A 113,314-nucleotide genomic window follows, 5' to 3' on the forward strand; every position below is an offset into this window, starting at 1 on the left:
CTCCCGCCGTCCGCGCGGGGCCGGTCTATCTCGCCAGGCCGGTCTTCTGACTTCGGATCACTCGGCTGCGCCACCTTCCCAGATCGCATCAGGAACCAGTGGCAAAGCTCTGAAAATACTCAGAACTCTTTTGGCGCAGACGTCACCGTCACAGCGTTGGGCACGTGCCGGAATTCTACCGGCTTCCCGATTCTCCCGCAGCAAGCGGGCACCTGACGGCCGCATATGGGCACAGCCGCCGGCGAAACGCAAGGCGGGGGCGCCGCGTCCTGCTCAAGCCGGCCGATAACGCACGAAGGCGAAGGCATCGCCGTTGGGCGACCAGTTCGGAACGTTCATCGTCCCCTGCCCGCCGAAGAGTTCGAAGAGGACACGCGCATTGCTGCCTTCCGGATCCATCAGCCGAAGCCGCACATCGAGATCGCGCGGATGGTCGAAGACCTCGCCGTCATAGGACAGCACCAGCAGATGCCTGCCGTCCGGCGACGGGTGCGGGAACCAGTCACCATAAGGGCTGTCGGTGATGCGCTGGACATCGCTGCCGTCCGGCCTCACCCGCCAGATCTGCATGCGGCCGGTGCGGCTCGAATTGAAATAGATCCACGCACCGTCCGGCGACCAGTCCGGGCCGTCGTTGCGGCCCTCGCCATGCGTCAGGCGCCGCTCCTCTCCGCCATCGACCGAAATCGTGTAGATGTCGAAGATCTGGTCGCGGATCCCGCAATAGGTCAAGGTTTTCCCATCCGGGGACCAGCCGTGCCAATAGGACGGCAGGTTGCGCGTCACCAGTCGCGGCGTGCCGCCCTCGGCCGGCAGCAGATAGATCGCCGACTTGCCGAATTCGGTCTTGTCGCTGATCGCCAGCGTTTTCCCGTCCGGCGAAATGCCGTGATCGTTGTTGCATTGCCCGGCAAAGCCCGTGTCGATTTCCACGGGCTCGGAACCGTCAAAGGCAAGCCGATAGAGCCTGCCGTCGCCGTTGATGATCAGTGATTTGCCGTCCGGCGACCAGTTCGGCGCCTCGACCAGCCGCTCCGTCTGCCAGACGACTTGCGTCTCGCCGGTGGCAATATCGAAAATCTCCACCGAACTGCGCATGATCTACCCTCGGTCGCGGAAACGGTTGGTGATCGGATAGCGCCGGTCCCGGCCGAAATTCTTCTTGGTGATCTTGACCCCGGGAGCCGACTGCCGCCGCTTGTATTCGGCGATGTAGAGCAGGTGTTCGATCCGATGCACCGTGGCCTCGTCATGCCCGCGGGCGACGATTTCCTCGGTACTCAGTTCCTTCTCCACCAGGCACTCGAGAATGTCGTCGAGGACCGGATAGGGCGGCAGCGAGTCCTGGTCGGTCTGGTTGGGCCGCAGTTCGGCCGAGGGCGCCTTGTCGATGATGTTCAGCGGGATGACCTCGCCGGAGGGGCCGAGTGCTCCGGGCGGCACAGCGCCATTGCGCCAGCGCGACAGTGCATAGACCTGCATCTTGTAAAGGTCCTTGATCGGGTTAAAGCCGCCGTTCATGTCGCCGTAGAGCGTCGCGTAGCCGACCGACATTTCCGATTTGTTGCCGGTGGTCACCACCATCGAGCCGAACTTGTTGGAGATCGCCATCAGGATCGTGCCGCGCGTGCGGCTCTGCAGGTTCTCCTCGGTGATCCCGGATTCGGTCCCCTCGAACGTGTCGGCGAGAGCATTGAGAAAGCCTTCGACGGGCTCCTCGATCGCAACGACGTCATAATGGCAGCCGAGCGCCTTGGCACAGGCCTCGGCGTCCTTCAGCGATTCCCGCGACGTATAGCGATAGGGCAGCATGATCGTGCGAACCCGCTCCTCGCCGAGCGCGTCCACGGCGAGCGCCGCGCAGATCGCCGAGTCGATGCCGCCCGACAGGCCGAGGACGACGTTCTTGAAGCCGTTCTTGTTGACGTAGTCGCGCAGCCCCAACATGCAGGCGCGATAGTCCGCCTCCTCGCATTCCGGCAGGCGAGACCGGAGTCCGTTGTGTGAGACCCAGCCGTCGTCACCCCTCGTCCATTCGGAGATCGCGAGCGCCTCCTCGAACTGGCTCATCTGGAAGGCGAGCGAGCGATCGGCATTGAAGCCGAAGCTCGCGCCGTCGAAGACCAGTTCGTCCTGCCCGCCGAGCTGATTGGCATAGATCATCGGCAAGCCGGTCTCTATCACCTGCTTCAGCACGATCTGGTGACGGACATCAACTTTACCGCGGTAGTAGGGCGAACCGTTCGGAGAAAGCAGGAACTCGGCGCCGCTTTCCTCGAGCGTCTCGCAGACGCCGAGCTCTCCCCAAATGTCTTCGCAGATCGGAACCCCGATGCGAATGCCGCGGAAATTCACCGGACCGGGCATCTCGCCTTGATCGAACACCCGCTTTTCGTCGAACTCGCCGTAATTCGGCAGATCCACCTTGTCACGGACGGCGATGATCTTGCCCCCGTCCAGGACGGCCACCGAATTGTGCCGCTGCGCGGAGGCTTGACGGGGGAAGCCGATGATCACTCCCGGCCCTCCATCCGCCGTCTCTGCGGCGAGGTTCTCGACGGCGCGCAGGCACGCCTTCAGGAAGGCCGGTTTCAGCACCAGGTCTTCAGGCGGATAGCCGGAAATGAAAAGCTCGGTGAACAGCACCAGGTCGGCGCCCTGGCGCGCGGCGTCGGCCCGCGCTTCGCGCGCCTTGGCCAGGTTGCCGGCGATATCGCCGACGGCCGGATTGAGCTGGGCTACGGCGATCCGTAGCGTCGAAGGTGCGGCTTTCTGTGGGGTCATGGCAGGCCTGTCGGTGTTTCCTCGGCGAATGCATCCAGCTTAAGGCTTGTACTTAACGCATCAGGGGGCAAAAAACCCCCTCCCAATCGCAATGCTTAGAAAAAATCTGAAAAATCCTGTTGTTCCCGGCCGTTAGTGACGCGACAGGGACCCGTCGCCACAGCGGGAACCTGAGGATCATCAAAGCCGTTTCGCCATTCATCCCCCGTTCAAGATGACGGTCGTATGACAGTTGAACGAAAGTTTTGTGAAATTGGAGAAGTTGTGGCCAGTATCGATTCCGCCGCGAGAGGTCCTCAGGTCTATGTCGAAAGGCCGGGCTTTTCCGTCAGACACGCAAAGACCCTGGCGGGCACCCGCAGCGCGCTGTTTTCGCTTTCGCTTGCCGCGACGATCGTCTTTGCGGTCGAGTTCATCGTGCGCCAGTCAGGCTCCGAAACGATCGCCTATTTCATCGATCCAATGCGGCCGGCCTGGACGACGGTCGCAGTCTTCTTCCTCGTCATGCTGGCGCTCGACGCGCTGTTTGGCCGTGAGCACAAGGGCGCGCTCGTGGTGGCGCCGCTCGCCATCATCCCGGCATTTATCTGCCAGCAGAAGCAAGTCTTCCTGTCCGACCCGCTCTATCCCACCGATTTTCTGTTCGGCCGTCAGATCATGGAGCTGATGCCGGTGCTGGTGAAGGATCGGCCATGGACCGCAGTCGGCGTCGTTCTCGGAATACTGGCAACCGTCATCGCCATCGCCCTGCTGCTGCGCTACGCCTGGCGGAACTTTCCGAAGCTGACCAGCCGGGAGCGTCTCGCACGGGTCGTCTTCGCCCTGCCGCTGCTCGTCGCCTTCTGGAACATCATGGACTACAACCAGTTCTCCTGGGTCCGTGACCGGTTGCGCGTCATTCCGATCATGTGGGACCAGACCGAGAACTACCGCCACAACGGCTTCGTGCTCGCCTTCGCGATCAACCTGCCGATGGCCAATGTGAGCGCTCCGCCCGGCTACATGGCCGATGCGATCGGCCGAATTCCCGTAAAGCCGCTGCCCGCCGGAACGACGCATCGCGGCAAGCCGGACGTCATCGTGCTGATGAGCGAATCCTTCTGGGATCCGACGCGTCTGCCCAAGGTCAAGCTGACGCCCGATCCGATGCCGACGATCCGCGAACTCCAGGGCGGCAACGTCTTCTCGCCCGAATTCGGCGGCATGACGGCCAATGTCGAGTTCGAAGCGCTGACCGGCTTTTCGAATGCCTTCTTGCCCTATGGCAGCATTCCATACCAGCAATATATCCGCAATCCGATCCCGTCGCTCGCAACCTTCTTCCGCGGCGAAGGCTATGTGTCGCGCGCCATCCACCCGTTCCAGGGCTGGTTCTGGAACCGCACCGCCGTCTACAAGGCCTTCGGCTTCGATACCTTCCGCTCCGAAGAGAACCTGCCGGCGATGCAGAAGCGCGGAATTTTCGCTTCGGATGAATCGCTGACAAAGGAGATCATCCGCCAGGCCGACGCGATGGACGATCCCTTCTTCTTCTTTGCCGTGACGCTGCAGGGCCATGGGCCCTACGAGCCGAACCGCTACGCGAAGAACACCATCAAGGTCGAGGGCGACCTCCCGGAAAGCGACCGGCAGGTGCTTGCCACCTACGCTCAAGGGATCAAGGAGGCCGACGACAGCCTGAAAATGCTCATGGAGTGGGCAAAGCAGCGGGATCGCGAGACGATCATCGTTCTCTTCGGCGACCACCTGCCGCCGCTCAACACCGTCTACACCAGCACCGGCTACATGAAAGACGTGACGGCGGAACGCAAGGGCTCGAAGGACCAGATGAAGGCGCAGCACGAAACGCCGCTTGTCGTCTGGTCGAACAAGACCGGTGCGCAAAAGGATATCGGCAGCATCAGCCCGGCATTTCTTTCCTACCAGATCCTGAAGCAGGCGGGCTATGAGCACCCCTACTACACGGGCTTCCTCGGTAAGGTTCACGACCACTTCCGCGTTATCGACCGCTATTTGCTGATCCGCAAGAACGGCAAGGGCTTGGAGAACTGGCTGCGCCAGCCGAAGATTCCGGTGACGCTGCGCGACTACCGCTTCCTCCAGCACGACATGATGTTCGGCAAGCGCTATAGCACCGAGCGCTTCTTTAAGTCGCACGCCGAACTTTTCAGCGCCGGCTTATAAGCGGATCGTCTGCGAACGCACTCATTGGCCCGGTGTCCCCGCCGGGCCAATTGCGTATTTGACTATCCGCGCCCCAATTCTCGCCGGGTTCCGATTGGATGCAGGCCGATCCGAAACAAGACAGAATCAACGTTTGCGCAAGTCAGACTCTGCTAAAATGACAACAGATACGATGCTTTAACCATTTTCGCGCATCGTACAGCTGTACGGATGCCAGAAATCAACTTCAAGATTCTGCGGAGACGCTGCTATGTCCGCACGAATCCTGAGCTTACCGGCCAAGCCGTTAGTCATACCAAACTATAGCAGCCACGGCTCTTCACCCGCCGGTGGCATCGGCGCCGCAAATTCCCCTAAAATTTACGTGAACCCAAACGGCGTACTTGCGCGTTTAGGCCAAGGTGAGATTTTATGTTGATTGCGCCGGGGCACGGGGTAAGCGAGCATTCGGTGCGTGGAGAGATCTGGAGCACACGCAACAGATGCAGCGGCTTGCTGGGACGGAAGAAGCCGGACGGAAGACTCCGCCCACCTTTACGGTGGACGCTCTCGTGCAAAACCCTCAATTTCTTGAGGTCTTGCAAGCGGGCGCGCGTACCCTGATTTCCATGAACGACCTGTTTCCGCGCATCGCGCGCCTCGTGGCAGCCCACCAGAGATGGATGCTGACGCAAGCCGCCTATGCCTTACACCTGGAACGCGACCCGAACGACGCCGATTCCGGCATCACCGCAGCGCGATTGCTGAAAGTCATGCGCGAAACGGGCGCTGCCAGCCGGAACACGGCGACGGCCTTCCTCGCCGAACTCGTAGCCTACAAACTGCTCCGCCCGGCAAATGGCGGTCGCACGAAAAGAACGCGTCCCCTCGAGCCGACGGAAATCAGCGAAAACGCCATGCGGCTCTGGTTCAAGACGCAGATGAGCACACTCGATTTATTGGACGGCGGATCGCGCGTCAGACGCCTCGAGACGGATCCCGGCATCTTCGAGCGCGCGCAGCCCCGTGTCGCCAGGCGGCTGCTCTCGGACCCGAGATGGACGCAGCCCCCGGAAAGCGTGGCGATCTTCGTATGGTCGGAATCCGGCGGGGTGATCCTCGACGACCTGATGGCGCGCCCGCCCACTCTCGCCGTCCACGGCAAGGTCTGGGTAGACGTCAGCCTTGCGAGACTTGCCGAACGTTATCTGATCTCGAACACCCATATTCGCCGGCTGTTCGCGCGCGCAGAAGCGGCCGATTTCATCGGCAAGGGAGACGATGGCGCACGCGGCCGGTTCTGGTTGAGCAGCCGGCTCATCGAGGAATACGCCTCCTGGGAAGCAGTCAAGTTCGAAGCGCTGGCGGATGCCTTCGATCAGTCCGTGGTCGCATATCCCTGAGGGCGAGCGCGTTACTGTGACGCTTCCGCAAAGCGCGGCAGGTCGTCGTGGATGTCGTAGAAATCACCCTTGTCGGCGCAAAAAATATGATAGCCGGGCTCGAGACCGGTCGGCCCGTCGAACGTCCCTGCGAGAATAGAGGTATAGTCGAGCCCGTCCGCCTTCCAGAACAGCGCCGAGCCGCAGTGACGGCAAAAGCCGCGCTTCGCGCTCGTGCTGGAGCGGTACCAGGTGATCTGGTCCGCGCCTTGGACCTCCATGTGGCTGTCGAGGACATTCGTAGCGGCGTAGTAGAGCCCCGTCTGCTTCCGGCATTGCGAACAATGGCAGAAAATCAGCTCCCTCAGTTTCCCCTTCGTCTTGAACCGCACGGCGCCGCAGAGGCATCCGCCTTCATGGATTTCCGTCATTCCCCACTCCACTGCAACAAAAAAGCCGGGCCAGCTTCACAAGCTGGCCCGGCGCTGTCAAATTCAGAAGTTGCGGCGATTGTTCAGTAGAATTGAACCTTCGGCGCGTCTGCGATCACTCAGCCGTTGACCACCATCTTCTTTTCGTCACGGCCGCCCTTCATGCGTTCGGCAAGAAGAAAGGCAAGCTCCAGCGCCTGATCGGCGTTGAGACGCGGATCGCAATGGGTATGGTAGCGGTCCGCGAGATCGTCACCGGAAAGGGCGCGTGCGCCGCCGGTGCATTCGGTCACGTCGTTCCCGGTCATCTCGATATGGATGCCGCCCGGATGGCTGCCCTCGGCGCGGTGGATCTGGAAGAAGCTCTCGACTTCCGAGAGGATCCGCTCGAAGGGCCGGGTCTTGTAATTGTTGAGCGTGATTGTGTTCCCATGCATCGGATCGCAGGACCAGACGACCTTCTTGCCTTCACGCTCGACGGCGCGGATCAGACGCGGCAGGTGCTCGGCGACCTTGTCATGGCCGAAGCGGCAGATCAGCGTCAGGCGGCCGGCCTCGTTGGCCGGGTTCAACAGGTCGATCAGCTCCAGGAGACCATCCGCGGTCAGCGACGGACCGCATTTGAGCCCGAGCGGGTTCTTGATGCCGCGGCAATATTCGACATGCGCATGGTCCGGCTGGCGGGTGCGGTCGCCGATCCAGATCATGTGGCCGGAGGTGGCGTACCAGTCGCCGGAGGTCGAATCGACGCGCGTCAGCGCCTGCTCGTAGCCGAGCAGCAGCGCCTCGTGGCTAGTGAAGAAGTCGGTCTCGCGCAGGCTCGGATGGTTTTCCGAGGTGATGCCAATCGCCTTCATGAAATCCATGGTCTCGGAAATCCGGTCGGCGAGCTTGCGGTAGCGCTCGGCCTGCGGGCTGTCCTTGACGAAGCCGAGCATCCACTGATGCACGTTCTCGAGATTGGCGTAGCCGCCCATGGCGAAGGCGCGCAACAGGTTGAGCGTTGCGGCCGACTGGCGATAGGCCATGATCTGCCGCTCCGGATTGGGGATGCGCGCCTGGTCCGTGAATTCGATGCCGTTGATGATATCGCCGCGGTAGCTCGGCAGCGTGACATCACCCTGCTTTTCGACGCCCGAGGAGCGCGGCTTGGCGAACTGACCGGCGATGCGGCCGACCTTGACGACCGGCTGCTGGGCGCCGAAGGTCAGCACAACTGCCATCTGCAGGAAAGCGCGGAAGAAGTCGCGGATCGTGTCGGCGCCATGCTCGGCAAAGCTCTCGGCGCAGTCGCCGCCCTGCAGCAGGAAGCCGCGGCCCTCGGCCACGTTTGCGAGTGCACTCTTCAGACGCCGAGCCTCGCCGGCAAAGACGAGTGGCGGAAACTTCGCGAGACGCCCTTCGACCGCGTCAAGCGCTGCAAGGTCCGGATAATCCGGCACCTGCTGAATGGGTTTCTGCCGCCAGCTGTTCGGAGTCCAAGTCTGTGCCATTTCCATCACCTGTTGTCTGACGCGGCCGGACCGCGTCGCGCCCCCTGCGGCCACCAGGCCGCCCGGCATTCGGAGAGTTCGTTCGAACCGGCAAGCTGGCCGGCCCGAGCCGCCACATCCGCACGGGCCGGTCACGCCGCGGATGCGGGCTTATAAACGTTAACAGGAGGCTTGGAAAGCCACTCTACCAGAAAACATCGGCTACCGCGCTTGGCTTTCGCGCCCGGCGGAACCGCGGCTCAAGCGACCCTTTCGCCTTCCCGCACCCGATAGCTTGGCGAATACATCGTCACCAGTTCCTCGGCCGCCGTCGGGTGCACCGCCATGGTACGGTCGAAATCGTCCTTGGTGCATCCAGCCTTCAGCGAAATACCGAGCAGTTGCGCCATTTCACCGGCGTCGTGCCCGAGGATATGGGCGCCCAGGACCCTGCGATCCGCGGCATTGACGATGAGCTTCATGATCATCTTGTTCTTGCGTCCCGACAGCGTCGCCTTCATCGGCCGGAATTCCGCACGGTAGATTTCGAGCTCGTCATATTTCCGCGCCGCCTCCTCCTCGCTCAAGCCTACCGTGCCGATTTCCGGCTGCGAGAAGACGGCCGTCGCGATCAGGTCGTGATCCGGCGAGGTGGGATTGTTCTTGTACTCCGTCTCGATGAAGCACATCGCCTCGTGGATCGCCACCGGCGTCAGCTGCACGCGGTCCGTGACGTCGCCGAGGGCGTAGACCCCGGGCGCGCTCGTGCGCGAGAAGGCGTCGACAATGATGGCGCCGCGCTCATTGACCTTGACGCCGGCATTCTCGAGGCCGAGCCCCTTGGTGTTCGGCACGCGGCCGAGGGCGAGCATCACCTGATCGACGGCGATTTCGCCATGCTTCATGGTCTTGGCGACCCGCTGGCAAACGGCGCCGGCCGAGACCGACTGGATGATATCCTCGCAGAGGATACGAATGCCTTTTTCCTCCATCGCCGCATGCAGGCCGCGCCTCAGGTCCTGGTCGAAGCGCGAGAGAATCTCCTTGCCGCGATAGATCAGCGTCGTTTCGACGCCGAGGCCATGGAAGATATTGGCGAACTCGACGGCGATATACCCGCCACCGGCGATCAGGATCGATTTCGGAAGCTCAGTAAGGTCGAAGGCCTCGTTTGACGTGATGCAGAGCTCATGTCCCGGCAGCGCGTCATGCGGGCTCGGATGGCCGCCGACCGCGATCAGGATGCGTTCCGCGGTCACCGTCTTGCCGCTCGCGAGCAGCCGCACCTCATTGGGTCCGGCAAGTTCGGCCCGCGTGTTCAAGATCTCCGCACCGGCATTTGCGAGCCCCTTTTGATAAAGCCCCTCGAGCCGGGTGATCTCCTGTTCCTTGGCCGCCACGAGCCTCTTCCAGTCGAAGCGGCTTTCGCCGACATTCCAGCCGAAGCCCGCTGCATCCTCGAAATGCTCCGAATATTGCGAGGCATAGACATAAAGCTTCTTCGGCACGCAGCCGCGGATCACGCAGGTGCCGCCGTAGCGAAACTCCTCGGCGATCGCCACCTTCTTGCCGAGCGCCGCCGCCAGCCTTCCGCTTCTCACGCCTCCCGAGCCGCCGCCGATCACGAAAAGGTCATAGTCGAAAGCGCTCATGGAGAACTCCTGAAAAGAAACATGATGGAATTGACGCGGTCGGTCGCAGCTTCAGCTCCGCGTTTAAACGACGGACCCTAATCGCTTGCGCCTGATATAGAGTTACGACCCCAAAAAAGAAAAGCCCGGATCGCTCCGGGCTCCGCAGATGAGCCCAAAGGCTCCATAGGATTACTGCTGCGCCGGTGCCTGCGTGCCGGCATCCGCTGCCGGAGCGCTGCCGATCTTTTCATCGAGCGACTTGGTTGCGTCCTGGGCAAGGTCGCGCGAAACGCCGGCTGCCCAGATATCGGCCGCCTTCAAGAGTTCGCGGGAGGCGATCGGGCCGTCGTTCAGGAGCTTCTTGCCGGCCGCCGAGCTATAGAAGGCGGTGATCGCATTGAGTTCCTCGACCGAGAAGGTCTTGGCATAGATCGTTGCCGCCTCGCGTTCCAGGTCCGAGCGGCGCGCGGCGAGACCAAGCGCCTTCTCGTCGACGGTTGCCGAAATCAGTTCCTGATGGTTCGGCGACGCCTGGATCAGCGAGTTCTTCAGCCGTTCGGCAAGGTTCGGCAGAATGTTGTCGAAGCTGTTGGTGACGCCGAGCGCTGCGATGGTCGCGCGGGCCGCCTTGATCTGGTCCTCCGTCACTTCCTGCGCCTTGACGGCGGGAACCGACACCGAAAGGAGAACGGCCGCGGTTGCGAATGCCCGGGCGAAACTCGTGATTTTGTTCATTTTTATCAATGCTCCTGTGTTGGCACATATCGCCCGGCCAATTGCCGCCGCCAGGCATTCATGTGCGGAATTCTGTTTGCGCCACGGCCGCGGCGCGAAATCGGACCCGGCTGGGCCCTCAGCCTGCCGGGAGCGTGCGCGCCCCCTCCGGACCGGCGATAATCGCCAGCGACGCCATCCCGATAAAGAGCCCGTGTTCGACGACTCCCGGAATCGCGTTCAATTCGGCCGCAAGCGCCTCTGCATCAGGAATACGGCCAAAAGATGCATCCAGTATGAGGTGGCCGCCATCGGTCATGAAGGGTCCGTCGCCGGAGGCCCGCCGGGCGATCTCGCCGGTCAAACCGAGCCGTGCGGCAACCTTGTCGATCGCCAGCCGGGTCGTCACCTGGCCGAACGGGTTCACTTCGATCGGCAGTTTGAAGGCACCGAGAACCTCGACGACTTTCGATTCGTCGGCAATGACGATCATCCGTTCCGAGGCGCTCGCAACGATCTTTTCACGCAGCAGCGCTCCGCCTCCACCTTTGATCAGCCGAAGGTTCCCGTCGACCTCGTCGGCACCGTCGATGGTCAGGTCAAGCTCAGGCAACTCATCGAGCGACTTCAGCGGAACGCCGAGTTCGAGGCAAAGCCGCGCCGTCCGCTCGGAGGTCGGCACCCCTAGGATTTGAAAGCCGGACGCCACCTTCTCGGCCAGCAGCCGGACGAATTCCTCGGCCGTCGACCCGGTGCCGATGCCAAGCCGCATTCCACTTTCGACATAGTCAAGCGCCGCCTGGGCGGCCTTGATCTTCATCTGGCGGGCGTCCATGCGCCACTCGCTCCCTTGTCACTATCCGGCCGGCGAGCGGCCAATCACCGGCTCCCGCCCAATTTCCGCTGAGACACTTACACGGCGATCGCAGCAAACAAAAGCCAAAATGCGAGCGACGCGGCGGATTCCGGCAACGCCCACGGCCCCGGCTGCCGTTGCATTCTGCGCGCACTTCGCCTAGGCGAACAGGACGTTTTCCTTGCGAGGTTCCCCTTGTCTCAGCCCCTTGTCGTCTTCGATCTCGACGGTACTCTCGTCGACACCGCCCCCGACCTCGTCGCCAGCCTCAACCACGCGGTGACCAAAGCAGGTATCGAACCGGTTACTTACGCAGATCTAACGCATCTTGTCGGCCACGGCGCCCGTGCGATGATCGAGCGGACCTTCGCGCTGCGCGGCAAAGCGCTGAGCGAGGAGGAACTGACCTGGCAGATGAAGGAGTTCGTGGACTTCTATCATGGCTCGATGCCGGGCGGATCGCTGCCCTATCCCGGGCTGGTCTCGGCGCTCGATCGCCTGCAGGACGCCGGCCTGCGACTGGCCGTCTGCACCAACAAGCCGGAAATGCTGGCGAGGCGCCTGCTCGAAGGTCTCGGCCTCCTTGACCGCTTTGCCGCCATTTCCGGCGGCGACACGTTCTCCGTCCGCAAGCCGCATGCCGAGCACCTCCTCTCGACGGTCGCCCATGCCGGCTCTGCCGCGGAACACACGGTCATGGTCGGCGACAGCCTCAACGACATTCTCGTCGCCCGCAATGCCTCCGTTCCATCGATCGCCGTACCGTTCGGTTACTCCGATGTGCCGATCGCGAGCCTCGCGCCCGACCGGATCATCGAGCATTTCGACGAACTGACGCCGGAGCTCGTCAGGACGGTTCTCAGGCGGGAAAAGAAGAAGTAAAGCACCACCTCTGCGCTCGAGGTGCCGACCGGCTTTAAGGCGGACGGCGTCATAGTGGCTGGCTCTCCGGGGAGGTTCTCGGCCCGCGCGTGCTCTCCGTGCGACGCAAAACGCAAAAGCCCCGCCAGTAGCGGGGCCTTCCATGTCAATAAGACTACCCCTCGACCGCTTAGTCAGCCCTCGCCTTGCTGCCGCGCCTTCCGGGTCGCGTCGAAGGCACGGTTCATGTACATGTCGCGCTCATAGACGTCGTTGAAATACTCCACCTTGCCGTCCCTGTTCGGCCAGGCAGTGAAGTAGGAAACATAGACCGGCACCTTCTGCGGCACCGGCAGCGCCCGGTTGTGCCCCGCGGCGATTTCCTTGCCGACGTCTTCCATGCTGATTCCGAGGACGGCCGCTGCCATGCGGCGCGGCTCGGCGAGGCGGACGCAACCGTGGCTCAACGCCCGCTGGTCGCGCTTGAAGAAGCTCTTCGACGGCGTGTCGTGCATGTAGATCGCATGAGAGTTCGGGAAGAGGATCTTCAATTCGCCAAGCGCGTTGTCGCTGCTCGGCGGTTGGCGCACGGCAATCGAGTTCGTCGATCCGTACCAGTCGACCGCATAGGACGGAACGACCCGGCCGCCGACCTCGACCTGATAGCCCATGCGGTCGAGATAGCTCGGATCGCTGCGCAGCTTCGGCAGCATCTCGTTGACGATGATCGACTGGGGCACGCCCCAATAGGGATTGACCTCGACGGTCTGGATCTCGTCATGGAAGAAATAGGTCTGGTTCGCCTTCGAGCCGACCACGACGCGCATCGAAAATTGTTCCGCGCGGTGGTCGGTATAGTAAGCCATGAAAGCCGGCTGGTTGATGAAGACGTAACGATTACCGAGATCGTTCGGCAGCCAGCGTGCCTGCTCCATCGCGATCTCGAGCTTGTTGATCTTGCTGGCGGTCGTGTCGCCACCAGTCAATACCCGGATCGAGGCCTGGCCGACGACGCCGTCCGCCTTCAGCCCCTGCTCCTTCTGAAAGGCTTGGACCAGCGAAACCAGTTCGGGGGTGTATTCGGGCGTACCCTGATAGCCGGCGAGCACAACGGCATGCTCGGCCTTCAGCCCCTCGGAAGCTTTCAGCTTGATCCCGGCCACGATATTGGCCAGCTCCGGATTGTTGTCGCCCGGCTTCAGCAGCGTCCCCGGCGCGATCTCGACGCGCGGAGCAGCATCCGTTTCGGCTCGCAACCTTTCGAGCTCCTGTTTCAACGCCAGGAACTGCGGGTTCTTCGGGTTGCGTTCTTCGATCAGGGCTGCAACGTCGGCGCTCGTGGCGGCCTTGTCGAGGAAGGCGACGAGATCGACGCTCTTGCGCTTGAAATCGTGGTAGCCGGAAATCTTGTTCGGGTCGATGCGGCCCCGAACCGTATCCTGGACATAGGTGAGCACCGCCGCCGACATGGCAATCTCGAATTGCACCAGGTCCTTTTCCCGCACGACCATATCGGCGCGGTCGAAGTCATCGGCCGGAACCGTGACGGCGTAGTCCTTGGGGTCGAGTCCAACCTTGGAGGCATCGCCAAGAACAGCGAGGGCAGCACGGGCCCGCCCGTTGATGCCGTCGCCTCCGATCCAGACGAAATCGGTACGGCCCGCATAAAAGGCTTCGACCGCCTTTGCCACCTCGGCCGGGGCGCGCACCTCGACCTGCGGCAGAAACTTGCGGGCATCGGCAAGCGGAATCCGCAGCATGGGGGGAAAGCCATAGCTCTGCACCGAACCGGTCACAACCGGATCGACCAGGCGATCAGTCGCAATCCTGCGCATCTGCTCAGGCTTGTAGGTGTAATAGCGCGGGCTGGAAACACGGGGTGGCTTTACCGCGGTTCTATCTTCAAGGCGCTGCGGCGCCATCATGTCGTACCCGGGCTGAACCGGGTAGGCCTGCTCCGGCGTGCGTTTCCTGCCGCCGCGGATAAAATCCATCAGCGTGAGAGCTGAGACTGGCCGCACATCCATGGTTGCAATCGCACAGCCGCCCATAAGCGCCACAATCGCTACCGACTTGATCATTTTCATAAGAATAAACGTCCCCGTATCGCGTTGCCGCCGAATTCGGCCGCTGCCAGATTCTCGCCACGCCCTCGTGCCTGAAGACTTATAGAAAAGGATGGTGAATGAAAAGGAAACGACCGCCTTCGATTTCGATCAGCTGCCCTGAAGCTGTTGGCTTGTCTCGCGCGCGAAGGCCGGCAAGCCTCTGATTTGCATCTATTTTGCACCAAGCGATTGCGCTTGGATGTTCCCGGCGGCACCGGCAGCGTCGAAAATGAAGACGCCCCTCTGTGACGGAAAGGCCACAAGGAATGCAGGCGACGCGCACGTATTGTGCAACGCCTCCCACGCGCCTGAGAAAACGACCGCATTGCAACAATTTTCAACCGATTGTAGCTCGCCGCCGGTCCCTGCGGCCCTTTACAAGCCGGCATCGCCGGGGCAGAGAGATGCCCGGCTCCGGGGAGGATACCGGCCGACACCGGCATATTCGCCTCGGCTTGATGAAGCGCATCACGAAGGCAGGTATCACGATGACATCGACGCGCACGGAAACAGATACGTTCGGCCCCATCGAAGTGGCGAACGACCGCTACTGGGGTGCCCAGGCCCAACGCTCGCTCGGCAACTTCAAGATCGGCTGGGAAAAGCAGCCGCTGGCGATCGTCCGGGCGCTCGGCATCGTCAAGCAGGCGGCAGCACGCGCCAACATGGCGCTTGACCGCCTCGATCCGAATATCGGCGACGCCATCGTAAAGGCCGCCCAGGAGGTGATCGACGGCAAGCTCAACGATCATTTCCCGCTCGTCGTCTGGCAGACCGGCTCCGGCACGCAGTCGAACATGAATGCCAACGAGGTCATTTCCAACCGTGCGATCGAGCTGCTCGGCGGCATCATGGGATCGAAGAAGCCCGTTCATCCGAACGACCACGTCAATATGAGCCAGTCGTCGAACGACACCTACCCGACGGCGATGCACATCGCCTGCGCCGAGCGGGTGATCCATGATCTGCTGCCCGCGCTCAAGCACCTGCACAAGGCGCTAGAAGAAAAGGTCAAGGCTTTCGACCACATCATCAAGATCGGCCGCACCCATACGCAGGATGCGACGCCGCTGACCCTCGGCCAGGAATTCTCCGGCTATGCGGCACAGGTCGCCTCTTCGATCAGGCGAATCGAGATGACGCTCCCCGGACTCTGCGAGCTCGCCCAGGGCGGCACCGCCGTCGGCACCGGCCTCAACGCCCCGATCGGCTTCGCCGAGAAGGTGGCGGAGGAAATCGCCGCAATCACCGGCATCGCCTTCACCTCGGCGCCGAACAAGTTCGAGGCGCTCGCCGCGCATGATTCGATGGTGTTCAGCCACGGCGCGATCAACGCGACGGCCGCCGCCCTCTTCAAGATCGCCAACGACATCCGTTTCCTCGGCTCGGGCCCCCGTTCCGGCCTCGGCGAACTGTCATTGCCGGAAAACGAACCGGGCTCCTCGATCATGCCCGGCAAGGTCAACCCGACCCAGTGCGAAGCGCTGACGCAGGTCTGCGCCCAGGTGTTCGGCAACCACGCCTCCCTCACCTTCGCCGGCAGCCAGGGCCACTTCGAGCTCAACGTCTTCAACCCGCTGATGGCCTACAACTTCCTGCAGTCGGTCCAGCTTCTCGCCGACGCGGCGGTTTCCTTCACCGACAATTGCGTCGTCGGCATCGAGGCCCGCGAAGACAACATCAAGGCTGCGCTCGACCGGTCGCTGATGCTCGTCACGGCGCTGGCGCCGAAGATCGGCTACGACAATGCCGCCAAGATCGCCAAGACGGCCCACAAGAACGGCACGACCCTGCGCGAAGAGGCTGTCGGAGGCGGCTATGTGACGAACGAGGAATTCGACGCGATCGTTCGCCCCGAGACGATGATCAGCCCCGCTTGACAGATCAAAGGCCGCGGTCGCCCGCCGGCGCCGCGGCCTCCTCATGCAAATCATTCGAACTGCATCGACGCACCCAAGCAAACATTAAGATTTCACAAAGCTTTTACTCCTAGAAAATAGCTGACTATTTGAATTTTATTTTAAAGGTTGGCAGATGCAGACGGTAACTTCGAACAGGACGCCGACGCCGGATATCGCTGCGCAAATTACCCACGCAATGCGCATGATGGGCGTTGCGCCGATTCCGCGCAATTATGAGCTCTACTACGAGGCCTATCTCGGCTCGAACCCGCAATTGTCGAAGGATCTTGCAGCGCTCGGCAGCCGCGCCACGCAGGAAGAGCTCGATGCGATCGGTGCGCGCTATTTCAGCAACATCCACCATTCGCGCGGGATCGAGCGCGCCCATAGCACGCTGGCGGCAAAGCTTGGCGAACTGGTCACGCTCCTGCGCGACGAACAATACGCGCTCGAGAGCTACAACAAGGTCCTCGACGAGGCCTATCTGAACATCACCAGCAAGAGTGCGGCGAGCGCCGACCTCCTCCGCCACGCGATCGACATTCTGAGCGAAGCGACCGCGGATACGATGAATCAGGGCAAGGAGCGCGTTCAGACCGTCGTTCAGAAATCCTTCGAGATGGAAGCGATCCGCCAGGAACTCGATGAGTACAAGCGCATCGCCAACACCGATTCGCTGACGCGGCTCGGCAACCGGCGTGCCTTCGACGAGACTCTCGCGGCGGTCTACAACAACGAGCAAATGCGCAACTATACGGGCTTGCTCGTCGTCGACATCGACCATTTCAAAAAGGTCAATGACAGTTTCGGCCACCCGGTCGGCGACAAGATCCTCTCCACCGTCGGCACCGTCATTCGCGCCAATCTCCGCCGGGACGCCTTCGTTGCCAGGACCGGGGGCGAGGAATTCGCCGTCATCCTGAACGACAGCACGCAGGAGGAATGCCTGCAGGCCGCCGACCGCATCCGCGCCATTCTGGCAAGCACGCCGCTCAAGAACTCCAAGACCGGCGTCAACTACGGCCCGATCACGCTCTCCGTCGGCGTGTGCATGGCAACGGCGGCGGACGATCCGCTCGACCTCTACCACAAGGCCGATATCGCGCTCTACGCAGCCAAGAGTTCAGGGCGCAACAGGACGGCTCTCTTCGAGGAAGGCATGCGCAAGGATTCCGGTCGCAACTGGCTGATCTATCGTCGCTGACAGCCCGAAGCTCCGGGGCTAACCCGGGGCTACCACATCGTCATTGCGGCGCGGCCGGGCCATTCCCGGTCATAGCTATCCTTGTCGAAATCGGCTTTTGCCGCCCTCAACAAAGCGCCGGGCGTGGGCAGCGAGGCCGGATCGACGAAGCGTTCCGGGTTCCAGAGCTGCGAACGCAGCAATGCCCTCGCGCACTGGAAGTAAACTTCAGCGATCGTGATGACGACGACGGTGCGCGGATGTTTGCCGTTGACTTCGAAGGAACTGATCAAGGCCGGATCGATACTGACGACCGCCGTCCCGTTGATCCGCATAGTGGTGTTCGAGCCGGGAACGAGGAAGAGGAGCGCGACGCGCGGGTCGCGGACGATATTCACAAGCGAGTCGATGCGATTATTGCCCCGCCAATCCGGCATCAACAGGGTTTGGTCGTCGGCAATCCGGACGACCGACAGATCGTCGCCTCGGGGCGAGCAATCGAGACCCTCAGGTCCAACGGTCGCCATTGCCGCAAACGGCGAGACCTCGATCATCTGACGGTATTCTGCAGTGAGCGTCTGCGTAACCTTGACGATCGATGCCTCGCCCGCTTCGCCGTAAAGCGCCTTCAGTTCCTCAACCGTCCTGATGATCGTCATTCTTCGTCCTCCGATCCGGCGATGCACTCCTGCGCAGAAGCGCCGTCCCTTGCCGGAATAGCATGACGTCCCGATGACGGCATCATGCGATCTTCCTGAGATGCCCCGTTTGCTGACCTTCGCCAAGGAAAGCGATGATCTTCTCGATGACGGGCGATGCGGAAACGATGCGGCGGTGGCCAAGGCCGTTCGCCCAATGCAGTTCGACATGCGGGCCGCTCGCGCCGTATCGGCGGGCATGGTCGGCGGAGACCTCCTTGTCGTCTTCGGCGTGGACGACAAGAACCGGCTTGTTGAGCGCAGCCGTGACGCCTGCGGCGTCAAAATCCTCGACGCGGCGGCCGGACAGGCGCTCGACCATGCCTTCGAACGCCGCCTGCGCCGCCGGTACAAGCGCCATCATCTTGCCGAAGCCCTGGAAGAGCCAAGCCATCTCGCTGGGCGCGCCGATGAGCACCAGCTTCCCCGGCACACGCGCAGGAAGATCGCAAACCACGCCCCCCGCCGCACAGGCCAGGCTGGCGCCGCCGAAGGAATGGCCGATGCAGACATCGAAACCCTCGAAGTGCCGCCATGCGGCATCGATCGCCCGCACCGCCTGCGGCATTGTCAGGGAGCGGCCCGGCGAACCGCCGTGCCCCGGCCAGTCGAGCGCGACAACTTCGGCGCCCGCCGCCAGCAGGCCATCGATCAGCGCGGCCAGGTAGTCGCTGCGCGATCCCCAGCCATGTGTGAGCAGCACGCGTGGTCCCCTGCCGCTTCCGTGGCGCGGGAAGTGTCGGACGAACACCCAGCCGCCGGCAAAAGACAGCGTGATTTTTCGCGATTGCTCCATCAACGGCGCCGCAGCGCTCAGCAACGCCCGTTCCTTGCCATTCTTCGGCTTGCGGTTTGGGGTAAGGCAGAATATCCGAAATGCCATTTCGCCGGCGGCCGCGGGAGAGACCGCCGACACGGCCTTGAGCGAGAGGCGGATGACCTTGGTCGCAAAGGATGCCATAGTGAATCGAGCCCTTAATGTTCAATCATGAACATATTTGTCCAAGGATGAACAAAAATCAAGTGACGACCGAAGATCACCATTTTCCCTGGGAGCATCCCCGCTTTCGCAGCTGGATCGCAGTCGGACGTGCCTGCCAGCTGATGCAGCAGACATTGACCCGCCGACTGGTCCATCTGGAAATCAAGCCGCCGCATCTCGACATCCTGATCAATCTTTACCGCTTCGATGGCATTTCGCAGCAGGAACTCGCGCGCAAGCTGCTCGTCGGCCGTTCCAACATGAGCATGCTGCTGCCGCAGCTCGAGAGGCGCGGCCTGATCGAGCGCCGTGGCGATGCCAAGGACAAACGGGTGCTGCGGCTGTCACTGACCGCAGCTGGCCAGGCACTCACCGAAGAGGCGATGGAAATCCAGACGGCGCTGATCGAAAGCTCTCACGCCGGCTCTCCGATCGAGGATTGCATGAAGGTCGCGGAATCAATGGAGCGGATCATCTCGACCCTGCTCAAGGAAGATAGCGAACTTCCAGATCGCGAAAGCTAAAGCGCCATGCGTTCAAACGTATTCACGCGGCGCGCTTTAAGCTTTTGATTTGTGCATGTCGTCATCCCAAAACCGCTGCACACTTTTGAGCGACATGCACAAGGCTGATCAGCGCGGCTTCTCGGATTTGTCGCGCGACATGCCTTTGTCGGCAAGCTCCTGCTCATAGGCCCTGAAGAGCTCCTCGCCCGTCTCGCCGAGTTCGCGCAGATAGGTCCAGGTGTAGATACCCGTGTCGTGGAAATCGTCGAAACCGATCCTTACCGCATAGTTGCCGGTCGGCTGGACCGAGATGATCTGGACGTTGCGCTTGCCCGGAACTGTCACGCGCTGGCCCGGTCCGTGGCCCTGCACTTCCGCCGATGGGGAAAGCACGCGCAACAGTTCCGCCGAAAGATCGAAGGTGGCGCCGTCGTCGAAGCTCACCGTCAGCCGGTGGCGATCCTTCGATACACGCAGTTCGGTCGGCCAGAATTCACTCATCGTCATGCTCCGTTTCTCGGCCCTCGTTGAGTAAAGCAGAATTGAACCGGCGAAAATCTCCCGAAGGCGACTTTCCCGATATTTGAAAAACACTTTGCGACGTTATGCGCCTTGACGCGACCTCTTTCGGTCACGACATTGGGGGCGCAGGGAGAACAGACTTGAACACGGCCGCCATAGACCAGACCAACGCACGACCGCTCGACAGAATGACCGCGCCGATGATCGACTCCTTCGGCCGCATGGTCACCTATTTGCGCGTCTCGGTCACCGACCGCTGCGATTTCCGCTGCACCTATTGCATGGCGGAGCACATGACCTTCCTGCCGAAGAAGGATCTTCTGACGCTGGAAGAGCTGCACCGGCTCTGTTCCGCCTTCATCGCCAAGGGCGTACGCAAGCTGAGGCTCACCGGCGGCGAGCCGCTGGTGCGCAAGAACATCATGTTCCTCGTGCGCGAACTCGGCAAGGAAATCGAAGCAGGTCGGCTCGACGAACTGACGCTGACCACCAATGGCTCACAGCTCTCGAAATTCGCCGCCGAACTGGCTGATTGCGGCGTGCGGCGGATCAACGTCTCGCTCGACACGCGCGATCCGGACAAGTTCCGCGAGATCACCCGCTGGGGCGAGCTTGCGAAGGTCCTCGAAGGCGTCGATGCAGCACAGGGGGCCGGGCTGAAGGTCAAGATCAACGCGGTGGCGCTCAAGGGCTTCAACGATGCCGAGATCCCCGAGCTGATCCGCTGGACGCATGGCCGCGGCATGGACCTGACGCTGATCGAGACCATGCCGATGGGCGAGATCGACGAGGATCGCACCGATCACTACCTGCCGCTCTCGGAGATGCGCGAGCGGCTCGAGAGGGAGTTCACGCTCAAGGACATCCCCTACCGTACCGGCGGCCCCGCCCGTTACGTGGAGGTGGCGGAAACCGGCGGCCGCCTCGGCCTCATCACGCCGATGACCCATAATTTCTGCGAAAGCTGCAACCGCGTCCGTCTCACCTGTACCGGTACGCTCTATATGTGCCTCGGCCAGAACGACGCCGCAGATCTGCGCGCCGCCCTGCGCGCCACCGATGACGACGCCTATCTCTACCAGGTGATCGACGAAGCGATCGGGCGCAAGCCGAAGGGCCATGATTTCATCATCGACCGCGAGCACAACCGCCCGGCGGTCGCCCGCCACATGAGCGTAACCGGCGGCTGACATTAAAGCGACGTCGGCGCGAGAATATTGCCCCTCATCCGCCTGCCGGCACCTTCTCCAAGCGAGCGGGGCGAAGGGGTATGCCGCCGCCTTGTCCCCTCTCCCCGCCTGCGGGGAGAGGGCTAGGGTGAGGGGCAAATTCCCAACTACGCGGCGTAGGTCGACCGATATTGGCCCTGCACATCCTGGCCGCCCGTTCCGGTCTTGAACCGCTCGATCTTTTCGTTCAGCACCTCCACCTGCCGCCGCAGGCCGTGAATCTCCGCGGTATTCTCTTCGACCATGGCGGCGTTCTGCTGGGTGATCAGTTCGACCTCGTGAACGGCCGCGTTGACCTCGTTGAGGCCGGTATACTGTTCGGCGGCGGCGGCTTCGATATTGGCGACCAGTTGGTGGATGGTTCCGATATGGTCGTTGATCACCGACAGGGCATCGCCAGTCTCCTGGACCAGTGCCACGCCGCTGCGCACCTGGGCGGAGCTTGCCGAGATCAGTCCCTTGATCTCCCGTGCTGCGCCGGCGCAGCGCTGGGCCAGTTCGCGGACTTCCTGCGCCACCACGGCAAAGCCGCGGCCCGCCTCGCCGGCGCGCGCAGCCTCGACGCCGGCATTGAGCGCCAGGAGGTTGGTCTGGAAGGCGATCTCGTCGATGACGCCGATGATCGTGCCGATCTTTTCCGACGAGCGGTTGATTTCCGCCATGGCGTCGATCGCCTTGGCGACGACCTGACCGGAATGCTGGGCGTAGGAGTTCGTCTCGTCGACCGAAACGGTGGTCTTGCGAGCGCTCTCGGCGGTGGTGCGGACGATTTCGGTGAGCTGCCGCAGGGCGCGTGAGCTTTCCTCGAGTGCTGCCGCCTGCTGCTCGGTGCGGCGCGCCAGATCGTCGGCCGAGGCCGAGAGATTGCCGGTGCCGCCGGTGATCTCCTCGGTGACGAGGCGGACATCGGTCAGCGTCGCGCGGAGCGCGTCGACGGCATTGTTGTAGGTCCGCGCCATCATCACGTAGTCGGCCGGCAGATCCTCCGCCATACCCTCTTCCAGGTTGCCGGCGGCGAGCTGCGCAAGGACGTCCGACAGCGCATTGAGCGCTTGCATCTGCTCGGCCTCGATGCGGGCGCGTTCGGCGGTTCGCCGCGCCTCCTCCTCGGCCGACAGGGTACGGGCCGCCTGGGCTTCGCGCTCAAGCCGGATATTTTCCAAGGCATTGTCGCGGAAGACGGCGACGGAACGCACCATGTCGCCGATCTCGTCGCCGCGATTGCGGCCTTCGATCGCCACTTCAAGGTCGCCCTTGGCAAGCCGGGTCATGGTTTCGGTGACCCGTTTCAGCGGACCACGCAGCGTCTCGACGAGCATCAGCCCACCGATGATCGCAAGCAGCGTGCCGGCAACCATGGCGACGATCGAGACTGTCGCCGAACGCTGGCTATCCTGTTTGCCCGCTTCCTGAGCGCTGCTGACGAAACTCTCGAGCGTGCCGCTCGCCTTCGCAACAAGGCTCGAAGCTTCCGCCTTGGCGGCCTGCCACCGGGCGCCCACATCGATCAAGGCGGCGCTGCCCTTGTCGATATCGTCCAGCGACGGCCCGAGCTTGGCCGGCAGGTCGCGCAATGCGGCGTTCTTGCCACCGAGGTCTGACAGCTTGCCGGCCGTCTCGCGAACGGCGTTGATGTCGGCGACGATCGGCGTGCGACTCGCCGCGTCGAGCTTGCGGTGCAGTTCGCTGATGTGCAGCCGGGTGCTGGCGAGGCCCTTGAACGTGTCGTCCATCAGCGCGATCAGCGTCTTCAACGTGGAAATTTCCCCGTCCATGCTGACGAAGCGCTTGGCGGCCGTATCGGAATTCTTCGCAGCCTCCTTGGCGAAGTCGGCTTCATATTTGGAGAACTTGCTGAGGATCGGCACGAAGGCGTTTTTCTTCGCTTCGTTATCCTGTACTCCGGCCAGAATCGCCTGGATCTTCTGCGCCTGCTCCTTGATCTCGGCGATCGGCTTCTTGACCTGGTCGGAGGCGATCCGCTCGGATTCGCCAATCTGCTTCATCAGGTGCGGCAGCAGCTTGGTGGCCTGTTCGATCTTCGCGTCGGGATTGACGGCCATCGTCACCGGCAGGCGGAACTTCTTGATTCGCTCAGCGAGCCCCTGATAGGCGGCCGCATCGAAGAGCAGCGCCTTGGCGAAGGCTTCCTTCTCGCCTGATTCCTCCTGAAGGATGTCGATCTGCTTATAGGCGCCGTTGCCGTTCTTGGTCATTTCGGCGAGCGCCGCTTCCAGCGATTTCGTCACCGTCTCGCGTTCGACCTGAACGGCCCAGAGCTTGTCGGTCTGGCTGCGCATCGCTTCGCCGAGAGCGACGACAGAGGCGATCTGCGCCCGGTCCTCTTCCCGTGTCAGCAAGGATTCGAGCGACCTGACCCCCTCCTCCTGCTCGTCGATCATCATCGCGAGCCGGCCGCGGCTTTCCTCGCCCGGATCGTCCAGGAAGTCCTGCAGCGCAGTGCGCAGGGCCTGGAAATCCGACAGATTGTTGATGGTTTCGCGGGTCACTGTCATGTGGCCGTTGAGCGTACGGGCCGTAAAGAAGCCGACAAGCCCGATACCGGCGATCAAGGCCACCAGCGGAACGACGAAAAGGAGGACTTTCGTGACGATGCGCAGGCGCTGCAGAAGACGATCGATGACAGACATTGCGAACCCCGATTTTGTTATGAGGAACATGTCCGCGCGGTTGGAGTGCTTGGCGGCCGCTGGCGGCAGCACAGGCATCAACGACTGCCGGCGGAAGCACCTCCCTGGCTTCGGCTGGCAGTCCTGGGATCGACGGCTGCTGCGTTTCCGGGCCGTCGCCACCGATCGCATCATGCGATTGGACTGCGGAATCATCGGGACGATAGGCAGCGAAACTTAAGATTCCGCGAATGGACAGCACCTGCGCCCGCACCGCGTGCGTCCTTGAGAGCCGCGCAGCGAGTTTGCCGCGCGTCAAAACGCTTCCGACGCAAACACGTCCTTGAGTTTGCGCGCTTTGGACGTCAAAGCTCTACCACAGGGCGCCTCGACGGATTCGCCCGGTCCCGCCCAGAACGCCCTCAGCCAAGGTCATCGGGAATGCATTCCTCAGCCAATATCCGCGGCATCGCCTTCATGACGCTTGCCATGGCCGGTTTCTCCTGCAACGACGCCCTCGTCAAATCCGTCACGGGCGTCATGAACACGGGTCAGATCATATTCGTGCGCGGCTTGATGACGACGCTGATGATACTGCTAATCGCCCACCGCTTCGGCGCGCTACGCCCGGTTCGCACAGTCTTCAGGCCGGTGATCATGCTCCGCATCGCCATGGAGGCATTGGCCTCGCTGACCTACATCTCCGCTCTCGGTCACATCCCGCTCGCCAATGCCTCGGCGATCATGCAGGCCCTGCCGCTGGCGGTCACGCTCGGCGCCGCGCTGTTTCTCAGCGAGCCGGTAGGATGGCGGCGCTGGAGCGCAATCGTGATCGGCTTCGTCGGCGTGCTGATCGTGCTCCGGCCCGGGCCTGAAGGTTTTACGCCGGCCGCACTGACGGTCGTAGCCTGCGTCTTCTTCACCGCGACACGCGATCTCTGCACCCGCCGCATCGGCGCCGACGTGCCGTCGCTCTTCATCTCCGTCACGACTTCACTCGTGACGACGCTGATGGGTGCCGCGCTGATCGTCCCTTTCGGCGGCTGGCAGCCGGTATCCGCAAGTTCTCTGACCCATCTCGCCGGCGCCAGCGTGCTCCTCATGCTCGGCTATCAGACCATCGTGCTCGCCATGCGCGACGGCGATATCTCGGTGGTTGCCCCTTTCCGCTATACGAGCCTTCTCTGGGCGATCACCATCGGCATCGCCTTCTTCTCGGAGACGCCGGACCGCTGGATGCTGGCCGGCGTTGCCGTTATCGTCGGCTCGGGCCTCTACACTTTCTATCGCGAGAGCCTGCGCGGACCCCGACCGGTGGCGCAGCGCTCTCCCGGCGGGCCGCTCGAATAGAGGACGCTGAAGGATGGCCGGAAACACCGCGATGACGAGCCCCCGCCCGCCCGCAGTCATTCTCGCCGGCGGACGGTCGTCGCGCATGGGCAAACAGAAGGCGGCGGTCATGCTCGGCGGGCAATCCATGCTCGCCCGCGTCGTCGAGCGACTGTCGCCGCAAGCGGCCAGCATTGCAATCAACCTCAATGCCGATCCGGGCATCGCCTTGCCCGGCGATTATCCCGTCCTTGCGGACACGATGCCCGGTTTGCCCGGCCCGCTCGCCGGCGTGCTAACCGCCCTACGACACGCCGGCGAGATCGCGCCCGCGGCAAGCCATGTTCTGACGGTGCCGATCGATGCACCCTTCTTCCCGGCCACGCTTGCTGCTCGGCTTCAGGGGTCGCTGGTCACCGGAAACGAAATTGCCGTCGCCTGGTCTCTCGGAGAGATGCATCCGCTCTTCGCCCTTTGGCCCATCGCGATCGCCGACGATCTCGATGCCTGGATCCGCACCGATGAGAAACGCCGCGTCCGAGCGTTCATCGCCCGTCATCCATCGGTCGCGGTAGACTTCCCGCTCGCCGCGACGAAAGCGGGGCCGCTCGACCCGTTCTTCAACGTCAACACCCCGCAGCAGCTTGAAGAAGCTGAACAATGGCTGAACCGCCTCGAGGATTCCGAACCATGACCGCATCCAAGATTTTCGGCATCGCCGGCTGGAAGAACTCCGGCAAGACCGGCCTCATGGTCCGGCTTGTCAGCGAAATGACCCGGCGCGGCCATGTGGTGTCGACCGTCAAGCATGCCCACCACGACTTCGACATCGACAAGGTCGGAGCCGACAGCTATCGCCATCGCGAGGCCGGTGCTCACGAAGTGACGATCGTCTCATCGACCCGCTTTGCGATCATGCATGAATTGCGCGGCGCACCGGAGCCCAGCTTCGAGGAAATCCTGGCGCGGCTGGCGCCCTGCGATCTGGTGCTGATCGAGGGTTACAAGCGCGAACCGATCCCGAAGATCGAGGCTCGCCGGCTGGAATCGGCGAACCGTGAGCCGCTCGCGCCAACCGACCCGCATATCGTCGCGATCGCCGCCGACCACCCGGTCGCCGAGACCGAGCTTCCCGTCTTCGACCTTGACGACACGGCAGCGATTGCCGACTTCGTCGAGAGGACGACCGGGCTGCGGCGCTCGTCTTGGTCTAGATAGCCACCGCCATTTTGCCCCTCGTTCCTGAGCCTTGAAAAGTCTGGCTGCAGATTTCCGGGCGTTCAGCTAACTTGCTTTGCCGCCACTATTTTGCCCGGACGGATTTGGCGTGAGCTTACCAACGGCCCTAAATGGGTGGAGAGCGGTATTAGGCGCTCAGTGTTTCACAATAAAAGAAACTGCCGCTGTGTCGCAGGCGCGGCGACAGGTGGCGCAAGGGGCGGGCAGGTCCGCTGGTTCGCGGCGAATTTTTGAGATTATCTGCTAGACCGACGCTCTATTTGGCAAAGCAAACTCCTGCATCGACCTATTCTGGGTGACGCCCGAGCCAGCTCAGAGGCACATCGCTGGCTCAACCGCGAGGGCAGCATCGTCATTCAAAACATCTGGCGCCCCGCGCCGGGAAAGAATGCAATCGCCCTCGTCGATCCGGCCACCCGCGAACCAAATAAGGAACATGACATGTCACTGTTGATTACTATCGATACCGATCCGGACTTCACACCAAAGGACGCGGTCCCCGCACCGGAACGGCTCATTTCGGGGAATCCATTCTTCAAGACCTGGGCACAGGATGCCTCGAAAGGCGAGAAGGTGCTGACTGGCGTCTGGGAGGCGACGCCTGGCGAGCATCATTCGATCAAGGGGACCACCTATGAATTCTGCCATATCATATCGGGTCTCGTGGAAATCGAGGAGAAGGGCGGCGAGACGAAGACCTATCGCGCTGGTGACAGCTTCGTCATGAAGCCTGGTTTCGTCGGTGTTTGGCGCACGATCGAGACTGTACGCAAGATCTACGTTTGTGTTTACGAGTGACAGCAAAACTCAGGTGCGCCCGACTGTAGGCGCACCTGAGACTTCCAGATGAGGCGACTTCAGAAAACTCGACGCGGTTCGGCGCGCAGTGAGTGCTCGAAAGACGGCGTTCCCGGTGCTGTCATGCCGGCCGTGTAGCCGCCGTGGCTCGCGTGCATCTCCTGCTTATGCGGGGCCAATATCAGGCGCGATGTGCGCCAGGCATCCGGACCGGGCACACCATTCACTCGTTCAGGAAGCCGACGATGCCCTTGATTTCGGTAAACTCGTGCAGTCCGAACTTGCCGTATTCCCGACCGTTGCCGGATTGCTTGTAGCCACCAAACGGCGCGGCGCTGTCCCACGCGGAGCTGTTGAGGCGAACGGTGCCGCTCCGCAGCCTGCCTGCGAGCGTCCGCGCTTCCTTCGGATCGCCCTGAATATAGGCTGCGAGGCCGTAGGGCGTATCGTTGGCGATCGCGATCGCTTCCTCTTCGGTGTCATAACCGATGATCGACAGCACAGGGCCGAAAATTTCCTCCCGTGCAATCGCCATCTGATTGGTGACGCGGGCAAACACCGTCGGGCGCACGTAATAACCCGCATTGAGATGCGCAGGGCGGCCAGGGCCACCCGCGACGAGCTCCGCTCCTTCCGCGATGCCGCGTTCGATCAGCGCCTGGATCTTGTCGAACTGGGCGGCGCTTGCCACCGGTCCAAGGTCGGTGCGCGGATCCGAAGGCGGACCGACAACGAGCGCAGCCGCTTCCCTCGCGGCGATCGAGCTTGCTTCATCCATCCGCTCCGCCGGCACCAGCATCCGTGTTGGCGCAGTACAGGTCTGGCCGGAATTGCCGAAGCACCGGCGAATGCCGGCGGCGACCGCGGCTGCGAAGTCGGCACTGCGCAGGATGATGTTCGGCGACTTGCCGCCGAGCTCCTGATGCACTCGCTTGACCGTCGGTGCCGCGGCCTGCGCCACGGCAATGCCGGCGCGGGTCGAGCCGGTGAAGGACACCATGTCGACGTCCGGATGGCTGGCGAGCATCGCGCCAACCGTCGGACCGTCGCCCTGGACGAGGTTAAAGACCCCCTTGGGCACGCCGGCCTCATCCATGATCTCGGCAAAGATCACGGCGTTGAACGGAGCGATCTCCGAGGGTTTGAGCACCATAGTGCAGCCGGTCGCGAGTGCCGGAGCGACCTTGCAGGCGATCTGGTTGATCGGCCAGTTCCACGGCGTGATCATGCCTACGACCCCGACCGGCTCGTGCACGATGCGGGTCGAGCCCTGCATGTATTCGAAAGCGAAGGTCTCGAAGGCCTTGATCGTTTGCTCGAAATGGGCAGCGCCGATGGCGGCCTGCTCGGCCCGGGCCATGGCGAGCGGCGCGCCCATTTCCCGCGAGATGATGTCGCCGAGCTCGTCATTGCGGCGCTTCAGGATCGTTACAATGCGCTTCAGCAGTTCGGCGCGCTCTTCCTTGGACGTCTGCGAGAACGAGGCAAAGGCCTGCCGCGCGGCCGCGACCGCTTTCTGGGCGTCGGCGGCACTGCCGATCGCGATCGTTCCGATTGGCTGCTCGGTGGACGGGTCGATGACCTCGCGGGACCTCGACACCGTGGGTTCGACCCATTCACCGTCGATATAGAACTTGTGGGCATGTTTCATTGGCGGCTCCCATGTATGGCGTCCTGCGTGCCATCGGCGGCGCGTTCCACGAATCCGGCGACAGCAACGATGGCTGCCTCCGTGTGCGGCAAAGCGGCCAGCTCGCCCAATGTTACCGGCTTAATGGGTGGGCGTAGCCGATAGTAACCGAGCTCTCCGGGCGCAACGCCACGGCATTGCGCCAGCAGCTCAACCGCGGTCAGTCCGCATAGCCGACCCTGGCATGGTCCCATTCCGCATCGTGTGAACGCCTTCATTTGGTTAGGGCCCGGCACGCCGAGCGCCGCAACTTTACGCAGCTTGCCGGCTGTGATTTCTTCGCAGCGGCAGACGATGGTGCCGTCGTCCTCGGGCACGCGAAACGTTTTGCCGGGCCGGAACCGATGCTCGATGAAAGTCCTGCCCCTGAAGGCTCGCGCGAGCCTCCGCGTGAGTTCGTTCCGGCGCTGTTCGTAGGCACCCTGGCCAATGCGATCCAGGTCGAGCGCTGCGGTCAAGCCCGCGAGCTCTCCTTGGTGAGCCGAGGCAACCGCTCCGACAATTCCCGCCGCATCACCGGCGATCGAAACCCCCGGAACCGAACTCGCGCCGCGAATGTCGACGGCTGGGCGGAAGGCTGCCAGGCGCTCGTCCCAGACGTAGTCGCACCCGGCTGCGAGCGCGAGATTGAGGTTCGGCGCGATCCCCTGGTGCAGAAGGAGCAGGTCGCCTTCAATGTGCAGGGACTTATCGCCGCGATGGACCCGCAGGGCGCTGAATTGTCCGGAACCGACCGCCTCGAGCGCGGTCACCCCGCGAATGACGCGGGTTCGTCGGTGAACGTCCAAGAGGAGCTTCAGGCCCTTGAGGGCATAGGGCGATGCGGCAAAACCAAGCAGATGAGGCAGGGCCGAGCGCCAGTTCCCGGCCGGCGTGGTATCGACGACCGCTATCACGGACACGCCTGCCCGCAGAAGTTGGCTTGCCAGTAAGTACAGCAACGGCCCGGTCCCGGCGAGGATGGTCCGCCCGGAGGGCACCAGGCCTGACGATTTCATCAAGATTTGCGCCGCTCCCGCCGCCATGACGCCGGGCATGGTCCACCCCGGGAAAGGGAACGGACGCTCGAGCGCGCCGGTTGCGAGAATCACCCGATGGGCGGCGATCGGCCGAGCGATGCCGCCGAGCGAGATCCCGACCTCGAGCGCATGCGCGCCGTCGCCAGTTTCCTCGTCAGCCGGCCCGACGCTCCACACCGTCGCCCGGCGGGCATAGTTCAAGTCTGCGCCCCGGAACCGCTCGATGAGCATCCGACCGGCAGCGTAGTCCGGCCCCATGCGCGCGAGATCGCCGTCCGAAGCCCGGTCGACCGACCGATAGATCTGGCCGCCAGGCGATTCATTTTCGTCGGCCAGCAATACGGCGAGGCCATGGGTCGACGCTTCGATCGCTGCCGAGAGGCCGGCGGGCCCTGCGCCAACGACGACGAGGTCATAGGCAGGCGCGAGATCGGCGGCCGACTGAATGTTCTGAATCATTCTTCCTGCCCCGGCATGGCCGCGCCATTCTGTGTTTCAACCCTCATGCCCTCCACCACGGTGGTCAGGCAGGCCTGCCGGTTCGGCCGGCCATCGATCTTGACCAGGCATTCGAAGCACACACCCATCATGCAGTAAGGACCACGGGCGGCGCCGGACACCGGGGTGCGCCGAGTGCTGCAATGTCCTGCGGCCAAGAGGGCAGCGGCGACGCTATCGCCCTGGCTGGCCATGGTCGGCACGCCGTTGAATGTGAATGAGACCGAGCTCTCTTTTCTGTCAGACAGCCGCCGGAACATGGAACCTCCGGGAATGAAATACGGAAAGATCCTCAGAAAGCGCCCCGGCCGAAATTTGCCGCGGCAGGACCAGCGCATGGTTCGCCGCCAGCGTCACGCCGGAATGGCAGGCGACTGCAAACGCACCTGGGAACCGCTCCGATTGCTCGTAAATGGGGTAGCCGTCGGGCGTCACCACACGGAATGCGGCCCAGATCCGCACCGCCCTGGCGTCCCTGAGCAGTGGGAAGGTGCGTAGCGCGCGTTCGGCCAGAACTGCGGTGATTGGTCCTCGCGGTCGCTGGTGATCGATTGTCGCCTCCTTGCTCTCACCGATCAGCACAGAGCCCTCGTCTGTCTGCCGCAGATAGCCGGTGGCATGGCTGAGGAAGGGCTTCAGCCGCTCAGTGACGATGATCTGGCCGCGGCTGGGCGAGAGCGGAACGCTCAGCCCAACCATCGGGGCCAGCGCGGTATTGCCGATGCCGGCCGCAAGCACGATCTTGCCGGCACCGAGCCTCCAGCCTTCCCCGGCCACTTCGAAGCCGCCGGCGCGATGGCGGATCGCAGTCGTCTTGCGATGCGGAAAATAGTGAACGCCACGCTGCTGCAGCGCCTTGTGAAAGCCAGCGAACAGCCGCAGCGGGTTTGCGTGTCCATCGAGCGGGCTGAAAATCGCGCCTGCCACTGTCTCGCCGATGAGGGGCAAGCGGCGGCGCGTCTCCGCCTGGTCGAGTATCTCATATTCGAGCGGCGGCGTTCCTTCCGCGTCCATTCCTTGTTGGTCGGCGAGCCTCGCCATCGATGCGATCCCGCGTTCCAGTTCCGTTGGCGTGAGCCGAATTGAGAAGCCGCCCGACTGGACAAAGCCGGTATCGATACCGGTTTCGGCTTTGAGTTCGGCTGCCAGCCGGTGCCAGTTCGCCGTCGAGGTTCGCGACCACCGCGAATAGGCGGCGTTGCCGAGGCCCTTGCTAGAGCTCCATACGAGACCGAAATTCGCCCGGGCGGCCCGGTTTGCCACATCGCCCTCGTCGAGGATTGCAACCCTTTGTCCGCATCTCGACAGACCCCAGGCTATCGATACCCCTACCAGCCCACCGCCGATGACGATTACGTCGTAATCCATTCCGCTTGCTTCCCTCGGCGCGTCACCCCAACGGCTTTCTCCTGTTCTGCCCCTCAGATCGCGCCGACTTTGACTTTCGAACCATCAAGGAGGCGCGACAGGCGGAAAGGGGTGGGGTCGACACAGGGTGTATCATTGGCAACCAGGTCGGCCGCCAGGCGGCCGATACCGGGGCCCAGGCCGAAGCCATGGCCGGAGGCGCCCGCTGCCAGGTAGAGACCTCTCACACCGTCGGCCGGCGAGATGACCGGCACCGCGTCCGGCGTGAAATCCACGTAGGCTCCCCAACTGTCGGCGACTTCGAGTCCCGCCAATGCAGGAAACTGCTCGGTGACCCGTTTCAAAATAGCCGCGATGGTGCGGCGGCTCGGCGGCGGGTCGAGAACGCGCATCCGCTCGAAGGCCGTCGGTTTGCTCTTGTTCAAGCTTCCGATTGCCTCCGGACCCTGGAGGAAGGATTTGCCGATGCCGAACTGCACCGCTTTCAGACGCTTCATGAACATCGGCATGAACCAGCGGGCGTAGCGAATGCCTTGTGGCGTGATATCGAGCATCGCCCTGCCGCTGATCGCAAGCGTGTAACTGCCATCCAACCGGCGGGTCAACGCACACTCCGGCGTATAGATCGCTTCGCCCAGATCCGCTGTCGGCCGCGTACGAAGCGCTGTCTGGCGCACGCTCGCCTGCGGAAACAGAACTCCGTGCTGACGACAAAACATGGACGTCCAGGCACCGCCGGCGCAGAGAACAGCTTGTGTCCGGATGATCCCCTTTTCGGTGATCACCCCCGTGACCGCTCCATTTACCAGATCGAGGCCGCGGGCAGCGCATTCCTGGTGGATCGTCGCGCCGAACCTGCGCGCGCCGTTCGCGATCGTCGGCGCGGCGATAGCAGGCTCGCCCTTGCCGTCATCGATCGAATGCACTCCGCCGAGCCATCGGCGGCCGTTCGCCGGAATTGCGGCAGCCGCTTCCTTGGCGCTCAGCATCTTCGTATTGACGTTGAACTGGCGGGCCGTATCGCGCCATGCTTCCCATTCCGCAAGCTGCCGGGGATTGTCTGTCGCGTAAAGCAGGCCGCATCGACGGAAGCCGACGTCCTCTCCGATTTTGGATTCAAACTCACCCCATAGCCGCAGCGCGACACCCGAAAGCGGCAGCTCGCGCTCATCCCGGTTCTGTTGGCGGCACCAACCCCAGTTGCGGCTCGACTGCTCGCAGCCGACATGGCCCTTTTCGACCAGAGCGACGGAGAGCCCCCGCTCCGCCAGAAAGAAAGCTGCCGTTGCACCAATGATGCCGCCGCCGATGACTACAACGTCGGCCTTGGCGGGAAGCTCTTGATCGTTCTGTATGCGTTTGACAATTGGAGACATGGGGCTGACCTGAACTGATTTTGACGGCCGATCTATACGGCACTGTTTCCTGCCCCTCCGGCAGGAAACATCTGAGGCAACGACGAAGCTACCGAAGGAAGGCGATCAGCATGCATCGAATAGAAATGCAGGCACGGCAGAAAATTTCGTTTTCGGCCGAGCGACAGTCACGTATTCGACGGCCGAATGGCTAAGTTACAGAGCATCGTCTGACGACAGTGGTTTTGAATCGACTTCCGGTCGAGTACGACAGCTGCCGCGATCGGCTTCATGTCGCCCCTGCTGTTACAGGCCCAAATTGAAGAGCGTGCGCAATCAAAAACAGAGATGAAGCCATGACTGCAGACACTCATGAGTCCCCTGCGCTCGCGATGATCCATACTGTCCCCGGGATCATCCCCGCGTTTAATGAACTCGTTGGCCTCCATCTGCCCGGTTGGCGGCCGTTCAACATGTTGGATGAGAGCCTGCTGGGGAACACGATCCGCGAAGGCACGCTTTCACTTCAGACCATGCGAAGGCTTGCGACTCACATTTGGTCGGCGGTGGATGCGGGGGCTTCGGCTGTCCTCGTCACCTGTTCCTCGCTCGGCCCTGCAGTGGATGCGGCAATGCCGCTCTGCCCCGTACCCCTCTTCCGTATAGATGACGGGATGGCGATTGAGGCGATCCAGCGCGGCAATCGAATTGGCGTCCTTGCAACTCTGGCTACAACAATGATCCCCACAACCCAGTTGATTGAACGCCATGCTCATAGGATGGATCGTAACGTTTCCGTCACCAGTCGTCTTTGTGAAGGAGCCTTTGACAAATTGCGTAGCGGTGACAGGGCGGCGCATGATGCGATGATACGTGAAGGCCTCGGTTCGCTCGTGGGTAGTGTCGACGTGGTTGTTCTTGCTCAAGCATCAATGGCAAATGCCCTAACTGAGATGAGCGAGACGTCGGTGCCAGTACTTACGAGCCCTGAACTCGGTGTGCTGCACATGTCCTCCGCACTAAATGCGCGCTCCCGCGTCCAGGAAAGTGCGCAAAGTTAGGCAGGCGTTGGCCGGATTTCAGCAGTCCCGAACAGCCCGCCTTGAAACTGCGCGATCTGATCGCAAAGCAGGCGACGGTTATAGTGGTGTCGTGTCATCTTTCGAGTCAGAACCGCGTTTAACGAGATGGAAGGTGATCTCGGCCAATTGACCTCCTGATCAACAACGCGAGCAGCGCAGCTTCACCGACGTGGGAACTCTCCGGGAAGCGTCCATCCAGCAGCCGCCTCATTGTCCGCTTTTTGGAACCGCACTGCACATTCCCATCGGTATTGGTGAACGCCAGCTTAGGGTCGACTTTGGCCCTCAGCAAGGCGATACAGGGGCGCGAAGCCGCCATCCGGCATCTTGCGCATTCGACTTCCGCTCCCTCGAACCTCAGCGCCTGGGTGCTCGCTTACTTTTCAGCGGCCTTCAAAACTCGCTATCACGCGGTAGTTTCTAGCAATCCAATCAAGTTACCTCGCGCGTAGCGCCTATTGTCGACATCAGACCGGCAGCCCGGCCTGTTTGCGCAAGCTCTTGTCGAACGCCGATTCGGGGACCAAACGGCGCAGCAAGCCAACTTGGCCGGCCAGCTTTCCCGCGGTGTAACGTCTTCTAGGCGCCTTGGCCGTTGCCGCTTTGACAACGGTCTCTGCCACGACCTCGGGGTCGTCGCCCCTTTCCACGCTCTTCCGCATCTGCACTTCCATGTCAGCGCGCACCGCGTCGTAGACAGCAAGCGAGCGATCAGGCTTGGTCAGGTTTTCCTCGAACGCCGTGCGGGTAAAGCCTGGCTCGACCAGCGCCACTCGAATTCCGAACGTGCGCAGTTCGTGATCGAGCGATTCGGAATAGCCCTCGACGGCATGCTTGGTCGATGCATAGAGAGCATTGTAGGGCGACGGGATCAGCCCCAGAATGGAGCTTATGTTGATGATCCTGCCCTTTCCTTGGCTCCGCATGATTGGCAACACCGCGTTGGTCACCCGGAGAACTCCGAAGACGTTCACGTCGAACAGCGCTTGTGCCTGCGCGATTGAGGACTCCTCTGCGCCGCCGAGCAAGCCGATGCCGGCATTGTTGACAAGCAGGTCTATGCGTCCGGCCTCGGCGAGCACCTCATCAATCAGCTTCGCCACAGACTCATCGTCCGTTACGTCACAGGTGAGCATGGTGATGCCGTCAGTCCCTCCGGCGGCCGCACGACGGCTGGTCCCGAAGACTCGAAAACCCGCCCGCTGAAGGGCTTTGGCGGTAGCGTGCCCGATGCCGGTCGATGCCCCAGTGACCAGGGCGACACCAAGATTGGCTTTGTTCATGGAGATCTATTTCCTTCTTTGTGCTGAATTTCGTTTCGTTGTCGTTGAGGAGACGAGACTTCAATTGCGGCGCGATCCGACGCCCGCCAGCGTGTCCGTCCAGCGTCGGAACAAGGCGCTGGCGTTAACTCCGCCGAAGCCGAAGCCGTTGGAGATCGCGTAGTCCATCTCTATTGGCCGAGCCTGGTTCGCAACGATGTCGATCCCGTCGCCGGCCGGATCGGGAGCGTTCAGGTTGAGAGTCGGCGGGGCCACCTGGTCCTTAAGCGCCAGGATTGTGAAGATGGCCTCAAGCCCGCCGGCAGCTCCGAGCAGGTGCCCGGTCGCCGACTTCGTTCCGCTGACAGCGACGCTGAAATCGGTGCCGAAGACCCTCTTGATCGCGGCGATTTCTCCCAGGTCGCCAATTGGCGTCGAGGTCGCGTGCGCATTGAGGTGGCGAATCTCGCGCGGTGAAATTCCGGCCTGGGTAATCGCGATCTCCATGGCGCGGCGCGCGCCGTCGCCGTCCTCGGGACCGGACGTGACGTGGTGGGCATCCGCTGTCGTGCCGTAGCCGACGAGCTCGGCGAGCGGTTTCGCACCGCGCGCAAGCGCGTGACTCAGTGCCTCGATGACCAGGATGCCGGCGCCTTCGCCCATGACGAAGCCGTCACGCAACATGTCGAAGGGGCGTGAGGCCCGATCAGGCGTTTCATTAAAGCCGGTCGAAAGAGAGCGTGCCGCGGCAAAACCACCGAGGCTGACGATATTCATGCACGCTTCCGTTCCGCCGCACACGGCGATGTCGGCCTCATTGGCGCGGATAAGACGAGCCGCATCGCCGATCGCCTGAATGCCGGCCGCGCACGCGGTCACCGGCGCGCCGATCGGCCCTTTGAAACCGTAACGGATGGAAATCTGTCCAGCTGCCAGGTTCACCAGGAATGACGGCACGGTGAACGGTGAAAGACGCCGGACACCGCGCTGATCGACCGTTCGCACCGCCTCAGTTATGGCCGGAAACCCGCCGATGCCCGACGCGATGATCGTCGCGGTCCGGGTCCGGTCATCTTCCGAACCCGGCTTCCATCCCGCCTGCGCAAGCGCCTCTTCTGCCGCCGCCAATGCGAAGAGAATGAACCGGTCTACCTTGCGCTGATCCTTTGGAGCAAAGACGGTATTCGGATCGAAGCCTGCATCGGGGTCTTCTTCCAGGGAGGGCACCGTTCCACCGACCTTCGCCGGCAGGTCTCTCACGATATCATCCGCAAGCCGCCGGATGCCCGAACGGCCAGACAAGAGCCGAGACCAGGAAGTCGTCACGTTGGCTCCGAGGGGGCTGACGGCTCCCATCCCTGTGATAACGATACGACGCATGTGATCTCCAACTGTCATTGTGTTTCATCCGTCTGCATGCCGAGCAGACGCTCGATCGGCATCCATTTCGGCAACCGTGTTCTCCGGATGGTCTCGGAACGTGCTTCAGGCCCGAGCGGGCAAGAATCCGTGAACTCATCGTGCGAACGCCGTTGGCGGGAAGTGGATATCTCACGTGTTTCTTGCGGAGACGGCGATCCGACGAACTTCGTCCGCGGCTGCCGCAAGAAAGCGCTGCGACATCTCTTCCTCGTTCAAGATACGAGAGATCGTCACGGCACCCACCATCAGCGACAGCATTGCCATGGCTTTTTCAGAGGATTTGGGACTTTTCGTCTCCTCCATCAGTTCGTTGAGGATCTGCAGATGCGCTTGAATTCCATCCTGGAACGGGGCTCTCACCTCCTCGGTTTGGCGCGCCGCATCGGCGCCAAGCGCCACCAAGGGGCAGCCGTCGCCCTTTTCTTCGCGATGGCCGGTCGACAGGTAGAGCTCGATAACGGCCTCAAGGGGATCAGGGCTTGCCGCAGCAACAGACGACCATCTGCGGGTCGCGTGCTCCATCGCCCGCCTTGAGGCCTGTGCCGCAAGATCGTCCTTGGATTCGAACTGCTTGTAGAATCCGCCCTGCGTGAGGCCGGCCCCCTTCATCAGATCCTTAAGTCCGATGCCATCAAAGCCGTGCTCTCGAAAAAGCCGGCTCGCCACGTTGATGACCGCTTCGCGATTTGCCTCCGCCTGGGCTCGGCTAACTCTCATTGATCGACCCCCAAATAGATTTCACTTGACATCTATATCATATTTAGATTTAGATCGCAATCTAATTCAACGCGGCGCCCGTTAACAAGGGTCATCTGACATGAAGCGCAAATTTCTTCTCACATCGATCGGCCTTGTGGCTGCAGCCGGGGGCGCGGCATATGCGTTCATCGTCGAACCATCGGGAGTCGAGGCGGCAGCCGCAGATCCTCGCGTCGCGCCGCCGCTCGTGAGCCTGGTGGAAGCGAAAAGGCCGGAGACGGCCCAGCGCAGTTTTACAGGCACGATCGCGGCCCGGGTCGAGAGCAACCTCGGCTTTCGTGTACCCGGCAAGATCATCCAACGCTATGTGGACGTCGGCGAGCAGATCAGGGCCGGTCAACCCCTGATGCGCATCGATGAGACCGATCTCCGTCTTGCGCTTACGGCAAAACGCAATGCAGTCGTCGCAGCTCGGGCTGTCGTGGTCCAGGCGGAAGCGGACGAAAGGCGTTACGCCGCGCTGGTGAAAGGCGGATTGGCCGCGACGCCCCAGCGCTATGAGCAAGCAAAGTCTGCACTCGACACTGCTACCGCCCAACTTGCTGCGGCGGAAGCGGAAGCGAAAGTCGCAGAAAACGAGGCAACCTACTCTCTGCTGGTTGCCGACAGCGATGGAACCGTTGTGGAGACGCTCGGGGAGCCGGGGCAGGTCGTCGCAGCCGGACAGACCGTGATCAGGCTTGCCCAAGCTGGACCTCGTGAGGCGCTTGTTTGGCTCCCGGAATCTCTCCGCCCGCAGATCGGCGAAATAGCCGGGGCCAGTATCTACGGAAATGAAAGCCGGCAAGACAAGGCACGGCTTCGTCAGATCTCTGATGCGGCTGACCCTCGAACCCGGACCTATGAGGCGCGCTGGGTGTTGGACGGCGCCGCAGCGTCAGCCCCGCTTGGCGCGACAGTTACGATCAAAATCTCCAATGGCAGTGGGCAAACGCATGCAGCGGTGCCCGTAGGCGCCGTTTTGGATGACGGCAGCCGAACCGGCGTCTGGATCTTCGATGAAAAATCTTCGACCGTCCACTTCCGGCAGGTGGAAATCGAACACATCGGCGAAGAGATCGCAGTGGTTTCCAGTCTGAAGGCAGGCGAGCCCGTCGTCGCTCTGGGAGCGCATCTGCTGCAGGACGGCGCGGGTGTGCGTACAGGCGTGCAAAAGGCAGAGGCGGCAAACTGATGACCTTCAATCTTTCCGCACTCGCCGTCCGCGAGCGAGCCGTCACCCTGTTCTTCATCGTCCTTTTGGCTGCCGCCGGCGCCTATGCCTTCGTCAAGCTGGGACGAGCTGAAGATCCTTCGTTCACCATCAAGACACTTACCGTCACGTCCGTCTGGCCGGGCGCGACCGCGCGTGAGATGCAGGATCTTGTCGCTGAGAAGCTCGAGAAACGCATTCAGGAACTCACCTGGTACGACCGGGTCGAGACAACAACCCGGCCGGGATACGCGTTCTTGACCGTCACGTTGAAGGACAGCACGCCGCCCAGTGCAGTTGAGGAAGAGTTCTACCAGGCACGAAAGAAGCTCGGAGACGAAGCCCGCAACCTTCCCCAAGGCGTGTTCGGCCCGTTTGTGAATGACGAATATTCGGACGTCAGCTTCGCGCTTTACGCGCTCAAGGCCAAGGGTATGCCGATGCGTGACCTTGTGCGGCAGGCCGAAACCATTCGCCAGGATCTCCTTCATGTACCCGGCGTCAAAAAGATCAACATACTGGGCGAACGGCCGGAGCAGATTTTTGTCGAGTTCTCCTATGCCAAGCTGGCTACTCTCGGGATCTCGGCACAAGACATCGCAGCCGCTTTGCAGCGACGCAATACCGTGACCCCGGCAGGATCGATCGACACGCGCGGGCCGCAGGTTTTCATTCGGTTCGACGGTGCCTATGACAGCATCCAGTCGATAGCCGACACGCCGATCGTTGCAGCCGGACGCACGCTGAAGCTCTCAGATTTTGCAGAAGTGCGCCGCGGCTATGAGGATCCGGCCACCTATCTCATTCGGCATGACGGCGAGCCCGCCATTATGCTTGGGGTTGTGATGCAGCAAGGCTGGAACGGCCTCGAACTCGGAAAAGCGTTGGAAGAACGATCTTCCGCGATCGCCCAAACCCTGCCGCTCGGCATGACGCTTGCGAAAGTCAGTGATCAGGCAGTCAACATCCATGAAGCCGTCGGCGAGTTCATGCTGAAATTCGCAATGGCACTCGGCGTCGTGCTGTTTGTCAGCCTCGTCAGCCTCGGTTGGCGCGTCGGTATCGTCGTCGCTCTCGCAGTTCCGCTGACGCTCGGTGTCGTCTTCCTCATCATGCTGGAAACCGGGCGCTTTTTCGACCGCATTACACTCGGCGCGTTGATCCTGGCGCTCGGTCTGCTCGTTGACGATGCCATCATCGCCATTGAGGTCATGGTGGTAAAGATGGAAGAAGGCATGGACCGCATCAAGGCGGCCGCCTATGCCTGGAGCCATACGGCAGCGCCCATGCTATCCGGCACACTCGTGACGATCATTGGGCTGATGCCGGTGGGATTCGCCCGATCCACCGCCGGCGAATATGCAGGCAACATCTTCTGGATCGTCGGATTCGCTTTGATCGTCTCATGGTTCGTCGCGGTCATTTTCACGCCCTACCTCGGCGTCAAGATGCTGCCCGCAATCAAGCCAGTGGAAGGCGGCCATCACGCCATCTACAACACTCCCAATTACCGGCGCCTTCGCAGTCTCATCGAGTTCGCAGTCCGTCACAAATTCTTGACCTGCGGTCTCGTCGGCGTTGTCATGGCCGTCTCCGTCCTCGGCATGGGGTCCGTAAAGCAGCAGTTCTTCCCGACCTCGGACCGTCCCGAGGTTCTTGTGGAAGTTCGGCTGCCTGAAGGCACGAGCATCGAGACGACCACGGCCACCGTCAAGAAACTCGAACGCTGGCTGCAGGACCAGCCCGAGGCGAAGATCGCGACCAGCTACATCGGTCAGGGTGCGCCGCGATTCTTCTTCGCCATGGCACCGGAATTGCCGGATCCCGCATTCGCCAAGATCGTGGTGCTGACGCCCGATGCCCATGCACGCGAGGCTTTGAAGCATCGCCTGCGGGCAGCCGTCTCCAGTGGCCTCGCTCCCGAAGCCTCCGTGCGTGTCACACAGTTGGTGTTCGGTCCCTACACACCGTTCCCGGTTGAGTTCCGAATCATGGGCCCGGATCCAGATCAGTTGTACAGGATTTCCGAGCAGGCCCTCGCCATCATGAAGAGTGTGCCGGATGTTCGCCAGGCGAACCGCGACTGGGGCAATCGCACGCCCGTTCTGCGCTTCATTCCTGATCAAGAGCGATTAAACCTGATCGGCCTTTCTCCTGCAGAGGCTGCTCAGCAGATGCAATTGCTGCTGAGCGGGGTACCCATCACGCAGGTCCGCGAGAATATCCGCAACGTGCCTGTCATCGCACGGAGTGCTGGCGAAAACCGCCTTGATCCGTCGAGATTGGCAGATTTCTCGCTGATGAGCAGGGATGGCCGACCAATTCCGCTCGACCAGATTGGCCACTCCGAGGTCCGCTTCGAGGAGCCGATCATGAAGCGCCGTGACCGCACTCCGGTCGTCACCATCCGCTCTGACATCAACGAGGCGACCCAGCCACCGGAAGTATCGCAGGAAATTCTCAAAGCTCTTCAGCCATTGATCGCCACGCTTCCTGTCGGGTATCGGATCGAAATGGGCGGAAATATCGAAGAGTCCCTCAAGGCAAATGTCGCACTCGTCCAGATTTTCCCTGCCATGATTGCCGCCATGCTGATCGTCATCATCCTCCAGGTTCGGAGCCTGTCGACGATGACGATGGTGATGCTGACGGGGCCGCTCGGTCTTGCCGGGGTGGTTCCGGTGCTGCTCCTCTTCAATCAGCCGTTTGGCTTCAATGCCATTCTCGGGTTGATAGGACTGGCCGGCATCCTGATGCGGAACACCCTGATATTGACGGAGCAGATCAAGGAGAACCAGGCGGCCGGTCTCGATGACTATCATGCGGTTATCGAAGCGACTGTGCAGAGGACGAGGCCCGTCATCCTGACAGCCCTCGCTGCAGTCCTCGCCTTCATCCCGCTGACCCACTCGGTGTTCTGGGGATCCATGGCCTATACCCTGATCGGCGGCACGGCGGTCGGCACGGTGCTGATCCTGCTGTTCCTGCCGGCGCTCTACGCGGCGTGGTTCCGGATCAAGCCGACTGCAGATGAGATCCATGAGGTGTCGACGGAGGAGCCGAAAGTACGCATAGCGCTGGCGGCCGAGTAGTGCCCGGCCGCGGCTGAGACCGGTCAGCCGCGCGCCGGCCTTGACTGAACACGACACACGGCCGGCCCGCGATCATAGCGCTTACAGGATGATCGTCCGGCTGGGTCCGGCAGATCCGTTCATCCGCTCTGGAGACATTCATGAATTATCCGGACCGACCGGGAACTTATACCGACAGTTTGCGGGCGCGCATCCTGGACGTGGCGGAAGAGCACTTCCACCGCATCGGTCATCAGAAGACATCGATGGCCGACATCGCCATCGAACTCGGCATGAGTCGAGCCAATATCTACCGCTTCTTCCCTTCCAAAGATGCGATCAGCGAGTCCGTCTGCGGCGGATTTTGAGCCGGGCCGCCGACGTGGCCGTTGCGATCGCGAGCAGGAACGTGCCGGCCTTGGAGAAGCTCGAGCAGATCCTGAGCGCGGTTCACCACCACAATAAGATGCAGTTGACCGGGGAAAAGCGCATGCATGCCCTTGTTGCGACGGCCGCGCGGGAAGACTGGCCGGTCATCAAGGCGCATGAGGAGCGGATGATGACGATCCTGGAGGCGATCGTCCGCGAAGGCAAAGAGGCGGACGAGTTCGAGGTCGAAGATCCCGCTGAAACGGCGTGTGCGGTCAACACCGCGTTCACGCCGTTCTTCCACCCGATTCTGATCGAGCACTCTGTTCGACGCGGCGAAGACACCGAAGCGGCCCTGCGCGAGCAGTTCCGCCTTATCCAGAAGGCTCTCGGCCAGAGGTTGAAGGGATCGGGACTATTTGAGGAATGCACGAACCTCTCCGTTTATGTCGCTCGCGGCGAAGCGTGGCCCGCATACAAGCGTGCTTTCGACGCCCAGTTGGCGGTTTTCACCGCCGCATCGAGCGGCTGACCAAGGTTCGCTCTGGGGCGTGTAAGCAGCGGCTTCAAACGTACGCACCCTCGACGACAGCAACGGGTCGACAGCCGAGTTCTGCCACTCCGAGGCTCGTTGAAACTTCACGGCGCACCTCAAATTGCTGCGGCTCAGATGTCTTGCGGCAATCCCCGGGGAGATGAAAATTGATTCTCTGATGCGCCACCAACAAAACGGGGCCGGCAAACCGGCCCCGATCAAAAACATGGCATTCGTCCGCGCTGTTAACGCTGCGCGACCGGCCGCACCAGCGGAGTGACGCGGCGGATCGTGACGCGGCGGTTCTCCTGCTCGGCCTCCGGGGTACGGATCTTGAGGAACCGCTCGCCATAGCCCTGTGTCACCAGGTTTTCCGCCGGGACGCCGTAGACCTCGGTCAACAGCACCGCGACCGACTCGGCACGCTCGTCGGAGAGCACCAGGTTCGACCGGTCGGATCCGACGGCATCCGTGTGACCCTCGATGAAGAAGGTTTCACCCGGATCCTTCTCGAGGACCTTGTTCATTGCATCCGCGACACCTCGCAGCGTCTTTGCCTGCGTCATCGACACTTCGGCACTTCCAGTTGCGAAATGGATCGTGTCGAGATCGATACGACGCACCTTGTCGCGCAGGCGGGCGGAGTTGCGGACCTCATCGATGGTGTAGACGCGCTCGACCTGCTCGACCGGCGGCTCGGACAGGAACTCGTAGTAATCCCGGTCCGGATCCTCGGCCACATCGACGATGTACTCGTCGACCGGAATACTGAGCCGCATCGGCGGCAGTTCGTAGCCGACATCGACGATCGCCGGCCGATCCTCTTCATACTCCGGCGTATACATCATCACATATTCATTGCCGTCCCGATCGACGCGCGTGCGCGTCAGGATATCGCCGTAGCGATTATAGACGGTAACGATCTGGTAGCCGCCGGGACGAACGATCGTTTCGCGGACACGGCCACCCGACAGATTGTCGTAGTAGGACTCCTCCGAGTTCAGCCGCAGACGCGGCCGGTCGTCGCCGCGCACGAAGATGCGATCTCCGACGCCGAGGATCACCCGGTCGTCCACCTGTTCGACCACCTGCACTTCCGTCACGTTGTTTTCGGTCGTGTTGTTGACGGTGGTATTGTTGATGACCGTGTTATTGACGACGGTATTGTTGACGATGTTTGTCGTCTCCGGAACGGCAAAGGCCGGGGCTTCTTCGACCCGCTCGCCTTCCTCCTTCAGCACAGCCTCGATCCGTTGCGAAAGTTCCTCCTTAGACTCCACTGGGATCGCCGCCTGCGCCTGCGCGGAAGCATCGTCGGTTGGAGGAGCTATGCTTTCCTGCTTCGCGCGCAGTTCCTCGCGCTGCTTGCGCCGGGCTTCGCGCGACTGGTTGCCGCCGGAAGTGTCAGCGTCCTTATCGCTATCGAGAACGGCAGCGCCCTTTTCCACTGGAAGCACGACCGTATCGTCGGAAGCCGCCGGATCCTCGGCGATCTTCTGCTTCTCTTCCACGGTGCGCTCATCGACCACCTCGGGAGCAGGCTGACCCTGGGGCTGCTCGCCCTGAAGCTGCTCTGCCGTTGCGGGTTGTTCCGTACCGGGGACGGGCTGCTGCTCGCCTTCGCCCGTCTGTTGGGCCGGAGCCTCGGTCGCCGGCTGCTCGGCGGTCGTTCCACCGTCAGGCACGACAATCGGCTGCTCGGCGGCTTTTTGCTCCTCCGTTTGACGCTGCTCTTCAGCCTGCTGCTGGCGCTTCTTGCGGGTGGGCGCCTGTTCTTCGGCCTGTTGCGGAGCACCCTCCTCGGCGGCTGGCTGCTGCTCTTCAGCCTGCTGCTGGCGCTTCTTGCCACTTGGCGTTTCCTGCTCCTCGGCCTGCTGCGGAGCGGCCTCCTCAGCGGCGGGCTGCTGCTCTTCGGCCTGCTGCTGGCGCTTCTTGCGCCTCGGCGTTTCCTGCTCCTCGGCCTGCTGCGGAGCGGCCTCCCCGGCCGCGGGCTGCTGCTCTTCGGCCTGCTGCTGGCGCTTCTTGCGCCTTGGCGTTTCCTGCTCCTCGGCCTGCTGCGGGGCAGCCTCCCCGGCCGCGGGCTGCTGCTCTTCGGCCTGTTGCTGGCGCTTCTTGCGCCTTGGCGTTTCCTGCTCCTCGGCCTGCTGCGGAGCGGCCTCCTCAGCGGCGGGCTGCTGCTCTTCGGCCTGCTGCTGGCGCTTCTTGCGCCTTGGCGTTTCCTGCTCCTCGGCCTGCTGCGGAGCGGCCTCCTCAGCGGCGGGCTGCTGCTCTTCGGCCTGTTGCTGGCGCTTCTTGCGCCTTGGCGTTTCCTGTTCTTCCGCCTGCGGCTGCTGTTCTTCCGCCTGCCCCTGGGACTCCTCCTCAGCGGCGCGCTGCTTGCGCTTCTTCAGCAGCAGCAAATCCTCCGGTGACGGCTGTTCGGCACCTTCCTGCGCAACTTCGAACGGTGCCATCAGGCTGTCGGCAAGCGCGGGCTGGACCGCAAGAGAAGCCGCAAATACGGGCAAGGCGACCGTTGCGAAAAGTTTGGATCGAATGGACATTGTCTTCCTTCCTCTTGTGGCTCGGCGGCCTCGCCCGCCGCGCCACAGTTCAAGCCGCATCGCATCGGCATAGGGCCATGACCCGCGGTTCCGACATTTTTGTGTCGGTCAAAAAATCCGTAGTCGAACTCCTCAGCCACGGATCGGTTCCGCCCCCAGGGCTATCGAAGCCGACATTAACCGTTCATGAACGGTTCGATCTTCCGCCTCCTCAACCTCAGCGACCGCAAGAAGGGGACATCTCCGCGGTGGGCGACGCCGCTTTCCTGTTGATTTTTACAGGAAAAGCGTACGAATATCGCCGCAACCGGCGGGCAGCTCCTGCCGGCGCTATTTGGCATCCGCGCACAAGAACAGACCGGATGCCGGCCAACAGAGAGGATAATCATGCGTATTTCCAGACGGATGGTAGCTGCCGCATCGGCTGCCGTTTTCGTGCTCATGGCGAGCTCCGCCATGGCGGAAGGCGAAAAGGTCGTGATCGGCACCGAAGGCGCTTACCCGCCCTTCAACAATCTCGAGGCGGACGGCTCGCTGACGGGCTTCGATATCGACATCGCCAAGGCCCTTTGCGAAGAAATGAAGGCCGAATGCACCTTTGTGACCCAGGATTGGGAGGGGATCATCCCGGCGCTGATCGCCAAGAAGTTCGACGCGATCATCGCCTCCATGTCGATTACCGAGGAACGCAAGCAAAAGGTCGACTTCACCCACAAATACTACAACACGCCGCCGGCCATCGTCGTGCCGAAGGATTCGCCGATTACCGAGGCCACCGGGGCAGCGCTCGAAGGCAAGGCGCTCGGAGCGCAGGGCTCGACCACCCATTCAAACTATGCCGAAGCGCATATGAAGGGTGCGGATATCAAGCTCTACCCGACTGCGGACGAATACAAGCTTGACCTGATCAACGGCCGCATCGATGCCGCCATCGATGATGTCGTCGTGATCTCCGAATGGCTGAAGACCGAAGACGGCGCCTGCTGCAAGCTGCTCGGCACGCTGCCGGTCGACCCGGCCATCAACGGCGAAGGCGCCGGCATTGCGGTCCGCAAGGGCGACGACGCGCTCCGCGAGAAGTTCAACAAGGCTATCGAAGCCATCCGGGCCAACGGCAAGTACAAGGAAATCAACGAAAAGTACTTCCCGTTCGACGTTTACGGCAGCTGATCGCCGCGCATTCTGAGAAGATCCGGCAGTGATGTCGGCTAAGTCTCGGTTGATGAAAAAATGCACCGGTGGATGGGCTTGCCCTTCCACCGTTTTTGTTTGACAACAAATCGAAAAATATGCGCCTCAGCGCCAATAAGAACGGATAAGGGGAATATAGAGGCATGAGCGGATTGTTTGCCGCCTTGTTCTCCGGCCTTGCCTGGGTCGTGTCGATGATCGACCCATTCTGCGGGCCGGCCGGGGTCTTTCGTTGGTTCGGTTCCGGCACACTCCTGGCGTGCGGCGATACCGGCTGGGGCGACGAGATCGCCTATGGATTCCTCGTGACCGTGAGCCTCGCAATGGCCACCCTGCCCCTCGGGCTGGTGATGGGCTTCTTCATCGCCCTCGCAAAGCAATCGAATGAACGGACCCTGCGGCTTTCGGCCAATATCTACACCACGATCTTCCGGGGCCTTCCGGAACTCCTGACGCTCTTCATTATCTATTACGGCCTCCAGATTCTCGTCCAGCAATTCCTGGCGACGCTGGGTTATGACGAGCCCGTTCAAATCAACGCCTTTGCCGCCGGCATGGTCGCGCTTGGCGTCGTTTTCTCCGCCTACTGCTCGGAGGTGTTGCTTTCCGCCTTCAAGGCCATTCCGCAGGGTCAGTACGAAGCGGGCGATGCGCTCGGTTTTCACCGTGGCAAAACGATGCTGTTGATCATTCTGCCGCAACTCGTGCGTATCGCCCTTCCGGGTCTCGGCAATCTCTGGATGGTACTGCTCAAGGACACTGCGCTCGTTTCGGTCGTCGGCCTCCCCGATATTCTCCGCCAAACCGGCATTGCCGCGCGCGTCACCAAGGAAGCATTCCAGTTCTACGGCATCGCCTGCATCCTGTTCCTCATTTTGGCAATGGTCTCTTCCATCGCCTTCGCGGCGCTCGAGCGGCGGACCAAACGCGCGGAGATGCAACGATGAGCATTGCCGAAACCCTGATTCCACCTCAGGCCCCGCCCCCGGCTCCGCCGAAAGCCTACACCCTGTCGCGCTTCGTCGGCAGCGTGACGCTTGGTATCTGGCTGGCCCTCGCTGTCGGCATCTTCTTCTCCGTCGTCGAGGGTTGGGACCCGGACAAATTCTCGCGCTACGGATCTAGCTTCCTGTCCGGCCTCGGGGTGACGCTGATGCTCGTCACCTCGTCGATCCTGATGGGCGCCCTCCTGTCGCTGCCGGTGGCGCTCGGGCGGATGTCGAAGCACAGGCTCTGGTCCTGGCTCGCCTATGCCTATGTCTATTTCTTCCGCGGCACGCCGCTGATCACGCAGCTCTTCCTCGTCTATTACGGGCTCGGCAGCTTCCGCCCGCAACTCGACGCGATCGGCCTGTGGTGGTTCTTCCGCGACGCCTGGAATTGCGCACTCTTCACCTTCACGCTGAATACCGCCGCCTACCAGGCCGAGATCCTTCGCGGTGCCATCGAAAGCGTCCCGCGCGGCCAGCATGAAGGTGCCGCGGCCCTTGGCCTGCCGCAGCGCGTCGCCTTCTTCAAGGTCATCCTGCCGCAGGCGATGATCGTGGCGTTGCGCCCCTACGGCAATGAGATCATCCTGATGATCAAGGGTTCGGCGATCGTCGCGATCGTCACGGTCTTCGACCTGATGGGAGAGACCCGGCGCGCCTTTTCCCGTACATTCGACTACCAGATGTATGTGTGGGCGGCAGCGCTGTATCTCCTGATCGTGGAGGTTCTGCGCAATATCTGGGGCTGGCTCGAAGCTCGCTTGACGCGCCATCTGAAGCGTTGAGTCCCAGCGGTGCGTAGCAAACCGGCTTGGCAGCACTCGTTTATCTTTGCTGACAAGCCTTTGTTTTTTCGATGTTAATTGCGCCACTACGCCGATATTAGGTATTGATTAACAAACTAAGCGCTTCATCATAGTGACCAACCTTTGTCAGAAGCGAGGTCCTTGATGACAAACGACATGGAACTGCAGCTGAAGGGTTATGGCCTGACGACGGCCCAGATCCTCTACCGGATGCCCGACCACCCCGCCCTGTTGCAGGCCTATATCTGGCAGCATTACGATATCGCCCCGGACTTTCCGGAAATGCGCGGCTTTCTCAAGTTCTGGCAGGAGAAGCTGGATGGGCCGCTGCATTCGGTCCGCTATGTTCATCGCAAGCTGATATCGGCGACGGAATGGCGGGCACTCAAGGGCGAGCTCATCCTGCACTGATAATCTTGCCCGCCGTCGCGGCGGTCAGACGTGCACCTCGCCATGGGCAAGTTCGCCCTCGTGTTCCTCCTTGCGGAGCGAGCCGTAGGCCACCACGGCGTAGAAGAGCGAAACGCCGACCATGACGCTCCAGCCCGGCAAGAGACCGAGCGCAGCATTCTCCGTAAAGTCGGTCCATGACCGCACATGGCCGAAGGGTTCGCCGGTCGAGGAGATCTTCGGCGAGGATATCTTCAGCGCCCAGGCAAGCAGCAGGATCAGGTACATCCAGCAGTAATTGCGTTGCAGCCGGCGGCAAACCGCTTCCTTGTAGGTCATTAGGAAGGCCGGCCTGCGCAGGCTCTTGGCAATTGCCGCCGACCATTTGAAACTCTGCGTGCCTTCCGGGGCAAGGATCTGCGCGAAATAGCCGCGTTCGAGCTGCCGCACACGCGCGCGATACACATCGAAGAATCGGTAGCGCCTCGCTTCGATCAGCAACAGCAAGGTAATCAGCAGCATCGCAAAGAGCAGCACGCCATGATGCGACGACGGCGTCGACAGCGACACGGAAAGCATTGCCGCCACGACGGTGATTGCCCAGTTCGATGTCCGGTCGATGCGATCCCGCCAGCCGGCCATGCGCCCCATTTCCCCGCGATAATAATGCACGATCGTGTTGATCGTCTCCTGCGATGACTGCGGCAGAGGTGGACCCTGCCTCTCCGGCATCTCCGTTTCCAATGTCAGCGGGCTCAGTTCGGCGGACATCAGCATCCTCCCGATTTCTCATGCTTTTCATGATCATGACTCCAATCGCTTTCGGGATAAACCCGCCAGGCGGCGCGCCGGCGAATTCTTGAGCAGATGCTAAACGGGGCCCGCATGGATGAACGGGATGTCGAGCAAGGGGCGATGGCGGGCGATTGCCAAAGCTCTCCGGCAGTCGTAAGAAGCGGCCATGACCCAGAAGAGCAAAAAGATCGACGAGGAAGCGCTGGCGGAGGCCTATAACCGCGCGCTTGCCCTTGAAAAGTCCGGCAATTTCGACGCCGCCGCGGCCGCCTACCGCGAAGTGCTGGAGCTCGATCCCGAAGATCACGGCGGAGCTTCGGTCAGGCTTGCGTCCATGGGACGGGGCGAGACGCCGCTCAAGGCTCCGGATGCCTATGTCGCGACCCTATTCGACCAGCATGCGGACGTCTTTGACAACGTGCTTGTCGAGCAACTCGGCTATTGCGTGCCGCTCCTCGTCCGCCAGCGCGTCCAGGCCCTGGAACTCGGGCCGTTCAAGCGGGTGCTCGATCTCGGCTGCGGCACGGGGCTGACCGGCGGCGCGTTGCGCGACCTGGCGGAGGACATCACCGGCATCGATCTCGCCGAGAACATGGTCGAGATCGCCCATGAGAAGGACCTCTACGAGACGCTCTATGTCGCCGAAGCGGTCGATTTCCTCGACGACAACGAAGAGGCGCCGTTCGACCTGATCGTCGCCACGGATGTGCTGCCCTATGTGGGCGCACTGGAGGCCCTCTTCTTCGGCGCCGTCGACAATCTCGTACCGGGCGGCCTGCTGATCTTCTCCAGCGAAACCCTTCCCGATCAGACATTCGCCGGCAGTCCCTTCATGGTCGGCCCGCATCAGCGCTTCGCCCATTCCGAAGCCTATCTGCGCGACCGGCTCACCGCGACCGGATTCGAGATCGTCGAGGTGACCGACATCACCGTACGCATGGAAGAAGGTCAGCCCATTGCCGGGCAATTGGTGATCGCCCGCTTTCTCTGACCCGGTCGGTCGGCAAGAGACGACACTCGGCCTTCCGCCTTCCGCTCAATTCCGCTAAATCTTCGGCCAAATCGAAACGGGAGCATTCGCAATGGCCAAAGTCGCATTCATCGGTCTCGGCGTCATGGGTTATCCTATGGCCGGCCACCTCAAGGTTCGCGGTGGGCATGAGGTGACCGTCTACAACCGCACCGCCGCCAAGGCGGAGCGTTGGGCAGCCGAGTTTGGCGGGCGCGCGGCGGCAACGCCGGCAGAGGCGGCAAGGGGCCAGGATTTCGTTTTTGCCTGCGTCGGCAATGACGACGACCTGCGTTCCGTCACCACCGGAGAGGACGGAGCTTTCGAGGCCATCGGCTCCGGCGCAGTCTTCATCGACAACACGACCGCCTCCGCCGCGGTGGCCCGGGAGCTATATGCCGCCGCCCGCGAAAAGGGGGCGCATTTCATCGACGCTCCGGTCTCCGGCGGCCAGGCGGGTGCCGAAAACGGTGTCCTGACGGTGATGTGCGGCGGCGATGCCGAGGTCTTCGATCGGGCCAAGCCCGTCATCGACGCCTATGCGCGCATGGTCGGGCTGATGGGGCCGGCGGGAGCCGGCCAGCTTACCAAGATGATCAACCAGATCTGCATTGCCGGCCTCGTTCAGGGCCTCGCCGAAGGCATCCATTTCGGCAAGAAGGCGGGACTCGACATCGAGAAGGTGATCGAGGTCATCTCCAAGGGCGCGGCTGGCTCCTGGCAGATGGAAAACCGCCACAAGACGATGAATGCCGGAAAATACGACTTCGGCTTTGCCGTCGACTGGATGCGCAAGGACCTCGACATCGTCCTCGCCGAAGCACGGCGGAACGGCGCCAAGCTGCCCGTCACCGCGTTGGTCGACCAGTTCTATGCCGAGGTCCAGGCCCTTGGCGGTAGCCGCTGGGACACGTCCTCCCTGCTCGCCCGGCTGGAGAAATGACGCCTGCGCCGGCCTCATCGGCGGAAGAGCTCATCGATCATCTGCGTGGCCATGCTTCGGCGGAGAACCGTGCAGGCATGGCGCGCTTCGGCATTGCAACCGAAACGGCGCTCGGCATTTCCAATGTCGAGCTTCGCCGTGTCGCCCGGCTGGCGAAGACCAATCAATTCCGCGCGCTGGCGCTGTGGCGCTCCGGCATCCGTGAGGCGCGCATCCTGGCGGCCTATACCGCCGATCCCAAGGTATTGACGCTCGACGAGGCACGGCTTTGGGCGGCCGACTGCAACTCCTGGGAAATTGTCGACACGGTAGCCGACCTGTTCGTCGCCGCGCGCTTCGAGCAGGTGCTGATCCCGGAATTCGCCCGCGACAACCGCGAATTCGTCCGCCGCCTCGCCTTCGCAATGATCGCCACCTGCGCCGTGCATCTGAAGCGGGAGCCTGATGCGGCGCTGCTCGCCTGGCTGCCTCTGATCGAGGTCCACGCCGAAGACGAACGCAACTTTGTGAAGAAGGCGGTAAACTGGGCCCTGAGACAGATAGGCAAGCGCAACGCCGCCTGCCACGGACCTTCCCTGGCGCTTGCGGAAAAGCTTGCCGCCAGCGGCAATCGCGCGGCGCGATGGACGGGCAAGGACGCCGTTCGAGAATTGACCGGCGCAAACGTGCGAGGCAGGCTCGGCCTCACGAGCGGAGAACGGTTGTCGGTAGGAAAGTCAGACGGATAGAAGCAAAAGTTTCACTTTTGCCTCAACTGCGAACGGACCTAGTCGTCGTTCGATTTCGCCTGATCGATGACCATGTAATCGAGCGGCAATTGCGTCGTATATTTGATCTGCTCCATGGCGAAGGCCGAGGAAACGTCGCGGATTTCGATCTTGGCGATCAGCCGTTTGTAGAAGGCGTCATAGGCGGCAATATCCGGCACGACGACGCGCAGCAGATAATCCACGTCGCCGCTCATGCGGTAGAACTCGACCACCTCCGGAAAATCGGCGACCACTTCGGAGAAGCGGCGCAGCCATTCCATCGAGTGGGCGTTGGTGCGAACCGAGACGAACACCGTCACCTTGGTATTGACCTTGACGGGATCGAGAAGCGCGACGCGGCGACGGATGACGCCGTCCTCTTCCATCTTCTGGATGCGCCGCCAGCAAGGGGTCGTCGAAAGCCCGACCTTCTTGGCGAGGTCGGCAACGGCCAAAGTCGAGTCTTCCTGCAAGAGGCGCAGGATCTTGCGGTCCAGACGGTCCATAGCAAATCCTCTCGAATATTTTTCCCTCTATAGCGCGGAATTCATGAAGATAAAGAAAATTGTTTCAGCGGATCAAAGCCTCGACGCGGCCGCGCAGGAACGGAAGCAGTTCCGCCTCGAACCACGGGTTCTTCCGCAACCAGCCGGTGTTGCGCCAGCTGGGATGGGGCATGGGCAATACAGCCGTGCCGGAATTGCGCGCCGCATAGCGGCGCCAGTCGCGCACGGTCTCGGTCATGGATTTCGGACAATCCGCGCCGAGATGCCAGCGCTGCGCATAGTGGCCGACCGCCAAAACCAGCTCGATCTGCGGCATGGCATTCATCACCCTGTGCCGCCAACGCGGCGCGCATTCGGCCCTCGGCGGCAGGTCGCTGCCATGTCTGTCGTAGCCGGGGAAGCAGAATCCCATCGGCACAATTGCAAAGTTGGACGGGTCGTAAAAGGTTTCCCGATCGACCGCCAGCCACTGCCGCAGCCGGTCACCCGAAGCATCGTTGAAGGGAAGCCCGCTCTCATGCACCCGCAAGCCCGGTGCCTGGCCGGCGATCAGGATCCGGGCATTGGCGGAGAGGACTGCCACGGGCCGCGGCTCATGCGGCAGCCGATGGCCCTCGCCGCGCGCCGGATCGTCGCGACAGAGGCGGCAGGCCGCGATCGCGGCACGCAGATCCACCAGCCGTTCCTCGGCATTAGGCACCGACGATCTCCCTCGCGAACCTCCAAACCTGGTCTTCGAGCCACTGCAGGATAAGTTCGAGCCAGTCGCCGGCCTGGTGCGGCGCCTCCTCGGCCTCGCCTTGGGATCGGCGCCATTCCTGCGGCCGGGCGAACGCCCCCGCCCACAGGCCGGCACGGCGATTTCGCGCCTGTTCCTCCTCGTCACGATAGAGCCCATAGCTGACCGCAAGACCGGAGAGAACCATCTCGCGGCCGATGTCGCGCCCGCCGGCTTCGCAGAGGCCGAGCTCGCGGCCGTACCGGTCGCGGCCATGCAGGCGACAGCGCGTCGTCCTCCCTTCGACGAGTTCGGCCAGGCGCCGCCTTGCTTCCGCACCGCAGTCCCAGCTCGTCGTGCCACGCCGGCACGTCTGGTCGATCTCGGCAGCATCGATGCCCTCGATCCTGACGCGACGGCCGGCGAGCCGCAGGCTGTCTCCGTCGCTCGCGACGGCGGCGCCGAGCAGTTCCCCGGTAAGGGCCTTTTCCGGCGGCGGCAGACTAGAGGCAACATAGGCGCCAAAACTCAACAGAAGCAGGAACACCCAGCCGCCGATCAGGCTGCCGCGTCCCTCCGAGCGATTGCTCCGCTGCGCAACGCTTCCCGGACGCCCAAAAACGAAGCGCCGTCCGGGAGCCGCCGGCTTTCCGCCACCGACGATACGGAATTTGCGGTGCCCTGGTTTCAAACGGCGACCTCTCTGTCTGGCATCAGGCAAAAACGCAATCGCGCCACAATGGTTGTCGAATCCTTCCAGCGGGCAGCAACTTCTTAAGGATTGCATCCTAGACTTCAAAGCCAAACGCAATCCCCGACCCACGAAGCATGAGCATCGCCGTCAGCACATCGACTGATAAGATCATCGTCGACAAGTCGCGAAACCATCGAAACAAGGCCGTTTCGAAGGCGGTGCGCGCGACTCGCCAGCGCCTGCAGACCGGCTCCTCCGCCCCTTCCGGCTTCGACCGGGAAATGCTCCTCCTCCACGTCGATGCCGTATTGCACGGCGCTATCGCCGTCCCCCTGCTCGTCGGCCTGATTTCGGCTATCGGGCTCTACCTTTCCGAGCAGCCGAGCATCCTCTTTTGGGGCTTGGCGACGCTCTCGGCCCACGCGGCCACCGTTTACCTTGCCCGCAAGGCGAAGCGCCAGAACATCGGCACGGAGAAGGTGGCCATTTGGCGCCGCCGCTTTCTCGCCGGTCAATTGCTGATGGGGCTTTGCTGGGCCATCTTTGCCCTGCAGGACTGCAGTGCCTGTGGCGACATCCAGTTCGCGCTCTTCGAAGGAACCGGGCTGTTCATTGCGCTTGCCGCCACCGCCATGGGCACGTTTCTGCTGCGCAACGCCCTGGTCTACACTTTTCTCCCCGTGGTCGCCGCGCTCGGTTTCACGTCATTGGCGGGCGGTGACCCTATCCATGTCGGCATGACCGGCATCCTGTCGCTTTCGCTCGTTTTCCTCGCCTTCATGACCGAGAGGATGAACAAGGCCAATGTGCATATCCTCTCCATGCAATCGGAAAAGGACGACCTGATCGCCGAACTCGAAGTGGCGAAGTCCATGTCGGACGAGGCGCGCCGGCGCGCCGAAGAGGCGAACCTTGCCAAGTCCCGCTTCCTTGCATCGATGTCGCACGAGCTGCGCACGCCACTCAATGCCATTCTCGGCTTCTCGGAAGTGATGTCGACGGAAGTGCTGGGTCCGCTGAACAACCCGACCTACAAGGAATACACGGTCGACATTCACCGCTCCGGCGAGCATCTCCTGAACCTCATCAACGAGATCCTCGACCTTTCCCGCATTGAAGCCGGTCGCTACGAACTCAACGAAGAGGCCGTCAATCTCGTTGAGATCGCCGAGGATTGCATCGGCATGGTGCAGCTGCGCGCCCGCGGCAAGAACATAACCATCGAGCCGCAGTTCGAACAGGCGATGCCCTCCGTCTGGGTCGACGAGAAGGCGTTGCGCCAGGTCGCTCTCAATCTCCTGTCGAATGCAGTGAAGTTCACGCCGTCCGGCGGAGAAATCACTGTCAAGGTCGGCTGGACCGCCGGCGGCGGGCAATACATCTCCATCAAAGACAATGGCCCAGGCATTCCCGAGGAGGAAATTCCGATCGTGCTGTCCGCCTTCGGCCAGGGCTCGATCGCCATCAAGAGCGCCGAACAGGGCACCGGCCTTGGCCTGCCGATCGTCCAGGCGATCCTCGCCAAGCACAATGGCCAATTCATCCTGCGCTCGAAGCTTCGCGAAGGCACCGAGGCGATCGCCATCCTGCCGCCCCGCCGCGTCCTTCAGAGCCTTCCTCCGGTCGAGGACGCCCCCTCGCCGGCGCGCCGCCGCAAGAGCTTCGCCTAATCGAGCGCCGCCGGCGGCTGCGCTCAGCCAAGATAGCGGGCTAGAAATACCACGTAAAAGGCGTAGGTGGCGTTCGCCAGGATGAGGCACAAGCACGCGAAGGATCCAAGATCCTTGGCGTGCTTGCCCATTTCCGAGATTTCCGGCGAGACACGGTCGACGATCTCTTCGATCGCCGTGTTGATCGCTTCGAACGCCATCATCAGCAGGAACAGGATGGCCATCGCCACATATTGAAAGAAGCTGGCGCCGGCGATCACGAAGGCGACCATTGCCACCGCGAAGGCGATCAGTTCGTGGCGAAAGGCCGCCTCGCCGACAAGCCGCTTCGCGCCGCCAAGCGAATAGCTCGCGGCCGCAAAGAGATGGCGGATGCCCTTATGCTTGGTGAACGGGGCGGTTCGACCGTTTGGGGTGGTGTTCTTGGCGTCCATTTCGTCTCGACATGCTTCAAACTGCGAGCTTCGACATTGCGATTGCGGCGAATGCGAGGCCGACTTCAATTGAAGAGCGCGCGCCCCGTGTCTGCGGATAGGCGAGAAGACGCCCGGCATCAAGACCGCAGCCGCCAAGCATACCATGGCAGACAGTCGGCCGACAGGAAGCGGCGAAGCCGCGGCTTCAGTCCTTGTTGCTGACGCCGGCCTGGGCGAAGGTCGCCATTCCGCCATGGCAGGCGGCGGCCGCCTTGACGATGCCGGCGGCAAGTGCGGCGCCGGTGCCCTCGCCGAGCCGCATGCCGAGCGCCAGGAGCGGCGTCTTGCCGAGCTTTTCGATGGCGCGGATATGCCCTGGCTCTCCCGAGACATGACCGATCAGGCAATGGTCGAGTGCCGCCGGATTGGCGGCCTTGAGGATCGACGCGGCCGCCGTTGCCACGTAGCCGTCGATGATCACCGGCACCTTCTGCATGCGTGCCGCGAGAATGGCGCCCGCCATGGCCGCGATCTCGCGGCCGCCGAGCCGGCGCATCAGTTCAAGCGGATCGGACAGGTGATCGCGATGCAAGGCGACCGCCTTCTCGACGGCGGCGATCTTGCGCTTCAGCACCTCGCCCTCGGAGCCGGTCCCCGGCCCTACCCATTCCTCGGCCGTCCCGCCATAGAGGCCGAGGTTGATTGCGGCGGCAATCGTGGTGTTGCCGATGCCCATCTCGCCGATGCAGAGCAGGTCCGTGCCGCCGGCGATCGCCTCCATGCCGAAGGCCATCGTCGCCGCGCAGTCGCGTTCGGAAAGCGCCGCTTCCTCAGTGATGTCGCCGGTCGGATAATCGAGGGCGAGGTCGAAGACCTTGAGCCCGAGGTCGTGGGTGAGGCAGATCTGATTGATGGCCGCCCCGCCGGCGGCGAAATTCTCCACCATCTGCGCCGTGACCGACGATGGGAAGGGGGTAACGCCCTGCCGGGTCACGCCGTGATTGCCGGCAAAAATCGCGACCAGCGGCCGGTTGACGGCAGGCGGACGGCCCGTCCAGGCGGCGAGCCAGAAGGCGATTTCCTCAAGACGGCCGAGCGCGCCCGGCGGCTTCGTCAGTTGCCCATCGCGCTCGCGCGCCGCAACGAGCGCCGCGGCATCTGGACCCGGCAGGTTACGCAACAACTCGCGGAAATCATCAAACGGCAGGCCGCTGGCACTCATTGGGAATCCTTGCATGTCCGAAGGGGCGTTCGATGCCCTCATAGAGGCTGCCACCGCTTCCGGCAACGGCATTTGCGTCAAATGCTGTCCACGGAGCATGATCCGGCAAAGGGCCGGCGATTCGAGTGGATCCGGCCCGGGAGAAACAATGCGCTTTGTCGGCGATTTCTGTGATGATCTGATGCGGTCGATTGCGTTCCTGAGCCGCATCCCCATGCCTGAGCGGCACTTCACGGGCCATGACGGCCGATTGAGCCGCGCCGTGCGCGCTTTCCCTCTCGCAGGCATCCTGATTGCCTTCCCTGCCGCGCTGCTCGCCGCGCTCTTGGACGTGCTTCAGGCGAGTTCGCTGTTCACCGCCTTCCTGATCGTCGGCGTGCAGGCGCTCGTCACCGGCGCGTTGCACGAGGACGGCCTCGGCGACACTGCCGATGGCCTCGGCGGCGGCCGTGATCGCGAGAGAGCGCTGGCGATCATGAAGGATAGCCGCATCGGCACCTATGCAGCGGTGGCCCTCATCCTCTCCTTCGGACTTCGCGTTTCGGCACTCGCGGCCTTCCTGCCGCTACTCTCCCCCATCGGGGCCGCCTTTGCGCTTCTCGGGACCGCCGCCCTCAGCCGCACGGCCATGGTCTGGCACTGGTCGCGCCTGCCGCCGGCCCGCCGCGACGGAGTTGCAGCCGCGGCCGGCGTTCCAGAGCCACGCGCCGCATCGCAAGCGCTTGGTTCAGGGGCGATCCTCTCGCTTCTGCTGTTTTACGCTGCCGGCGTTTCTCTGATTGCAGCCCTGCTCGCTTTCGTTGCCCTGGCCTTCACCGTGTTGGGTTTTGGGCGGACCGTCTCCCGCAAGCTCGGTGGCCATACGGGCGACACGATCGGCGCCGCGCAGCAGCTGACGGAGATCGCCGTCCTCGGCGCTCTTGCGCTGGCCATCTGAAAGGCCGATATAAATCGACGAAGCCAATAGAGCACGCCAAGCCGATGGAATCTCCCTGCATTCTTGTCTGCGCGATCGATGACCGGACAGGCTACTGTTTCGGCTGCGGGCGTACGCGGAATGAAATCGGCTCCTGGACGCTCTACACCGACCAAGAGCGGCAGAGCATCATGCAGGCGCTGCCGGCCCGGCTCGAGACCGTCGAGCGCAAGCCGCGGCGGGAAACCCGCCGGGCACGCTTGGCGCGGGAACGAAGCGGCGCATGAACCGTCTGATCCTTCTGCTGGCAATCCTCGCCATCGGCCTCGCGCTCCTCGTTTTCAATCACGACAGCGGTCAGACTCTCGGCATGAACAATGACCACTTCGGCCAGCTTGTCTCGCTCGCCGCCATTGCGACGCTGCTTGCGGCCGGCATTCTGCGCAGCCGACGCCATTTCGGCGAGAGTCTGCGCCAGATCGCCGTATGGCTGCTGATCGCCGTCGGGCTTGTCTCCGGCTATGCCTATCGCGTCGAGCTTCGGGCCTTCGGCGACCGGGTGCTCTCGGAACTCGTGCCCGGCCGGACGATGGTCGTCACCGACAGCGAGGGGCAGCCGGAAGTCGTGCTGCGCAAGCGCCTCGACGGCCACTTCCAGGCCGACGCGACGATCAATGGCCAGGAGGTCAGCATGCTCGTCGACACCGGAGCGAGCAGCATCGCCCTGACCTACGAGGACGCCGAGCGGGTCGGCCTCGATCCGTCCGGCCTCGGCTATACCCTGACAGTGATGACGGCGAACGGCCCGGCGCTCGCTGCGCCGGTGACGCTGGAGGAGTTTGCGATCGGCCCGATCGAGCGCCGCAATATCCGCGCGACCGTCGCCGCCGAAGGCAAGCTCGACCGCAGCCTGCTCGGCATGAGCTTCCTCTCGACCCTCGACACCCTGCAGATGCGCACCGATGAGCTGCGTCTGAGGGACTGACGCTTATCGTCGGGTCGTCAGTTCCGCAGCCTGTACCCGGTGCGGAAAATCCAGGTCAGGACGGCCATGCAGATCGCCAGGAAAGCGACAATGATCACGGCGCTCGCGAGCGGGTTGACGTCGGAGATCTCGAAGAAACTCCAGCGGAAACCGCTGATCAGATAGAGCACCGGATTGAAGTGGCTGACGGCCCGCCAGAAGGGCGGCAGCATGTCGACCGAGTAGAAGCTTCCGCCCAGGAAGACGAGCGGCGGAACGACCAGCATCGGGATCAGGTTCAGTTGCTCGAAGTCTTTCGCCCAGATGCCGATGATGAAGCCGAACAGGCTGAAGGTCACCGCGGTCAGCACGAAGAAGAAGATCATCGCGAAGGGATGGGCGATGCTGAGATCGACGAAGAGCGAGGCGGTGATCAGGATGATCGTGCCGATCATCAGCCCCTTGGTCGCCGCCGCGCCGACATAGCCGAGAACGATTTCCAGCATCGAGATCGGCGACGACAGCACTTCGTAGATCGTCCCCGTGAACTTCGGGAAATAGATGCCGAAGGAGCCGTTGCCGATGCATTGCGTCAGCAGCGTCAGCATCATCAGCCCGGGCGTGATGAAGGCGCCATAGGAGACGCCGTCGATCTGCTGGATGCGCTCGCCGATCGCCGCACCGAAGACGATGAAATAGAGCGATGTCGAAATGACCGGCGACACTACGCTTTGCAACAGGGTGCGTCGCGTACGCGCCATCTCGAAGAAATAGATGGACTTGATTGCCTCGATGTTCATCGCCCCGCCTCCACAATCTCCACGAAAATGTCCTCGAGCGAACTCTGCTGGGTCGAGAGGTCCCGAAGCCTGACGCCGGTCTCGGCGAGCGCTGCGAGCAGCGCGGTGATGCCGGTGCGTTCGGCGCTCGTGTCGTAGTCGTAGATCAAGCTCTGGCCATTGTCCTCGAGTGTCAGATTGTAGGACGACAAGGAATCCGGGATACGCTCCAACGGCTGGGCGAGATCGACGCGCAACTGCTTACGGCCGAGCTTGGTCATCAGCGCATTCTTGTCCTCGACCAGAAGAATTTCACCGCCGTTGATGACGGCGATCCGGTCGGCGATCTCTTCCGCTTCCTCGATGTAATGCGTCGTCAGGATGATCGTCACGCCCGAGGCGCGCAGCCGCTCGACGACCTCCCACATGCTCTTGCGCAGGCTGACGTCGACGCCGGCGGTCGGCTCGTCAAGAAAGAGTACGCGCGGCTCGTGCGACAGCGCTTTGGCGATCAACACGCGCCGCTTCATGCCGCCGGAAAGCTCGCGGAGCATGTTGTCCTTCTTGTTCCAGAGCGACAGGTCCTTCAGCACCTTCTCGATGTGGGCGGGGTCCGGCTTCTTGCCGTGCAGGCCGCGCGAGAAGGAAACGGTGTTCCACACCGTCTCGAAGGCATCGGTCGTCAGTTCCTGCGGCACCAGCCCGATCATCGCCCGCGTCTGCCGAAAGTCGCGCACGACGTCATGGCCATTGACCGTGACCTCTCCGTCGCTCGGATTGACGATGCCGCAGATGATCGAGATCAGCGTGGTCTTGCCGGCGCCATTCGGCCCGAGCAGGGCGAGAATCTCCCCCTCCTCGATCTCGAGGCTGACGCCCTTCAGCGCCTTGAAGCCTGAGGCATAGGTTTTCGACAGGTTCGAAACGGAAACAATAGGAGCCATGAAAAACGAATCCGGAAAGCGGGGCAAATATCGGCGGGTTGCCGCTCTATATGGGCCAATTCGCGCTGTTTTGCAGCCCGTCCCAGACAAATTTCCGGTGACGCACCGTTCACGGACGCCGATAGATGGTCATCGCTTCGTCCCCTCCCGGCAGAAGATGTCTTGGAGGGCGGTGATCAATCGCACAGCCCTTTCTTCGGCAAGGCGATAGAAGATCTGCTTGGCGTCGCGCCGCGTCGCAACGATGCCCGTCTCCCGCAGCACGGTCAGCTGTTGCGACAAGGTCGGCTGGTGAATGCCGAGCATCTCTTCCAACTGGCCCACCGAACGCTCGCCGTCGGCGAGCGTAGCGACGATCATCAGCCGGTTCTGGTTTGCAAGCGTCTTGAGAAGCGCCGCCGCTTCGCCCGCCTGCCCGCCCATGTCCCGACCGCGGTTTTGACATTTGGTGACCGTTCGCATCTCCATTCAGCCCCATGCCGCTCCCTTCAGCGCATTGAGCGGAAACTTCAAATAGCGCGCGCCGTTGGCCTCCGGGTCCGGCAAGCGGCCGCCACGAATATTGACCTGCAATGCGTGCAGGATCAGCTTCGGCATCGGCAGCGTCTTGTCGCGTGCCTCGCGCAACTGAACGAACTGATCCTCGCTCACGCCGGCGATATGGTGATTGCAGCGCTTCTCCTCGCCGACCGTGCTTTCCCAGCGCGGCTCGCGACCTTCCGGGCGGTAATCGTGCCCGGTGAAAACCCGGGTTTCGTCCGGCAGCGCCAGGATCTCGCCGATCGAATGCCACAGCTGACGCGCGTCACCCCCGGGGAAATCCGCCCTTGCCGTGCCGCTGTCGGGCATGAACATCGTGTCGTGGACGAAGGCTGCGTCGCCGACGACATAGGTGATGGAGGCAAGGGTGTGGCCCGGCGAATAGAGCACCCGGGCTTCGATCGATCCAAGGGAGAAGCGCTCGCCCTCGTCGAAGAGATGGTCCCACTGCGACCCGTCCGCCTCGAGCTCCGGCCAATTGTAAATATCCTTCCAGAGCTTCTGCACCCGCACGATCCCGGATCCGATGCCGGTCGGCGCACAGGTCCGTTCCTTCAGATAGGCCGCGGCCGAAAAATGATCCGCATGCGGATGGGTGTCGAGGATCCATTCGACCGTCAGGCCGTTCTCCGCGACATAGTCGAGGATCAGATCCGCCTGCACGGTCGCCGTCGCACCCGACTTTTCATCGAAATCGAGAACCGGGTCGATGATGGCGCAACGCTTCGTGGCCGGATCGGAGACGACGTATTGGATGCTGCATGTGCGACACTCGTAAAAGCCTTTGACTTCCGGTTTTGCAGTTGCAGCTGCCGGCATGGGTCCCCTCCATATCATCACTATATATTTAAATATAATATATAGTGAAAGATCACGCCAAGTGACCCGTGCGAGTCCTGCGGTGCGTGTTCAAGAACTTGGATAGCGATTATCGCACAGCCGCAGGGGCAAGACTCAGCCATTTTGGGTGGCTGGCGAGACGACTGTCCGGCTCGGGCTTCGCCTAGCCGTAAAGGCTGTAGAGAAAGCGCAAGGCAATCAAGGTCATGAAGATGCCGAAACCGACCTCCAGCTGCCGCCTGTCCATCGCATGGGCAAGCCGCACGCCAAGCGGCGCCACCAGCAGCGAGACCGGGATGATCAAGGCGACGGCGATCCAGTTGATGAAGCCGGTCGAAAGCGGCGGCAGGCCGGGGTCGCCCCAGCCCGCCCAGATATAGCCGAACAATCCGGGGATGGAGATCAACACGCCAACGCCGGAGGACGTCGCGATCGCCTGGTGAATCGGCCGGTTGTACAGCGTCATGAATGTGTTGTTGAGAACGCCGCCGCCGACACCCATAAGGGCGGATAGAACGCCGATCACCACTCCGACGAGCCACTTGGCCGGATTTTTCGGAAGCTCCGTGCCAAGACGCCAGGAGGCACGGTTGAGGATCATCCTCGACGCCACCAGGAGCGCGACGACGGCGAAGATCAGCCGCAAGGTCTCGCTGCTGACATAGGCAGCGATCACCGTGGCAAGGAGGGCGCCGAGCGGAATGGCGAGGATCCAATTGCGCAACACGGCCACGTCGACCATGCCCCGCCTATAGTGCGCCAGGAAGGAGCGCACCGATGTCGGTACGATGATCGCGGTAGAGGTGCCGACAGACAAGTGCATCCGCACGGCGTCGTCGACACCGAGAAGCCCGAAGACCTGGAAGAAGACCGGCACCAGGATCGCACCGCCGCCCACGCCGAAAAGGCCGGCAAGCACGCCCGATACGACACCGGCCGCGGCCAGCGCCAGGGCAAACATCATCAGTTCCGACAGCGGCGGCATGAGAACCCGATCTTTCGAAGGCCGGCGGCCGATGCCGCCGATGGGAAAGGGCCTTCCCTGTCATGAATCGGTGATGCTTTTCAATCACCTTCAGTGCGCGACGAGCAACCCCGCTCTCGTGACTTGCACGCCGGAGCCTCCCCTATCCTCCGGGCGTTTTTGGCCGGCCCCCCGCCGGCCTCTTTCAGGGCGCATCATGCGACGCGCTTTAGGGTCTTTGTTTTGCGCCTGTCTTTGTCCCAAAACCGCTGCACACTTTTGGGCGACATGCGCTAATCGCAATGCCGGTAGCCGGACTTCCGGGTTCTGAGGTCGAAGTGGAAATGATCCTTGTGGAAGGGGTCGCTGCCGGGACCGAGCACGGTGTTGAAATACTTGCAGCTGTCGGCGCGCACCGCCTTCAGCAGCCCACGTTCGCGGAAGGCGAAGAAGCCCTTCCGGCGCACATCGATCTCCTTGCCGTTCTTCAGCACGAACTTGCCGACGTCGATCGCATTGCCGCGCGCATGTTCCGACATCGGATTGCCGCGCCGCGAGTTCATCGTCCGGCAGGAATAGCCGCCGAGCGGCTTGATCGTCTTGACACCCGACCAGTAGCGGTAGCGCGAGGACGGCGCGAGCTCGTATTTCACCCATTTGGCGAAGGCTTCGGTCACCTGGCAATTGAGCTTGACCGCCGGCCTGACGGCAATATTGCCGGAAAGGCCGCTGATCTCGACCGGATAGTCGATGCCGCAGGACGGACCGTCATGGATGCGCGGCACGTCGCGGAAAACGACGCCGAGCTTCTTCAGGCGCTGGCGGCAGGCGATCTCCGACCGCGGCATCTCACCGGTATATTCGGGCGCCGACAGAGGACTGCGGACGCGCGGCAGGAAGGCGACCTGCTGCGGCTCCTCGGTGCGCCGCACGATTCGTTGCGGCATGACGGAGCGCGCCCTCTTCGCCTCTTCTGCGGAGATCTGCTCCGGCGTAAGCGGCGGCAGATCGGGGTCGTAACCCGGCGCAGGGTCGATGGCTGGCGGCGGCTCGGCGAGGCCGCCGAGCTGACGCACGTTCTCCTCGCCGATGCCGCCGACGACCGGCTGAGCGGTGTTGCCTTCGGCAATATCACCGGCTTGCTCCTGCGCCAGGCCGACAACCGGCTCGACGCCGAGCATCGCATCCATGTTGACGCCTTCGGGAGGAACCGTCATCGGGCCGGCGCTCGCGACTTGCGTGTCAGCCATTTCCGGCTCGCTGTCGATCATCGGCAGGCGGCCCTGCGGCTTGGCCACGCCGGCGCTCCTGTCGCTGAAGGTCGATACCGGCTCCGGAGAGGGATAGGCAGCCGCCTGCCGTTCCGGATGGGCAATGACGCGGCTCGGCCGGATGGCGCCGACGCGCGACGCCTCGTCGATCCGGGCGGGCGGCGACAGCACGTCCGTGCTGCAGGCCACAAGCGGAAGAGACAGCAGCAGCGCCGTCAACGGCCGATGGAGAAGAGAAACATACGCCATACACTCGCCGCCTTCGTCCGTGGCAAAGCCTTGACTTTGCCGGTCCACCGCCCCGCCCGCGATCGAAACTGAAGGTCCGCTATGTCGCCACGCGGGCAAGCGGCCAAAAAAACGGGCTGAGGCGGCAGTCTATGCAAACGTGGTAAACGAAGCGTTTGCCCGGCACCGCAAATGGGACGAGGGCTCGCTTAGCGCGGCTAGTTCCTCAGCCGCACTCGCCGCCATGGACGATGCGGAAACCGGCGGCGCCGGCCTCGCAGGCATTCGGGAAGGTTCTGAGCCGCCCGCCGCGCTGGCCGCAAACCGGGGCATATTCCCGCGTGCAGAACTGCTGTGGCGCCGGTTCATCGCTGCGACGGCATTCGCCCGCCCCGATCACCCGGAATCCGTCGGCCCGTGCCACGCAGGCATTTGCAAATGTCCGCCTCAGCCTACCGCGCTCGCCGCAGACCGGTGCGTATTCCCGGGTGCAGGCCTGCTCAACCGGTGGACGGAAATCGGGGCGGCATTCGCCGCGGTGCAGGACGCGAAATCCGTCGGCACGCGCGTTGCAGGCATTGGGGAAGGTTCTGAGGCGGTTGCCGCGTTCGCCGCAGACCGGCGCGAATTCCATGGTGCACATCTGCGGCGGCCGGATCGGCGGCCCGTGACGCGGTTCGTCGACGACAACCGTGCAGGCGGAGAGCAGGCCCATGACCGTCAAGATTGCCGCGGTTGGCCGCGAAATGAGAAGCCTGAGAAGCGCCATGAAGTCCTCCGCGAGGGTGCTGTGCCTCGAGCGAATTGAACAGCCGCTCGTTCCCGGCCCGATCTCACCCCGAACGGAGAACGCCGTCAATATCCGCGAACCGCTCCGGCTGCATGCAACCGAGGATAGGAACGGCAAAAGCGCCGAAAAGAAGAACCCGCGCTCTTTCGAACGCGGGCCAGCAAAATCCGTCTTTTCTTATGTGTCAGGCGGCCCGGCCGTAGGCCGCTTGCCCGTCCCGCAGGCGGAACCTGTCTAGCAAGGTTTTCAATTCACGGCTTTCCTGCGCCAAGACCTGGCTGGCGGCGGTCGTTTCCTCGACCATCGCCGCATTCTGCTGGGTCATCTGATCCATGCTGTTGACGGCGGTATTGACCTCCTGCAGGCCGGTCGCCTGTTCCCGCGCCGCGGTGGCGATCGAGGCGACCTGCTCGTTCACCTGGTTGACGAGAGCCTCGATCTCCATCAGCGCGTCGCCCGTGGAGCGGACGAGCTCGACACCCGCACCGACTTCCTTGACCGACGTGCCGATCAGATCCTTGATCTCCTTTGCGGCGCCGGCCGAACGTTGGGCGAGCTCGCGAACTTCCTGGGCGACGACCGCGAAGCCGCGTCCCGCCTCGCCCGCCCGCGCCGCTTCGACGCCGGCATTTAACGCCAACAGGTTGGTCTGGAAGGCGATCTCGTCGATGACGCCGATGATCTGGCTGATGCGGCTCGAGGAATCCTCGATCCGGCCCATGGCATCGATCGCGTTGCGGACGATGCCGCCAGATTTCGCCGCGCTTGCCTTGGTCTCGTTGACCATGTCACGGGCCTCGACGGCGCGGTCCGAGGCATGGCGTACGGTCGAGGTGATCTCGTCGAGCGCGGCTGCCGTTTCCTCCAAGGCGGCCGCCTGCTGTTCAGTCCGCCGCGCCAGGTTGTTCGCCGCTTCGGAAATGTCGCCGGCGCTGCCGTGCACGATCTCGGTCGAATGCGAGATTGCCCCGATGACATCGCGAAGCGCGGCAACGGCGGTGTTGAAGTCGTGCTTGAGCTTGCCGTATTCCGGCGCGATCCGCCCGACCTCGGCCGTCAGATCGCCACTTGCCAGCCGCTCAAGAGCTGCGCCGAGCGCTTCCATCGCCTCGGCCTGGGCCGCGGCGGTCGAGCGCTGCAGTTCCTCGTTGCCGCGCCGTTCGGCGTTCAGACGGTCCTGCTGCTCGACTTCGCGCGAGCGCAGCTCCAGGCGCTCCTTGACGGAATCCCGCAGCACCAGCAGCACCTTGGCCATCTGGCCGATCTCGTCGCCACGGTCCGTTTCGGGCACGTCCGATGAAATATCTTCGTCGGCGATCGCCTGCATGGCGACTTTCAGCTTTTCGACCGGCCTCACGACGCTGCGGACGATCGCCAGCGCCGCCAGCAGGATCGCCAGCGCCGCCGCCGCCAGAATGCCGCCAACCTGCCAGGCACGCTCGCGGAACATCGCCGCCAGGTCGTCGGCATAGACGCCGGTGCCTACAACCCAGCCCCAGGGCTTGAAGCCGGCCACATGCGAATATTTCAGCACCGGCTCCTCGGCGCCGGGCTTCGGCCAGTAATAGTCGACGAAGCCCCGGCCCTCCGCCTGCACCGTCTTGACGAATTCGACGAACAGGAACTTGCCGTTCGGATCCTTGTTCTGGGAGAGATCCTTGCCGTCCAGTTCCGGCTTGATCGGGTGCATCACCATGGTCGGATGCATGTCATTGACCCAGAAATAGCCGCTGTCCTGGTAGCGCATCGCCTTGATGGCTTCCAGGGCGCGCTTCTGCGCCTCCTCGCGCGAAAGCGTCCCGGCCTCTTCCTGCTTGTGATAGGCCTCGAACACCGTCACGGCGTTCTCGTTCATTGCCGAAAGCATCGCCTTGCGTTCGGCGACGAGTTTGTCCTGCGCCTGGATCAGGCCAAAGGTCAGCGCCGCTGCCATGGCGAGCAACGCAAATGCCACGAGCGCGTAAAGCCGCGCCGAAATCCGAAATCGTCTCATCCCAGCCTCCCTCAAAGTGGGTGCAGGATACAGGCAGGAATTTGCGAAGCTCCTAACAAAGGTTTTGCTAGATTTTAGGATGGACAATTAACCTTTCGACAACCAACACGAGCACCGGCCCCCTCCCCGATCGTCGCAGAGCCCCTTTTTCGGATTGGCGTCATGCGCTAAAGCTTGCCTGAATGAGGGAGACGGGCCGCATGAATGTCGTGATCAAGCCGAACGGCGAGCTAACCTTGCGCACGCTGGCGATGCCCGGCGACGCCAACGCGGCCGGCGACATCTTCGGCGGCTGGGTGATGGCGCAGATGGACCTTTCCTGCGGCATCCGCGCCGCCGAACGCGCCCGGGGCCGCGTCGTCACCGCCGCCGTCAAGGAAATGGCCTTCGCCCTGCCGGTTAAGATCGGTGACACGCTTTGCATCTATACGGACATCGTCAGCGTTGGCCGTACTTCGATGACGCTCAAGGTCGAGGCCTGGGCGCAGCGCTACCTGTCGCATGTTATGGAAAAGGTTACCGACGCGATTTTCGTGATGGTGGCGCTCGACAGCAGCGGGAAGCCGACGCCCGTACCGGCGGAATAGCGGTAGCGCCATGGACGCACCCGCGCCGGATTCGGCGATTTTCTCCCATATCCGGGTGGTGATGGGCATGATCATCAGCCTCAGCCTGGCGCGGCCGCTGAGCGGCGTGGCGCTCTTCATACAGCACCCCGGCAAGACCAGGGTGTTCTGGATCCACCTCGGCTGGGTGTTGTTCCTGTTCATCTTCCTCGTGCATTTCTGGTGGTGGGAATATCACCTGCATGCGCTACCGGCGATCGACGTCACCGTCTATCTGTTCGTCATCCTCTATGCCTGCGTCTTCTTTCTTCCTGAGCGTGCTGCTGTTTCCCGCGTCGCTGGAGGACTAAAGCGGATACGAACATTATTTCATGTCGCGCCGCGCCTGGTTCTTCGGCTTTCTGGCCCTCGCCTTCCTCGTCGATTTGGTCGGCACCGCGGTGAAGGGAAAAGCCTACTTCGAATCCTTCGGCATGGAATATCCGCTGCGCAACGCGGCTTACATTGCGCTCTGCATCATCGCTGCGATGACACCGAACCGCCGGTTCCACGCCGTCTTTTTTGGTGGCTGGCGTGCTCTATCAACTGACCTGGATGTATGGAGCCTTCGATCTCTTGGAATGATTCAGGGCTCACCCCTTGAAGATAAACGACGCTCCCAGCGCGATGAACGCGAAGCCGACGAGTTGATGCCAACCGATCGACTCCTTTAGCCAGAAGACCGAGAAGAGGACGAAAATGCTGAGTGTGATCACTTCCTGCATCGTCTTCAGCTGCGCCGCCGAATAGACGGAATGGCCGATGCGGTTGGCCGGTACTGCCAGCCAGTATTCGAAGAAGGCGATGCCCCAGCTGGCGACGATGACGATATAGAGCGGCGAGGACGTAAACTTCAGGTGGCCGTACCAGGCGAAGGTCATGAAAACATTCGAGGCGATGAGCAGCAGCACCGGCCAGACATAGGCGGGATTGATGGCAAAGGACATGAAGACCTCGGGAGGACGCGAATCGGTGCACGAGGATGATCTGGACGCAGCCGTCGGTTCAAGTTTTTCTGATCCGCGCTGAACCAGTACCGTCCAACATGAATCTGTCCCTGTCATCGGAAAGCAACGTCCGGTCTTACCGGAGCCCTCGACCGGTTCGCCAAGGCAGGAAATTCCGCGCCGGCCGTTTCCCTTTTGTACTCATTCCCCCTTTTCTTTCGCGCTGACTCTCTCCATATTCCCGGCCATGGCTCAAAATCCGAAGAATCCCCCGAAGAAATCGGCAGCGCCCGGCGGTTTCGAAGAAGCCCCGCAGGCGCCGCTTTCCGGTGCGCCGCTCTCCGGCAACGTCTCCGACTGGGTGAAGCAGCTCGAGGCGGAAGCGGAAACCTCCGCTTTCGAAAGCCAGCGGGAGATCGCCTCCAAGGCCGGCAAGCACCGCAAGAAGGTCGAGATTGCCGCCTCGAAAGCGGCCGCGGATGCGGAAGAGAAATCGGCCGAAGGCCCCAAGCCCGAACGGGCGTCCGAGCTGACGCAAGGCCCCCGCGGAGCGAAGGCGCTGCGCGCCGACAGTACGAGCGGAAAAACTTTCAGCGGCAAGACCGCACGCGGCACTTCCATGGGCGGCAGCCACGACCCGAAGACGCGCGCCGCCGCCGGGCTCAACCCGGTCGCCGGTCTCGACGTTGCACTCGAGGATGTCGACAAGCTGACGACGGGCTCCGGCGTCACCGCCACGGTCGAGGCGCTCGCCAAGCTGATCGAGAGCGGCAACCCGCTGTTCAAGGACGGCAAGCTCTGGACCCCGCACCGCCCTGCCCGGCCGGACAAGTCGGAAGGCGGCATATCGCTGAAGATGGTGACCGACTACCAGCCCTCCGGTGACCAGCCGACGGCGATTGCCGATCTGGTCGACGGCCTCTCTTCGGGCGAGCGCAACCAGGTGCTGCTCGGCGTCACCGGCTCCGGTAAGACCTTCACTATGGCCAAGGTGATTGAGGCGACGCAGCGCCCGGCCGTCATCCTGGCGCCGAACAAGACGCTCGCCGCCCAGCTCTATTCCGAATTCAAGAACTTCTTTCCGGAAAACGCGGTCGAGTATTTCGTCTCCTACTACGACTACTACCAGCCGGAGGCCTACGTTCCGCGTTCCGACACCTATATCGAGAAGGAATCCTCGATCAACGAGCAGATCGACCGCATGCGCCACTCGGCGACGCGCTCGCTGCTCGAGCGCGACGACGTCGTCATCGTCGCCTCGGTCTCCTGTATCTACGGTATCGGCTCGGTCGAAACCTATACGGCGATGACCTTCCAGATGAATGTCGGCGACCGACTCGACCAGCGGCAGCTCCTCGCCGACCTGGTGGCGCAGCAGTACAAGCGCCGCGACATGGATTTCCAGCGCGGCTCCTTCCGGGTGCGCGGCGACACGATCGAGATCTTCCCGGCCCACCTGGAGGATGCCGCCTGGCGCATCTCCATGTTCGGCGACGAGATCGACTCCATCACCGAGTTCGATCCGCTTACCGGCCAGAAGACCGGCGACCTGAAATCGGTGAAGATCTACGCCAACTCACACTATGTGACGCCGCGCCCGACCCTGAACGCCGCCATCAAGGCGATCAAAGAGGAGCTGACGCATCGCCTTGCCGAGCTTGAACGGGCCGGCCGCCTGCTCGAGGCGCAGCGGCTGGAGCAGCGCACCCGCTACGACCTCGAAATGCTGGAAGCCACCGGCTCCTGCCAGGGTATCGAGAACTATTCGCGCTACCTGACCGGCCGCAGGCCGGGCGAGCCGCCGCCGACGCTGTTCGAATATATTCCCGACAACGCGCTGATCTTCATCGACGAGAGTCATGTCACCATTCCGCAGATCGGCGGCATGTATCGCGGCGACTTCCGCCGCAAGGCGACGCTCGCCGAATACGGCTTCCGCCTGCCCTCCTGCATGGACAACCGACCGCTGCGCTTCGAGGAATGGGACGCGATGCGCCCGGACACGATCGCCGTCTCGGCGACGCCCGGCAGCTGGGAACTGGAGCAGTCCGGCGGCGTCTTCGCGGAGCAGGTGATCCGCCCGACCGGCCTGATCGACCCGCCGGTCGAAGTACGCTCCGCCAAGACCCAGGTCGACGACGTGCTCGGAGAAATCCGCGAGACCGCTGCCGCCGGCTACCGCACGCTCGTCACGGTGCTGACGAAACGCATGGCCGAGGACCTCACCGAATACCTGCACGAGCAGGGCGTGCGGGTGCGCTACATGCATTCCGACATCGACACGCTGGAGCGCATCGAGATTATCCGCGATCTTCGTTTAGGTGCTTTCGACGTGCTGGTCGGCATCAACCTGCTGCGCGAGGGCCTGGATATTCCCGAGTGCGGCTTCGTCGCCATTCTCGACGCCGACAAGGAAGGTTTCCTGCGTTCGGAAACCTCGCTGATCCAGACGATCGGCCGCGCCGCCCGCAACGTCGACGGCAAGGTCATCCTCTACGCCGACACCATCACCGGCTCGATGAGTCGGGCGATGGAGGAGACAGCCCGCCGCCGCGAGAAGCAGATGGCCTATAACCTCGAAAACGGCATCACGCCGGAATCGGTGAAGGCGAAGATCTCCGACATTCTCGACTCGGTCTACGAGCGCGACCACGTCCGCGCCGACATCTCCGGCGTCGCCGGCAAGGGCTTTGCCGAGGCCGGCCACCTCGTCGGCAACAATCTGCAGGCGCATCTCAATGCGCTGGAAAAACAGATGCGCGACGCCGCCGCCGACCTCGACTTCGAAACCGCCGCGCGGCTGCGCGACGAGATCAAGCGCCTCAAGGCGGCCGAGTTGGCCGTGCTGGACGACCCGATGGCAAGGGAAGAGGCGAGGAGCGCTGAGGGCGGCAAGCGGGGCAGCAAGGCCGCGCCCAGCCCGATCTCCCCCCCTGCGGGGGAAATGCCCGGCAGGACAGAGGGGGGGGCTTCCACGAGCTATTTCGCCAATCCCTCGCTCGACGACATGGGCCCGGGTACCGATACCGAGCGCCCCCTCTTCCGCAAACCGGACCTCGACGAAATGGGCCGTGATGTGGCTATCCCCGCGGGCAAGGGTCAGTCGCTGTTCCGCAAGAATACCCTCGACGAGATGACCGTCGGCCGCACCGAAAAGCCGGTCGCTGGCCACGTTCCGGAAAAGCCTACCCTCACCCGCGCCAAACCGGGCATTGGCTCCTATGAGGACCAAGCGGACGAGAAGCGGCAGAAGGGCCGAACGAAAGGAAAAACGGGGCGGCCGGGGCGGTAATGGATCGAGGAACTCGATTTTAGAGAACCCATTTTTCGCTACTCCGCCGGCCGACCGCTCGATCGGCCCGTAAGGGTGACGTGAGAAGACGTGTATTCACGCGCCGCACCCTATCTTTTTTACGGGCCAGTTCACGCGCCCATCCCCGTTTTCCCCATCCTCACGCAACCAAAAACCCTAACTTTATAGGGAACATTCCCGCAGATTGCGAATTTCAGTTCAAACTAATTTAGGGAGAACGAAGATGCGCATCCTGGAAACATTTTTGACGAGCACCGGTCTGGCGCTGATTTCGGCCGGATTTATTGCATCGGCCCCGGTTCCGGCACAAAGCCAGGATCGGCCCATCCTTATGGCTCAGCAGTGCAGCCCGCTGACAGACACGAACTTCGCGGCTTGCTGTGCGGCGGAAAACCGAGCCGACATCCTCACGTCCGCGCAAATCGCGCAATGCCCGCCTTTGTCTACGGCAGTGATTGCGCCCACCAATCCCTTCTCAACGACTAATGCCGGCGGCGGCGGCCTCGGCGGAGGCGGGGGTAACGGCGGTGGTTCCGGTGGCGGCGGTGGTCCCGGTGGCGGCGGTGGTCCCGGTGGCGGAGGCGGCAACGGCGGCGGTGGCGGCGGCGGCGGCAACGACGGCGGTGGCGGCGGCAATGACGGCGGTGGCGGTGGCAACGACGGTGGCGGCGGTGGCCACGACGGTGGCGGCGGTGGCCACGACGACGGCAATGGTGGCGGTCATGACAATGGCAATGGCGGCGGTCATGACGACGGCAATGGCGGCGGCCACGACAACGGCAATGGCGGCGGTCATGACAATGGTGATAAGGATCGCGGCAACAACGGTTGGGGCAACGGACGGGATTCGACAAATCCCGGCAGCGCTCATGGTAAGGGCGTTTCGAAAGGTGGCCCGGGCGCCGGACATTCGCAAAGCGGCTCGAAGACGGGCGGGGCCAGATAACACGCAGCGTCGATGATCGTCCCAATCCGCCGATCGATGGACAATCAATGCTCTATAGGCGGCGCCAGCGTTTGGCGCCGCCTATGGATTTTTGTACTTCCGCAGAAATACGGGCTGCTTGTGGTGCAGTCCACGGGAGACCGTGATCTGGATCATTTCACGATTCGTTGCACGCAATTCCTGAAATAGTATTGAATCGCGTTGCGACGGCACGCTCCACACTGAAGCTTACTCCGCCGCCCGCGCCTCGATCTCCAGCGGCTCCATCTCATAGGAATAGCCTTCCAGCATCTGGTACGCCTCCTCGATCACCTCGATCTGCGCTTCGGCGTTCTTAATGGCCTCGCCGATCGACTGGCTGCGGGCGCGCAGCATCGAGCCGAGCACGTCCGTGTCCGGCCGCCGGCCGAGGCGGTCCATGTGCTTGCGGACCCGTGAGCGGTGACGCTCCAGTTCGAGGATATGGAAGCGGGTCTTGACGATGTCGTCGGAGAGTTTGCGCCGCATGGCCGCGACCGGATCGAAACTTCCGGGCTCGCGAAGGTCGAGAATGAAGTCGTTGACGAGCGTCTCCAGCATCATCAGGCCCTTGAGCTGCTTGGGATCGACGAGCTGCGGATCGTAGCCGGTGTCGTCATAGACCTTGCGGCGCACCGGATCTTTCAAAAGATCATAGGCCGCCTGCAGCTTGCCGAACTCTTCGGCATCGCCGCCGCGGTCCGGATGCGCGGTTTTCACCGCCCGCCGGTAGGCCGCGCGGATCGCCCGCTCGTCGGCGTCGCGCTCAAGTCCAAGGAGGGCATAGGGATCGATCACGCGGGCCACCTGCTTTTCGTCGACTTGCAATGTTTCCTGTCCGGTCCAGACCTACCGGTTCGCCGCGCCAGCAGCAAGGCCAGTGACGAATGCCCGAGGCGCGCCACGCTCAACGCAGCGTCGGGACGAAATTGTGGTCGAAACGAGGCAATCCACGACATTTATCCTCGCCTCGGGCTGCATTAAACTCAGGGAAAGGTCGACCTCACAAGGCATTGACCGGATACCGCCACGGCTAGAACTCTCTACTTGCCTTTTCCCCCGAATACTGCCACTCCTAGCGCCGTTCGGGCGATTTCAATCCCGGAGACTGGACTTTCGTATGAGCCCGGCCACTGCCGGGACTGCCGCAAGCGGCATCGTAGACGTCTTTTCCCCGATATCGTGACCACTCGACGCTTTCAGCATATCGCTGAAGACGACCGGTTCGTTTCCTCCTGAGGGGGCACGAACACACTACCTCAAGCAGCCAAGCCGTGCTATTGAAGCGCTGGGTTGCGGCAAATGACAGACTGAAGGAAAAGGACTTCTTCCATGGCCACCAAGGGCATCGTAAAATTCTTCAACCAGGACAAGGGTTTTGGTTTCATCACGCCGGACGGCGGCGCGAAGGACGTTTTCGTCCACATCTCCGCCGTTCAGGCCGCCGGTCTCGCGACGCTCAAGGATGGCCAGCAGGTCAGCTTCGACACCGAGCCGGACCGCATGGGCAAGGGCCCGAAGGCCGTCAACCTCCAGGCGCTCTAAGCCGGACGTTGCGATCAGATCGTGAAGGGCGGCGCCTCGCAAGAGGCGCCGTTTTTCGTTGGGGTTGCCCCACTGGAACTCCCTCAATCCTGTGCTTGTCACAGGAATCCAGTGCGCCAAGTCCCTGGCGCCGTGAGGTGCTTTGAAGCTCTCGGTACAGCTTTAGTCATTCGCACCGCAGACGCGCTGTGGCTGAATTCCTGTGACAAGGACAGGAATGAGGGGAACCGGCGCGGCCCCCTACTCCGCCGCCTCACGCGCGGTGACCGCCTCGAACACAGCCTCGAAGGCGGCATGGATGACGTCCGGACCGGCGCCCTTGCGGGTGGCGTCGGCGGAAAGCATCTGGCGGAAGCGCCGCGCCCCGGGCCAACCCTGGAACAATCCCACCATGTGGCGCGTGATATGGATCAGCCGGCCGCCATCTTCGATATGGGCGGCAGCATAGGCTGCCATGGCATCGCGCACATTTACCCAGAAAGCGAGCGACAGGCGATGATGGCGGCCGGAGAAGGCCTCCGGCTCGATCGGCGCCGGTGGGACGCCGGTCAGCGGGTGGTTGAAATAGCCGTCCGCGGCTGTCAGCAGGCCGCTGTCGTGGTAGGCGGCGCGGCCGAGCATGACGCCGTCCAGCGGCGCTCCATTTCCCGCCTCGCCCCCGGCAAGCCTCGGCGATGGAGCCGGAAACGGCCGCGCGTCGAGATGCGCCAGCGCCTGATCCAGAGTCTGAAGACCGCCATTGAGGCCGATGAAAAGATTTTGGTTCTCGGCCTTCAGCCGATGCACAAGACCATAGTCGAGCGGCGGGATTTCGCGGTTCTCCCGCGGCGACAGGCCCTTAAGCCAGGCCTTGCGGGCATGCACCCAGACGGCATCCGTGCCGGCATCCTTGACGCGCTCGACGAGCGTGCGAAGCGCCACCTCCGGATCCTGGTCGTCGACGCCGATGCGGCACTTGACCGTGACCGGAACCTTCACGGCCGCCTTCATCGCCGCCACGCATTTGGAGACCAGCTCCGGCTCCTGCATCAGGCAGGCGCCGAAGGTGCCGGACTGCACCCGGTCGGAGGGGCAGCCGACATTCATGTTGATCTCGTCATAGCCGGAGGCTTCGGCGATCCGCGCCGCCTCCGCCATCTTGACCGGATCGTTGCCGCCGAGCTGCAGCGCGACCGGGTGCTCCGTGGCGTGATGGCCAAGCAGCCTATCCCTGTCGCCGCGCAGGATCGCGTCGGCGACGATCATCTCCGTATAAAGCAGCGCATGACGCGAGAGCTGCCGCGCGAAGAAACGGTAGTGACGGTCCGTCCAATCGATCATAGGCGCCACGGCAAAAACCGGGGCATTGAAGTACCGGCCCTTTCCCGGTTTTTCAGTCGGTTGCGCCGTTTCTTTCATATCCGGTTCGCTCTTGTTTGATCCCTTTTTAGACCCGTTTCGCTGTGCTATTGCTACAACTGAGGGGCGTGTAGAAAAATCATGAGCACCATTGGCGAGCAAAAGCCTCGCAATGGGCAGAAATCATATACTGCGCAGATCCGAATAATGCGAGATGGCGCCACAGTCCAGGCGCAGACGTTCGAACGTCGGCTGGCCGCCGCGGCTTGGCTGAAGAAGCGGGAAACCGCATTGGCGGAACCAGGCGCGCTCGAGAAGCTGAAAGAGCGAGATCGCCAAGACGTCCTGCAACGACATTGCAGCGCCGAGATTGCCGAATTCGCGAAAAGCTTTCGCAGGGTCGTCGGCCGGCGTCAAATACATCTCACACCTGTCGAGTATTTTCGCGATCGCCCGCCCCGCCTGGAAGATCGATCTCGACCACCCGGCCATGGAGGACGCCCAGGTCGTATTGAAGCGCCTCGGCCTGGTTGCGAAGTCGTCGCACGCGATCGCCGGCCGACGCTCGAGGAGCTCCCACAAGCTCATGGAGCACTACAGCGATCGAGCCTCGAATTTCGTGGAGGAAAGATGAGCCCGATTGTTTGCGGCGGACCAACGAGCTCATTCAGTCGAGACGGGTATTTTTTCCTATGGGCTCATTTTAACAGGCGGGGCCGGCTTGTCGATTAAGCCTTGGATCCATGTGGCGCTTCGGGAATATTCCCTTCGTCGCTGTCGAGTAGTGCTTTCAGAAGCTGCCTTCTATTCTTTATATCGAACTCTCGCATAAAATATAGAACTCTCAGACCTTCCATTACCGCCGTGTGGCTCTTCGGATCGACCCGGTGCACGTCGCACCAATCGGTGACGACCTGCTCCACAAGCTCGGCTTCGCTCTCCAGCGTCGGTGCGATCTGGATCTTCTTTGTTGAATGAGCCATCGAGCCTCCTCCCAGGTTGCCGAAGGGGAAAATCCCAGAGCATTGCGGAAGGGGCGGAAGCGCCGCTCTGGGACTCGCACCATCAGGCTTCAGCATTTGTTTAGCGAGTGCGCATGGTCGCATATGGATCAGGAAAAACCCTCGGCAATGGGGGTAAGACCTTTGTCCAGATCTGCTCGGACTAAAGTCCCTTACGGCAGTCCGGCGGGAACTGGTGAAAGCCTTTTCCGTTCTTCCCTCAGTCTTCCGTGGGAGTGCGATTATGTTTGTCCAGGATAACAACAAGCCGGAACGGAGCGCCTCGCCGGGCCTTCCCATCGGCCTTCTCTTGCTCTCTGTTGGCGCTCTCCTAGCCTATCTTACAATCGGTGGAGCGTGGTCGGAGAACAGCACTGAGACAGTCGTGTACGCGCCGCAAATCACAGACGTCCCGACGACGCGCTGAATTTCTTTGCGCGCTAGTTGTTCGCCGACAACGCAATCAGCAGCAAGCAGGCAAAAACATGTCCGTGATTCGAGTCGGCAGAGCGCGCTTGGCGATGGCTCTGCCGCAACATCGAAAGCAACTGCTCTCCATAAAGAGCGCTGAACTCGACGACCTTTTCGAAGCCTACGCCCTCTCGGCGGCAGCACTGGAAAGACTGAGTACACAAACGCCGATACAGCCGGAGCTCGTGGCAGAATACAGGGACATTTGCGCAAGCATTCAAACTGAAGTCTTGCGGTTGCTGGCGGGAAGCGGCGCCGCCGGAAATGCCTGAAGATTTCGGATTCTTTGCTTTTGGGCCGTAGCTTTCGAAGCGCTAACTCGCAATTAAAAACCCTCTGCAGGATTTGGCCGACTATCTGGACCAGCGGCGCGACGCCGCGTTGAAAGAGTTCCGCCAACTGCACAGATGAACATGCGGATTCATGATCATCTGCGGCGTGAGCGATGCGGGTCGGGGCCTTGTACTGCGCCGACGCAAAGAAGGCGAGATGGCAAGACCGCTCGGTGTGCATCGCAGAGCCACGACATCGTTGCGCCGCGCGCCCCGCCGGCCGACTTGATGTGCAGCGGCGACGCGGCGGCCATGGCTGGTCGGCTACCGAAATCCAGCCTGCCGGAACCACTCCTGGACGCCGGCCAGCACCGCCGACTTGGCGCCCTCAAGCGTCGGCGCATAATGAAAGCCGGTATTGTTGGTGCCGTTGCAATGCGAAATGCGCCAGGCCCAGTCGCTCATCGTCTCGCGCTTCATGACGAAGGCGACTTCGTGCCGGCCCAGCATGGCACAATAGGTTCCGTTGCGCAGCGGCAACCATGTCAAGCGGATCTCTGCAACCTCTATCATTTCAGCCTCCAGCCGAAAATATAGTAGGCTGGCAATCAAGTGCTTGAAACCCCAGCAATTGAGGGGCTTGCGGCCAGAGGCGGGGAAGAACGGTTATCGCGAACGGAACAACCTTGGAGGGAAGCGGCGGGCCGGCCGAAATGCGCGGCCGGGCACTGTCGGCCGCTTGCACGGACGCAAAAAGGCCAGCCTCTCGAAAATGCGGACAAACGAAAAAACCTGCGCTAGATTGAAGAGCCTGACTGCGGACGCGCCCAGAGCCTGCGCGGAACCGGGCCATGGCCGACGACGTTTTTGCATTCGAAACTCGAATAGGCGGGAGGAGCCGCGCTCGAGGGCCCTCCACCCGACTGTCGGAACCGAAATTCGCCGGTCCCGGACTTGTCCGGGACGTCGCACCTCAGGAGGAGAAGCATGCATCAGGTGTTGTGGAACCGTCCTATCGAGCTTGGACTGACCGCCGGCGATATCCGCATGGTCAAGGGGCCGTCCGATGCGCTCGCATGCCTGGCAGGTCAATGGCCGCACCGCGGTCCCTATTACGTCGCAGCGCGCAGCGCCTGCCGTGCGGCGATTGCCGGCCGTCGGACTCCCGACGAGGCGCGCAGGCTGTTCATTTTTGCCGTCGAGGAAGCGCATCTGAGAGCTCATTGAGCCGGAGAGACGCTATTTCGACCGATCCAGTGTTCAGCGTCTGTGTACGCCCGCACCTGTATTGTCTGCTATTTGCGCGCCAAAACCACGTCGGGAGGCCGAAATCATAATATTTATAGGTAGATCGCGGGGCGCATAAATAGTATTAATATCGTCAGCCAACGGCTTTGCTTGAAGATCAAGGTCGTTTCCAATATAAGCAAGGGCGCAAACTTTAAGTCATCAGCATGCCTTCGGGCGAGGCCGAATTTGCGGCCAATCTTGAAATGACACGGAAATTTCCGCGAAACCGCCGGATTTCTGTCGTGAAGCGTTCATCTAAAGCCCTTATATTCTGAGGTGCCTCATAAAGAACAAGTTCGGAGTGTTTAACTCCGGACAAAAAGGGAAAAGAAAATACTACGGGAGAGACATCATGATGAGAGAGAGCAATCTCCGACGTATCGTCGAAGTCAGCATGAAGCGTGAAACCGGCCGCAAGGACATCGGCATCATGACCGTTCGCCAGGCCCTTGAGCTTCCCGAAGTGCCGAGCCTCGAATACAGCCACCCGGAACTCAACTCGCGCTCGGACGGTCGCTTTCTGACCCGCGACCAGCTTGAAGCCTATGCCCGCTGCTGCGCCTGACCGCAGGCCCTGCGAGCCCTATAAATCACTCTCGGCATAAGTTTGCCTATTGCCGCAGCCCTTCCGGCTGCTAACGTCCCACCAAAGAATCGCTACAGCACCACCGTCCAGCCGGCACGGTAGGTCGCTGTAGCGTTTCGCCTCCCGCATATTCATTTGCTCGGCGCCAAGCCTGGCCGATGCGAGAACCGGACGACAGGAAACCGCCATTTTGGAAACCGTCATACCGCCCTCACCTCCTGTGCTTTTGCCGATTTCCGGGAGTGCCGTCGGCTTTCCGGTGCGCCGCGTCTATTGCGTCGGCCGCAACTATGCGGCCCATGCGCGCGAGATGGGACATGACCCCGAGCGCGAGCCGCCGTTCTTTTTCCAGAAGAATGCCGACAACCTGCTGCCGACCGGCCAGGATTTCCCCTATCCGCCGCTCTCCTCGGACGTGCACCACGAGGTGGAACTGGTCGTTGCCCTTCGCCACGGCGGTGCGGATATCCCGGTCGAAGAAGCGACCGCGCATGTCTACGGCTATGGCGTCGGCATCGATTTCACCCGCCGCGACCTGCAGGCCCAGGCGAAAGAGTCCGGCCGGCCCTGGACCGCGGCCAAGGCCTTCGAGCATTCCGCGCCGATTTCGGCAATCGCGCCGGCGACGGCCGTCGGCCATCCGGCAAACGGCAATATCTGGCTGAAGGTCAACGGCGAGACGCGCCAGCAGGGCGACCTCGCCCAGATGATCTGGACGGTGCCGGAGATCATCGCCGAACTCTCACGCCTCTTCACATTGGCACCCGGCGACATCATCATGACCGGAACGCCCGCCGGCGTGGGTGCCGTCGAGCGCGGCGACGTCATCACCTGCGGCATCGACGGTATCGCGGCGCTCTCCGTAAAGGTCGTCTGACGCGCCGCGTGGAAGGCTGCCCGCGCCTTGCCGCTCAGCAGAAGGAACGCACCATGCCACTTTATGCATTGGGACCGCTGCAGCCGAACACGCCGCCGCAAGGCAGCTACTGGATGGCGCCGGACGCCCATGTCATCGGCCAGGTGGAGATCGGCGAAGACGTCGGCATCTGGTTCGGCGCGACCTTGCGCGGCGACAACGAGCCGATCCGCATCGGTGCACGCACCAACATCCAGGAGGCGGTGATCGTCCATGTCGATCCGGGCTTCCCGGTGACGATCGGCGAAGGCTGCACCATCGGCCACAGAGCCATCGTTCACGGCTGCAGCATCGGTGACAACTCGCTGATCGGCATGGGCGCCACCGTCCTGAACGGCGCCAGGATCGGCCGCAACTGCCTGGTCGGCGCCAATGCGCTGGTCACCGAAGGCAAAGAATTTCCAGACAACTCATTGATCGTCGGCGCCCCGGCCAAGGTGATCCGGACGCTCGACGACGCGGCCGTCGAAGGTCTGAAGCGCTCGGCCGAGCATTATGTAAAGAATTGGCAGCGTTACGCCGCGCAGCTTAGCCGGCTGGACTGAGCCTTCGACAGCATCGGTAGGCGCGGCTATCGCCTTGCGCTATGCTCTGCCAGCATTTTCAGAGGTCAGGGCGATGAGGCGTGGAATTCTCGTCGGTGCCGCAATTGGTCTCTCCGTCCTCCTCGGCGGCGCCTATGTCTTGCGCCCAGCCGAGGTTTCGCCGGCTGCGATCCGCGCCTCGGTCGAGCAATCGCCTGACCTGCTGGACCGCGCCTGGAGTCTCCCGGTCGCCCTGAGCTATGGGCGGACACTGACGTGGCAGGCGAACGGCTCCTTCTGCGGCCCGGCCAGCGTCGCCAACCTCTTCCGCTCCATAGGCGAAGAGGAGACCACCGAAACCGAGGTGCTCGAGGGCACCGGCTGGTGCCGGCTCGGCTTCTGCTGGATGGGGCTGACGCTCGACGAGCTTGCCGAGGTAGCGGGCGCCCAGACGGATCGCAATGTCAGCGTGTTGCGGGACCTGACGCCGGAGGAGTTTCGGCGGCATTTGCGGGCGAGCAACGATCCGGCCAAGCGCTATATCGTCAACTTTTCACGAGAGGCGATCTTCGGCGCCGGCGTCGGCCATCACTCGCCGATCGGCGGCTATCTCGAGGCGGAAGATTTGGTTTTCGTCCTGGACGTAAACGAGCGCTTCAAGCCCTGGCTCGTTTCGCGCGAAAAGCTCTATTCGGCGGTGAACACCTTGGACGGCGACCGCAAGCGCGGCTTGTTGCTGATCGAATAGATGGACGGCTTCAGGCGCAGCTCTTGCAGTGCCCGCGGATTTCGATCGTGGTCTTCTCGGTCTTGAAGCTCTGGGCGCGAACGAGCGTCGACAGCCGCTGTTCGATCGCCTCGTCGTGGAACTCGGTCACCTGCCCGCAGCCCTCGCAGATCGTGAAGGCAGTCACGCCGTGGTCATGCTCGTGCTCATGCGGGCACGTGCAGGCCACGAAGGCGTTGAGGCTTTCCAGCCGGTGGACGAGGCCGTATTCCAGCAGCTTGTCGAGGGCGCGATAGACCTGGAGCGGCGCCCGGAAGCCGTGGTCCCTGAGCTTGTCGAGGATCGTGTAGGCGCTCATCGGTCCGTCCGAATGAGAGAGCGCGCCCATCACCAGCGACTGGTTTTTCGTCAATTGGGGCGTACCCATCAATGTCCTCCCTGCGAAGAATGCGACGCGCGCCCTGGTCGGCCGACCGGCAGCAGACTGAGCACGAAAAGCGCCAGCGCGGCAACCACGATCGATGGTCCGGAGGGTGTATCCCAGTGCAGCGAGCCAAAAAGCCCGCCGGCGACGGCAAGAGCGCCGATCAGCGAGGCGAGGACCGCCATCACCTCCGGCGAGGTGGCGAAGCGGCGCGCGGTCGCCGCCGGGATGATCAGCAGCGAGGTGATGAGGAGAATGCCGACGATCTTCATGGCAATGGCGATCACCAGCGCCATCAGCAGCATGAAGACGAGCCGCGCCCGTCCCGGCTTCAGTCCCTCGGCCTCTGCAAGCTCCGGATTGACCGTCGAGGCGAGCAAGGGCCGCCAGAGATAGACGAGCGCCAGGATCACCAGGATGCCGCCGCCCCAGATAATGTCGATATCGGCCTCCGAAACGGCGAGGATATCGCCGAAGAGGAAGCCGACGAGGTCTATGCGGACCCAGGTCATGAAGGCGACGATGACCAAGCCGATCGACAGCGCCGAATGCGACAGGATGCCGAGCAGCGCATCCGTCGACAGGGCGCCGCGCCTCTGCAGAAAGAGAAGCAGCAGGGAAACGGCCGAGGCGACGATGAAGACGCTGATCATCAGATTGAGGTCGAGAAGCAGCGATAGCGCCACGCCAAGCAGCGCCGAATGGGCCATCGTGTCGCCGAAATAGGCCATGCGCCGCCAGATGACAAAGCAGCCGAGCGGTCCCGCGACCATGGCGATGCCGATGCCGGCGAGCAGCGCCCGGATGAAGAAATCGTCAAGCATCGCGCTTCTCCGCGGCGTCAAAGCCGTGCAGCCGTGTGTGATGGCCGCAGCCGCAGTCCGGCTCGTGGTCGTGGACGTTTTCGGCCTCGTCATGATGATGATGGCCATCGCCGGGGAAGCAGCTCTCGGTGATGCTGCCGTCGGCGTGCAGCACCCGCCCGTCCGGCAGATGCGTGTGGTCGTGATGATGGCTGTAGACGGCCAGTGCCCCGGCGGCCCTGCGCCCGAAGAGCTTCAGATATTCCGGGCTTTGGCTGACGGCCTGCGGCGTTCCGCGGCAGCAGACATGGCCGTTCAGGCAAACGACAGTATCGGTCTCCGCCATGACGATGTGCAGATCATGCGAGATCAGCAGGATGCCGCAGCCGGTGCGGTTGCGGATCTGCTTGATCAATTCGTAAAGCGCGATCTCGCCGGAAAAGTCGACGCCCTGCACCGGCTCGTCGAGAACGAGAAGATCCGGCTTGCGGGCGATGGCGCGCGCCAGCAGCGCCCGCTGGAATTCGCCCCCCGAAAGATGCTGCACCTCGGCCTTGGCCATATGCAGCATGCCCGTTGCGGCCAGCGCCTCCTCGATCTCCCTGCCCTTCAATGGACCGGTCAGTGTCATCAACCGCTCGACCGTCAGCGGCAGAGTCCAATCGACGGCTAGCTTTTGCGGTACGTAGCCGACCTTGAGACCGGCAAGCCGCGCGACATTCCCTTCGTCGGGCCTCAGCACGCCGATGGCGGTCTTCGCGGTCGTCGATTTCCCCGATCCGTTCGGACCGATGAGCGTGACGATCTCCCCGCGGCTGATCGAGAATTCGACGCCGCGCACCAGCCAGCGCCCATTGCGGCGTACGCCCGCATTGGTAAGGCTGACAAGCGGCGCAATGTCTGGCGATCGGAAATTCAGCATCGAAAAATTCCGTCTTTTCACGGTTGCCTCTGGCTATCGCACACGTTATAGCATAACGCAATGGATGTAATAACATTACATGGCGATGCCGCGCAGTTTTGGAAGCGCGGATTCGCCGGTGCGATTTTAACTTTGAACTGCAAGCTCGGAGAATCCGATGAAATCGACGCCTGCCCTCCTCCTGCTCTCCACCCTCCTTCTGTCGTCGCCCGCCTGGGCGGAAGCTCCCAACGTGGTGGTCTCGATCAAGCCGATCCACTCTCTCGTCGCCTCGATCATGCAGGGCGTAGGCGAGCCGTCGTTGATCGTCGAAGGCGCAGCCTCGCCCCATACCTACAATATGAAGCCTTCGAACGCCGCAGCACTGCAGGCGGCAAATCTGGTGTTCTGGGTCGGCCCCGGCCTCGAAATCTTCCTTGAAAAGCCGCTCGAAGCCCTCGGTGGCGGCGCAAAAGTGGTCGAACTCAGCGAGGCGCCCGGCATGGAGAAGCTCAAGTTTCGCGAGGGCGGCGCCTTCGAACCGCACGACGATGGCGACGAGCATGGCGAGGAAGGGCACGGGCACGGCGCCGAGGAAGCCAGCCATGAGGGGCACGATGCCGACGCTCATGGCGCCGCAGCGCAGGAAGCCGAGCACCATCACGGTCACGGCGAAGGCGAATTCGACATGCATCTGTGGCTCGACCCGATGAATGCCAAGGCCATGGCCGCCGAGATCGAGAAGACGATCGCCGACACCGATCCCGCCAATGCCGCGGCCTATAAGGCCAATCTGGAAAAACTGAACCAGAGGCTCGATGGCCTGGATAAGAGCCTCGCCGAGACGGTTGCGCCGATCAAGGACAAGCCCTTCATCGTTTTCCATGATGCCTATCAATATTTTGAGCACCGCTACAAAGTGCGCGTCGCAGGCTCGATCACCGTCAGCCCGGAGGTATTACCGGGCGCGGAGCGGCTTTCCGAGATCCACGCCAAGATCGAGGATCTCGGAGCCACCTGTGTCTTTGCCGAACCGCAATTCGAGCCGAAGCTGGTCAATGTCGTCCTAGAGGGCACGCCGGCCAAGTCCGGCACGCTCGACCCGGAGGCGGCCACTCTTGAGGCAGGCCCGGATCTTTACTTCCAGCTGATGGAGAATGTCGGAACGTCGCTCAAAGACTGCCTTTCTTCGGCCAGCTGACGTCGCCCTCCCGCGGTAGCGAGGGCGGGTTCGCAGGAGCCCGCCTTCTTCATGACGGCGTCGAGCGCCGAATTCCTCTCGCCCCTCGCATTCACATACTAATGGACCGAGGCCAAGCCGACGATGACACCCGTAGCAAGGCTGATCAGCAGGAAGTCGTTGTCGACGCGCACCCATTGCTGGCCGCGCGGTGGAGTCCGCAGCCGATAGCGCCGGTAATCCCGGACATAGTCCATATGCCGCCGCTCGGACGGGCTCAGCCTATGGCCGCGCGCCCAACGGTATTTCTTGATGATGACGCGTTTTTCGATGGTCTTTTCGACGCGCTTATCGACATGGCGATCGACCGGCCGGTAGCGATAGCGATCATGCGCCTGTGCAAGCTCGAACGAGGCGCCGGCCGACTGAGCGAACGCCATCGGCGTGGCGAGGAATGAACTGGCGACAAGCGCGATCAAGAGGCGTTTCATAGGGTTTCCTTTCTTTGTCTGCCCTGGAAACTAGTCCCCGCCTCCTGAACCGAATATGAAGTCGAGATTACATTTATGTAATGATAATCGATTCTTATAAGTACTTTCTTACAAACAAATATCAGATCATAGAACCAAGCGCCTGATAGCGGAACCGGTCGAAATCCGCCGGCATGCCGCTGCCGGACGTGTCGAAGGCGAACATGCCGGCAAAGGCGCCGGTGAAAGAGCCGTGCTCGCCGCGGCCGCCCTCGTCCGAGACGACGCTCGCATCCAGCACAGGGCCGATGGAGGCCCAATCCTCCTCAGCGGTGGTCCGCCAGAAGAATTGGAGTTCGTTTTCCCTCACCTCCATTGCCAGGTGAACCGCGCCGTCCGGCACCGTCACGCCGCTACCGGCCGGATACTGCAGACGCCCATGCGGAAAATCGCCCGGGCATGAGAGGATGGTGACCACACGGCCGAGCGTCTCGTGCCAGGTGACGCCGAGCGCGTGGAACTTGTGGCGGTTATAATAGTGCGTCAGGCCGGCGACCTGCTGGTAGGTATGGGGTGCAAAGTCGACGACAGTCTCGGCTCGGAACGAATGATGCTCCTGGCGCCTCGCCACGAGCGCCTGCTCGAACCAACTGCCGATGCTTTCGCGGCCGAACAGGCGCAAATGCCCTTCGCGCCTTTCCAGCGAGTAGATTCGCTCCGGCAGCGGCGTGCGCAGCCATTGAAACTCCGGCGCAAGGATCGTCTCGTCGAAATCCGTCTCGATGACGGCGGGCTGCGAAAGAACGCTCGTCTCGGCCGGAGCCGGGACGCTCAGCTCCGGCACGATGCCGCCGCTTTCCAGATAGAGCCAACCGTCTTCCCGCCAGACGCACTTCTGCAGGGCCGTCTCGCGACCGAGCGTGCAGCGGCGCTGCGGCGGCAGCGGCCGGCCGCAAAGGTGGGTGTGATAGGCCTGCCCATCGGGCGTCTCGACATACTGACCGTGGCCGGCCCGCTGCAGCGGCGCTTCCGGATGATCCTTCGATGTGATGAGATGGACCTGCGGGTGCATCTCGTACGGCCCGTCGATCGTCCGCGAGCGCGCCATGGTCACCGCATGGTCGTAGCCCGTCCCCCCTTCCGCCGTGGTCAGGTAATACCATCCGTCGCGCTTGAAGAGATGCGGCCCCTCGACGAGCCCGAGCGGACTGCCGGCGAAGATGTTTTTGACGGGACCGACGAGCTTGCGCGTCCGCTCGTCCCATTCCTGCAGCAAGATTCCGTCGAAAGCCGGATGCTTCGGCGCACCGCCAAAACTCTCCGTGCGATGGTTCCACTGCATGTTCAGGAACCACTTGCGGCCGTCGTCATCATGGAAGAGCGACGGATCGAATCCCGAGGAATTGACATAGACGGGATCCGACCAGGTCGCCTCCACCGCTTCCGCGGTGACGATGTAGTTGTGCGCATCCTTGAAGTTGCCGTCGAAGCGCTTCACGTCCGTATAGACCAGCCAGAACAGCCCGTCGCAATAGGAAAGGCACGGGGCCCATATGCCGCAGCTGTCGGGATTGCCGCGCATGTCGAGCTGACTAGCCCGCTCCAGCGGCCGGCGGACGAGGCGCCAGTTCACGAGGTCGCGCGAGTGGTGGATCTGCACGCCCGGAAACCACTCGAAGGTGGACGTCGCGATGTAATAGTCGTCACCGACCCGGCAGATCGACGGGTCGGGATTGAAGCCCGGCAGGATCGGATTGCGGATCATCGCGGTCATGTCTTGCTCCTCCATCTTTGCGCAGCATCCAGCCCCAAACTCGGCGCCGTTTCAAGGCCTTTCCTGTCCATCCAGCGCAGGCGCGGAGGGCGACCGAATCGCCTCCACGAGGGGAGCCGCACGCCAATACAAGGCGGTATATCGAGCCTAGCGCCGGAGCTTGAGGCACTCCGAGGGCCTCCCCATGATACTTTCGTACATACGCCGGCCGCGAAACGGAAAAATGGCCGCCCAGACTTGAAAGCAAGCTTGAAATCGGCACTGTGACTGTGCTTGGCAGAACACCAAAAACCAGCCAATGCGGGGAGGTATTCAATGAATCCGTTACTCGGCTTCAGCCGATTGATCGATGCCATTACCGAGAGAATCGGCAAGGCAGTTTCCTGGCTCATACTCGTCGCCGTTCTCGTCAGCGCCGGCAACGCGGTCATCAGAAAAGCTTTCAACGTGTCGTCCAACGCCTGGCTCGAGGCGCAATGGTACCTCTTCGGCGCCGCCTTCATGTTCGCCGCCGCCTATACGCTCAGCCAGAACGAGCACATCCGGATCGATGTCGTCTACGGAATGTTCTCGCGGCGCGTCCAGCATTGGATCGATCTCTTCGGGCACGTCTTCTTCCTGATGCCCTTCGTGGTCCTGATGCTCTACTACCTCGTGCCTTACGTCCAAATGTCCTATGTCTCGGGCGAGGTATCGTCGAGCGCCGGCGGGCTGATCATCTGGCCGGCCAAGGCCATCCTGTTGTTCGGCTTCATTCTCCTCGCCTTGCAGGGCGTCTCGGAAATCATCAAGAAGATTGCCATCATGACCGGCAACATGGACGATCCGACCCCCTACGTACCGACCCACGCGCCGCTTGAAGACCCCGTCGCTCCGGAGGTACGCCCGTGATCGAGCTCATCGCTGAAAACCTGGCGCCGATCATGTTCGCCTCATTGATCGTGTTCCTGCTGCTGGGGTACCCGGTCGCCTTCTCGCTTGCCGCCAACGGCCTGCTGTTCTTCATCATCGGCGTGGAACTGGCGCCGCTTTCGGATTCGATCAATCTCTCCTGGCCGCTGCTCAACGCCCTGCCGGAGCGCTTCTGGGGGGTGATGTCGAACGACACATTGCTTGCCATCCCCTTCTTCACCTTCATGGGGATCGTGCTCGAACGCTCCGGCATGGCCGAGGACCTTCTCGACACGATCGGCCAGCTCTTCGGCCCCGTCCGCGGCGGCCTCGCCTATGCGGTGATCTTCGTCGGCGCGCTGCTTGCGGCAACCACCGGTGTGGTGGCGGCCTCGGTCATCGCCATGGGCCTGATCTCGCTGCCGATCATGCTGCGCTACGGCTATGACCGGCGCATCGCGTCGGGCGTCATCGCCGCCTCCGGCACGCTTGCCCAGATCATCCCGCCGTCGCTTGTGCTGATCGTTCTTGCCGACCAGCTCGGCCGCTCCGTCGGCGACATGTATGCCGGCGCCCTGATCCCGGGTCTCGTGCTGACAGGCCTCTACATGGGCTACATCCTGCTTATGACCTTCCTGAAGCGCGATTCCATGCCGGCGCTGCCGCTGGAAGCGCGTACGCTCGGATCGGGCGTGGCGTCGCTCATCGTCGCGCTGCTCGTAGCAGCCGGCATCGCCTATGCGGCGCATGTCTACCTGTCGCCAACCCAGGGCGAAAACGCCGACATTCTCGGCGCGACCGTCGGCGTCGCGATCATCTATGTCGTTGCGCTCGTCGATCGGGCCATGAAGCTCAATGCCCTGTCGCGCCTCGCCCAACAGGTCATCATCGTGCTGATCCCGCCGCTGGCGCTGATCTTTCTCGTGCTCGGCACGATCTTCCTCGGAATCGCGACGCCGACGGAAGGCGGGGCGATGGGTGCAGTCGGCGCGCTGATCATGGCTGCGGCGAAAGGCCGCCTCAACATGGAGGTTATCCGGGCTGCGCTCGCGTCGACCACCCGCCTTTCGGCTTTCGTGCTGTTCATCCTGATCGGCGCTCGCGTCTTCTCGCTAACCTTCTACGGCGTCAACGGGCACCTTTGGGTCGAGCACCTGTTGGTCGGGCTGCCGGGCGGCGAGATCGGCTTCCTGATCGCCGTCAACCTGCTCGTCTTCTTCCTGGCTTTCTTCCTCGACTTCTTCGAGCTCGCCTTCATCATCGTGCCGCTGCTCGCACCGGCGGCGGACAAGCTCGGCATCGATCTGATCTGGTTCGGTGTGCTGCTCGGCATCAACATGCAGACGAGCTTCATGCATCCGCCCTTCGGCTTCGCGCTCTTTTACCTGCGTTCGGTCGCCGCGAGGGTGCCCTATCTCGACAAGGTGACCGGCAAGATGACGCAGCCGGTGACAACCGGCCAAATCTATTGGGGTGCGGTGCCCTTCGTCGGCATCCAGATCGTGATGGTGGCGTTGACGATCCTCTTCCCGCAGATGGTCATGCACTACAAGGGAAGCGGCGCCACGGTCGATCCGTCGACCATCAAGATCGAGGTGCCCGGTTTCGGGACGGGAGGCGGCGGACTGACCCTGCCCGACAACGGCGGCGGCCTCGGCCTTCCGGGCGGCCTGCAACTCCCCGGTGGCAGCCCGCTCGACCAGAAGCCCGCTGATCAGAACGGCGGCGCACAGCCGCAGCCGCAGACCGCGCCTTCGAACGATCTCAGTCAGCCGCCGTCGTTCAAATAGAGCAAGAATCGGCTCGAAATGCATCGGGCGGCCCCGACCACGGCCGCCCGTTTTCTTTGTGGCTTACGCTCCCGACAAGAAAACCCGGTTCCTAATCCAGCCGCTTTGCCGGATTGTCGCGATACCAGTCGACGATCATGGGCATCATCTCTTCGAAGGGGCCACCCACGAAAACGTTGAGCAGGCCTATGCGGGCCGCGCTCTCGTTCTTGAAATCATGCATCGTTCCACGCGGGATGACGCAAAGCGACCCCTTCGCCATCTGGTGCCAGGTGTCGCCCACTAGGATGCTGGCCGTGCCCTCGATCACATAGAAGATCTCGTCGTTGTCATCGTGCTTGTGGGCACCCGGCCCTTCATGTCGTGCGTCTAGCCACCATTCCGAGACCGAAAAGCGGTCCTGGGTCTCCGGTCCATCGGCTTTGAAGACGGCCTGTATCGCACCCATGTCGTAGCGCCGCCCCTCGTCGGGGCCGAGATTGGCTCTCACTCGGCATTGCGCCTCCTCCTTGCGCGTTGAGGCGGCAACCCTACCACGAAACCACTACAATCGCCGGTCGACGTCCGGCAATAAAAAAGCCGCCCGCGACCAAGGTTGCGAGCGGCTGGTTGCAGTCAGGAACAGGGGTCGAGCTCAGACCTTGCCGTTGCGCTGCTGGATCATCATGAAGGTGTCGTAGTTGTATTCGGCGATCTGGGCGTTCAGGTAGTATTCAGCGCGGAACGCCTTGATCGAATCCCAGATCTTCTTGAAGGTCGGATTCGACGCTTCCATCTCCGCATAGACCTTGTTCGCCTCGTCGAAGCAGGCCGACAGGATTTCCGGGCTGAATGGACTCAGCTTGGCGCCGGCCGCAACCAGGCGCTTGATCGCCGACGGGTTCAGGAAATCGTACTTCTGCAGCATGTTCGCGTCTGTCGCCTGGCAGGCGGTGCGCAGAAGCGACTGATAGGCCTTAGGCAGACCGTCATAGGCCGCCTTGTTGAACATGGCGTGCACCGTCGGACCACCTTCCCACCAACCGGGATAGTAGTAATACGGCGCCACCTTGTAGAAACCGAGCTTCTCGTCGTCATAAGGGCCGACCCACTCGGCGGCATCGATCGTGCCCTTCTCGAGGGCCGGGTAGATGTCGCCGCCGGCGAGCTGCTGCGGCACCACGCCGAGGCGCTCCATGACCTTGCCGGCGAAGCCGCCGACGCGCATCTTCAGGCCCTTCATGTCGGCGACGGTCTTGATTTCCTTGCGGAACCAGCCGCCCATCTGGACGCCGGTATTGCCGTTCGGGAAGCCGACCAGGCCTTGCCCGCCGAGGAATTCGTTGAACAGGTCAATGCCGCCGCCATGATAGTGCCAGGCGTTCATGCCGCGCGCGTTGAGCGCGAAGGGCACGGCAGCGCCGAGCGCCCAGGTCGGGTCCTTGCCCCAGTAATAGTATGCGACGGTGTGGCACGCTTCCACGGTGCCGGCCGCGGCCGCATCGGCGGCCTGCAGCCCCGGGACGATTTCGCCCGCTGCGAAGACCTGGATCTGGAAGTTGCCGTCGGTCGCCTCGGACACGTATTTCGACAGGACTTCCCCGCCGCCATAGATCGTATCCAGCGACTTCGGGAACGACGACGTCAAACGCCAGGTCACTTTCGGATTGCTTTGCGCGATGGCCGGCGATGCGAGCGCTGACGCGGCAGCCGCACCGAGGCCGCCCAAGCTCGCGTTTTTAATGAATGAACGGCGATCCATAGTTCCTCCCTGGTTCCCGCCTGGCGATCGACGCTGTCGACTGTCAACGCCCCCGCCTATCGAGGCTTCCTCGATCCATTTCGGGTGATCGAAAGCGCCTTGTTTCTCCTCGTTTGCCGCCCGGCACGCGTTGCAAAAAGCACTGCGCAAACCGGACAACAGCAACGCACCTTACATAAACGCAATCCCATGTCCAGCGGCGGCATCGAGCCGCCGCCCCCTACTTTTGTACAGGCTTGGGAAACTATGTCCGATGGCCGTAAATTCAAGGCAAATCAAGGCATTCCGGTGCAATCAGCGTTCGGCTGACGAAGCCCAGAGATTGATGTCGGCTTCACGGGCGTAGAGGTCGATCTCCGCCAGTTCCTCGGCCGTGAAGGCGTCGTTATCGAGCGCCCTGACGCAATCGACGATCTGCTCGGAGCGGCTCGCGCCGATCAGCGCCGAGGTGATGCGCCCGCCGCGCAACACCCAGGCAAGCGCCATCTGCGCCAGCGTCTGGCCGCGCCCTTCGGCGATCGCGTTCAACTTGCGAATGTTGTCGGTGATCGCCGGACGAATGAAGTCCTTCTTGAGGAAGTGGTTCTGGGCGGCGCGGCTGTCCTGCGGAATTCCGCTCAGATATTTCGTCGTCAGCATCCCTTGGGCGAGCGGTGAGAAGACGATTGAGCCGATGCCGAGCTCTTCAAGCGTGTCGACAAGCCCGTCGTCTTCGACCCAGCGGTTTAGCATGGAATAGCTCGGCTGGTGGATGAGGCATGGCGTGCCGAGTTCCTTGAGGATCGCTGCCGCCTCGCGGGTGCGCTGCGAATTGTAGGAGGATATGCCGACATAAAGCGCCCTGCCCGAGCGGACGATGTGGTCGAGCGCGCCGCAGGTCTCCTCGAGCGGCGTGTCCGGATCGAAGCGGTGGGAATAGAAGATGTCGACATAGTCGAGCCCCAAGCGCTTCAGGCTCTGGTCGCAGGAGGCGATCAGATATTTGCGGCTGCCCCATTCGCCATAGGGACCCGGCCACATGTCGTATCCTGCCTTGGAGGAGATGATCAGCTCGTCGCGCAGACCGGCGAAATCGGTCCTGAGGATTTCGCCGAAGGCCGTCTCGGCCGAACCGGCCGGCGGACCGTAATTATTGGCGAGATCGAAATGGGTGATGCCGAGGTCGAAAGCCGTCCGGCACATGTCGATCTTGCGCTCATGCGGCGTGTCGCCGCCGAAATTGTGCCACAGCCCCAGTGAAATCGCCGGCAGCTTCAGCCCGCTCCGGCCGCAGCGGTTGTACTTCATCTTCTCGTATCGGTTTTCCGCCGGTTGCCAGGCCATGGCTATGCTCCTCAATTGCGTCGGGTGCTTTGAATACCCCTCCCCAACCCCTCGCCACAAGGGGGAGGGGCAAGCCGTGCCCGCTGCGATCACGTGCGATTTCCAATTGCGTGACTTGCGTAGAGGTCGAGAGGGCGGTCGAAACGGTCCGGCCGAGAAGCCCCTCCCCGTTGTGGGGAGGGGTTGGGGAGGGGTTTGTTCGGCCTCACCGCAGCAACGCCTGCGCCTCCCCGATGCCGAGCGCTGCGGGCTGGGTGCAGGTCGTGGACAGAGTCACGAAGCGGCCCTCCTCGCCCGATTTCAAAATTGACACCATGACGTCGACGGCGTGAAGGGCACGATCGAGCGAGCAACGGGCATCACGGCCGGTCAGAATGGCGTCTGCCAGGTCGGCGAGGCCGGCCGTGCGATAGTTGGCGATCGGGCCGAGCGGATGCTCCCAGTTGTCGACGGCGAACGGGTGCTCCCACATCGTGAGCGGCTGGATCTCCTTGTCCTGGCCGCTGGCCTCGACAGTGCCGCCGAAGAAATTCGGATCCGGTACGAACAACGAGCCTTCGGTGCCGTAGAGCTCCATATTGGCGTGGCGGTGCGACCAGACGTCCCAGCTTGCTGAAAGAGTGATTGTCGCGCCGTTGTGGAATTCGAGCAGCGCGTGGATGTTGGTCGGCGTCTTGACCGGGATCACCTCGCCCTTCCGAGGCTCGCTGGTGATCGTGCGGGTCTGGCTCGCCATCGAGGAAAGTGCTGCGACGCGCTTCACCGGTCCGATGAGATTGACGAGATTGGCGATGTAATAGGGCCCGAGGTCGAGCACCGGCCCGCCGCCCGGCAGGAAGAAGAAGTCCGGATTCGGATGCCACATCTCCATGCCCGGGCTCATCACATGGCAGGTCCCCGATGTGACCCGACCGATCTTGCCCGCGTCGATATGGGCACGGGCGAGCTGGTGCGCGCCGCCGAGGAAGGTGTCCGGCGCCGAGCCGACCATCAGCCCCTTCGCTTTTGCGATTGCCCGCAGTTCCTCGCCCTGCTCGAGCGTGAGCACCAGCGGCTTCTCCGAATAGACGTGCTTGCCGGATTCGAGGATTGCCTTCGAAACCGGGAAATGCGCGTCCGGGATCGTCAGGTTGACGACGATGTCTATCTCCGGATTGACAAGCATCGCCTCGATGCTTTGCGCCGTCACGTCGAATTCAGCGGCACGCGACTCGGCGGCGGCCGGATTGATATCGGCGCAGGAGATGACCCTGATGCCCTTGAAGAGCGGCGCGAGCTTGAAATAGGTGGTTGAAATATTGCCGCATCCGATGATGCCGACGCCCAGTTCTTTTGACATGGAAATATCCGCTTCTCAGTAGGATTGAATGGAAGCCAGCGAGCGGTTGGCGAAGCGCCGGAAGTCGCTGGGATTGTCGTGTTCGGCGATGAAGTATTTGGCCGAGGTCCTGGAGAGCGCCTGGATGAGCGCCTTCCAGTCGAGCGTGCCCTGCCCGACATCCGCCCAGCCGTCTTCGCTTGCATTCTCGCCCTTCGGCGCGATGTCCTTGACGTGGACGGCGGTGATGCGGCTGCCGTATTTCGAGATCCAGGCAAAGGGATCGGCATCGCCGCGCACGATCCAGGCGATGTCGGCCTCCCAGGAGAGTTCCGGTCCGCCGGCAAAAATCAGGTCGAGCGGCACCGAACCGTCCGCAAGCGGATGGAACTCGAAGTCGTGATTGTGCCAGCCGAAGTCGAGCCCCGCCTCGCGGAACGGCTTGCCCGCAGTTTGCAGCCGCGCTCCGAAGGCGCGCCAGCCGGCCGCATCGGTCGGGCGCTGGTCGGGCATCAGATAGGGGCAATAGACGGCGCGGATGCCGAGCGCCTTGGCGATCTTCAGGACCCGCTCCGGATCCGACTCGAGCATGTCGAGCCCGAAATGGGCGGTCGGCATGGAGAGGCCGTGGCGATCGAGACCGCTCTTGAAGCCGGCAATCTCGCCGTCGCTAAGCGACGCGTAGAGCGCACCGTAGCCCTCGACCTGCGTGTAGCCGGCATCACCGAGAGCGGAGAGCACCTCGGCAAGCGGCGGGAAGTTGCGGGCGCTATAGAGCTGGAAGCTGACGTCTTTCATTGAGAATCTCCTCGTGGGACTTGCGGGAAGGATTGCTGAAAAAAAGAGATAACGACCGCCCATACGTCGGACGCGGAGCCGCGGGCCATTTGCCGGAATACGCCTCACTCACTCACCCTTTTCCCTGGCAGGATTCGAGATCGCAGGCGGCGAAGCGCGGCAGAGCGCCCTCGGCGAGCCGGGTTCTTGGTGTAAAGCGAATGGTCTTGGATTGGCCCGCCGTCAGGTCGAAGGCATTATCGGAATAGCGGCCCTCGACATCGGCCTCGAGCATGACATGCAGCGCGAGACCGGTCGCGGTCGCAGTGACGTCGAACCTGCTGTCCGGCCGCGATGCCGCTTCGAGCGACAGCCCGGACGGCGCGAGTTCGAGCGCCTTGTAGGTGCCGTGGACGTAGTGCCCCTCCCCGCGCATGCCGTTGGAGGCCTCGAAGGACCAGAAGAGCAGCGTATCCCGGGGAATGTCGGTTGCGGCGATGCTCACGAGCGTCGCCGCGCGGTCCGACGAGCAGGATCCCATGGCGGCCATCAATGGACGGCGGCTGCCGTCGAGCGCAACGAGGAAAGCCTCGAGCTCGATCGTCACCGGCTCGGGTGTATCGTTCACCACTGAGAAGGCGATCTCCCGGCCATCCACCGAAGGAATGGCTGCGACGGCGACCGGCTGGAAGAAGCGGCGTGCCATGTAATGCATGGCCTTCCAATGGCCGCCATAGTCGAGGCTCGACCAGGAGGCGACCGGCCAGGTGTCGTTGAGCTGCCAGTAAAGCGTTCCCATGCAATGGGGCTTCAGCGAGCGCCAGTAGTCGACGGCCGTGCGGATCGCCAGGCCCTGCTGGATCTGGCTCAGATAGACGAAGCTTGGAAAATCCTTTGGAAAGCGGAAATAGCGGAACATGGTCCCGGCGATCCGCTCGTTGCCGCCGGCATTCTTCTGATGTGCCTCAATGACCGGCGAGGCGATGTTGAGGTCGCCCGCCTCGGCGAACTGCCGGATCACCGGCATCGACGTATAGGACTGGAAGCCAAATTCCGAGCAGAAGCGCGGCCGCACGGTGCGATAATTGTCGAAGGACTTGTTCTCGTGCCAGACGGACCAGTAGTGCATGTCGCCGGCGCCATCCGCATGCCAGGCATCGCCGAAATTGAGATATCCGACCGACGGACTCGACGGCCACCAGATCGCCTCCGGCGAGGCGGCCTTGAGCGCAGTCTCCACCGTCCGGTTCAGCCGGTCATAGGAAACCAGGTAGCGGTCGCGATCCCAGCGGCTTTCCTTGAACCAGGTCAGCGCTCCGACCAGTTCGTTGTCTCCGCACCAGAGCGCAATCGACGGATGGGACTGAAGCCTTTTGACCTGATACTCGACTTCCGCGGCAACGTTTTCGAGAAAGTCAGCCGTCGAGGGATAGAGATTGCAGGCGAACATGAAGTCCTGCCAGACGAGCAGGCCGAAGCGGTCGCAGCGATCGTAGAACCAATCCGGCTCGTAGAAGCCGCCGCCCCAGACGCGGATCATGTTCATGTTGGCTTCGACTGCAGAGCGCAACAGGTCCTCGACACCCTGCGGCGTCACGCGGGACGTCAGCGCATCCGCCGGTATCCAGTTGGCGCCGCGGCAGAAAATCTCGCGGCCGTTGACGCGGAACGCAAAGCGGCTGCCGGCTTCGTCCTGGTCGGTGACAAGTTCGAGCGTCCGAAAGCCGATCTGCCGCGTGACGCTCTCCTCGGGCGTTTCCACCTTGAGGATGGAGAGCACCTGCTCGCCGCTGCCGGCCGGCCACCAGCGCCTGGGTTCCGCCACGTTGAAGACATGGGTGATGCGGGTTTCGCCTGCGGCAACGCTGCAGTCCAGGCGCTCGCGCAGGCCGTCGAGTTCGAAATGGATCGGCAGGATGCCCGGATCGCCGGCATAGAGCTCCACGGTCACCTGCAGGTCGACAGACCCATCATCGAGCCAGACCTGGCGTGTCGTCACATGTTCGATGCGCGCCGTCTCAAGCCGGCAGAGCGCCGGCGAGCCGTAGACGCCGAGCGGCGCGATGGCGATGTTCCAATCCCAGCCGAAATGGCATTGCGGCTTGCGCAGCATGTTGCCGTTGGCGATCGGCGAGTTGCCGTCGTGATAGGGCACGTAAAACGGCTGCTCCGCCTGGCGCCGGGCACCTTCGGCGATCGAGGAATGCAGCACGAGGCGGATCCGGTTCTCTCCGGCGACAAGTGCCTGCGACACATCGGGGCGATGGCGGCGGAAGCAATTGTCCGCCTGCAAGACGAGGCGATCGTTGACGAAGACCGAGGCGACCGTGTCGATGCTCTCGAAATCGAGATACCAGTGTCCCTCGAGATCGCTCGCGTCGATGGCGACCGTGCGCTCGAGCACCCAGTCCTTGTACGCCACCCATTGGACGTCCGCCTCGTTCCGGCCGTGATAGGGGTCGGCAATGATGCCGGCGCGCTGCAGCGCGCTGTGCACGTCGCCCGGCAGCGCGATCGTCAGGGCATGGCTGTTGTCGGCCGAAGCGAGCAGCCAGTCGCCGGAAAGATCGATGCGGATCGGGTCACGGTTGTTGATCTCGGAAGGCATTCCCACAGTCCATTCATTGGCCGGTGATTTCGCGCCGGCTTTCATCCGATGAGACGTCACCGGCCTATCGGATGTTCGGTCAAAGTCGGTTTTCGCTGGCTGCGTCGAAAATCGAGGCGACGGCCATGTCGAAGGAGAGGCGCACCGTGCTGCCCGGTGGGTAGCGCCGCTGGCCGGCGATCCGCACCGACATGGATTGGCCGGCAAGCCTCAGCCAAAGGAGGTTGTCGGCGCCCATCGGCTCCTCGATGTCGACCGTCGCGGGGTGCACCTCGTGCCCTTCCGTCGCCTCGTCGACCTTGACGTGTTCGGGCCTCAGGCCGAGGACCACCTTCTGGCCAGGGTGAAGCCTCGTGCGTGCCGGATAGGCGGTGACGTCGAAGGCAACGCCGTCGACCCGAACGAAACTGCGGCCGTCCTTCGCCTCCAGCTCGCCGCGGAAGAAGTTCATCGACGGCGAGCCGATGAAGCCGGCAACGAAGAGGTTCTCTGGGGCGTTGTAGATGGTCATCGGATCGGCGAGCTGCTGGATGACCCCGCTCTTCATCACGGCGATGCGGTCGGCGAGCGTCAGCGCTTCGATCTGATCGTGCGTGACGTAGATCATCGTGTTCTTCAGCGACTGGTGCAGCCGCTTGATCTCGACCCGCAATTCGGAGCGCAGCTTGGCGTCCAGGTTCGACAGCGGCTCGTCGAAGAGGAAGACGTCGACGTCGCGCACCAGCGCCCGGCCGATCGCCACGCGCTGGCGCTGGCCGCCGGAGAGCTCCGAGGGTTTCCGCTTCAGCAGCGGCTGGATCTGCAGGATTTCCGCGGCGCGCTTCACGCGCTTGTCGATTTCCGCCTGCGGAATTTTGGCGACCTGCAAGCCGAAGGAAAGGTTCTTCTCGACGGACATCTGCGGATAGAGCGCATAGGACTGGAACACCATGCCGATGCCCCGATCCTTGGGCTCCTCCCAGGTCACATTGCGGTCCTTGATGAAGATCTGTCCATCGGACACGTCGAGCAGGCCGGCGATGCAGTTCAGCAGCGTCGACTTTCCGCAGCCTGACGAACCGAGCAGTACGAGGAACTCGCCATGGTCGATGTCGAGATTGAGCCTGTCGAGAACCGTGACGGCGCCGAAATTCAGTGACAGATCCCTGACGGAAACACTTGTCATCCTTGCTTATCCTTTCACTGCACCGGCCGCGATGCCGCGGACAAAGAGCCGACCGGAGACGAAATAGACGACGAGCGGAACGGCTCCCGTCAAAATCGTCGCTGCCATGTTGACGTTGTATTCCTTCACGCCCTGGACCGAATTGACGATGTTGTTGAGCTGGACGGTCATCGGGTAGTACTCGGGCCGCGTGAAAACGACGCCGAACAGGAAGTCGTTCCAGATGCCGGTGACCTGCAGGATCATCGCCACCACGAAGATCGGGAGCGACATCGGCAGCATGATCTTGAAGTAGATCGTCCAGAACCCGGCACCATCGACCCGCGCCGCCTTGAAGAGCTCTTCCGGCAGTCCCGCGAAGTAGTTGCGGAACAGGAGGGTCAGGATCGGCATGCCGAAGATCGTATGCACGATGACAAGTCCGGTCAGCGTGCCATAGACGCCCATTTCACGAAGCACGATCACGATCGGATAGATCATCACCTGGTATGGGATGAAGGCGCCGATGACCAGGATGGTGAAGAAGAGCTCCGCCCCCTTGAAGCGCCAGTTCGCCAGCGCATAGCCGTTCACCGAGGCAACCGCGATCGAGATGATCACCGAAGGCAGGGTGATGCGGACCGAATTCCAGAAGCCGCGGGAGAGCCCGTCGCAATTGAGCCCCGTGCAGGCCTCCGCCCAAGCCTTCACCCAGGGTTCGAAGGTGATTTCGAGCGGCGGCGCGAAGATGTTGCCGACGCGGATTTCCGGCATGCCTTTGAGCGACGTCACGATCATCACGTAGAGCGGCAGCAAGTAGTAGAGGGCCACGACGATCAAGGTGCCGTAGACGATGATGTTGCGCCGCGATAGCCGGCGGCGCGGCTTGCGGCCGCTCGGGCCCTTTTCGATCCGCCCGGTTGCCGTTTCATGGGCAGTGAGCGTGCTGTTGCTGGCAATGTTATCCACGCTTGCGGCCTCCTCCGAATTCCAGATACGCCCACGGCACGATGATGATGGCGACGGTGATCAGCATCATGGTGGAGGCGGCGAAGCCCTGGCCGAGGTTCTGGGCCTGGAACATGTAGTCGTAGACGTATTTGGCCGGCACCTCCGACGCGATGCCGGGGCCGCCGCTCGTTTGCGCCACGACGAGGTCGTAGACCTTGACGATGCCGCTCGCGATGATCACCAGGGTGGTGATGAAAACGCCGCGCATCATCGGGATGATGATCAGCACATAGGTCTTCCACATCGGGATGCCGTCGACCCGCGCGGCCTTCCAGATGTCCTCGTCGATGCCGCGTAAGCCCGCAAGCATCAGACACATGACGAGACCCGTGCCCTGCCAGAGCGCGGCGATCAGGATGCCGTAGATGACGATATCGGCATCGTAGAGCGGGTCGAAGGAGAAGCTTGTCCAGCCGAGCGACCGAACGATCGACTGGATGCCGAATTGTGGATTGAGAAGCCACTGCCAGACCAGCCCGGTCACGATGAAGGACAGGGCGAAGGGATAGAGCATGATCGTTCGGAAGGTATTCTCGAAGCGGATTTTCTGGTCCATCAGCGCCGCGAGCACGAAGCCGATCACCAGACTGAAGACCAGCGAGAAGAAGCCGTAGACCGCAAGGTTCTGGATGGAGATGATCCAGCGCGGCGCCGCCCACAGCCGCTCGTATTGGTCGAGGCCGACGAAGGAGAGACGCGGCAGCAATTTCGAGTTGGTGAACGAGTAGACGACAGTCCAGATCGTGCCGCCGAGGAAGATGACCACGGCTGTCAGGATCATCGGAATCGAGGCGATCTTCGCATTCAGGTTGCGCAGCCACTGGTTCGGTCTGCCCGAACCACGTGTTAGAGCCGTCATGTTTCCTCCTCCGGAACTGCGACAATGTCTGGCGGCGGGCGGCACCGGCGACCACCAAGCCGCCGAACTTCAACGCCGGCCACGGGACGTGGCCCCCTGTCCTTGTCTGCCATGCGCGCTCCGCCTCAGCGGCATTCGGGCACGGCGGCGGGCCGAGCGACGGCCTCGCGCAGCAGCGAGGCCGTCTGGAAGCCGCGATCAGTCCGCTGCGGCGATGATTTCCGCGAAGCGCTTCTGCGCGTCTTCCGGCGTCATCGACGGGTTTGCGAAGAACTCGGAGAAGAGATCTTCCTTCTGCTTCTGACTGTCGGCCGACAGCAGCTGGTCGGTGCCCTGGATCACATTGCCCTTGGCGAGGATTTCCAGTCCCTTCTTCATGCAGTCGTTGGCGGTTGCGAGGTCCACGTCGCCGCGCACGGGCAGCGAGCCCTTCTTCAGATTGAAGGCGACCTGTGTTTTCGGATTGAGGAGCGTCGAGGCCAGCACTTCCTGCGCCTTCGACTTTTCCTCGTCCTCGAGCAGCGGGAAGTAGAAGGCATCGCCGCCGGTCGAGATCACTTCATTCACGCCGAGACCAGGAAGGCAGGTATAGTCGACACCGGCCTTCTGGCCCGCCACCTGGAACTCGCCCTGGGCCCAGTCGCCCATGATCTGGCCGCCGGCCTTGCCGGTGATCACCAGGTTCGTCGCCTGGTTCCAGTCCTGAACATTGGTGCCCTTCGACAGGCGGCGTGCATCGTCGGCCGCCTTGAAGACCTTGGCGATCTCCGGTCCGGCTGCGACTTCCTCATCCTTCTTGGCAAAGACTTGCTCGAACACGTCCTTGCCGGCAATCGCCACCATCAGCACGTCGAACGCACCGGCCGCCTGCCACGGCTGACCGCCGACGGCAAGCGGTATGATGCCGGCCTTTTCAAGCGCCGGCCCGGCCGCAACGAATTCGTCCCAGTTCTTCGGCACCGGCACACCGGCCTGCTTGAAGGCAGCATTCGAAAGCCACAGCCATTGCCAGGAATGGATGTTGACGGGCGCGCAATAGATCTTGCCTTCGATCGTGCAGGAGTCGAGCAGGCTGGCCGGCTTGACGATTTCCTTCCAGTTTTCGCGCGTAGCGACATCGGTCAGGTCGCGCATCAACCCGGCCTCGACCAGTTCCTCGGCCTGACGGCCATGGTTGAACTGAGTCGCGCCCATCGGGTCGCCGCCGGTGATGCGGCTGATCATGATCGGCCGCGCCGTGCCGCCGGAGCCGGCGATCGCACCGTCAACCCATTTGTTGCCGGTCGCGTCGAATGCCTTCGCAAGTTCGGCGACCGCGGCAGCTTCGCCGCCGGACGTCCACCAATGCGTGACCTCCAGATCGGTGGCCTGAGCCAGGCCGAACGGCAGGACCACGGTTGCGGCCAAAGCGCCGGCCAAAGAACGTAATTTCATGAGTCTCCTCCCTCACTGTAACGTTACCGTAAAAAAACTTAGTTCAATCCAATTGCCGACGCAACACCCACAACGGATAATTCAAACTTATTATTTTCATACTTCCTTTGGTTGTATTCTGCGGACCGGCAAATGGCTTCATTCGGCCATACCAAGCTGTCGCAGCGCTTCAGAAATCATCTCGTAAGTGCCTGCGACGCATAATTTAAATCGACGTGTTGCGATGCGCATCACCAATGGAGTGTTCGCGAACGCAGCATGACGCTGCACGCACTCCTAATTCAACTCACCGTTTACGCCCTTCGCAGCGCAACAACAAAAAGGCTCGACTTCGCTACTGTATCGTTACAGATTTCAAGGTACGATTTCGCCTCGCCCCGATATGGTGCGTTCGGGCAAATCGTATATAACGCCCCTACGGGGTAAGGAGACGGGCTATCGCGAGCGGCCACCGCGGGGTGCGGCTGGGAACGGCGATCTTGAAGGTCCGAACGAGCGGGCTTTGCGTGATGGGCATGGAAGACAGGACGAGAAACAGGCCAGCGGCAGCGCCGCCAACGGAGAGCGGCAGGCCGACATTGAAGACGATCGCCTTCATGACCGGGCTCGGCATCACAACCGTTTCCCGCGCGCTGAAGGACGCGCCCGACATCGGCGCCGAGACCAAGGAGCGGGTGCGCCTGGTCGCCAAGCAGATCGGCTATCAGCCGAACCGCGCAGGCGTCCGCCTCAGGACCGGCAAGACGAATGTCATCAGCCTGGTGCTGACGCTCGAGGAAGAGATCATGGGCATCACCAGCCCGATGGTCATCGGCATCACCGAGATCCTCGCCGGCACGCCGTATCATCTCGTCGTCACGCCCTATAGTTCCTCCAAGGATCCGCTCGGGCCGATCCGCTACATTCTCGATACCGGCGCTGCCGACGGCGTGATCATCTCTCGAATGGAGCCGAACGATCCACGCGTGACGCTGCTCACCGAGCGTCAATTTCCCTTCGCGACACATGGCCGGACCGAAATGGGGATCGCCCATCCCTATCACGACTTCGACAACGGACGCTTCGCGTATGAGGCGGTGCGCAGGCTTGTCGAGCGCGGCAGGCGCCGGCTGGTGCTCCTGGAACCGCCGCCGCACCTCACCTTCCATTCCCACATGCGCACCGGCTTCGAGCACGGTCTCAAGGATTTCGGCGCGGAGTCGGTGAGCTTCCATCAGGTCAACATCGACTACAGCCTCGTCGCCATCCGCGACGCTTTCGAGAAGCTGATGGGCTCTTCGGACGCCCCCGACGGGATCGTCTCCGGCAGCGGCTCGGGTGCCATTGCGCTGATTGCCGGCATCGAGGCGGCGCGCAAGAAGCTCGGCGAGGACGCAGACATGGTCTCCAAGGTCCCGAGCGACTTCCTGCGCTGGCTGCGCCCGGAAGTGATGACCATGTACGAGGATATCCGGGTCGCCGGACGCGAACTCGCCAAGGCGGTCATCGGCCGCATCGAGGGAAGCCCTCCCGAAACGCTTCAAAGCCTCAGCCAGCCCGAATTCCAGCCGCCGATGCAGAGATCGCCGGAAGTTTAGACTAGGTCGGTCGATCCGCGGGCTACCAGTTGCCCTGCCAGCCCGCTTTGCGGAGACTAATGCGTATTTGTTCGCGTTGCTCGGGATTGACGAAGCGCGATACGAACTCGCCGAGTTCCTCCTGTCCTTCAGACGAGTTCCGTTGCATTTCGGCGGCTGCCTGTTCGGCCTCACGCTGGCGCCCCAGTTCCACGAGACAACAGACGAGTGCGCAGTGCGTGGAGGGTAGATCCGGCCGCTTGGCCGCGGCATTGAGCGCCGGTTGAAGCGATTCTTCGTACTCCCCTGTGAGGAAATGCGCGAAGGCCAGGAAATGCAGCCATAGGAATGCAAGCGGATCGTGCGGACTGAGGCGCAGGCCTCTCTGAAATGGCTCAATCGCCTGGCCGGCCCGGCCGAGGAAGAGGCGCGACATACCGAGGAGCATATAGCCGAGCGCAAAGCTGGGACTGAGGTCAATCGATCTTTGGGCGGCCTCCATTGCCCGATGGAGCCTACCCATGACGACACTCATAATTCCCACCGCATAATGCGCATAGGGGTCGGTTTCGGCAAGTTGCGCGGCACGCAGCGCCGCCTGCCATCCCTCCGCCATGTCCCCCGCGGGGTTCTCGCTCCACCGGAAGAACAGCGTCCCCGCGTTGCACCTGCCAAGCCACGTGTATCCTTCGGCGATATCGGGCGCCGCAACGATCGCCTTGCGAAACAGCTCGCGCGCACAGCGATGCTCGGCCGGCGTGAACTGATAGAAGTGCCACATGCCGCGAAAGATCAGTTCCCAGGCGGTCAGGTTCTCCGGCGCTTTGCGCCGCACCCGTAGGGTCTCCATTCTCAGCATTTCCGGCTCGATCGCGCCGGCAACGCGGTCGACGATCTCGTCCTGCAGCGCGAAGAGCTCCGCCAGGTCACGGTCGTACCGTTCGGCCCAGACATGATGGCCGGTTTCCGCTTCCACCAACTGCGCCGTGACGCGAACCCTGTCGCTCGATTTGCGCGTGCTCCCCTCCAACACATAACGCACGCCGAGTTCACTGCCGATCTGCTGCACCGTGGCGGCGCGGTTCTTGTAGGTGAAGCTCGAATTGCGGGCGATGACGAAAAACCACCGGAACTTTGCGAGCGCCGTAATAAGATCCTCCGTCAGGCCGTCAGCAAAGTAATCCTGCTCGGCATCTCCGCTCATATTGACGAATGGCATCACCGCGATCGACGGCTTGTCCGGCAAGGCCAAAGAGCCGCTCTGGAGCTCGGTTATCGGCACAGGCGGCTCCATGCTGGAGCGGACGCGATAGGCGCGCACCGGTCGCGCGATATTTTTTAAGGTTTTTTCGCCGAGGCACTCACACGCAAAGCTTAGCTTTCCGACGATTTGATCATGCACGGAAGCAGAGATACAGATGTCGCCCGGTTCGTCGAGCGTCTGCAGCCGCGCCGCTATATTGACCCCGTCTCCGAAGAGATCACCGCCGCGGGCGATTACGTCGCCAAGATTGATGCCGATGCGGAACATCATGCGGCGGCGTTCGGGGAGATCGATATTGCGGCGGCCGAGGGCGCGCTGAATAGCGACGGCGCAACGCACCGCCTGCACGGCACTTGCGAACTCGACCATGACGCCATCGCCAGCCATGTTGAACACCCGACCGCGGTGTTCGGCGACAAGACCCGCAATGATCTCCTGATACTTAGTAAGTAGGCTGAGCGTCGCCTCTTCGTCTTCCGACATGAGACGGCTGTACCCAGCGACGTCGGCAGCCAGGACAACGGCCAGATGGCGTCCCTTTGCTTCATTCGTCGGCACTAGCCCCTCCCTCGCACCTCAATGGAGCAAGTCTACACCTTGCCGGACGCCTTCATCCAGAGGCGACACCGATGAGATGCACCGCCGCGGACGAACATTTCAGATTTCACAATGTTTCAAAGGACGCAGCCGCACCTCGCGGATCGGGCATAGGAGATGATCTCGGCCCGTTTGCTGCGCCCGTCGCCGAGGAATTCGTCGACGGCCGCGGCGACGTCGCTCGGCCGGTACCGTGCCCAATGGCCGAGGCCATGGAGGGCTGCTTCCTGGCACGCGATCGAGCTGAGGCCTAGCGTGCGGCGCATGACATCGATCGCTGCCTTCTGCATGCGGTCGCAAGAAGGATCGTCCGGGAGCGCCAAAGACGGGAACTCGTCCCACCACATGTAACAGACAGTGTTCAGGGGAGCCGCGCCGGGCTCGTCTATGTGGCCCAACACAGCAGCACAGCGAGGTGCGAATAGATCGGTGAAGACGTTCTCTATGGCCTCAATGCAGGAGAGCCGCGCCCCCGTCGGCGTTGAGGTGCTGTAGAACCACCCGTTGTCACCCGAGGCGCTGGTGCTCAGGAGATAGGTGAGTCCCTGGGCAATCTGCGCATCGGAGAAGCTGGCGAGTGAGTGCTCAGTTGTCGAAAAGAGCCTCGTGAAGTACTCGATGGCGACGGGCGGCTCTGGATTCCACCAAGGCGGATCTTCGTCGAAGAACCAGGGATAGCCGTGCGGCCTGATCGAGTGGCCAAAGGCGTGCTCGAGCCAGGCATCGTAGCTCAGGTTCGAAACCGCGGGCATGCGAGCCTCTTTCCGTTGGAGGTCACGTTATCCGGAACGCACAGGCATGCCGGGGCCAATCATCCACGTAACTTAACCATCTCACGAGCCCGTTGCGCACGCCAGTTGCGTTTACCGCGCCCCGCTTGTCGGTTCGCGTCGTAGGGTGAGGGCTGGAAGGCGACAGCGGCGCCTTGTAGGCTCGCCGATTCAGGAGCGATGATGTCACCGCCAGGAGGAAACTGACTGATGCCGCCCGTCAAGGTCGATCCCGACAAAGTGCATGAGTTCGAGGACCCCGCAGCCTTTTATGCCTGGCTCGGCGAGCACCACGACAAGCAGGACGAAGTCTGGATCAAGGTCCACAAAGTTGGGTCGGGGCTCAAGTCGATCACGCCCAAGCAGGCCATAGACGTGGTGCTCTGCTGGGGCTGGATCGACGGGGTGCGCAAGGGGCTCGATGAGAAAAGCTTTCTCCAACGCTACACGCCACGTGGCAGGAAGAGCACCTGGAGCCAGATCAATGTCGATAATGTCGCGCGACTGATCAAGGACGGCCGGATGACGGAGCACGGGCTTCGGCAGGTGGAGATGGCCAAGGCCGACGGCCGCTGGGACCGCGCCTATAAGAGCGGCAAGGACATGAAGATCCCCGACGACCTCCAGGCCGCAATCGAAGCCGAACCCAAGGCCAACGAGATGCTTAGCAAGCTTAGCGAACAGAACCGCTTCGCGCTGGCCTTCCGCACCCACAACATGAAAACCGAAGCCGGTCGAAAGAAGAAGATCGAGACCTTTGTCGAGATGCTGAAGCGCGGCGAGACGATCTATCCGCAGGGGAAGAAGTGAACCGATCGAGCCCGTGCTTATGCTTCATATGCTCACGGCTGGCCAGTACTTGTCGTCGGTAAAATCCGCCGGGATCGGATTGAGCTGTTCGAGTTTCTCGGCGACGAAATCGATCTGCATCTTCAGATAGCGGATGGAATGCGGCATCGGCGCACCCGTGGCCAGGCTGCGTACCCGCCATTGCTCGTAGCCCGACGCCCTTATGCGCCGCTCCGCCTCGCCGCGGATGCCTGCCGGCCCGGTTCCGGACCCAGTGTCGATCGCCTTGCCCCCTTCGATCACCCTGAATTTCATGCTGCCTTCCCGATTGCTCCCTTGCTTGAGATGTCGTGAGCTTGCCGCGGAAGGGCGACCGGCGCCACCCTTCCTTTGGTAGAAGCGATCTGAACTGATTCTAAACTAAGCGGTCAATCCGCTGCCCCACGGTCCGTGGTGGCTGTCGGCGCCGTCGACGCGGTCGAAACCGTGAGCGCCGAAGAAGTCGCGCTGCGCCTGGATGACGTTCGCCGTGCCGCGGCCGCGGCGGTAGCTGTCGAAATAGCCGAGCGCCGAGGCGAGCGCCGGCACCGGCAGGCCGCCGAGCACCGCCGCGGAAACGACCCGGCGGAGCGCCCCGTCGGTTTCCTTGACCATCGCCGCGAAGGCGGGCGTGACGATCAGGTTGGCCGCATCCGGCGCCTTGGTGAAGGCGGTGGTGATCTCGTCGAGGAATTGCGAGCGGATGATGCAGCCGGCCCGCCAGATCCGGGCGATCGTCGGCATCGGGAGGTTCCAGTCGAACTCCTTCGAGGCGGCCGACATCACCGCGAAGCCCTGCGCATAGGCGCCGATCTTGCCGGCGAGCAGCGCGCTTTCGAGGTCCTTGATGAAGGCTTGCTTGTCCGTCACCTTGAACTCGCCGACCGGCGGCAGCCCGAGGATCTTTTCGGCTGCCTCACGCTCCTCCTTCGCGGAGGAGATGCTGCGGGCGGCGACGGCCGCCTCGATGGCGGTCGCCGGCACGCCCATGTTCTGGGCCTCGATCACCGACCATTTGCCGGTGCCCTTCTGTCCGGCCTTGTCGAGGATCAGGTCGACCATGGGCTTGCCGGTCAAAGGATCGGCGGCCTTCAAAACCTTTTCGGTGATTTCGATCAGGTAGGAATTGAGCCGGCCCTTGTTCCAGGCACCGAAGACCTCGCCGATCTCCTGCGCCGTCATCTTCAGTCCGTCGCGCAGGATGCCGTAGATCTCGGCGATCATCTGCATGTCGGCATATTCGATGCCGTTATGGATCGTCTTGACGAAGTGGCCGGCGCCGTTTTCGCCGAGCCAAGCGACGCAGGGATCATTGTCGTATTTCGCGGCGACCGAGGTCAGCACCTTCTCGACGCGGCGATAGGATTCCTCCGTACCGCCGACCATGATCGACGGTCCATGGCGCGCCCCCTCCTCGCCGCCGGAAACTCCCATGCCGATGAAGGTGAGGCCGCTATCCTTCAACGCATCGAAGCGGCGCATCGTGTCGCGGAAATTGGCGTTACCCGCGTCGATCATGATGTCGCCGTTGTCGAGATGGGGCTTCAGCGCCTGCATCTGCTGGTCGACGGGGTCGCCGGCCTTGATCATGATAATGATCGGGCGCGGCGGACGGATAGCGGCGACGAATTCCTTTATCGTTTCGCAGGGCACGATCTGTTCCTTGAGCGCGCCCGCCTCCGCGTGGAATTTCCGCGTCGCGTCAACCGAACGGTTGAAAACGGCGATCTTGTTGCCTTTTTCCGCGATATTGAGTGCCAGGTTCGATCCCATGACGCCGAGACCGATGAGGCCGATTTCCGCCTGTGACACGTGCTTCCCTCCATTGGGCAGGAGAGCCATGCACGGGCCGCGAAGTCGCGTCGGTGCCGGCTCCTTCGAATTGAACTGCGCACGTCCCGGTGGCCCGCGAAGGGGGTGCCGGCAACATGCGGCGGAGGAGGCTGTTTTGGCACTCAAATCGATTTACGACAAGCCATTCCTGAGAAAATCACTGCTTCTCCGGCTTGCCGTCGCCGTCGTCGAGCACGCGCCGTCCAGCGGAATGCAGCGAGGCTGAGACCGACCCAGATCCTTGATCTGCGTCAAGTTCTGGAGTCGAATGCGCGCGGTGCGTCGCCCCCGGCAACAATCAGCTCCTTTCGGCCCACTTCCGGCTGTAAGATGGCTGCCGTGTCGCCGTAGTAGCGCCGACATCGAGGAGAGCCGGGCATGCCGAACATCACACCGCCCCGACTTGCGCAAAGCACGGGCATTTACCGGGAGCGGCCCGCCGCCGGCGCGCTTGCTGCCTATTTCAAATGCCTGTGGCTGCATCGACTCCCCGTTGGCGAAGCGCCAAGCATGGCCGTCGTACCGGACGGCTGCGCCGACGTCATCTGGACGTCCGGCGGCCCGGCAATCGTTGGACCCGACCGTGTCGCCGCCTTCCCCAAGCTCGCCGCAGGCGAAACCATCTTCGGTGCCCGGTTCAGAATTGGTGCAGCGGCCGCCTGGCTGCGCACGCCGTTGAGCGGGTTGACCGGCCGGACGGTCCCACTCGATCTCCTTTGGGGGCGAGCGGCCAACGAAATGGACGAGCGGATGGCGCTGGCACGGGACGCCACCGAGCGGCTCGCGATATTGGCAGGCGCATTTAAAGGCCGCCTCTCGACCGCGCACCCCCCGCCACCGAACATCGCTTCGTTGGTGAAGCATCTCCACGAGGCTCGCCCAGCCGCGGCCGATCCCATCCGAAACCTGGCGCGAACAACCGGCTCTAGCGAGCGAAGTCTCCGCCGTCTCTGCCTCGAGCATTTCGGCTATGGCGCCAAGACCCTAGATCGCGTGCTGCGCCTGCAGCGCTTCCTGGCTGCCGGCCGCGGCCGGCCGCAGGACAAATTGGCGGCCCTGGCCGCCGATGCCGGCTATGCCGACCAGGCACACCTTACCCGGGAAACGAGGGAGCTCACCTCGCTGACGCCCGGCGAAATCCTGCGGCAGTTCGCTCCAGACCCATCAGAGAAATCGAAGGGGTGATTTCAGCAGCACGATTGGCCGTTTCGTTCAAGACCATTGCACACCGAGGTGCTATCCGAACTCAAAACGGAGACGCGCATGACCACGATGGCCGCCAGAATTATCCACGTTTCGATCGAGCGAGACTGGCGCGATGTCTACGCCTTCATGGCCGATCACCAAAAGATGCCGCTTTGGGCCTCCGGGCTCTCGACGGGGCTTGCGCGTGACGGCGACGAATGGATCGCGCCGGGCCCGCTCGGCAATGCCCGTGTTCGTTTCGCTCCCGCCAATGAGTTCGGCGTCGTGGACCATTTGGTGAAGCTCGAGAACGGCGCGAAGATCCACAACGCGCTCCGGGTGGTGCCGAATGGGGACGGCGCGGAAGTGATGTTCACCCTGCTGAGACAGTTCGACATGAGTGACGAACAATTAGCGGCGGATGCCGCCTGCGTTCAAAAGGATCTCGACACCTTGAAGACCATTCTGGAAGAATCAAAAGACGGCAAAGGACATCGCCATGACCGGTAGCGACCGACGGATCGACTATATCGAATTCAACGTGGCGGACATCGCGGCGAGCAAGGCCTTCTACGGCAGCGCGTTCGGCTGGACCTTTACCGATTACGGTCCGGAATATTGCGAGTTCGCCGACGGCCGGCTGACCGGCGGCTTCACGACGCTCGGTCCGGTCCGCAGCGGAGGGCCGCTCGTCATCATCTATGCCGATGAACTGGAAGGCGCGCTCGCCCGCGTCGAGGGCGCCGGCGGCAGGATCGTCAAACCGATCTTCATCTTCCCCGGCGGCAGGCGCTTTCACTTTGCCGATCCGGACGGTTACGAGCTGGCGGTCTGGTCCAAGCAATAGCGGCAGTTCGAAATGTTCGACGGGCGGAGTGGACGGCGAAGGGCTATTCGCCGAAGCGGATGAAAAGCGCGCTGACGAGGCCGAAGACGACGATGCACTGGAGGATGAACATGGGCCATTCCTGTGACATCCGCTTCTCCTCCCGCGTGACCACCGCCACAATGGATAGCTGTAAGGAGCGGCGCCGCGGCACAGGCCCCTCGCGGCAACTGCCAATTTCCATTGGCATCCCGCCGCCGGCAAAGTTTAGCATCTCCTGTTGAACTGCGCACGAAAAGCCGCGCGCCCAGAAGGACGCGCGGCTCGCAGCGCGCTTTCTCGGGTTGCTTTGCTACTCGCCGCCGCCGAGGGAGTGGACGAAGACCGCGAGTTGCTTGACTGTCGTATCGCCCATGCGAGGCAGCCAGGCCGGCATGACGCCATGCTTCGGTGCCTTCATCCGGTTGACGATCGCCCGCTCGCCCTCCCCGTTCAACCAGATCGCGTCCGCCAGATTGGCTGCCCCCATCTCGCGATTGCCCTTCGCCGGCGCGCAGCCTGGCGGCCCGGAACCGCGGAGAACGCCCCGCAAATCGAATGAGATTGCTTCAGAGACTGCGCTTGATACGCCACCGGTCGTGATACCAGAGCCACTGGCCCGGATATTCGCGAACCCAGCTCTCGACCTTGTCGTTCAGCATCTGCGCCGTCGCCGTGACATCGACGCTGCCATCGGCCCTGCGCGGAATTTCGACGGCCGGCTCGAGTTCCAGCCGGAATCGGCCGCCGGGGAGGCGGATGCAACGGGCCGGATAGACCTCGCAATTGAACTGGCGAACAAGTTTCGCGAGCAGCGGATTGGTCTGGACGTCCTGGCCGAAGAACTTCGTCTTCAGGCCCTTGCGGAATTTCTGGTCGACCAGCACGCCGACGCCGCCGCCGCGTTCGAGCTGGCGGGCGAGCGCAAAGGAGGAGCCCGCATGGGAGGGCACGAGATTGCCCATCCGCTCCTGGCGGAACTGGAAGACCTTGTCGGCCATGTAAGGATTGTTCGGCGGCCGGAAGAGAACGGTGACGTCCAGCCCGAAGGCGGAGCCCGCCACAGGCAGCATCTCGAAATTGCCGCTATGCGCCGTGAAGACGATGAAGGGCCGCGGATTGTCTCGCAGCTCCAGGAAGAGCGGAATGCCCGAGACCTCCACCCTGCCCGGCTCGGCGCGGTGCGGATCGAAGTCGAAGAGCCGGTCGAGGAAGACATATTCGGCCGCGAGCCGGCCCATATTGCCCCAGCTTTCGAGCGCAGTCTCCTTTATCCAGGCGTCGCTCTTCTCAGGATAGGCATTGCGCAGATTGGTAAGCGTCAGCTTATGGCGGCGGGTCTTCGGACCGATCCAGCGCGCGACGCGATCCATGAAATTGATCGCCGCATCCGCCGGAAAGAGCTTCAAAACATTGAGAAGCAGGAAGACGAGCTGTGCGATCAGCCATTGCCGGAAGCGATCGGCAGCGAGCACCAGCCGTGTGATCAGCATCCGCACCGGGATTAATCCATCCGCAGAATAATCTTGCCGAAGATCTGCCGAGACTCCATCCG

General features: G+C 62.4%; 109 protein-coding genes, 2 pseudogenes and 1 riboswitch (1 of these 112 running past the window's edge). Of the genes and pseudogenes, 46 read left to right on the forward strand and 65 right to left on the reverse strand.

The features are described 5' to 3' along the window. Positions 1–18: 18 nt before the first annotated feature. Positions 19–231: riboswitch (cobalamin riboswitch) on the reverse strand. A 42-nt stretch (positions 232–273) separates the two neighbouring features. Both CO656_RS04040 and CO656_RS04045 read right to left on the reverse strand, forming a co-directional pair. Beyond that, positions 274–1,098: a TolB family protein gene (locus CO656_RS04040; protein ID WP_097524880.1), complete on the reverse strand. Its 825-nt coding sequence runs from the start codon at positions 1,096–1,098 to the stop codon at positions 274–276. A gap of 3 nt (positions 1,099–1,101) precedes the next feature. Next, positions 1,102–2,784, reverse strand: a complete 1,683-nt coding sequence (locus tag CO656_RS04045; RefSeq protein WP_097524881.1) for an NAD+ synthase — start codon at positions 2,782–2,784, stop codon at positions 1,102–1,104. Between the two features lie 264 nt (positions 2,785–3,048). Here CO656_RS04045 and CO656_RS04050 point away from each other — a divergent pair, with 264 nt between their 5' ends. After that, positions 3,049–4,968, forward strand: coding sequence for an LTA synthase family protein (locus CO656_RS04050; protein ID WP_179864695.1), 1,920 nt, complete (start codon positions 3,049–3,051; stop codon positions 4,966–4,968). A gap of 482 nt (positions 4,969–5,450) precedes the next feature. Then, the gene (locus tag CO656_RS04055) at positions 5,451–6,350 is read left to right on the forward strand and encodes a hypothetical protein (RefSeq protein ID WP_097524883.1); all 900 of its coding nucleotides are present in this window, start codon (positions 5,451–5,453) and stop codon (positions 6,348–6,350) included. A gap of 11 nt (positions 6,351–6,361) precedes the next feature. Here CO656_RS04055 and CO656_RS04060 read toward each other — a convergent pair whose 3' ends face one another. The 5 genes from CO656_RS04060 to rpiA form a co-directional block, all read right to left on the reverse strand. Then, entirely contained in the window at positions 6,362–6,760 is a 399-nt protein-coding gene (locus CO656_RS04060; protein WP_097524884.1) for a GFA family protein, read from the reverse strand. Positions 6,761–6,879: 119 nt separating this feature from the next. Beyond that, a complete protein-coding gene (locus CO656_RS04065; protein WP_037424313.1) occupies positions 6,880–8,253 on the reverse strand; it encodes a 3-deoxy-7-phosphoheptulonate synthase class II in 1,374 nt (457 codons plus the stop codon). A gap of 239 nt (positions 8,254–8,492) precedes the next feature. Further along, positions 8,493–9,884: a glutathione-disulfide reductase gene (gor, locus tag CO656_RS04070; protein WP_097524885.1), complete on the reverse strand. Its 1,392-nt coding sequence runs from the start codon at positions 9,882–9,884 to the stop codon at positions 8,493–8,495. A gap of 171 nt (positions 9,885–10,055) precedes the next feature. Further along, the gene (locus CO656_RS04075; RefSeq protein ID WP_037424273.1) at positions 10,056–10,601 is read right to left on the reverse strand and encodes a DUF2059 domain-containing protein; all 546 of its coding nucleotides are present in this window, start codon (positions 10,599–10,601) and stop codon (positions 10,056–10,058) included. A gap of 118 nt (positions 10,602–10,719) precedes the next feature. Then, positions 10,720–11,415 (reverse strand): ribose-5-phosphate isomerase RpiA, encoded by a 696-nt coding sequence (rpiA, locus tag CO656_RS04080; protein WP_097524886.1) that lies wholly within the window; start codon positions 11,413–11,415, stop codon positions 10,720–10,722. A gap of 216 nt (positions 11,416–11,631) precedes the next feature. Between rpiA and CO656_RS04085 the strand changes: the two genes are divergently transcribed. Continuing rightward, the gene (locus CO656_RS04085) at positions 11,632–12,318 is read left to right on the forward strand and encodes an HAD family hydrolase (RefSeq protein WP_037424267.1); all 687 of its coding nucleotides are present in this window, start codon (positions 11,632–11,634) and stop codon (positions 12,316–12,318) included. Between the two features lie 173 nt (positions 12,319–12,491). Here the strand turns inward: CO656_RS04085 and CO656_RS04090 are convergent, their stop codons facing one another. Continuing rightward, positions 12,492–14,384, reverse strand: a complete 1,893-nt coding sequence (locus tag CO656_RS04090; RefSeq protein WP_097524887.1) for a murein L,D-transpeptidase — start codon at positions 14,382–14,384, stop codon at positions 12,492–12,494. A 509-nt stretch (positions 14,385–14,893) separates the two neighbouring features. Here CO656_RS04090 and fumC point away from each other — a divergent pair. Next, a complete protein-coding gene (fumC, locus tag CO656_RS04095; RefSeq protein WP_234819684.1) occupies positions 14,894–16,285 on the forward strand; it encodes a class II fumarate hydratase in 1,392 nt (463 codons plus the stop codon). A gap of 154 nt (positions 16,286–16,439) precedes the next feature. Next, complete coding sequence (locus CO656_RS04100; protein ID WP_097524888.1) at positions 16,440–17,510, forward strand: GGDEF domain-containing protein; 1,071 nt, start codon at positions 16,440–16,442, stop codon at positions 17,508–17,510. 29 nt (positions 17,511–17,539) lie between these two features. On the opposite strand, the gene CO656_RS04105 is transcribed toward CO656_RS04100, so the two are convergent. Together CO656_RS04105 and CO656_RS04110 are read right to left on the reverse strand one after the other, a co-directional pair. After that, positions 17,540–18,148 carry a pyridoxamine 5'-phosphate oxidase family protein gene (locus tag CO656_RS04105; protein ID WP_097524889.1) on the reverse strand — a complete coding sequence of 203 codons (609 nt, stop codon included), beginning with the start codon at positions 18,146–18,148 and terminating at the stop codon, positions 17,540–17,542. A gap of 82 nt (positions 18,149–18,230) precedes the next feature. After that, the gene (locus CO656_RS04110) at positions 18,231–19,148 is read right to left on the reverse strand and encodes an alpha/beta fold hydrolase (RefSeq protein WP_097524890.1); all 918 of its coding nucleotides are present in this window, start codon (positions 19,146–19,148) and stop codon (positions 18,231–18,233) included. A gap of 47 nt (positions 19,149–19,195) precedes the next feature. Here CO656_RS04110 and CO656_RS04115 point away from each other — a divergent pair, with 47 nt between their 5' ends. Further along, on the forward strand, positions 19,196–19,693 hold the full coding sequence (locus tag CO656_RS04115; protein ID WP_176536508.1) for a MarR family winged helix-turn-helix transcriptional regulator: 498 nt from the start codon (positions 19,196–19,198) through the stop codon (positions 19,691–19,693). 108 nt (positions 19,694–19,801) lie between these two features. Here the strand turns inward: CO656_RS04115 and CO656_RS04120 are convergent, their stop codons facing one another. Beyond that, positions 19,802–20,176: a DUF971 domain-containing protein gene (locus CO656_RS04120; RefSeq protein WP_097525058.1), complete on the reverse strand. Its 375-nt coding sequence runs from the start codon at positions 20,174–20,176 to the stop codon at positions 19,802–19,804. Positions 20,177–20,337: 161 nt separating this feature from the next. Between CO656_RS04120 and moaA the strand changes: the two genes are divergently transcribed. Beyond that, complete coding sequence (moaA, locus tag CO656_RS04125) at positions 20,338–21,387, forward strand: GTP 3',8-cyclase MoaA (RefSeq protein WP_097524892.1); 1,050 nt, start codon at positions 20,338–20,340, stop codon at positions 21,385–21,387. A gap of 146 nt (positions 21,388–21,533) precedes the next feature. Here the strand turns inward: moaA and CO656_RS04130 are convergent, their stop codons facing one another. Then, positions 21,534–24,077 carry a HAMP domain-containing methyl-accepting chemotaxis protein gene (locus CO656_RS04130; protein ID WP_097524893.1) on the reverse strand — a complete coding sequence of 848 codons (2,544 nt, stop codon included), beginning with the start codon at positions 24,075–24,077 and terminating at the stop codon, positions 21,534–21,536. A 420-nt stretch (positions 24,078–24,497) separates the two neighbouring features. Between CO656_RS04130 and CO656_RS04140 the strand changes: the two genes are divergently transcribed. From CO656_RS04140 to CO656_RS04155, 4 genes are all read left to right on the forward strand, one after another. Continuing rightward, entirely contained in the window at positions 24,498–25,406 is a 909-nt protein-coding gene (locus CO656_RS04140; RefSeq protein WP_097524895.1) for a DMT family transporter, read from the forward strand. A gap of 13 nt (positions 25,407–25,419) precedes the next feature. After that, positions 25,420–26,079 carry a molybdenum cofactor guanylyltransferase MobA gene (gene mobA / locus CO656_RS04145; protein ID WP_176536507.1) on the forward strand — a complete coding sequence of 220 codons (660 nt, stop codon included), beginning with the start codon at positions 25,420–25,422 and terminating at the stop codon, positions 26,077–26,079. Beyond that, positions 26,076–26,603: a molybdopterin-guanine dinucleotide biosynthesis protein B gene (gene mobB / locus CO656_RS04150; RefSeq protein ID WP_097524896.1), complete on the forward strand. Its 528-nt coding sequence runs from the start codon at positions 26,076–26,078 to the stop codon at positions 26,601–26,603. Before mobA ends, mobB begins: the two co-directional genes overlap by 4 nt. Before the next feature lie 462 nt (positions 26,604–27,065). After that, positions 27,066–27,422 carry a cupin domain-containing protein gene (locus CO656_RS04155; protein ID WP_037424240.1) on the forward strand — a complete coding sequence of 119 codons (357 nt, stop codon included), beginning with the start codon at positions 27,066–27,068 and terminating at the stop codon, positions 27,420–27,422. A 223-nt stretch (positions 27,423–27,645) separates the two neighbouring features. Here CO656_RS04155 and CO656_RS04160 read toward each other — a convergent pair whose 3' ends face one another. The 5 genes from CO656_RS04160 to CO656_RS04180 are packed head-to-tail and all read right to left on the reverse strand — an operon-like array spanning position 27,646 to position 33,373. Continuing rightward, positions 27,646–29,073 (reverse strand): aldehyde dehydrogenase family protein, encoded by a 1,428-nt coding sequence (locus CO656_RS04160; RefSeq protein ID WP_097524897.1) that lies wholly within the window; start codon positions 29,071–29,073, stop codon positions 27,646–27,648. Then, on the reverse strand, positions 29,070–30,590 hold the full coding sequence (locus CO656_RS04165) for an NAD(P)/FAD-dependent oxidoreductase (protein ID WP_097524898.1): 1,521 nt from the start codon (positions 30,588–30,590) through the stop codon (positions 29,070–29,072). The genes CO656_RS04160 and CO656_RS04165 overlap by 4 nt, the downstream gene beginning before the upstream one ends. After that, positions 30,587–30,889 (reverse strand): (2Fe-2S)-binding protein, encoded by a 303-nt coding sequence (locus CO656_RS04170; RefSeq protein WP_097524899.1) that lies wholly within the window; start codon positions 30,887–30,889, stop codon positions 30,587–30,589. The genes CO656_RS04165 and CO656_RS04170 overlap by 4 nt, the downstream gene beginning before the upstream one ends. Beyond that, complete coding sequence (locus CO656_RS04175) at positions 30,870–31,997, reverse strand: FAD-dependent oxidoreductase (protein ID WP_097524900.1); 1,128 nt, start codon at positions 31,995–31,997, stop codon at positions 30,870–30,872. Before CO656_RS04175 ends, CO656_RS04170 begins: the two co-directional genes overlap by 20 nt. A gap of 53 nt (positions 31,998–32,050) precedes the next feature. Continuing rightward, entirely contained in the window at positions 32,051–33,373 is a 1,323-nt protein-coding gene (locus CO656_RS04180) for an FAD-binding oxidoreductase (RefSeq protein ID WP_097524901.1), read from the reverse strand. A 335-nt stretch (positions 33,374–33,708) separates the two neighbouring features. Between CO656_RS04180 and CO656_RS04185 the strand changes: the two genes are divergently transcribed. Beyond that, a complete protein-coding gene (locus CO656_RS04185) occupies positions 33,709–34,413 on the forward strand; it encodes an aspartate/glutamate racemase family protein (RefSeq protein ID WP_037424228.1) in 705 nt (234 codons plus the stop codon). A gap of 488 nt (positions 34,414–34,901) precedes the next feature. Here the strand turns inward: CO656_RS04185 and CO656_RS04190 are convergent, their stop codons facing one another. The 3 genes from CO656_RS04190 to CO656_RS04200 form a co-directional block, all read right to left on the reverse strand. After that, entirely contained in the window at positions 34,902–35,717 is an 816-nt protein-coding gene (locus CO656_RS04190; RefSeq protein ID WP_097524902.1) for an oxidoreductase, read from the reverse strand. 60 nt (positions 35,718–35,777) lie between these two features. Next, entirely contained in the window at positions 35,778–37,076 is a 1,299-nt protein-coding gene (fabF, locus tag CO656_RS04195) for a beta-ketoacyl-ACP synthase II (RefSeq protein ID WP_097524903.1), read from the reverse strand. A 171-nt stretch (positions 37,077–37,247) separates the two neighbouring features. Next, complete coding sequence (locus tag CO656_RS04200) at positions 37,248–37,835, reverse strand: TetR/AcrR family transcriptional regulator (RefSeq protein ID WP_097524904.1); 588 nt, start codon at positions 37,833–37,835, stop codon at positions 37,248–37,250. A gap of 100 nt (positions 37,836–37,935) precedes the next feature. Between CO656_RS04200 and CO656_RS04205 the strand changes: the two genes are divergently transcribed. From CO656_RS04205 to CO656_RS30700, 4 genes are all read left to right on the forward strand, one after another. Then, positions 37,936–39,051: an efflux RND transporter periplasmic adaptor subunit gene (locus tag CO656_RS04205; RefSeq protein WP_097524905.1), complete on the forward strand. Its 1,116-nt coding sequence runs from the start codon at positions 37,936–37,938 to the stop codon at positions 39,049–39,051. After that, positions 39,051–42,161, forward strand: coding sequence for an efflux RND transporter permease subunit (locus tag CO656_RS04210; RefSeq protein ID WP_097524906.1), 3,111 nt, complete (start codon positions 39,051–39,053; stop codon positions 42,159–42,161). The genes CO656_RS04205 and CO656_RS04210 overlap by 1 nt, the downstream gene beginning before the upstream one ends. Positions 42,162–42,301: 140 nt before the next feature. After that, positions 42,302–42,508, forward strand: a complete 207-nt coding sequence (locus CO656_RS30695; protein ID WP_097524907.1) for a helix-turn-helix domain-containing protein — start codon at positions 42,302–42,304, stop codon at positions 42,506–42,508. Between the two features lie 98 nt (positions 42,509–42,606). Beyond that, on the forward strand, positions 42,607–43,041 hold the full coding sequence (locus CO656_RS30700; protein WP_234819703.1) for a hypothetical protein: 435 nt from the start codon (positions 42,607–42,609) through the stop codon (positions 43,039–43,041). Between the two features lie 248 nt (positions 43,042–43,289). On the opposite strand, the gene CO656_RS04225 is transcribed toward CO656_RS30700, so the two are convergent. Then, complete coding sequence (locus tag CO656_RS04225) at positions 43,290–45,587, reverse strand: OmpA family protein (protein ID WP_097524908.1); 2,298 nt, start codon at positions 45,585–45,587, stop codon at positions 43,290–43,292. A 387-nt stretch (positions 45,588–45,974) separates the two neighbouring features. Here CO656_RS04225 and CO656_RS04230 point away from each other — a divergent pair, with 387 nt between their 5' ends. The 4 genes from CO656_RS04230 (at position 45,975) to CO656_RS04245 (ending at position 48,984) form a co-directional block, all read left to right on the forward strand. Then, positions 45,975–46,757 (forward strand): ABC transporter substrate-binding protein, encoded by a 783-nt coding sequence (locus CO656_RS04230; protein WP_095677955.1) that lies wholly within the window; start codon positions 45,975–45,977, stop codon positions 46,755–46,757. A 164-nt stretch (positions 46,758–46,921) separates the two neighbouring features. Then, positions 46,922–47,725 carry an ABC transporter permease gene (locus tag CO656_RS04235; protein ID WP_037424199.1) on the forward strand — a complete coding sequence of 268 codons (804 nt, stop codon included), beginning with the start codon at positions 46,922–46,924 and terminating at the stop codon, positions 47,723–47,725. Then, complete coding sequence (locus CO656_RS04240) at positions 47,722–48,552, forward strand: ABC transporter permease (RefSeq protein WP_097524909.1); 831 nt, start codon at positions 47,722–47,724, stop codon at positions 48,550–48,552. The genes CO656_RS04235 and CO656_RS04240 overlap by 4 nt, the downstream gene beginning before the upstream one ends. 165 nt (positions 48,553–48,717) lie before the next feature. Further along, entirely contained in the window at positions 48,718–48,984 is a 267-nt protein-coding gene (locus tag CO656_RS04245; protein WP_037424194.1) for an usg protein, read from the forward strand. 24 nt (positions 48,985–49,008) lie between these two features. On the opposite strand, the gene CO656_RS04250 is transcribed toward CO656_RS04245, so the two are convergent. Further along, positions 49,009–49,734: a DUF2270 domain-containing protein gene (locus CO656_RS04250; RefSeq protein WP_097525060.1), complete on the reverse strand. Its 726-nt coding sequence runs from the start codon at positions 49,732–49,734 to the stop codon at positions 49,009–49,011. A gap of 190 nt (positions 49,735–49,924) precedes the next feature. On the opposite strand from CO656_RS04250, the gene CO656_RS04255 reads away from it, so the two are divergent. From CO656_RS04255 to CO656_RS04265, 3 genes are all read left to right on the forward strand, one after another. After that, positions 49,925–50,749, forward strand: coding sequence for a class I SAM-dependent methyltransferase (locus CO656_RS04255; protein WP_097524910.1), 825 nt, complete (start codon positions 49,925–49,927; stop codon positions 50,747–50,749). A gap of 70 nt (positions 50,750–50,819) precedes the next feature. Then, positions 50,820–51,710, forward strand: a complete 891-nt coding sequence (locus CO656_RS04260; protein WP_272938887.1) for an NAD(P)-dependent oxidoreductase — start codon at positions 50,820–50,822, stop codon at positions 51,708–51,710. Continuing rightward, positions 51,707–52,438: a DNA alkylation repair protein gene (locus CO656_RS04265; RefSeq protein ID WP_097524912.1), complete on the forward strand. Its 732-nt coding sequence runs from the start codon at positions 51,707–51,709 to the stop codon at positions 52,436–52,438. The genes CO656_RS04260 and CO656_RS04265 overlap by 4 nt, the downstream gene beginning before the upstream one ends. 38 nt (positions 52,439–52,476) lie before the next feature. Here CO656_RS04265 and CO656_RS04270 read toward each other — a convergent pair whose 3' ends face one another. The 3 genes from CO656_RS04270 to CO656_RS04280 form a co-directional block, all read right to left on the reverse strand. Beyond that, positions 52,477–52,965: an Lrp/AsnC family transcriptional regulator gene (locus CO656_RS04270; RefSeq protein WP_037424182.1), complete on the reverse strand. Its 489-nt coding sequence runs from the start codon at positions 52,963–52,965 to the stop codon at positions 52,477–52,479. A 64-nt stretch (positions 52,966–53,029) separates the two neighbouring features. Continuing rightward, positions 53,030–53,665, reverse strand: a complete 636-nt coding sequence (locus CO656_RS04275; protein ID WP_097524913.1) for a uracil-DNA glycosylase family protein — start codon at positions 53,663–53,665, stop codon at positions 53,030–53,032. Continuing rightward, complete coding sequence (locus CO656_RS04280) at positions 53,658–54,374, reverse strand: thermonuclease family protein (protein WP_037424177.1); 717 nt, start codon at positions 54,372–54,374, stop codon at positions 53,658–53,660. The genes CO656_RS04275 and CO656_RS04280 overlap by 8 nt, the downstream gene beginning before the upstream one ends. Before the next feature lie 137 nt (positions 54,375–54,511). On the opposite strand from CO656_RS04280, the gene CO656_RS04285 reads away from it, so the two are divergent. Next, on the forward strand, positions 54,512–56,047 hold the full coding sequence (locus CO656_RS04285) for a HAMP domain-containing sensor histidine kinase (RefSeq protein WP_097524914.1): 1,536 nt from the start codon (positions 54,512–54,514) through the stop codon (positions 56,045–56,047). Between the two features lie 23 nt (positions 56,048–56,070). Here the strand turns inward: CO656_RS04285 and CO656_RS04290 are convergent, their stop codons facing one another. After that, positions 56,071–56,481, reverse strand: coding sequence for a diacylglycerol kinase (locus CO656_RS04290; RefSeq protein WP_037424173.1), 411 nt, complete (start codon positions 56,479–56,481; stop codon positions 56,071–56,073). Between the two features lie 187 nt (positions 56,482–56,668). Further along, entirely contained in the window at positions 56,669–57,685 is a 1,017-nt protein-coding gene (gene cobT, locus CO656_RS04295; RefSeq protein WP_037424171.1) for a nicotinate-nucleotide--dimethylbenzimidazole phosphoribosyltransferase, read from the reverse strand. 148 nt (positions 57,686–57,833) lie between these two features. Here cobT and CO656_RS04300 point away from each other — a divergent pair, with 148 nt between their 5' ends. Genes CO656_RS04300 through CO656_RS04310 form a run of 3 tightly spaced genes read left to right on the forward strand, consistent with a single transcriptional unit; the run spans position 57,834 to position 59,586 of the window. Beyond that, positions 57,834–58,622: an adenosylcobinamide-GDP ribazoletransferase gene (locus CO656_RS04300; protein ID WP_097524915.1), complete on the forward strand. Its 789-nt coding sequence runs from the start codon at positions 57,834–57,836 to the stop codon at positions 58,620–58,622. A 44-nt stretch (positions 58,623–58,666) separates the two neighbouring features. Further along, complete coding sequence (locus CO656_RS04305) at positions 58,667–58,888, forward strand: DUF1289 domain-containing protein (protein WP_097524916.1); 222 nt, start codon at positions 58,667–58,669, stop codon at positions 58,886–58,888. Continuing rightward, on the forward strand, positions 58,885–59,586 hold the full coding sequence (locus CO656_RS04310; RefSeq protein WP_097524917.1) for a TIGR02281 family clan AA aspartic protease: 702 nt from the start codon (positions 58,885–58,887) through the stop codon (positions 59,584–59,586). Before CO656_RS04305 ends, CO656_RS04310 begins: the two co-directional genes overlap by 4 nt. A gap of 17 nt (positions 59,587–59,603) precedes the next feature. Here the strand turns inward: CO656_RS04310 and CO656_RS04315 are convergent, their stop codons facing one another. From CO656_RS04315 to CO656_RS04355, 8 genes are all read right to left on the reverse strand, one after another. Beyond that, positions 59,604–60,365, reverse strand: a complete 762-nt coding sequence (locus CO656_RS04315) for an ABC transporter permease (RefSeq protein ID WP_097524918.1) — start codon at positions 60,363–60,365, stop codon at positions 59,604–59,606. Further along, a complete protein-coding gene (locus CO656_RS04320; RefSeq protein WP_097525061.1) occupies positions 60,362–61,288 on the reverse strand; it encodes an ABC transporter ATP-binding protein in 927 nt (308 codons plus the stop codon). Before CO656_RS04320 ends, CO656_RS04315 begins: the two co-directional genes overlap by 4 nt. 129 nt (positions 61,289–61,417) lie before the next feature. Continuing rightward, positions 61,418–61,756, reverse strand: a complete 339-nt coding sequence (locus CO656_RS04325; RefSeq protein ID WP_179864697.1) for a metalloregulator ArsR/SmtB family transcription factor — start codon at positions 61,754–61,756, stop codon at positions 61,418–61,420. Beyond that, entirely contained in the window at positions 61,757–62,647 is an 891-nt protein-coding gene (locus tag CO656_RS04330; RefSeq protein WP_037424151.1) for an MBL fold metallo-hydrolase, read from the reverse strand. It lies immediately after the preceding gene. 184 nt (positions 62,648–62,831) lie between these two features. Continuing rightward, positions 62,832–63,653, reverse strand: coding sequence for a sulfite exporter TauE/SafE family protein (locus tag CO656_RS04335; protein ID WP_097524919.1), 822 nt, complete (start codon positions 63,651–63,653; stop codon positions 62,832–62,834). Positions 63,654–63,925: 272 nt separating this feature from the next. Further along, positions 63,926–65,152 carry an extensin family protein gene (locus CO656_RS04340; RefSeq protein WP_097524920.1) on the reverse strand — a complete coding sequence of 409 codons (1,227 nt, stop codon included), beginning with the start codon at positions 65,150–65,152 and terminating at the stop codon, positions 63,926–63,928. Positions 65,153–65,357: 205 nt separating this feature from the next. Continuing rightward, positions 65,358–65,846, reverse strand: a complete 489-nt coding sequence (locus tag CO656_RS04345; RefSeq protein ID WP_050988343.1) for a Kazal-type serine protease inhibitor domain-containing protein — start codon at positions 65,844–65,846, stop codon at positions 65,358–65,360. 259 nt (positions 65,847–66,105) lie between these two features. After that, on the reverse strand, positions 66,106–67,914 hold the full coding sequence (locus tag CO656_RS04355) for a methyl-accepting chemotaxis protein (RefSeq protein ID WP_037424134.1): 1,809 nt from the start codon (positions 67,912–67,914) through the stop codon (positions 66,106–66,108). A 200-nt stretch (positions 67,915–68,114) separates the two neighbouring features. Between CO656_RS04355 and CO656_RS04360 the strand changes: the two genes are divergently transcribed. Together CO656_RS04360 and CO656_RS04365 are read left to right on the forward strand one after the other, a co-directional pair. Next, on the forward strand, positions 68,115–68,501 hold the full coding sequence (locus CO656_RS04360) for an acyl-CoA thioesterase (protein ID WP_037424131.1): 387 nt from the start codon (positions 68,115–68,117) through the stop codon (positions 68,499–68,501). A 10-nt stretch (positions 68,502–68,511) separates the two neighbouring features. After that, positions 68,512–69,104: pseudogene (locus CO656_RS04365) on the forward strand (hypothetical protein). Between the two features lie 8 nt (positions 69,105–69,112). On the opposite strand, the gene CO656_RS04370 reads toward CO656_RS04365, so the two are convergent. Next, positions 69,113–69,466 (reverse strand): DMT family protein, encoded by a 354-nt coding sequence (locus CO656_RS04370; RefSeq protein WP_037424128.1) that lies wholly within the window; start codon positions 69,464–69,466, stop codon positions 69,113–69,115. Between the two features lie 247 nt (positions 69,467–69,713). On the opposite strand from CO656_RS04370, the gene uvrB reads away from it, so the two are divergent. Together uvrB and CO656_RS30705 are read left to right on the forward strand one after the other, a co-directional pair. Then, positions 69,714–72,758, forward strand: coding sequence for an excinuclease ABC subunit UvrB (gene uvrB, locus CO656_RS04375; RefSeq protein WP_097524923.1), 3,045 nt, complete (start codon positions 69,714–69,716; stop codon positions 72,756–72,758). A 244-nt stretch (positions 72,759–73,002) separates the two neighbouring features. After that, on the forward strand, positions 73,003–73,725 hold the full coding sequence (locus CO656_RS30705; protein ID WP_234819705.1) for a hypothetical protein: 723 nt from the start codon (positions 73,003–73,005) through the stop codon (positions 73,723–73,725). Positions 73,726–73,953: 228 nt separating this feature from the next. Here the strand turns inward: CO656_RS30705 and CO656_RS04390 are convergent, their stop codons facing one another. Beyond that, complete coding sequence (locus CO656_RS04390; protein WP_086022816.1) at positions 73,954–74,571, reverse strand: J domain-containing protein; 618 nt, start codon at positions 74,569–74,571, stop codon at positions 73,954–73,956. A 504-nt stretch (positions 74,572–75,075) separates the two neighbouring features. Here CO656_RS04390 and CO656_RS04395 point away from each other — a divergent pair. Further along, on the forward strand, positions 75,076–75,288 hold the full coding sequence (locus CO656_RS04395) for a cold-shock protein (RefSeq protein WP_012708287.1): 213 nt from the start codon (positions 75,076–75,078) through the stop codon (positions 75,286–75,288). A 240-nt stretch (positions 75,289–75,528) separates the two neighbouring features. On the opposite strand, the gene dusA is transcribed toward CO656_RS04395, so the two are convergent. The 3 genes from dusA to CO656_RS04410 form a co-directional block, all read right to left on the reverse strand. Next, entirely contained in the window at positions 75,529–76,686 is a 1,158-nt protein-coding gene (gene dusA / locus CO656_RS04400) for a tRNA dihydrouridine(20/20a) synthase DusA (protein ID WP_097524926.1), read from the reverse strand. A 123-nt stretch (positions 76,687–76,809) separates the two neighbouring features. Continuing rightward, a complete protein-coding gene (locus CO656_RS30120; protein ID WP_158665337.1) occupies positions 76,810–77,214 on the reverse strand; it encodes a hypothetical protein in 405 nt (134 codons plus the stop codon). 140 nt (positions 77,215–77,354) lie between these two features. Next, the gene (locus tag CO656_RS04410) at positions 77,355–77,609 is read right to left on the reverse strand and encodes a hypothetical protein (RefSeq protein ID WP_097524927.1); all 255 of its coding nucleotides are present in this window, start codon (positions 77,607–77,609) and stop codon (positions 77,355–77,357) included. A 539-nt stretch (positions 77,610–78,148) separates the two neighbouring features. Between CO656_RS04410 and CO656_RS04420 the strand changes: the two genes are divergently transcribed. Further along, positions 78,149–78,370, forward strand: a complete 222-nt coding sequence (locus tag CO656_RS04420) for a hypothetical protein (protein WP_234819707.1) — start codon at positions 78,149–78,151, stop codon at positions 78,368–78,370. A gap of 324 nt (positions 78,371–78,694) precedes the next feature. Here the strand turns inward: CO656_RS04420 and CO656_RS04425 are convergent, their stop codons facing one another. Continuing rightward, entirely contained in the window at positions 78,695–78,943 is a 249-nt protein-coding gene (locus CO656_RS04425) for a hypothetical protein (protein WP_037386209.1), read from the reverse strand. A gap of 414 nt (positions 78,944–79,357) precedes the next feature. On the opposite strand from CO656_RS04425, the gene CO656_RS04430 reads away from it, so the two are divergent. The 5 genes from CO656_RS04430 to CO656_RS04450 all read left to right on the forward strand — a co-directional run bounded on the left by CO656_RS04430 (position 79,358) and on the right by CO656_RS04450 (position 82,434). Continuing rightward, positions 79,358–79,597, forward strand: coding sequence for a DUF982 domain-containing protein (locus tag CO656_RS04430; RefSeq protein WP_037426721.1), 240 nt, complete (start codon positions 79,358–79,360; stop codon positions 79,595–79,597). Positions 79,598–80,012: 415 nt separating this feature from the next. Further along, entirely contained in the window at positions 80,013–80,225 is a 213-nt protein-coding gene (locus tag CO656_RS04435; RefSeq protein ID WP_050988417.1) for a hypothetical protein, read from the forward strand. A 211-nt stretch (positions 80,226–80,436) separates the two neighbouring features. Beyond that, on the forward strand, positions 80,437–81,123 hold the full coding sequence (locus CO656_RS04440) for a fumarylacetoacetate hydrolase family protein (RefSeq protein ID WP_037426723.1): 687 nt from the start codon (positions 80,437–80,439) through the stop codon (positions 81,121–81,123). A 53-nt stretch (positions 81,124–81,176) separates the two neighbouring features. Continuing rightward, entirely contained in the window at positions 81,177–81,707 is a 531-nt protein-coding gene (locus CO656_RS04445; RefSeq protein WP_037426726.1) for a gamma carbonic anhydrase family protein, read from the forward strand. Between the two features lie 73 nt (positions 81,708–81,780). After that, the gene (locus tag CO656_RS04450; protein WP_097524929.1) at positions 81,781–82,434 is read left to right on the forward strand and encodes a phytochelatin synthase family protein; all 654 of its coding nucleotides are present in this window, start codon (positions 81,781–81,783) and stop codon (positions 82,432–82,434) included. Positions 82,435–82,444: 10 nt separating this feature from the next. Here CO656_RS04450 and CO656_RS04455 read toward each other — a convergent pair whose 3' ends face one another. From CO656_RS04455 to CO656_RS04465, 3 genes are read right to left on the reverse strand one after another with little or no spacing between them, the layout of a single operon-like run. Then, positions 82,445–82,840, reverse strand: coding sequence for a Fur family transcriptional regulator (locus CO656_RS04455; protein ID WP_037426730.1), 396 nt, complete (start codon positions 82,838–82,840; stop codon positions 82,445–82,447). Next, on the reverse strand, positions 82,840–83,661 hold the full coding sequence (gene znuB / locus CO656_RS04460; protein WP_037426734.1) for a zinc ABC transporter permease subunit ZnuB: 822 nt from the start codon (positions 83,659–83,661) through the stop codon (positions 82,840–82,842). The genes CO656_RS04455 and znuB overlap by 1 nt, the downstream gene beginning before the upstream one ends. After that, positions 83,654–84,562 carry a metal ABC transporter ATP-binding protein gene (locus CO656_RS04465; RefSeq protein WP_037426745.1) on the reverse strand — a complete coding sequence of 303 codons (909 nt, stop codon included), beginning with the start codon at positions 84,560–84,562 and terminating at the stop codon, positions 83,654–83,656. The genes znuB and CO656_RS04465 overlap by 8 nt, the downstream gene beginning before the upstream one ends. 157 nt (positions 84,563–84,719) lie before the next feature. Here CO656_RS04465 and CO656_RS04470 point away from each other — a divergent pair, with 157 nt between their 5' ends. After that, complete coding sequence (locus CO656_RS04470; RefSeq protein ID WP_097524930.1) at positions 84,720–85,742, forward strand: zinc ABC transporter substrate-binding protein; 1,023 nt, start codon at positions 84,720–84,722, stop codon at positions 85,740–85,742. A 98-nt stretch (positions 85,743–85,840) separates the two neighbouring features. Here CO656_RS04470 and CO656_RS04475 read toward each other — a convergent pair whose 3' ends face one another. Together CO656_RS04475 and CO656_RS04480 are read right to left on the reverse strand one after the other, a co-directional pair. Further along, entirely contained in the window at positions 85,841–86,212 is a 372-nt protein-coding gene (locus CO656_RS04475) for an RcnB family protein (RefSeq protein WP_097524931.1), read from the reverse strand. Positions 86,213–86,333: 121 nt separating this feature from the next. Beyond that, positions 86,334–87,965 carry a glycoside hydrolase family 43 protein gene (locus CO656_RS04480; protein ID WP_097525063.1) on the reverse strand — a complete coding sequence of 544 codons (1,632 nt, stop codon included), beginning with the start codon at positions 87,963–87,965 and terminating at the stop codon, positions 86,334–86,336. A 315-nt stretch (positions 87,966–88,280) separates the two neighbouring features. Between CO656_RS04480 and CO656_RS04485 the strand changes: the two genes are divergently transcribed. Further along, a complete protein-coding gene (locus tag CO656_RS04485; RefSeq protein WP_037426753.1) occupies positions 88,281–88,856 on the forward strand; it encodes a TRAP transporter small permease subunit in 576 nt (191 codons plus the stop codon). Next, on the forward strand, positions 88,853–90,646 hold the full coding sequence (locus tag CO656_RS04490) for a TRAP transporter large permease subunit (RefSeq protein ID WP_097524932.1): 1,794 nt from the start codon (positions 88,853–88,855) through the stop codon (positions 90,644–90,646). Before CO656_RS04485 ends, CO656_RS04490 begins: the two co-directional genes overlap by 4 nt. Positions 90,647–90,737: 91 nt before the next feature. Here CO656_RS04490 and CO656_RS04495 read toward each other — a convergent pair whose 3' ends face one another. From CO656_RS04495 to CO656_RS30125, 11 genes are all read right to left on the reverse strand, one after another. Then, positions 90,738–91,136 (reverse strand): cupin domain-containing protein, encoded by a 399-nt coding sequence (locus CO656_RS04495; protein WP_234819685.1) that lies wholly within the window; start codon positions 91,134–91,136, stop codon positions 90,738–90,740. Between the two features lie 144 nt (positions 91,137–91,280). Continuing rightward, entirely contained in the window at positions 91,281–92,387 is a 1,107-nt protein-coding gene (locus CO656_RS04500; protein WP_097524933.1) for a TRAP transporter substrate-binding protein, read from the reverse strand. Between the two features lie 294 nt (positions 92,388–92,681). After that, positions 92,682–93,710 (reverse strand): L-glyceraldehyde 3-phosphate reductase, encoded by a 1,029-nt coding sequence (mgrA, locus tag CO656_RS04505; RefSeq protein ID WP_097524934.1) that lies wholly within the window; start codon positions 93,708–93,710, stop codon positions 92,682–92,684. Between the two features lie 205 nt (positions 93,711–93,915). After that, positions 93,916–95,049, reverse strand: coding sequence for a Gfo/Idh/MocA family oxidoreductase (locus CO656_RS04510; protein WP_097524935.1), 1,134 nt, complete (start codon positions 95,047–95,049; stop codon positions 93,916–93,918). A 15-nt stretch (positions 95,050–95,064) separates the two neighbouring features. Further along, the gene (locus tag CO656_RS04515) at positions 95,065–95,826 is read right to left on the reverse strand and encodes a sugar phosphate isomerase/epimerase (RefSeq protein ID WP_097524936.1); all 762 of its coding nucleotides are present in this window, start codon (positions 95,824–95,826) and stop codon (positions 95,065–95,067) included. 112 nt (positions 95,827–95,938) lie between these two features. Beyond that, complete coding sequence (locus CO656_RS04520) at positions 95,939–98,413, reverse strand: glycoside hydrolase family 2 protein (RefSeq protein ID WP_097525065.1); 2,475 nt, start codon at positions 98,411–98,413, stop codon at positions 95,939–95,941. Positions 98,414–98,492: 79 nt separating this feature from the next. Next, the gene (locus CO656_RS04525) at positions 98,493–99,578 is read right to left on the reverse strand and encodes an ABC transporter ATP-binding protein (protein ID WP_097524937.1); all 1,086 of its coding nucleotides are present in this window, start codon (positions 99,576–99,578) and stop codon (positions 98,493–98,495) included. Positions 99,579–99,584: 6 nt separating this feature from the next. Beyond that, the gene (locus CO656_RS04530; protein ID WP_037426799.1) at positions 99,585–100,526 is read right to left on the reverse strand and encodes a carbohydrate ABC transporter permease; all 942 of its coding nucleotides are present in this window, start codon (positions 100,524–100,526) and stop codon (positions 99,585–99,587) included. After that, positions 100,519–101,427 (reverse strand): sugar ABC transporter permease, encoded by a 909-nt coding sequence (locus tag CO656_RS04535; protein WP_037426801.1) that lies wholly within the window; start codon positions 101,425–101,427, stop codon positions 100,519–100,521. The genes CO656_RS04530 and CO656_RS04535 overlap by 8 nt, the downstream gene beginning before the upstream one ends. Positions 101,428–101,625: 198 nt before the next feature. After that, positions 101,626–102,861 carry an ABC transporter substrate-binding protein gene (locus tag CO656_RS04540; protein WP_037426803.1) on the reverse strand — a complete coding sequence of 412 codons (1,236 nt, stop codon included), beginning with the start codon at positions 102,859–102,861 and terminating at the stop codon, positions 101,626–101,628. Between the two features lie 415 nt (positions 102,862–103,276). Continuing rightward, the gene (locus CO656_RS30125) at positions 103,277–103,474 is read right to left on the reverse strand and encodes a hypothetical protein (protein WP_179864688.1); all 198 of its coding nucleotides are present in this window, start codon (positions 103,472–103,474) and stop codon (positions 103,277–103,279) included. Here CO656_RS30125 and CO656_RS04545 point away from each other — a divergent pair. After that, on the forward strand, positions 103,458–104,438 hold the full coding sequence (locus CO656_RS04545; protein ID WP_234819686.1) for a LacI family DNA-binding transcriptional regulator: 981 nt from the start codon (positions 103,458–103,460) through the stop codon (positions 104,436–104,438). The two genes, CO656_RS30125 and CO656_RS04545, sit on opposite strands and share 17 nt — an antisense overlap. A 22-nt stretch (positions 104,439–104,460) precedes the next feature. Here the strand turns inward: CO656_RS04545 and CO656_RS04550 are convergent, their stop codons facing one another. Beyond that, entirely contained in the window at positions 104,461–106,239 is a 1,779-nt protein-coding gene (locus CO656_RS04550; RefSeq protein ID WP_097524938.1) for an adenylate/guanylate cyclase domain-containing protein, read from the reverse strand. Positions 106,240–106,355: 116 nt separating this feature from the next. Further along, complete coding sequence (locus CO656_RS04555) at positions 106,356–107,030, reverse strand: hypothetical protein (RefSeq protein WP_097524939.1); 675 nt, start codon at positions 107,028–107,030, stop codon at positions 106,356–106,358. Positions 107,031–107,258: 228 nt separating this feature from the next. On the opposite strand from CO656_RS04555, the gene CO656_RS04560 reads away from it, so the two are divergent. Further along, positions 107,259–107,858, forward strand: a complete 600-nt coding sequence (locus CO656_RS04560) for a YdeI/OmpD-associated family protein (RefSeq protein ID WP_097524940.1) — start codon at positions 107,259–107,261, stop codon at positions 107,856–107,858. Between the two features lie 24 nt (positions 107,859–107,882). Here the strand turns inward: CO656_RS04560 and CO656_RS04565 are convergent, their stop codons facing one another. Both CO656_RS04565 and gndA read right to left on the reverse strand, forming a co-directional pair. After that, positions 107,883–108,152: a hypothetical protein gene (locus CO656_RS04565; protein WP_097524941.1), complete on the reverse strand. Its 270-nt coding sequence runs from the start codon at positions 108,150–108,152 to the stop codon at positions 107,883–107,885. A 105-nt stretch (positions 108,153–108,257) separates the two neighbouring features. Continuing rightward, complete coding sequence (gene gndA, locus CO656_RS04570) at positions 108,258–109,688, reverse strand: NADP-dependent phosphogluconate dehydrogenase (RefSeq protein ID WP_097524942.1); 1,431 nt, start codon at positions 109,686–109,688, stop codon at positions 108,258–108,260. Between the two features lie 399 nt (positions 109,689–110,087). On the opposite strand from gndA, the gene CO656_RS04575 reads away from it, so the two are divergent. The 3 genes from CO656_RS04575 to CO656_RS04585 all read left to right on the forward strand — a co-directional run bounded on the left by CO656_RS04575 (position 110,088) and on the right by CO656_RS04585 (position 111,741). Next, complete coding sequence (locus CO656_RS04575) at positions 110,088–110,894, forward strand: helix-turn-helix domain-containing protein (protein WP_097524943.1); 807 nt, start codon at positions 110,088–110,090, stop codon at positions 110,892–110,894. Positions 110,895–110,972: 78 nt separating this feature from the next. Beyond that, complete coding sequence (locus tag CO656_RS04580) at positions 110,973–111,404, forward strand: polyketide cyclase (RefSeq protein WP_097525067.1); 432 nt, start codon at positions 110,973–110,975, stop codon at positions 111,402–111,404. Further along, positions 111,388–111,741 carry a VOC family protein gene (locus CO656_RS04585; RefSeq protein WP_172900185.1) on the forward strand — a complete coding sequence of 118 codons (354 nt, stop codon included), beginning with the start codon at positions 111,388–111,390 and terminating at the stop codon, positions 111,739–111,741. The genes CO656_RS04580 and CO656_RS04585 overlap by 17 nt, the downstream gene beginning before the upstream one ends. 43 nt (positions 111,742–111,784) lie before the next feature. Here the strand turns inward: CO656_RS04585 and CO656_RS30130 are convergent, their stop codons facing one another. From CO656_RS30130 to CO656_RS04605, 4 genes and pseudogenes are all read right to left on the reverse strand, one after another. Continuing rightward, positions 111,785–111,964 (reverse strand): hypothetical protein, encoded by a 180-nt coding sequence (locus CO656_RS30130; protein ID WP_162109160.1) that lies wholly within the window; start codon positions 111,962–111,964, stop codon positions 111,785–111,787. Positions 111,965–112,072: 108 nt separating this feature from the next. Next, positions 112,073–112,267, reverse strand: a pseudogene (locus CO656_RS04595) (cytochrome C oxidase Cbb3); the annotation flags it as partial. A 61-nt stretch (positions 112,268–112,328) separates the two neighbouring features. Continuing rightward, positions 112,329–113,252 carry a lipid A biosynthesis lauroyl acyltransferase gene (locus CO656_RS04600; RefSeq protein ID WP_037423706.1) on the reverse strand — a complete coding sequence of 308 codons (924 nt, stop codon included), beginning with the start codon at positions 113,250–113,252 and terminating at the stop codon, positions 112,329–112,331. 11 nt (positions 113,253–113,263) lie between these two features. Further along, positions 113,264–113,314, reverse strand: partial view of a zinc-binding dehydrogenase gene (locus tag CO656_RS04605; RefSeq protein ID WP_037423703.1) — the 3' portion only. Its footprint extends 978 nt past the window's final position; only the last 51 of its 1,029 coding nucleotides appear in the window; the start codon falls outside the window, past its right edge; the stop codon is at positions 113,264–113,266.

Source organism: Sinorhizobium sp. FG01, assembly GCF_002531875.1.
GTDB lineage: Bacteria > Pseudomonadota > Alphaproteobacteria > Rhizobiales > Rhizobiaceae > Sinorhizobium > Sinorhizobium fredii_C.

Coding starts and splice junctions, on each gene's coding strand:
- CO656_RS04520 (WP_097525065.1), bottom strand. CDS start 98,413: ATGCCTTCCGAGATCAACAACCGTGACCCGATCCGCATCGATCTTTCC.
- mobA (WP_176536507.1), top strand. CDS start 25,420: ATGGCCGGAAACACCGCGATGACGAGCCCCCGCCCGCCCGCAGTCATT.
- CO656_RS04545 (WP_234819686.1), top strand. CDS start 103,458: ATGACCGGGCTCGGCATCACAACCGTTTCCCGCGCGCTGAAGGACGCG.
- CO656_RS04560 (WP_097524940.1), top strand. CDS start 107,259: ATGCCGCCCGTCAAGGTCGATCCCGACAAAGTGCATGAGTTCGAGGAC.
- fumC (WP_234819684.1), top strand. CDS start 14,894: ATGACATCGACGCGCACGGAAACAGATACGTTCGGCCCCATCGAAGTG.
- CO656_RS04110 (WP_097524890.1), bottom strand. CDS start 19,148: ATGGCATCCTTTGCGACCAAGGTCATCCGCCTCTCGCTCAAGGCCGTG.
- CO656_RS04200 (WP_097524904.1), bottom strand. CDS start 37,835: ATGAGAGTTAGCCGAGCCCAGGCGGAGGCAAATCGCGAAGCGGTCATC.
- CO656_RS04450 (WP_097524929.1), top strand. CDS start 81,781: ATGAGGCGTGGAATTCTCGTCGGTGCCGCAATTGGTCTCTCCGTCCTC.
- CO656_RS04470 (WP_097524930.1), top strand. CDS start 84,720: ATGAAATCGACGCCTGCCCTCCTCCTGCTCTCCACCCTCCTTCTGTCG.
- CO656_RS30705 (WP_234819705.1), top strand. CDS start 73,003: ATGCGCATCCTGGAAACATTTTTGACGAGCACCGGTCTGGCGCTGATT.
- CO656_RS04335 (WP_097524919.1), bottom strand. CDS start 63,653: ATGCCGCCGCTGTCGGAACTGATGATGTTTGCCCTGGCGCTGGCCGCG.
- CO656_RS04250 (WP_097525060.1), bottom strand. CDS start 49,734: ATGTCCGCCGAACTGAGCCCGCTGACATTGGAAACGGAGATGCCGGAG.
- CO656_RS04130 (WP_097524893.1), bottom strand. CDS start 24,077: ATGTCTGTCATCGATCGTCTTCTGCAGCGCCTGCGCATCGTCACGAAA.
- CO656_RS04185 (WP_037424228.1), top strand. CDS start 33,709: ATGACTGCAGACACTCATGAGTCCCCTGCGCTCGCGATGATCCATACT.
- gor (WP_097524885.1), bottom strand. CDS start 9,884: ATGAGCGCTTTCGACTATGACCTTTTCGTGATCGGCGGCGGCTCGGGA.
- CO656_RS04235 (WP_037424199.1), top strand. CDS start 46,922: ATGAGCGGATTGTTTGCCGCCTTGTTCTCCGGCCTTGCCTGGGTCGTG.
- CO656_RS04370 (WP_037424128.1), bottom strand. CDS start 69,466: ATGTCCTTTGCCATCAATCCCGCCTATGTCTGGCCGGTGCTGCTGCTC.
- CO656_RS04535 (WP_037426801.1), bottom strand. CDS start 101,427: ATGACGGCTCTAACACGTGGTTCGGGCAGACCGAACCAGTGGCTGCGC.
- uvrB (WP_097524923.1), top strand. CDS start 69,714: ATGGCTCAAAATCCGAAGAATCCCCCGAAGAAATCGGCAGCGCCCGGC.
- CO656_RS04175 (WP_097524900.1), bottom strand. CDS start 31,997: ATGGATTACGACGTAATCGTCATCGGCGGTGGGCTGGTAGGGGTATCG.
- CO656_RS04455 (WP_037426730.1), bottom strand. CDS start 82,840: ATGGGTACGCCCCAATTGACGAAAAACCAGTCGCTGGTGATGGGCGCG.
- znuB (WP_037426734.1), bottom strand. CDS start 83,661: ATGCTTGACGATTTCTTCATCCGGGCGCTGCTCGCCGGCATCGGCATC.
- CO656_RS04045 (WP_097524881.1), bottom strand. CDS start 2,784: ATGACCCCACAGAAAGCCGCACCTTCGACGCTACGGATCGCCGTAGCC.
- CO656_RS04580 (WP_097525067.1), top strand. CDS start 110,973: ATGACCACGATGGCCGCCAGAATTATCCACGTTTCGATCGAGCGAGAC.
- CO656_RS04360 (WP_037424131.1), top strand. CDS start 68,115: ATGAATGTCGTGATCAAGCCGAACGGCGAGCTAACCTTGCGCACGCTG.
- CO656_RS04305 (WP_097524916.1), top strand. CDS start 58,667: ATGGAATCTCCCTGCATTCTTGTCTGCGCGATCGATGACCGGACAGGC.
- CO656_RS04430 (WP_037426721.1), top strand. CDS start 79,358: ATGCATCAGGTGTTGTGGAACCGTCCTATCGAGCTTGGACTGACCGCC.
- CO656_RS04255 (WP_097524910.1), top strand. CDS start 49,925: ATGACCCAGAAGAGCAAAAAGATCGACGAGGAAGCGCTGGCGGAGGCC.
- CO656_RS04515 (WP_097524936.1), bottom strand. CDS start 95,826: ATGAAAGACGTCAGCTTCCAGCTCTATAGCGCCCGCAACTTCCCGCCG.
- CO656_RS04320 (WP_097525061.1), bottom strand. CDS start 61,288: ATGGCTCCTATTGTTTCCGTTTCGAACCTGTCGAAAACCTATGCCTCA.
- CO656_RS04480 (WP_097525063.1), bottom strand. CDS start 87,965: ATGACCGCGATGATCCGCAATCCGATCCTGCCGGGCTTCAATCCCGAC.
- CO656_RS04245 (WP_037424194.1), top strand. CDS start 48,718: ATGACAAACGACATGGAACTGCAGCTGAAGGGTTATGGCCTGACGACG.
- CO656_RS04485 (WP_037426753.1), top strand. CDS start 88,281: ATGAATCCGTTACTCGGCTTCAGCCGATTGATCGATGCCATTACCGAG.
- CO656_RS04475 (WP_097524931.1), bottom strand. CDS start 86,212: ATGAAACGCCTCTTGATCGCGCTTGTCGCCAGTTCATTCCTCGCCACG.
- mobB (WP_097524896.1), top strand. CDS start 26,076: ATGACCGCATCCAAGATTTTCGGCATCGCCGGCTGGAAGAACTCCGGC.
- CO656_RS04090 (WP_097524887.1), bottom strand. CDS start 14,384: ATGAAAATGATCAAGTCGGTAGCGATTGTGGCGCTTATGGGCGGCTGT.
- CO656_RS30695 (WP_097524907.1), top strand. CDS start 42,302: ATGAATTATCCGGACCGACCGGGAACTTATACCGACAGTTTGCGGGCG.
- CO656_RS04395 (WP_012708287.1), top strand. CDS start 75,076: ATGGCCACCAAGGGCATCGTAAAATTCTTCAACCAGGACAAGGGTTTT.
- CO656_RS04210 (WP_097524906.1), top strand. CDS start 39,051: ATGACCTTCAATCTTTCCGCACTCGCCGTCCGCGAGCGAGCCGTCACC.
- CO656_RS04115 (WP_176536508.1), top strand. CDS start 19,196: ATGAACAAAAATCAAGTGACGACCGAAGATCACCATTTTCCCTGGGAG.
- CO656_RS04290 (WP_037424173.1), bottom strand. CDS start 56,481: ATGGACGCCAAGAACACCACCCCAAACGGTCGAACCGCCCCGTTCACC.
- fabF (WP_097524903.1), bottom strand. CDS start 37,076: ATGCGTCGTATCGTTATCACAGGGATGGGAGCCGTCAGCCCCCTCGGA.
- CO656_RS04575 (WP_097524943.1), top strand. CDS start 110,088: ATGCCGAACATCACACCGCCCCGACTTGCGCAAAGCACGGGCATTTAC.
- CO656_RS04555 (WP_097524939.1), bottom strand. CDS start 107,030: ATGCCCGCGGTTTCGAACCTGAGCTACGATGCCTGGCTCGAGCACGCC.
- CO656_RS04100 (WP_097524888.1), top strand. CDS start 16,440: ATGCAGACGGTAACTTCGAACAGGACGCCGACGCCGGATATCGCTGCG.
- CO656_RS30130 (WP_162109160.1), bottom strand. CDS start 111,964: ATGGAAATTGGCAGTTGCCGCGAGGGGCCTGTGCCGCGGCGCCGCTCC.
- CO656_RS04120 (WP_097525058.1), bottom strand. CDS start 20,176: ATGAGTGAATTCTGGCCGACCGAACTGCGTGTATCGAAGGATCGCCAC.
- CO656_RS04040 (WP_097524880.1), bottom strand. CDS start 1,098: ATGCGCAGTTCGGTGGAGATTTTCGATATTGCCACCGGCGAGACGCAA.
- CO656_RS04270 (WP_037424182.1), bottom strand. CDS start 52,965: ATGGACCGTCTGGACCGCAAGATCCTGCGCCTCTTGCAGGAAGACTCG.
- CO656_RS04155 (WP_037424240.1), top strand. CDS start 27,066: ATGTCACTGTTGATTACTATCGATACCGATCCGGACTTCACACCAAAG.
- mgrA (WP_097524934.1), bottom strand. CDS start 93,710: ATGGCCTGGCAACCGGCGGAAAACCGATACGAGAAGATGAAGTACAAC.
- CO656_RS30120 (WP_158665337.1), bottom strand. CDS start 77,214: ATGAGCTTGTGGGAGCTCCTCGAGCGTCGGCCGGCGATCGCGTGCGAC.
- CO656_RS04265 (WP_097524912.1), top strand. CDS start 51,707: ATGACGCCTGCGCCGGCCTCATCGGCGGAAGAGCTCATCGATCATCTG.
- dusA (WP_097524926.1), bottom strand. CDS start 76,686: ATGAAAGAAACGGCGCAACCGACTGAAAAACCGGGAAAGGGCCGGTAC.
- CO656_RS04075 (WP_037424273.1), bottom strand. CDS start 10,601: ATGAACAAAATCACGAGTTTCGCCCGGGCATTCGCAACCGCGGCCGTT.
- CO656_RS04355 (WP_037424134.1), bottom strand. CDS start 67,914: ATGAGACGATTTCGGATTTCGGCGCGGCTTTACGCGCTCGTGGCATTT.
- CO656_RS04310 (WP_097524917.1), top strand. CDS start 58,885: ATGAACCGTCTGATCCTTCTGCTGGCAATCCTCGCCATCGGCCTCGCG.
- CO656_RS30125 (WP_179864688.1), bottom strand. CDS start 103,474: ATGCCGAGCCCGGTCATGAAGGCGATCGTCTTCAATGTCGGCCTGCCG.
- rpiA (WP_097524886.1), bottom strand. CDS start 11,415: ATGGACGCCCGCCAGATGAAGATCAAGGCCGCCCAGGCGGCGCTTGAC.
- CO656_RS04180 (WP_097524901.1), bottom strand. CDS start 33,373: ATGTCTCCAATTGTCAAACGCATACAGAACGATCAAGAGCTTCCCGCC.
- CO656_RS04160 (WP_097524897.1), bottom strand. CDS start 29,073: ATGAAACATGCCCACAAGTTCTATATCGACGGTGAATGGGTCGAACCC.
- CO656_RS04230 (WP_095677955.1), top strand. CDS start 45,975: ATGCGTATTTCCAGACGGATGGTAGCTGCCGCATCGGCTGCCGTTTTC.
- CO656_RS04170 (WP_097524899.1), bottom strand. CDS start 30,889: ATGTTCCGGCGGCTGTCTGACAGAAAAGAGAGCTCGGTCTCATTCACA.
- CO656_RS04465 (WP_037426745.1), bottom strand. CDS start 84,562: ATGCTGAATTTCCGATCGCCAGACATTGCGCCGCTTGTCAGCCTTACC.
- CO656_RS04420 (WP_234819707.1), top strand. CDS start 78,149: ATGGCTCTGCCGCAACATCGAAAGCAACTGCTCTCCATAAAGAGCGCT.
- CO656_RS04445 (WP_037426726.1), top strand. CDS start 81,177: ATGCCACTTTATGCATTGGGACCGCTGCAGCCGAACACGCCGCCGCAA.
- cobT (WP_037424171.1), bottom strand. CDS start 57,685: ATGAGTGCCAGCGGCCTGCCGTTTGATGATTTCCGCGAGTTGTTGCGT.
- CO656_RS04240 (WP_097524909.1), top strand. CDS start 47,722: ATGAGCATTGCCGAAACCCTGATTCCACCTCAGGCCCCGCCCCCGGCT.
- CO656_RS04325 (WP_179864697.1), bottom strand. CDS start 61,756: ATGGAGATGCGAACGGTCACCAAATGTCAAAACCGCGGTCGGGACATG.
- CO656_RS04055 (WP_097524883.1), top strand. CDS start 5,451: ATGCAGCGGCTTGCTGGGACGGAAGAAGCCGGACGGAAGACTCCGCCC.
- CO656_RS04060 (WP_097524884.1), bottom strand. CDS start 6,760: ATGACGGAAATCCATGAAGGCGGATGCCTCTGCGGCGCCGTGCGGTTC.
- CO656_RS04300 (WP_097524915.1), top strand. CDS start 57,834: ATGCGCTTTGTCGGCGATTTCTGTGATGATCTGATGCGGTCGATTGCG.
- CO656_RS04565 (WP_097524941.1), bottom strand. CDS start 108,152: ATGAAATTCAGGGTGATCGAAGGGGGCAAGGCGATCGACACTGGGTCC.
- CO656_RS04285 (WP_097524914.1), top strand. CDS start 54,512: ATGAGCATCGCCGTCAGCACATCGACTGATAAGATCATCGTCGACAAG.
- CO656_RS04165 (WP_097524898.1), bottom strand. CDS start 30,590: ATGATTCAGAACATTCAGTCGGCCGCCGATCTCGCGCCTGCCTATGAC.
- CO656_RS04190 (WP_097524902.1), bottom strand. CDS start 35,717: ATGAACAAAGCCAATCTTGGTGTCGCCCTGGTCACTGGGGCATCGACC.
- CO656_RS04065 (WP_037424313.1), bottom strand. CDS start 8,253: ATGGCACAGACTTGGACTCCGAACAGCTGGCGGCAGAAACCCATTCAG.
- CO656_RS04225 (WP_097524908.1), bottom strand. CDS start 45,587: ATGTCCATTCGATCCAAACTTTTCGCAACGGTCGCCTTGCCCGTATTT.
- CO656_RS04540 (WP_037426803.1), bottom strand. CDS start 102,861: ATGAAATTACGTTCTTTGGCCGGCGCTTTGGCCGCAACCGTGGTCCTG.
- CO656_RS04345 (WP_050988343.1), bottom strand. CDS start 65,846: ATGGGCCTGCTCTCCGCCTGCACGGTTGTCGTCGACGAACCGCGTCAC.
- CO656_RS04500 (WP_097524933.1), bottom strand. CDS start 92,387: ATGGATCGCCGTTCATTCATTAAAAACGCGAGCTTGGGCGGCCTCGGT.
- CO656_RS04340 (WP_097524920.1), bottom strand. CDS start 65,152: ATGGCGTATGTTTCTCTTCTCCATCGGCCGTTGACGGCGCTGCTGCTG.
- CO656_RS04435 (WP_050988417.1), top strand. CDS start 80,013: ATGATGAGAGAGAGCAATCTCCGACGTATCGTCGAAGTCAGCATGAAG.
- CO656_RS04425 (WP_037386209.1), bottom strand. CDS start 78,943: ATGATAGAGGTTGCAGAGATCCGCTTGACATGGTTGCCGCTGCGCAAC.
- CO656_RS04105 (WP_097524889.1), bottom strand. CDS start 18,148: ATGACGATCATCAGGACGGTTGAGGAACTGAAGGCGCTTTACGGCGAA.
- CO656_RS04330 (WP_037424151.1), bottom strand. CDS start 62,647: ATGCCGGCAGCTGCAACTGCAAAACCGGAAGTCAAAGGCTTTTACGAG.
- CO656_RS04600 (WP_037423706.1), bottom strand. CDS start 113,252: ATGCTGATCACACGGCTGGTGCTCGCTGCCGATCGCTTCCGGCAATGG.
- CO656_RS04510 (WP_097524935.1), bottom strand. CDS start 95,049: ATGTCAAAAGAACTGGGCGTCGGCATCATCGGATGCGGCAATATTTCA.
- CO656_RS04205 (WP_097524905.1), top strand. CDS start 37,936: ATGAAGCGCAAATTTCTTCTCACATCGATCGGCCTTGTGGCTGCAGCC.
- CO656_RS04140 (WP_097524895.1), top strand. CDS start 24,498: ATGCATTCCTCAGCCAATATCCGCGGCATCGCCTTCATGACGCTTGCC.
- CO656_RS04315 (WP_097524918.1), bottom strand. CDS start 60,365: ATGAACATCGAGGCAATCAAGTCCATCTATTTCTTCGAGATGGCGCGT.
- CO656_RS04410 (WP_097524927.1), bottom strand. CDS start 77,609: ATGGCTCATTCAACAAAGAAGATCCAGATCGCACCGACGCTGGAGAGC.
- CO656_RS30700 (WP_234819703.1), top strand. CDS start 42,607: ATGCAGTTGACCGGGGAAAAGCGCATGCATGCCCTTGTTGCGACGGCC.
- CO656_RS04525 (WP_097524937.1), bottom strand. CDS start 99,578: ATGACAAGTGTTTCCGTCAGGGATCTGTCACTGAATTTCGGCGCCGTC.